Source organism: Williamsia sp. z71, assembly GCF_059553375.1.
In genome coordinates this window covers 227769-343111 of the sequence record NZ_JCANWX010000005.1, presented here as the reverse complement: position 1 = coordinate 343111, position 115343 = coordinate 227769, and the positions used below count along the sequence as shown (strand labels likewise).

The 115343-nt window shown below is 65.9% G+C and carries 108 protein-coding genes (1 of these 108 only partly in view); 82 read left to right on the top strand and 26 right to left on the bottom strand.

Going from position 1 to position 115343, the window contains the following annotated elements:
- The 5 genes in view from mutM to smc are tightly spaced (at most 45 nt apart) and all read left to right on the top strand, a layout consistent with a single transcriptional unit that may run on beyond the window.
- Nucleotides 1-477: the 3' portion of a bifunctional DNA-formamidopyrimidine glycosylase/DNA-(apurinic or apyrimidinic site) lyase gene (gene mutM / locus AC51GR_RS14650; protein ID WP_496325364.1), read on the top strand. It extends 381 nt beyond the left edge of the window; 477 of the gene's 858 nt are visible here — the last part of the coding sequence; its start codon lies off the left edge, out of view; the stop codon is at nucleotides 475-477.
- 42 nt (nucleotides 478-519) lie between these two features.
- Nucleotides 520-1164 carry a nitroreductase family protein gene (locus tag AC51GR_RS14645; RefSeq protein WP_496325363.1) on the top strand — a complete coding sequence of 215 codons (645 nt, stop codon included), beginning with the start codon at nucleotides 520-522 and terminating at the stop codon, nucleotides 1162-1164.
- Between the two features lie 45 nt (nucleotides 1165-1209).
- Nucleotides 1210-1656, top strand: coding sequence for an OsmC family protein (locus AC51GR_RS14640; protein ID WP_496325362.1), 447 nt, complete (start codon nucleotides 1210-1212; stop codon nucleotides 1654-1656).
- A gap of 31 nt (nucleotides 1657-1687) precedes the next feature.
- Nucleotides 1688-1978 carry an acylphosphatase gene (locus AC51GR_RS14635; RefSeq protein WP_496325361.1) on the top strand — a complete coding sequence of 97 codons (291 nt, stop codon included), beginning with the start codon at nucleotides 1688-1690 and terminating at the stop codon, nucleotides 1976-1978.
- A gap of 17 nt (nucleotides 1979-1995) precedes the next feature.
- A complete protein-coding gene (smc, locus tag AC51GR_RS14630) occupies nucleotides 1996-5634 on the top strand; it encodes a chromosome segregation protein SMC (protein ID WP_496325360.1) in 3639 nt (1212 codons plus the stop codon).
- Here smc and egtD read toward each other — a convergent pair.
- Both egtD and egtB read right to left on the bottom strand, forming a co-directional pair.
- Complete coding sequence (gene egtD, locus AC51GR_RS14625; protein ID WP_496325359.1) at nucleotides 5619-6584, bottom strand: L-histidine N(alpha)-methyltransferase; 966 nt, start codon at nucleotides 6582-6584, stop codon at nucleotides 5619-5621. The two genes, smc and egtD, sit on opposite strands and share 16 nt — an antisense overlap.
- Entirely contained in the window at nucleotides 6581-7813 is a 1233-nt protein-coding gene (gene egtB / locus AC51GR_RS14620) for an ergothioneine biosynthesis protein EgtB (RefSeq protein WP_496325358.1), read from the bottom strand. The genes egtD and egtB overlap by 4 nt, the downstream gene beginning before the upstream one ends.
- Before the next feature lie 153 nt (nucleotides 7814-7966).
- Here egtB and ftsY point away from each other — a divergent pair, with 153 nt between their 5' ends.
- The 6 genes from ftsY to AC51GR_RS14590 all read left to right on the top strand — a co-directional run bounded on the left by ftsY (nucleotide 7967) and on the right by AC51GR_RS14590 (nucleotide 16640).
- On the top strand, nucleotides 7967-9466 hold the full coding sequence (gene ftsY, locus AC51GR_RS14615) for a signal recognition particle-docking protein FtsY (RefSeq protein WP_496325357.1): 1500 nt from the start codon (nucleotides 7967-7969) through the stop codon (nucleotides 9464-9466).
- A 232-nt stretch (nucleotides 9467-9698) separates the two neighbouring features.
- Nucleotides 9699-11045, top strand: a complete 1347-nt coding sequence (locus AC51GR_RS14610; protein ID WP_496325356.1) for an ammonium transporter — start codon at nucleotides 9699-9701, stop codon at nucleotides 11043-11045.
- A gap of 50 nt (nucleotides 11046-11095) precedes the next feature.
- Nucleotides 11096-11434, top strand: a complete 339-nt coding sequence (locus AC51GR_RS14605) for a P-II family nitrogen regulator (protein WP_495516783.1) — start codon at nucleotides 11096-11098, stop codon at nucleotides 11432-11434.
- A 4-nt stretch (nucleotides 11435-11438) separates the two neighbouring features.
- Nucleotides 11439-13958, top strand: coding sequence for a [protein-PII] uridylyltransferase (locus AC51GR_RS14600; protein ID WP_496325355.1), 2520 nt, complete (start codon nucleotides 11439-11441; stop codon nucleotides 13956-13958).
- A gap of 4 nt (nucleotides 13959-13962) precedes the next feature.
- Entirely contained in the window at nucleotides 13963-15549 is a 1587-nt protein-coding gene (ffh, locus tag AC51GR_RS14595) for a signal recognition particle protein (RefSeq protein WP_496325354.1), read from the top strand.
- 14 nt (nucleotides 15550-15563) lie between these two features.
- Nucleotides 15564-16640, top strand: coding sequence for an amidohydrolase family protein (locus AC51GR_RS14590; RefSeq protein ID WP_496325353.1), 1077 nt, complete (start codon nucleotides 15564-15566; stop codon nucleotides 16638-16640).
- Between the two features lie 8 nt (nucleotides 16641-16648).
- Here AC51GR_RS14590 and AC51GR_RS14585 read toward each other — a convergent pair whose 3' ends face one another.
- Nucleotides 16649-17221, bottom strand: a complete 573-nt coding sequence (locus AC51GR_RS14585; protein ID WP_496325352.1) for a helix-turn-helix domain-containing protein — start codon at nucleotides 17219-17221, stop codon at nucleotides 16649-16651.
- A gap of 79 nt (nucleotides 17222-17300) precedes the next feature.
- Here AC51GR_RS14585 and AC51GR_RS14580 point away from each other — a divergent pair, with 79 nt between their 5' ends.
- The 14 genes from AC51GR_RS14580 (at nucleotide 17301) to AC51GR_RS14515 (ending at nucleotide 26006) form a co-directional block, all read left to right on the top strand.
- Nucleotides 17301-18260 carry an NAD(P)/FAD-dependent oxidoreductase gene (locus AC51GR_RS14580; protein WP_496325351.1) on the top strand — a complete coding sequence of 320 codons (960 nt, stop codon included), beginning with the start codon at nucleotides 17301-17303 and terminating at the stop codon, nucleotides 18258-18260.
- Nucleotides 18261-18517: 257 nt separating this feature from the next.
- Nucleotides 18518-18973, top strand: coding sequence for a 30S ribosomal protein S16 (rpsP, locus tag AC51GR_RS14575; protein WP_496325350.1), 456 nt, complete (start codon nucleotides 18518-18520; stop codon nucleotides 18971-18973).
- Nucleotides 18970-19212, top strand: coding sequence for an RNA-binding protein (locus tag AC51GR_RS14570; protein WP_482139001.1), 243 nt, complete (start codon nucleotides 18970-18972; stop codon nucleotides 19210-19212). The genes rpsP and AC51GR_RS14570 overlap by 4 nt, the downstream gene beginning before the upstream one ends.
- A gap of 12 nt (nucleotides 19213-19224) precedes the next feature.
- Complete coding sequence (rimM, locus tag AC51GR_RS14565; protein ID WP_496325349.1) at nucleotides 19225-19749, top strand: ribosome maturation factor RimM; 525 nt, start codon at nucleotides 19225-19227, stop codon at nucleotides 19747-19749.
- Nucleotides 19746-20507, top strand: coding sequence for a tRNA (guanosine(37)-N1)-methyltransferase TrmD (trmD, locus tag AC51GR_RS14560; RefSeq protein ID WP_496325348.1), 762 nt, complete (start codon nucleotides 19746-19748; stop codon nucleotides 20505-20507). Before rimM ends, trmD begins: the two co-directional genes overlap by 4 nt.
- Nucleotides 20508-20537: 30 nt before the next feature.
- The gene (locus AC51GR_RS14555; RefSeq protein WP_496325347.1) at nucleotides 20538-20918 is read left to right on the top strand and encodes a YbaB/EbfC family nucleoid-associated protein; all 381 of its coding nucleotides are present in this window, start codon (nucleotides 20538-20540) and stop codon (nucleotides 20916-20918) included.
- A complete protein-coding gene (locus AC51GR_RS14550; protein WP_496325346.1) occupies nucleotides 20915-21244 on the top strand; it encodes a hypothetical protein in 330 nt (109 codons plus the stop codon). The genes AC51GR_RS14555 and AC51GR_RS14550 overlap by 4 nt, the downstream gene beginning before the upstream one ends.
- Nucleotides 21238-22239 (top strand): hypothetical protein, encoded by a 1002-nt coding sequence (locus tag AC51GR_RS14545; RefSeq protein WP_496325345.1) that lies wholly within the window; start codon nucleotides 21238-21240, stop codon nucleotides 22237-22239. The genes AC51GR_RS14550 and AC51GR_RS14545 overlap by 7 nt, the downstream gene beginning before the upstream one ends.
- Nucleotides 22236-22670, top strand: coding sequence for a hypothetical protein (locus AC51GR_RS14540; protein ID WP_496325344.1), 435 nt, complete (start codon nucleotides 22236-22238; stop codon nucleotides 22668-22670). Before AC51GR_RS14545 ends, AC51GR_RS14540 begins: the two co-directional genes overlap by 4 nt.
- A 9-nt stretch (nucleotides 22671-22679) precedes the next feature.
- On the top strand, nucleotides 22680-23600 hold the full coding sequence (locus AC51GR_RS14535) for a hypothetical protein (protein ID WP_496325343.1): 921 nt from the start codon (nucleotides 22680-22682) through the stop codon (nucleotides 23598-23600).
- 96 nt (nucleotides 23601-23696) lie between these two features.
- Entirely contained in the window at nucleotides 23697-24038 is a 342-nt protein-coding gene (gene rplS / locus AC51GR_RS14530; protein ID WP_496325342.1) for a 50S ribosomal protein L19, read from the top strand.
- A 17-nt stretch (nucleotides 24039-24055) separates the two neighbouring features.
- Complete coding sequence (lepB, locus tag AC51GR_RS14525; protein WP_496325341.1) at nucleotides 24056-24922, top strand: signal peptidase I; 867 nt, start codon at nucleotides 24056-24058, stop codon at nucleotides 24920-24922.
- Nucleotides 24923-24924: 2 nt separating this feature from the next.
- Nucleotides 24925-25590, top strand: a complete 666-nt coding sequence (locus tag AC51GR_RS14520) for a ribonuclease HII (RefSeq protein ID WP_496325340.1) — start codon at nucleotides 24925-24927, stop codon at nucleotides 25588-25590.
- Nucleotides 25591-25682: 92 nt separating this feature from the next.
- Nucleotides 25683-26006, top strand: coding sequence for a DUF2469 domain-containing protein (locus AC51GR_RS14515; protein ID WP_496325339.1), 324 nt, complete (start codon nucleotides 25683-25685; stop codon nucleotides 26004-26006).
- Here the strand turns inward: AC51GR_RS14515 and AC51GR_RS14510 are convergent.
- Both AC51GR_RS14510 and AC51GR_RS14505 read right to left on the bottom strand, forming a co-directional pair.
- Nucleotides 26003-27712 (bottom strand): DHA2 family efflux MFS transporter permease subunit, encoded by a 1710-nt coding sequence (locus AC51GR_RS14510; RefSeq protein WP_496325338.1) that lies wholly within the window; start codon nucleotides 27710-27712, stop codon nucleotides 26003-26005. The two genes, AC51GR_RS14515 and AC51GR_RS14510, sit on opposite strands and share 4 nt — an antisense overlap.
- The gene (locus AC51GR_RS14505) at nucleotides 27706-29142 is read right to left on the bottom strand and encodes a condensation domain-containing protein (protein WP_496325337.1); all 1437 of its coding nucleotides are present in this window, start codon (nucleotides 29140-29142) and stop codon (nucleotides 27706-27708) included. Before AC51GR_RS14505 ends, AC51GR_RS14510 begins: the two co-directional genes overlap by 7 nt.
- Nucleotides 29143-29612: 470 nt before the next feature.
- Between AC51GR_RS14505 and AC51GR_RS14500 the strand changes: the two genes are divergently transcribed.
- Nucleotides 29613-30554, top strand: coding sequence for an alpha/beta hydrolase (locus tag AC51GR_RS14500; RefSeq protein WP_496325336.1), 942 nt, complete (start codon nucleotides 29613-29615; stop codon nucleotides 30552-30554).
- Here the strand turns inward: AC51GR_RS14500 and AC51GR_RS14495 are convergent.
- A complete protein-coding gene (locus tag AC51GR_RS14495) occupies nucleotides 30532-32265 on the bottom strand; it encodes an MFS transporter (protein ID WP_496325335.1) in 1734 nt (577 codons plus the stop codon). The two genes, AC51GR_RS14500 and AC51GR_RS14495, sit on opposite strands and share 23 nt — an antisense overlap.
- 11 nt (nucleotides 32266-32276) lie before the next feature.
- Entirely contained in the window at nucleotides 32277-33476 is a 1200-nt protein-coding gene (locus AC51GR_RS14490; protein WP_496325469.1) for a condensation domain-containing protein, read from the bottom strand.
- A gap of 738 nt (nucleotides 33477-34214) precedes the next feature.
- On the opposite strand from AC51GR_RS14490, the gene AC51GR_RS14485 reads away from it, so the two are divergent.
- From AC51GR_RS14485 to dprA, 4 genes are all read left to right on the top strand, one after another.
- Nucleotides 34215-35168, top strand: a complete 954-nt coding sequence (locus tag AC51GR_RS14485) for an alpha/beta hydrolase (RefSeq protein WP_496325334.1) — start codon at nucleotides 34215-34217, stop codon at nucleotides 35166-35168.
- A gap of 152 nt (nucleotides 35169-35320) precedes the next feature.
- Nucleotides 35321-35716 (top strand): YraN family protein, encoded by a 396-nt coding sequence (locus tag AC51GR_RS14480; protein ID WP_496325333.1) that lies wholly within the window; start codon nucleotides 35321-35323, stop codon nucleotides 35714-35716.
- Between the two features lies 1 nt (nucleotide 35717).
- Nucleotides 35718-37274 (top strand): YifB family Mg chelatase-like AAA ATPase, encoded by a 1557-nt coding sequence (locus tag AC51GR_RS14475; RefSeq protein ID WP_496325332.1) that lies wholly within the window; start codon nucleotides 35718-35720, stop codon nucleotides 37272-37274.
- A gap of 10 nt (nucleotides 37275-37284) precedes the next feature.
- Entirely contained in the window at nucleotides 37285-38427 is a 1143-nt protein-coding gene (gene dprA / locus AC51GR_RS14470; RefSeq protein WP_496325331.1) for a DNA-processing protein DprA, read from the top strand.
- Nucleotides 38428-38452: 25 nt separating this feature from the next.
- Here dprA and AC51GR_RS14465 read toward each other — a convergent pair whose 3' ends face one another.
- Nucleotides 38453-39292: an SDR family oxidoreductase gene (locus tag AC51GR_RS14465; RefSeq protein ID WP_496325330.1), complete on the bottom strand. Its 840-nt coding sequence runs from the start codon at nucleotides 39290-39292 to the stop codon at nucleotides 38453-38455.
- Between the two features lie 133 nt (nucleotides 39293-39425).
- Between AC51GR_RS14465 and AC51GR_RS14460 the strand changes: the two genes are divergently transcribed.
- On the top strand, nucleotides 39426-40262 hold the full coding sequence (locus tag AC51GR_RS14460; RefSeq protein ID WP_496325329.1) for a siderophore-interacting protein: 837 nt from the start codon (nucleotides 39426-39428) through the stop codon (nucleotides 40260-40262).
- A gap of 131 nt (nucleotides 40263-40393) precedes the next feature.
- A complete protein-coding gene (locus AC51GR_RS14455; protein WP_496325328.1) occupies nucleotides 40394-41293 on the top strand; it encodes a tyrosine recombinase XerC in 900 nt (299 codons plus the stop codon).
- 5 nt (nucleotides 41294-41298) lie between these two features.
- Here AC51GR_RS14455 and AC51GR_RS14450 read toward each other — a convergent pair whose 3' ends face one another.
- Nucleotides 41299-41853 (bottom strand): M23 family metallopeptidase, encoded by a 555-nt coding sequence (locus AC51GR_RS14450; protein ID WP_496325327.1) that lies wholly within the window; start codon nucleotides 41851-41853, stop codon nucleotides 41299-41301.
- A gap of 332 nt (nucleotides 41854-42185) precedes the next feature.
- Here AC51GR_RS14450 and rpsB point away from each other — a divergent pair, with 332 nt between their 5' ends.
- From rpsB to AC51GR_RS14425, 5 genes are all read left to right on the top strand, one after another.
- On the top strand, nucleotides 42186-43028 hold the full coding sequence (gene rpsB, locus AC51GR_RS14445; RefSeq protein WP_496325326.1) for a 30S ribosomal protein S2: 843 nt from the start codon (nucleotides 42186-42188) through the stop codon (nucleotides 43026-43028).
- Nucleotides 43029-43085: 57 nt separating this feature from the next.
- Nucleotides 43086-43910, top strand: coding sequence for a translation elongation factor Ts (gene tsf / locus AC51GR_RS14440; RefSeq protein ID WP_496325325.1), 825 nt, complete (start codon nucleotides 43086-43088; stop codon nucleotides 43908-43910).
- A 166-nt stretch (nucleotides 43911-44076) separates the two neighbouring features.
- Nucleotides 44077-44808 (top strand): UMP kinase, encoded by a 732-nt coding sequence (gene pyrH, locus AC51GR_RS14435; RefSeq protein WP_496325324.1) that lies wholly within the window; start codon nucleotides 44077-44079, stop codon nucleotides 44806-44808.
- A 50-nt stretch (nucleotides 44809-44858) separates the two neighbouring features.
- On the top strand, nucleotides 44859-45416 hold the full coding sequence (frr, locus tag AC51GR_RS14430; protein ID WP_496325323.1) for a ribosome recycling factor: 558 nt from the start codon (nucleotides 44859-44861) through the stop codon (nucleotides 45414-45416).
- A gap of 52 nt (nucleotides 45417-45468) precedes the next feature.
- Nucleotides 45469-46341, top strand: coding sequence for a phosphatidate cytidylyltransferase (locus AC51GR_RS14425; protein WP_496325322.1), 873 nt, complete (start codon nucleotides 45469-45471; stop codon nucleotides 46339-46341).
- Nucleotides 46342-46381: 40 nt separating this feature from the next.
- Here the strand turns inward: AC51GR_RS14425 and AC51GR_RS14420 are convergent, their stop codons facing one another.
- Nucleotides 46382-46774 (bottom strand): LapA family protein, encoded by a 393-nt coding sequence (locus AC51GR_RS14420; RefSeq protein WP_496325321.1) that lies wholly within the window; start codon nucleotides 46772-46774, stop codon nucleotides 46382-46384.
- 85 nt (nucleotides 46775-46859) lie between these two features.
- Here AC51GR_RS14420 and rlmN point away from each other — a divergent pair, with 85 nt between their 5' ends.
- A complete protein-coding gene (gene rlmN / locus AC51GR_RS14415; protein ID WP_496325320.1) occupies nucleotides 46860-47969 on the top strand; it encodes a dual-specificity RNA methyltransferase RlmN in 1110 nt (369 codons plus the stop codon).
- 109 nt (nucleotides 47970-48078) lie between these two features.
- Nucleotides 48079-49164 carry a class I SAM-dependent methyltransferase gene (locus tag AC51GR_RS14410; RefSeq protein WP_496325319.1) on the top strand — a complete coding sequence of 362 codons (1086 nt, stop codon included), beginning with the start codon at nucleotides 48079-48081 and terminating at the stop codon, nucleotides 49162-49164.
- Here AC51GR_RS14410 and AC51GR_RS14405 read toward each other — a convergent pair.
- The gene (locus AC51GR_RS14405) at nucleotides 49093-52005 is read right to left on the bottom strand and encodes an ATP-binding protein (protein WP_496325318.1); all 2913 of its coding nucleotides are present in this window, start codon (nucleotides 52003-52005) and stop codon (nucleotides 49093-49095) included. The two genes, AC51GR_RS14410 and AC51GR_RS14405, sit on opposite strands and share 72 nt — an antisense overlap.
- A gap of 45 nt (nucleotides 52006-52050) precedes the next feature.
- Nucleotides 52051-52305: a DUF2631 domain-containing protein gene (locus AC51GR_RS14400; RefSeq protein ID WP_496325317.1), complete on the bottom strand. Its 255-nt coding sequence runs from the start codon at nucleotides 52303-52305 to the stop codon at nucleotides 52051-52053.
- A gap of 152 nt (nucleotides 52306-52457) precedes the next feature.
- On the opposite strand from AC51GR_RS14400, the gene puuE reads away from it, so the two are divergent.
- Complete coding sequence (gene puuE, locus AC51GR_RS14395) at nucleotides 52458-53399, top strand: allantoinase PuuE (protein WP_496325316.1); 942 nt, start codon at nucleotides 52458-52460, stop codon at nucleotides 53397-53399.
- A 21-nt stretch (nucleotides 53400-53420) separates the two neighbouring features.
- Here puuE and AC51GR_RS14390 read toward each other — a convergent pair whose 3' ends face one another.
- Nucleotides 53421-53780 (bottom strand): DoxX family protein, encoded by a 360-nt coding sequence (locus AC51GR_RS14390; RefSeq protein WP_496325315.1) that lies wholly within the window; start codon nucleotides 53778-53780, stop codon nucleotides 53421-53423.
- 132 nt (nucleotides 53781-53912) lie between these two features.
- On the opposite strand from AC51GR_RS14390, the gene AC51GR_RS14385 reads away from it, so the two are divergent.
- The 6 genes from AC51GR_RS14385 to AC51GR_RS14360 all read left to right on the top strand — a co-directional run bounded on the left by AC51GR_RS14385 (nucleotide 53913) and on the right by AC51GR_RS14360 (nucleotide 61223).
- Nucleotides 53913-54782 carry a sigma-70 family RNA polymerase sigma factor gene (locus AC51GR_RS14385; protein WP_496325314.1) on the top strand — a complete coding sequence of 290 codons (870 nt, stop codon included), beginning with the start codon at nucleotides 53913-53915 and terminating at the stop codon, nucleotides 54780-54782.
- A gap of 34 nt (nucleotides 54783-54816) precedes the next feature.
- Nucleotides 54817-55983 (top strand): 1-deoxy-D-xylulose-5-phosphate reductoisomerase, encoded by a 1167-nt coding sequence (gene dxr, locus AC51GR_RS14380; protein ID WP_496325313.1) that lies wholly within the window; start codon nucleotides 54817-54819, stop codon nucleotides 55981-55983.
- A gap of 26 nt (nucleotides 55984-56009) precedes the next feature.
- On the top strand, nucleotides 56010-57215 hold the full coding sequence (locus AC51GR_RS14375; RefSeq protein ID WP_496325312.1) for a M50 family metallopeptidase: 1206 nt from the start codon (nucleotides 56010-56012) through the stop codon (nucleotides 57213-57215).
- Between the two features lie 59 nt (nucleotides 57216-57274).
- Nucleotides 57275-58438 (top strand): flavodoxin-dependent (E)-4-hydroxy-3-methylbut-2-enyl-diphosphate synthase, encoded by a 1164-nt coding sequence (gene ispG, locus AC51GR_RS14370; RefSeq protein WP_496325311.1) that lies wholly within the window; start codon nucleotides 57275-57277, stop codon nucleotides 58436-58438.
- Between the two features lie 69 nt (nucleotides 58439-58507).
- Nucleotides 58508-59344, top strand: a complete 837-nt coding sequence (locus tag AC51GR_RS14365; protein ID WP_496325310.1) for a GNAT family N-acetyltransferase — start codon at nucleotides 58508-58510, stop codon at nucleotides 59342-59344.
- A gap of 61 nt (nucleotides 59345-59405) precedes the next feature.
- Entirely contained in the window at nucleotides 59406-61223 is a 1818-nt protein-coding gene (locus AC51GR_RS14360; protein ID WP_496325309.1) for a penicillin-binding transpeptidase domain-containing protein, read from the top strand.
- Between the two features lie 131 nt (nucleotides 61224-61354).
- On the opposite strand, the gene AC51GR_RS14355 is transcribed toward AC51GR_RS14360, so the two are convergent.
- From AC51GR_RS14355 to AC51GR_RS14345, 3 genes are all read right to left on the bottom strand, one after another.
- The gene (locus tag AC51GR_RS14355; RefSeq protein WP_496325308.1) at nucleotides 61355-62173 is read right to left on the bottom strand and encodes a heme ABC transporter ATP-binding protein; all 819 of its coding nucleotides are present in this window, start codon (nucleotides 62171-62173) and stop codon (nucleotides 61355-61357) included.
- Nucleotides 62170-63168: a FecCD family ABC transporter permease gene (locus AC51GR_RS14350; protein WP_496325468.1), complete on the bottom strand. Its 999-nt coding sequence runs from the start codon at nucleotides 63166-63168 to the stop codon at nucleotides 62170-62172. The genes AC51GR_RS14355 and AC51GR_RS14350 overlap by 4 nt, the downstream gene beginning before the upstream one ends.
- An 80-nt stretch (nucleotides 63169-63248) precedes the next feature.
- Nucleotides 63249-64301 carry a heme/hemin ABC transporter substrate-binding protein gene (locus tag AC51GR_RS14345; protein WP_496325307.1) on the bottom strand — a complete coding sequence of 351 codons (1053 nt, stop codon included), beginning with the start codon at nucleotides 64299-64301 and terminating at the stop codon, nucleotides 63249-63251.
- Between the two features lie 95 nt (nucleotides 64302-64396).
- On the opposite strand from AC51GR_RS14345, the gene map reads away from it, so the two are divergent.
- The 3 genes from map to AC51GR_RS14330 all read left to right on the top strand — a co-directional run bounded on the left by map (nucleotide 64397) and on the right by AC51GR_RS14330 (nucleotide 67699).
- Nucleotides 64397-65260, top strand: a complete 864-nt coding sequence (gene map, locus AC51GR_RS14340; RefSeq protein ID WP_496325306.1) for a type I methionyl aminopeptidase — start codon at nucleotides 64397-64399, stop codon at nucleotides 65258-65260.
- Between the two features lie 21 nt (nucleotides 65261-65281).
- Nucleotides 65282-66799: a cobyric acid synthase gene (locus AC51GR_RS14335; RefSeq protein ID WP_496325467.1), complete on the top strand. Its 1518-nt coding sequence runs from the start codon at nucleotides 65282-65284 to the stop codon at nucleotides 66797-66799.
- A 78-nt stretch (nucleotides 66800-66877) separates the two neighbouring features.
- Nucleotides 66878-67699, top strand: coding sequence for an alpha/beta fold hydrolase (locus tag AC51GR_RS14330; RefSeq protein ID WP_496325305.1), 822 nt, complete (start codon nucleotides 66878-66880; stop codon nucleotides 67697-67699).
- 4 nt (nucleotides 67700-67703) lie between these two features.
- On the opposite strand, the gene AC51GR_RS14325 is transcribed toward AC51GR_RS14330, so the two are convergent.
- From AC51GR_RS14325 to AC51GR_RS14310, 4 genes are all read right to left on the bottom strand, one after another.
- A complete protein-coding gene (locus AC51GR_RS14325; RefSeq protein WP_496325304.1) occupies nucleotides 67704-69509 on the bottom strand; it encodes an HNH endonuclease signature motif containing protein in 1806 nt (601 codons plus the stop codon).
- Between the two features lie 241 nt (nucleotides 69510-69750).
- Complete coding sequence (locus AC51GR_RS14320) at nucleotides 69751-69894, bottom strand: hypothetical protein (protein ID WP_496325303.1); 144 nt, start codon at nucleotides 69892-69894, stop codon at nucleotides 69751-69753.
- A 73-nt stretch (nucleotides 69895-69967) separates the two neighbouring features.
- A complete protein-coding gene (locus AC51GR_RS14315; RefSeq protein ID WP_496325302.1) occupies nucleotides 69968-71362 on the bottom strand; it encodes a mycothione reductase in 1395 nt (464 codons plus the stop codon).
- Nucleotides 71355-72371, bottom strand: coding sequence for an alpha/beta hydrolase (locus AC51GR_RS14310; RefSeq protein ID WP_496325301.1), 1017 nt, complete (start codon nucleotides 72369-72371; stop codon nucleotides 71355-71357). The genes AC51GR_RS14315 and AC51GR_RS14310 overlap by 8 nt, the downstream gene beginning before the upstream one ends.
- Nucleotides 72372-72578: 207 nt before the next feature.
- On the opposite strand from AC51GR_RS14310, the gene mqo reads away from it, so the two are divergent.
- From mqo to AC51GR_RS14280, 6 genes are all read left to right on the top strand, one after another.
- Entirely contained in the window at nucleotides 72579-74063 is a 1485-nt protein-coding gene (gene mqo / locus AC51GR_RS14305) for a malate dehydrogenase (quinone) (protein WP_496325300.1), read from the top strand.
- A 12-nt stretch (nucleotides 74064-74075) separates the two neighbouring features.
- Entirely contained in the window at nucleotides 74076-74531 is a 456-nt protein-coding gene (locus tag AC51GR_RS14300; protein WP_496325299.1) for a GNAT family N-acetyltransferase, read from the top strand.
- Nucleotides 74532-74535: 4 nt separating this feature from the next.
- Nucleotides 74536-76434, top strand: a complete 1899-nt coding sequence (locus tag AC51GR_RS14295; RefSeq protein WP_496325298.1) for a VWA domain-containing protein — start codon at nucleotides 74536-74538, stop codon at nucleotides 76432-76434.
- A 50-nt stretch (nucleotides 76435-76484) separates the two neighbouring features.
- Nucleotides 76485-77099, top strand: coding sequence for a cob(I)yrinic acid a,c-diamide adenosyltransferase (gene cobO / locus AC51GR_RS14290; RefSeq protein WP_496325297.1), 615 nt, complete (start codon nucleotides 76485-76487; stop codon nucleotides 77097-77099).
- Nucleotides 77093-78517, top strand: coding sequence for a cobyrinic acid a,c-diamide synthase CobB (locus AC51GR_RS14285; RefSeq protein ID WP_496325296.1), 1425 nt, complete (start codon nucleotides 77093-77095; stop codon nucleotides 78515-78517). The genes cobO and AC51GR_RS14285 overlap by 7 nt, the downstream gene beginning before the upstream one ends.
- A gap of 71 nt (nucleotides 78518-78588) precedes the next feature.
- A complete protein-coding gene (locus AC51GR_RS14280; RefSeq protein ID WP_496325466.1) occupies nucleotides 78589-80151 on the top strand; it encodes a GAF domain-containing sensor histidine kinase in 1563 nt (520 codons plus the stop codon).
- Nucleotides 80152-80156: 5 nt separating this feature from the next.
- Here the strand turns inward: AC51GR_RS14280 and AC51GR_RS14275 are convergent, their stop codons facing one another.
- The gene (locus AC51GR_RS14275; protein ID WP_496325295.1) at nucleotides 80157-80819 is read right to left on the bottom strand and encodes a response regulator transcription factor; all 663 of its coding nucleotides are present in this window, start codon (nucleotides 80817-80819) and stop codon (nucleotides 80157-80159) included.
- A 99-nt stretch (nucleotides 80820-80918) separates the two neighbouring features.
- Between AC51GR_RS14275 and AC51GR_RS14270 the strand changes: the two genes are divergently transcribed.
- From AC51GR_RS14270 to AC51GR_RS14255, 4 genes are all read left to right on the top strand, one after another.
- Nucleotides 80919-81878, top strand: a complete 960-nt coding sequence (locus AC51GR_RS14270) for an acyl-ACP desaturase (protein WP_496325294.1) — start codon at nucleotides 80919-80921, stop codon at nucleotides 81876-81878.
- Nucleotides 81875-82123, top strand: a complete 249-nt coding sequence (locus AC51GR_RS14265) for a hypothetical protein (RefSeq protein WP_496325293.1) — start codon at nucleotides 81875-81877, stop codon at nucleotides 82121-82123. The genes AC51GR_RS14270 and AC51GR_RS14265 overlap by 4 nt, the downstream gene beginning before the upstream one ends.
- Before the next feature lie 57 nt (nucleotides 82124-82180).
- Nucleotides 82181-83419, top strand: a complete 1239-nt coding sequence (gene cobA, locus AC51GR_RS14260) for a uroporphyrinogen-III C-methyltransferase (protein ID WP_496325292.1) — start codon at nucleotides 82181-82183, stop codon at nucleotides 83417-83419.
- Between the two features lie 75 nt (nucleotides 83420-83494).
- On the top strand, nucleotides 83495-85000 hold the full coding sequence (locus AC51GR_RS14255; RefSeq protein ID WP_496325291.1) for an MFS transporter: 1506 nt from the start codon (nucleotides 83495-83497) through the stop codon (nucleotides 84998-85000).
- A 16-nt stretch (nucleotides 85001-85016) separates the two neighbouring features.
- Here AC51GR_RS14255 and yaaA read toward each other — a convergent pair whose 3' ends face one another.
- Nucleotides 85017-85760, bottom strand: a complete 744-nt coding sequence (gene yaaA, locus AC51GR_RS14250) for a peroxide stress protein YaaA (protein WP_496325290.1) — start codon at nucleotides 85758-85760, stop codon at nucleotides 85017-85019.
- Between the two features lie 96 nt (nucleotides 85761-85856).
- Here yaaA and AC51GR_RS14245 point away from each other — a divergent pair, with 96 nt between their 5' ends.
- Nucleotides 85857-87596, top strand: coding sequence for a proline--tRNA ligase (locus AC51GR_RS14245; protein WP_496325289.1), 1740 nt, complete (start codon nucleotides 85857-85859; stop codon nucleotides 87594-87596).
- Between the two features lie 46 nt (nucleotides 87597-87642).
- Here the strand turns inward: AC51GR_RS14245 and AC51GR_RS14240 are convergent, their stop codons facing one another.
- Nucleotides 87643-88080, bottom strand: a complete 438-nt coding sequence (locus AC51GR_RS14240; protein ID WP_496325288.1) for a ferritin-like domain-containing protein — start codon at nucleotides 88078-88080, stop codon at nucleotides 87643-87645.
- The gene (locus AC51GR_RS14235) at nucleotides 88077-88604 is read right to left on the bottom strand and encodes a hypothetical protein (protein ID WP_496325287.1); all 528 of its coding nucleotides are present in this window, start codon (nucleotides 88602-88604) and stop codon (nucleotides 88077-88079) included. The genes AC51GR_RS14240 and AC51GR_RS14235 overlap by 4 nt, the downstream gene beginning before the upstream one ends.
- Nucleotides 88605-88783: 179 nt before the next feature.
- On the opposite strand from AC51GR_RS14235, the gene rimP reads away from it, so the two are divergent.
- The 14 genes from rimP to AC51GR_RS14165 all read left to right on the top strand — a co-directional run bounded on the left by rimP (nucleotide 88784) and on the right by AC51GR_RS14165 (nucleotide 104201).
- On the top strand, nucleotides 88784-89368 hold the full coding sequence (gene rimP / locus AC51GR_RS14230; RefSeq protein ID WP_496325286.1) for a ribosome maturation factor RimP: 585 nt from the start codon (nucleotides 88784-88786) through the stop codon (nucleotides 89366-89368).
- Nucleotides 89365-90390 (top strand): transcription termination factor NusA, encoded by a 1026-nt coding sequence (gene nusA, locus AC51GR_RS14225; protein WP_496325285.1) that lies wholly within the window; start codon nucleotides 89365-89367, stop codon nucleotides 90388-90390. Before rimP ends, nusA begins: the two co-directional genes overlap by 4 nt.
- Nucleotides 90318-90815 (top strand): YlxR family protein, encoded by a 498-nt coding sequence (locus tag AC51GR_RS14220; RefSeq protein WP_496325284.1) that lies wholly within the window; start codon nucleotides 90318-90320, stop codon nucleotides 90813-90815. Before nusA ends, AC51GR_RS14220 begins: the two co-directional genes overlap by 73 nt.
- 80 nt (nucleotides 90816-90895) lie before the next feature.
- Nucleotides 90896-93874: a translation initiation factor IF-2 gene (infB, locus tag AC51GR_RS14215; protein WP_496325283.1), complete on the top strand. Its 2979-nt coding sequence runs from the start codon at nucleotides 90896-90898 to the stop codon at nucleotides 93872-93874.
- Between the two features lie 18 nt (nucleotides 93875-93892).
- A complete protein-coding gene (locus AC51GR_RS14210) occupies nucleotides 93893-94183 on the top strand; it encodes a DUF503 domain-containing protein (protein WP_496325282.1) in 291 nt (96 codons plus the stop codon).
- 143 nt (nucleotides 94184-94326) lie between these two features.
- Nucleotides 94327-94812: a 30S ribosome-binding factor RbfA gene (gene rbfA, locus AC51GR_RS14205; protein ID WP_496325281.1), complete on the top strand. Its 486-nt coding sequence runs from the start codon at nucleotides 94327-94329 to the stop codon at nucleotides 94810-94812.
- Nucleotides 94809-95783 carry a DHH family phosphoesterase gene (locus AC51GR_RS14200; protein WP_496325280.1) on the top strand — a complete coding sequence of 325 codons (975 nt, stop codon included), beginning with the start codon at nucleotides 94809-94811 and terminating at the stop codon, nucleotides 95781-95783. The genes rbfA and AC51GR_RS14200 overlap by 4 nt, the downstream gene beginning before the upstream one ends.
- Nucleotides 95784-95863: 80 nt before the next feature.
- Nucleotides 95864-97162: an MATE family efflux transporter gene (locus AC51GR_RS14195; RefSeq protein ID WP_496325465.1), complete on the top strand. Its 1299-nt coding sequence runs from the start codon at nucleotides 95864-95866 to the stop codon at nucleotides 97160-97162.
- Between the two features lie 36 nt (nucleotides 97163-97198).
- The gene (locus AC51GR_RS14190; RefSeq protein ID WP_496325279.1) at nucleotides 97199-99796 is read left to right on the top strand and encodes a LuxR C-terminal-related transcriptional regulator; all 2598 of its coding nucleotides are present in this window, start codon (nucleotides 97199-97201) and stop codon (nucleotides 99794-99796) included.
- Nucleotides 99797-99822: 26 nt separating this feature from the next.
- A complete protein-coding gene (locus AC51GR_RS14185) occupies nucleotides 99823-100992 on the top strand; it encodes a T6SS phospholipase effector Tle1-like catalytic domain-containing protein (protein ID WP_496325278.1) in 1170 nt (389 codons plus the stop codon).
- A gap of 59 nt (nucleotides 100993-101051) precedes the next feature.
- Nucleotides 101052-102044 (top strand): metallophosphoesterase family protein, encoded by a 993-nt coding sequence (locus AC51GR_RS14180; RefSeq protein ID WP_496325277.1) that lies wholly within the window; start codon nucleotides 101052-101054, stop codon nucleotides 102042-102044.
- Entirely contained in the window at nucleotides 102041-102697 is a 657-nt protein-coding gene (locus AC51GR_RS14175; protein WP_496325276.1) for a 4'-phosphopantetheinyl transferase family protein, read from the top strand. Before AC51GR_RS14180 ends, AC51GR_RS14175 begins: the two co-directional genes overlap by 4 nt.
- On the top strand, nucleotides 102694-103632 hold the full coding sequence (gene truB / locus AC51GR_RS14170; protein WP_496325275.1) for a tRNA pseudouridine(55) synthase TruB: 939 nt from the start codon (nucleotides 102694-102696) through the stop codon (nucleotides 103630-103632). Before AC51GR_RS14175 ends, truB begins: the two co-directional genes overlap by 4 nt.
- A complete protein-coding gene (locus AC51GR_RS14165; RefSeq protein ID WP_496325274.1) occupies nucleotides 103629-104201 on the top strand; it encodes a P-loop NTPase family protein in 573 nt (190 codons plus the stop codon). Before truB ends, AC51GR_RS14165 begins: the two co-directional genes overlap by 4 nt.
- Here AC51GR_RS14165 and AC51GR_RS14160 read toward each other — a convergent pair.
- Entirely contained in the window at nucleotides 104198-104896 is a 699-nt protein-coding gene (locus tag AC51GR_RS14160) for a metal-dependent transcriptional regulator (RefSeq protein WP_496325464.1), read from the bottom strand. The two genes, AC51GR_RS14165 and AC51GR_RS14160, sit on opposite strands and share 4 nt — an antisense overlap.
- 164 nt (nucleotides 104897-105060) lie before the next feature.
- On the opposite strand from AC51GR_RS14160, the gene AC51GR_RS14155 reads away from it, so the two are divergent.
- The 5 genes from AC51GR_RS14155 (at nucleotide 105061) to AC51GR_RS14135 (ending at nucleotide 112314) form a co-directional block, all read left to right on the top strand.
- Entirely contained in the window at nucleotides 105061-106017 is a 957-nt protein-coding gene (locus tag AC51GR_RS14155; protein ID WP_496325273.1) for a bifunctional riboflavin kinase/FAD synthetase, read from the top strand.
- 151 nt (nucleotides 106018-106168) lie between these two features.
- Entirely contained in the window at nucleotides 106169-106438 is a 270-nt protein-coding gene (gene rpsO, locus AC51GR_RS14150; RefSeq protein ID WP_496325272.1) for a 30S ribosomal protein S15, read from the top strand.
- 353 nt (nucleotides 106439-106791) lie between these two features.
- Entirely contained in the window at nucleotides 106792-109065 is a 2274-nt protein-coding gene (locus AC51GR_RS14145; protein WP_496325271.1) for a polyribonucleotide nucleotidyltransferase, read from the top strand.
- Nucleotides 109066-109100: 35 nt separating this feature from the next.
- Complete coding sequence (locus AC51GR_RS14140; RefSeq protein WP_496325270.1) at nucleotides 109101-110399, top strand: M16 family metallopeptidase; 1299 nt, start codon at nucleotides 109101-109103, stop codon at nucleotides 110397-110399.
- A gap of 43 nt (nucleotides 110400-110442) precedes the next feature.
- On the top strand, nucleotides 110443-112314 hold the full coding sequence (locus tag AC51GR_RS14135; RefSeq protein WP_496325269.1) for a putative nucleotidyltransferase substrate binding domain-containing protein: 1872 nt from the start codon (nucleotides 110443-110445) through the stop codon (nucleotides 112312-112314).
- On the opposite strand, the gene ald is transcribed toward AC51GR_RS14135, so the two are convergent.
- Nucleotides 112297-113409: an alanine dehydrogenase gene (ald, locus tag AC51GR_RS14130; protein ID WP_496325268.1), complete on the bottom strand. Its 1113-nt coding sequence runs from the start codon at nucleotides 113407-113409 to the stop codon at nucleotides 112297-112299. The genes AC51GR_RS14135 and ald overlap by 18 nt on opposite strands.
- A gap of 134 nt (nucleotides 113410-113543) precedes the next feature.
- Between ald and AC51GR_RS14125 the strand changes: the two genes are divergently transcribed.
- The 3 genes from AC51GR_RS14125 to AC51GR_RS14115 are packed head-to-tail and all read left to right on the top strand — an operon-like array spanning nucleotide 113544 to nucleotide 115331.
- A complete protein-coding gene (locus AC51GR_RS14125; protein WP_496325267.1) occupies nucleotides 113544-114032 on the top strand; it encodes an Lrp/AsnC family transcriptional regulator in 489 nt (162 codons plus the stop codon).
- Between the two features lie 58 nt (nucleotides 114033-114090).
- Complete coding sequence (gene dapB / locus AC51GR_RS14120; protein WP_496325266.1) at nucleotides 114091-114843, top strand: 4-hydroxy-tetrahydrodipicolinate reductase; 753 nt, start codon at nucleotides 114091-114093, stop codon at nucleotides 114841-114843.
- A 14-nt stretch (nucleotides 114844-114857) separates the two neighbouring features.
- The gene (locus AC51GR_RS14115; protein WP_496325265.1) at nucleotides 114858-115331 is read left to right on the top strand and encodes a hypothetical protein; all 474 of its coding nucleotides are present in this window, start codon (nucleotides 114858-114860) and stop codon (nucleotides 115329-115331) included.
- Nucleotides 115332-115343: the final 12 nt, after the last annotated feature.

The window sequence follows — 115343 nt, the reverse complement described above, 5'->3', positions numbered from 1 at the left end:
GACCTCATCGGGGGCGCTCCGGCATCGATAGCCCACATCGCGCCCGATCCCTTTGCCCCGGAATATGATCCGGACGCGGTCGTAAAAGTGCTCAAGGGTAAACACACCGAGATCAAGAGAGCGATTCTCGACCAGACCGTGGTATCAGGCGTCGGTAACATTTATGCCGACGAAGCCCTGTGGCGCAGCAAGATTCATGGCCGGCGACTCACCGACAAACTCACCGCAAAGGCGCTGCGATCAGTGTTGGACAACGTCGCCGATGTGATGTCGCAAGCACTCGAGCAGGGCGGTACGTCCTTCGATGCCCTCTACGTCAACGTCAACGGGCAGTCCGGCTACTTCGAGCGATCCCTGAATGCCTATGGCCGCGAAGGGGAACCCTGCCGACGGTGCGGTGCCACCATGCGACGCGAGCAATTCATGAACCGCAGTTCGTTCAGTTGTCCGCGCTGCCAGATCCGACCCCGCGGTTGACACTCGCACCACGCTCGGCGCAGTACGGGCATGATCGGTGTCATGACACTCGACCTCACACCGGATGAATTGCTCACCACCACCAGGACCGTACGTAAACGCCTCGACCTGACCCGGCCGGTACCGCTGGAACTGATCAAGGAATGCCTCGAGATCGCGTTGCAGGCCCCGTCCGGTTCGAACCGGCAGGGGTGGCAGTGGCTGGTCATCACCGATCCGGAGATCCGGGCCACCCTGGGCCGGATCTATGGCGAGCTCGTCGATGAGTACCTCGCCTCGAATCAGTCGGCCGCCAAACTGTTCGCCGACGACCCCGACCGCGCGCCTGTTCAGCAGCGGATCGGTGGCAGCGTGGCCTGGCTCGGCGAACACATGGGTCAGGTGCCGGTGCTGGTGATCCCGTGCATCAAAGCCGGAAAGACCCTCCCGGCGGGCAATCAGGCGGGCTTGTGGGGCTCGTTGTTGCCGGGAGTGTGGAGTTACGCGCTCGCGGCACGGGCCCGAGGGCTCGGAACCGCCTGGACGACATTGCATTTGCAACGTGAAGCCGAGATCGCCGAATTGCTGGGTATCCCGGCCGGATTCCACCAGGCCGCGTTGATCCCGACCGCCTACTTCACCGGCGAGACGTTCAGGCCGGCGCCGCGGGAACCGCTCGAAAACGTCCTGCACATCGATCGTTGGTGAAACCGCGGTGGAATTGTGGTCTGAGCGCGGGTGTTAAATATCGACATGACAGCAACCGAACCAGTCAACCCCGCCGCGCCGTCGACCACGGAGCTGTGGGTGCAGCGCACCGGAACCCGTCGGTACACCGGCCACAGCAGCCGCGGTGCCGAGGTCCTGATCGGCTCGGACGGGGTCGAAGGCGTCTTCACCCCGGGCGAGCTGCTGAAGATCGCGCTGGCGGCGTGTACCGGGATGAGTTCGGACAAGCCGCTGTCCCGTCGGCTCGGCGACGACTACGACGCCACCATCCGGGTCAGTGGTGCCGCCGACCGTGAGAACGAGGTCTACCCGCAGCTCGACGAGGTGCTCGAGGTGGACCTGTCCGAACTCGATCCCGAAGCGGCTCAGCGGTTGCTCGTGGTGGTGGAGCGGGCCGTCGATGCGGTCTGCACGGTCGGCCGCACCCTCAAGGCGGGCACCAAGGTCGGATTGACCATCGACACCGACTAGTAGAAGCCGATCAGGCGAAACGGAGTAGGTCATGGCGGACGCGGGGTCTGAAGTGGTGCGGATGCGGGCCTGGGTGCACGGATACGTGCAAGGTGTGGGCTTTCGCTGGTGGACGCGTTCGCGCGCGCTCGAACTGGGACTGGTGGGGTCTGCGTCGAATCAACGCGATGGCAGGGTCCTGATCACCGCCGAGGGCGAGCGCGCCGCATGCCAGGCCCTCCTGGACCAGATCGAGGCCGGGAAGAGCCCCGGAACGGTCGACACGGTGGTCACCGACTGGGAACCCCCACGGGGAGACCTCACCGGATTCGTCGAGCGCTGACGGTAGGCTGAGGCGCTGTGCACCTCAAGAGCCTGACCCTGAAGGGATTCAAGTCCTTCGCGTCGGCAACCACCCTGCGTTTCGAACCGGGTATCACCTGTGTCGTCGGTCCCAACGGGTCCGGCAAGTCGAACGTGGTCGACGCCCTGACCTGGGTGATGGGCGAGCAGGGCGCCAAAGCACTCCGTGGCGGCAAGATGGAAGACGTCATCTTCGCGGGCACATCGGGTCGCGCGGCTCTGGGCCGGGCCGAGGTGACGTTGACGATCGACAACTCCGACGGCGCGTTGCCCATCGACTATTCCGAGGTGTCGGTGACACGCCGGATGTTCCGCGACGGAGCCGGCGAATACGAGATCAACGGCAGTTCCTGCCGGTTGATGGATGTCCAGGAACTGCTCAGTGACTCCGGCATCGGCCGGGAGATGCACGTCATCGTCGGACAGGGGCGCCTCGCCTCGATCCTCGAATCCCGGCCGGAAGAACGCCGGGCCTTCATCGAAGAGGCCGCCGGTGTCCTCAAACACCGCAAGCGCCGGGAGAAGGCGGTCCGCAAACTCGACGCGATGCAGGCGAACCTGTCCCGGCTGGGCGACCTGACCTCGGAGCTGCGCCGTCAGCTCAAACCGCTCGGTCGACAGGCCGAGATCGCCCGGCGTGCGCAGACGGTACAGGCAGACCTGCGTGATGCCCGGCTCCGGCTCGCCGCAGACGACCTGGTGATCCGGCGCAACGAGCTGGCCGAGCAGCAAACCAGTGAGAGCGAACTCCGCAGGCAGACCGGCGAACTGGCGGCACAGCTCGATGAACTCCAGATCCAGGTCGACGACAACGAGAAGTCGCTGGCCCAGATCGTCCCGGCGGCCAATGAGGCCGGGCAGGCCTGGTTTGCCCTCTCGGCGCTGACCGAACGGGTCGGCGCGACCTGCCGCATCGCCGCCGAGCGCAGCCGCTACCTGGCCGAACCGGTGCGACCCGACTCGAGCCGCGATCCCGAACAACTCGAGCGGCAGGCAGAGGCCGCCGCCGCCGAGGAGGCCGCGCTCACCGAGTCCGTCGAAGAGGCCGGCATGCAGCTCGACGGGGCGAAAGAAGCGCTCGCCGAACTGGAGGAAGAAGCCGCCGCGGCCCAGCGTGCACACATGGCGGCCGTCCGGGCCGTTGCCGACCGGCGCGAAGGGCTGGCCCGGCTCGAAGGACAGGTCGACAACCTGCGCACGAAGGTCGAGACCATCGACGCGGAATCGGCCCGACTCGGTGCCGCCATCGAGAACGCGGCCGCCCGCGCCGAGTCGGCGGGCGAGGAGTTCGATGCCGCGGCGGCGACGGTGGCCGACCTCGATGCCTCCGAACTGGGTCTGGACGAACACCACGAGCGCAGTGTGGCCGCGCTCAACCAGGCCAACGAGCGGGTCGCCGAACTACAGGCCGCCGAACGAGCAGCCGAACAACGGGTCACCTCGCTCAAGGCCCGGATCGACGCCCTGGCCGTCGGACTGGAACGCAAAGACGGCGGCGCTTGGTTGATGGAGCACCGTTCGGCCGATCTACTCGGCCCGATGTCCTCGCTGCTGCGTGTCGAGGAAGGCTTCGAAGCCGCCATCGCCGCGGCGCTGGGCCCGGCCGCCGACGCAGTGGCCACCGCCGACCTGCCCAGGGCCCGTGCGACGTTGTCGGCGCTGCGGGAGAACGAGGGTGGACGGGCGTCGGTACTCATCGGCGGGGTCGAATCGGACGGCCGCGGCCACGCGGCCCTGCCTGCCGGTGCCCGGTGGGCGCTCGAAGTCGTCTCAGTGCCCGAATCGCTGACCGGCGCTGTTGAACTCCTGCTCGGCTACACCGTTGTCGCCGACACGGTCGAGGTCGCCGAACTGGTTGTCGCTGACGCGAAAAATATTGTGCCGCAAGTTGGTTCGTTGCGGATCGTGACTCTTGACGGCGACCTGATCGGCGCCGGATGGCGGAGCGGCGGAACCGGTGCACGGCCGTCGACCATCGAGGTGCAATCCGCGATCGACGCCGCCCGAAGCGATCTGGTGCAGGCCGATCGGCGCCGCGAAGAACTCATGGCCGCCCTGTCCGGCGCCCTGGCCCAACAGTCGGACTGCCGCGACACCGCTGAACAGGCACTCGCCGCGCTGCACGAATCGGACGCCCAGCTCGGTGCGATCTACGAACAACTCGCGCGGCTCGGTCAGACGGCCCGGGCAGCGCAGGAGGAATCGTCCCGTCTGGCGGCGCAGCGTGCTCGGATCGAGGACAGCCGAACCGAGGCGATGGCCACACTCGCGGCCGCCGAAGAGCGTTTGCACATGGCCCGGGACGAGAGTTCCGATCGCGGCGGCGACGGTGAACTGCCGGACACCGAGCGGGATGCGGCAGCGGCAGCGGTCGCCGAGGCCAGGGCCGTCGAGATGGAATCCCGGCTGGTCCTGCGCAGTGCCGAGGAGCGCCTGGCCTCGGTTCGCGGCAAGGCCGATTCATTGCGACGGGCCGCCCGCGCCGAGCGGGAGGCGCGCGAGCGCGCAGAACGTCAGAACAAGGCCCGGGCCCACGCTGCGGAAGTCGCTGCGGTTGCTCTGGAGCTCGGGAAGCAGATCGCTCTGCGACTGGAAAGCGCGGTGGCGCAGGCACAGTCGTATCGCGATGAGCTCGAGCGTGAACGCGCCACGCGGACCGAACACCTCGACGTGGCCAAGAAGGCCGCTGCCGAGGTCGGCGGCAAGCTCACCGCGCTGAAGGACGCGGTCCACCGGGACGAGGTGGCCAAAGCGCAGGTGTCGCTGCGGATCGAACAGCTCGAAGAGCAGATCATGAACGACTTCGCGATCAGTCCCGACGATCTCATCGCCGAATACGGGCCGGACAACGCGTTGCCCCCGACAGACCTGGAGATCGCCGAATACCACCAGGCCAAGGAGCGCGGCGAGACGGTGGTCGCACCGACTCCGATCCCGTTCGACCGGGCCACCCAGCTGGCCCGTGCCAAGAAGGCGCAAAAAGATCTGAACACCCTCGGTAAAGTGAATCCGCTTGCGCTGGAGGAGTTTGCCGCACTCGAGGAGCGCTACAACTTCCTGTCCACGCAACTCGAGGACGTGAAGAAGGCCCGGCAAGATCTTCTCGACGTCGTGCAGGACGTCGACAACCGGATCTTGCAGGTGTTCACCGAGGCCTACGCCGATGTCGAACGGGAGTTCGTCGAGGTCTTCAAGACCCTGTTCCCCGGCGGTGAGGGACGTCTGGTCCTGACCAACCCGTCGGACATGCTGACCACCGGCATCGAAGTGGAGGCCCGTCCGCCCGGCAAAAAGGTCAAACGACTGTCGCTGTTGTCCGGTGGTGAGAAGTCGCTCACCGCGGTCGCCATGCTGGTGGCGATCTTCCGGGCGCGTCCCTCACCCTTCTACGTGATGGATGAGGTCGAGGCGGCCCTCGACGACACCAACCTCCGCCGACTGATCACGCTGTTCGAGCAGCTCCGCGAGAAGTCACAGTTGATCGTCATCACTCACCAGAAGCCGACCATGGAGGTCGCCGACGCGCTCTATGGCGTCAGCATGCAGGGCGACGGCATCACCACGGTCATCTCGCAGCGGATGCGTGGCCAGGATCTCGGGGCGCCGACCGTCGACGCGGGTCAGCCGGCCACCTGACTGAGCAGTACCGCGAAGTCCCCGGCCTGATCGGTCCAGGTGTGGTGGCGCTCGAGGCCGGCGGTCGCGAGCTCGTCGTGCAGGGTGTCGAGGTCGAACTTGGTGCTGATCTCGGTGAGGATCTCGGCGCCCTTGCGCAGTTCCCAGCTGCGTTCGATCGTCCCGAACTCGGCCGAGATGTCGCGGCGGGCCCGGAGCCACATCTCGATCCGGTGTTCGGCGGGGTTCCACCGCGCGATGTGATCGAAGTCGTCGGCGTACAGGCCCCGGGCGGCCAGACCACTCCGCAAGACCTCGATCACGTTGCGGTTGAAATCGGCGGTCACGCCGGCGCGATCGTCGTATGCGGCGATGAGTCGGCCGGGGTCCTTGATCAGGTCGGCACCGAGCAGGAAGAAGTCGCCGGGACGCAATGCTCCGGAGATGCGCCGAAAGAAGTCGGCGCGCTCGCCGGTGTCGAGGTTGCCGATGGTGCCGCCCAAGAAGATCGCCATCCGCGGACCGGGATGGTGCATCAGGGACAGCGCCGGATCCCCGAAATCGGCGTGAAGTGGTTGCACCTCGACAGCCGGGAACTCGGCAGCCAACTGCTCGGAGGCCGAGAGCAACATCTCCACGCTGACGTCGAGGGGTACGTACGTGAAGGCGCCGCCGCGATCGGTGAACGCCTGCAATAACAGCCGGGTCTTCTCCGATGTGCCGGACCCGAGCTCGATCATCGTGCGGGCCGCCGACTCCGCGGCGATGTCGTCGCTGTGCGCCCGCAGGATCTCGGTTTCCCGGCGGGTCGGGTAGTACTCCGGGAGGCGGGTGATCTCGTCGAACAATTCGCTGCCGCGTTTGTCGTACAGCCACTTCGCCGGCAGGACCGGCGGATCCTGCCACAGGCCGACCACCGCATCGGCCACCAGATCTGGATTCACGGACGCGTTCGACCCCGTCATCGTCATCGGGCCAGCCGCAGGCCGCTGAGTACCCACCGCGACGGAGCCGGGAAGAAGTTGCGGTAGGTGATCCGTTCGTGGCCGCGTGGTGTCAGAGCGCTCGCACCACGCAACACGTGCTGATCGCTCATGAACTTGCCGTTGTATTCACCGACCGCACCATTGGCCGGCACGAACCCGGGGTAGGGGAGATAGGCACTCGCTGTCCATTCCCACACGTCGCCGACCATCGATTCGGTGGCGACCGAAGGATGACATCGCTGCGGATCGAGCAGTCCACCGCGCCGCCCACCCGTGACGGCGGCGGCGTGCTCCCACTCGAACTCGGTCGGGAGGCGGGCACCGGCCCACCGTGCGTAGGCGTCGGCCTCATAGAAGGAGACGTGCGCAACGGGCTCGTCGAGGACGACCGGACGCCGACCGGACAGCGTAAACGTGGTCCACGTTCCGTCATCGTTGCTCCAGTAGCCGGGCGCGGACCATCCGGTCTCCTGGATGCGGGCCCAGCCGTCGGACAACCAGAACTCGCTGCGCCGGTAACCGTCGTCGGCCATGAACTCCAGCCACTCACCATTGGTGACCTGCCGGTTGGCGATCTCGTAGTCCTGCAGATGGACCGGGTGGCGTGGACCCTCGTTGTCGTAGCTGAACCCGCGACCGTCGGCGCCGATCTCGACCAGCCCACCGGTCATCGACTTCCAGCGCAGGGGTGGGGCGGTCTCGGTCGACTCGGATGTCCATTCGACGTACACCGGACCGAACGGATGGGTGGAGAGCAAGTGCTTGATGTCCATCAGGATGAGTTCCTGATGCTGTTGCTCATGGTTACAGCCGAGCTCCACCAGCCTGATCGCGGCCTCGTCGAGCTGGTCCTCGGTGAGGGCGCGGACCAGCGCGCGGTCGATGTATTCGCGGTAACGGGTGACCTCTTCGAGGCCCGGCCGGGTGATCAGGCCACGCTCCGGGCGGGGATGCCGGGCACCGACGGCCTCGTAATAGCTGTTGAAGAGATAGCGGAACGACTCGTCGTACACGGTGTATCCGGGGAGCTCGCGGAGGATGAACTCCTCGAAGAACCAGCTGATGTGCGCGCGGTGCCATTTCGTGGGGCTCGCGTCCGGCATCGACTGAGGTGTCTGGTCTTCGGGGGAGAGTGCTGCGGTGAGACGGTCGGTGAGCCCGCGCACGTCGAGGAATTTCGTGGTCAGAGCGGACTGGTCAACCGAAATGCTCATGTTCGTCTCCTGGTCTTGGTCAGGGCGTAACGAGTATGGGTGCAGGGTCTGACAATCACCGTACGCCCAGATCAAGATCATCGGTGCGGTTGCGAACGTTCGCTCGACTGTGTCCGGACGTACGCCCGCGAGCTCCTCTGGCAGACTGGGCCGGTGAACTCAGGTGCAGTAATCGCGATCGTCGTTGTCGTTGCCGTGTTGCTCTTGGCCCTGGTGGTGGCGGGCCTGGTGGTCTCGCGCCGCCGTCGAATCTCCCTGCGCGACAGCGAAGATCAGATCACCGGCTCCGATGGCACCCGGCAGGTCGACAAATCGGGTGGCTATCAGGCCGGTTCGGGATTCTCCTTCACCCAGGGCGGGGCGGGGACGACGGTCGCCGAGCCGCCGACCCCGGACATCCCGACCGCACCCCACAAAGAGGTCGCACCGGAGCCCCGGGTCGTCGAACCGCCCGTCGTCGAACGCCCCGTGGTCGAACCGCCTGCTGCCCAGACCCCGGTGGCAGAGCCCGACGTGGCTCAGCCGGAGACCGCAGAACCGAAGACCGCAGAACCGGAACTCTCCGAGCCCCAGACCGTTGAACCGGAGACCGTCGTACCGGAGCCCGCCGAACCGGAAACCGTGACGCCGGAGGTCGTCGAACCCGAGGTGATCGCAGAACCTGCGGCACCGGCGCCGGAAACCGTTGTCGTGACCGAGCCCGAGGTCACCGAGCCCAAGCTCGACGAGATCGCGCCGACGGCGGGCCGGCTGGGCCAACTCCGTGGTCGTCTGTCCCGGTCCCAGAATGCGCTGGGCAAGAGCATGCTCGGACTGCTCGGCGCCGGCGACCTGGACGAGGACAGCTGGGAAGAGATCGAGGACACGCTCCTGATGGCCGACCTCGGCACGTCGGTGACGATGGCAGTCGTGGAACAGCTGCGTACCGAACTCGCGCAGGCGCCGGTCCGTTCGGCGGCCGAGGTCCGGGCCCTGCTCCGCAAGGTGTTGATCGCCCAGGTCGAGCCGGATCTGGACCGCTCGATCCGCGCGCTTCCGCATGCCGGCAAGCCGTCGGTCCTGCTGGTGGTCGGTGTCAACGGCACCGGCAAGACGACCACCACCGGCAAATTGGCCCGCGTTCTGGTTGCCGACGGGCGCCGGGTGCTGCTCGGTGCGGCCGACACCTTCCGCGCCGCCGCCGCCGACCAACTGCAGACGTGGGCCGAGCGGGTCGGTGCCGAGGTGGTCCGCGGTAAAGAAGGTGCCGACCCCGCCGCGGTCGCGTTCGATGCCGTCTCACGTGGCATCGACGAAGGCGTCGATGTGGTCATGATCGACACCGCAGGCCGCCTGCACACCAAAACCGGCCTCATGGACGAGCTGGGCAAGGTCAAACGGGTCGTCGAGAAGCGGGCCGCCGTCGACGAGGTGCTGTTGGTGCTGGACGCGACCACCGGTCAGAACGGCCTGACCCAGGCGAAGGTGTTCTCCGAGGTCGTCTCGATCACCGGGGTGGTCCTGACGAAGCTGGACGGCACCGCCAAGGGCGGGATCGTCTTCCATGTGCAGCGCGAGCTGGGTGTGCCGGTCAAGCTGGTGGGTCTGGGAGAGGGCGCCGACGATCTGGCACCGTTCGAACCGGAGGCCTTCGTCGACGCACTGCTGGGCTGAACAATCCTGGCCCAGATCGTCCCAGTCGCCGCGACCGGTGGCAGCCTCACACAACAAATCAACGTCGGTCCGGCGCTCTGATCAACGTGGTTCCTGCCGGTATACATAGATGAAACATGAATCGGGTGGCGGTTCACACGCCTGAAACACCAGAGGACCCTAAACGAAATCCTCGACCGCCAATCTCTTTGAAGGCGCCGAGCCGTCGGCGCACTCTAGGAGGTTTCTTACAGTGGTTTTGGCACTGCCAGACGATGCGTTTGCGCCCTACGACGTCGGGGCGACCGCCTGGGTCCTGACGAGCGCCGCACTCGTGCTCTTCATGACACCGGGACTGGCCTTCTTCTACGGTGGCCTATCGCGTCAGAAATCCGTCATCAACATGATGATGATGTCCTTCGGCTCCCTCGGCGTCGTGAGCGTGATCTACGTGCTCTGGGGTTACTCGATGTCGTTCTCGTCATCGACGACCGGCGACGACGACATCCTGGGCATCTTCGACAACCCGTTCTCCCTCTTCGGCCTCAATCAACTGATGGAGACCAAGGACATCGACGGTGAGACGCTGAATGTCATCGGCGGCTTCGGAGACGTCCCGGCCATCGTGTGGGCCGGCTTCCAGCTCACCTTCGCGGTGATCACTGTCGCACTGATCTCGGGTGCCCTGGCCGAGCGCGTCAAGTACTCGACGTGGCTGGTCTTCACCGGCATCTGGGCCACCCTGGTGTATTTCCCCCTGGCACACATGGTTTGGGGCGGTGGTCTGCTCTCGAACGCCGAGACCAGCTTCTCGTCGTGGATCTTCGGTACCGAGGACGTCGACGGTGACATCGTCGCCAAGGTCGCCCCGATCGACTTCGCCGGCGGCACGGTCGTTCATATCAACGCAGGTATGGCAGCGCTGGTCCTGGTGCTGATCATCGGTAAGCGCGCCGGGTGGGGACGCACCGCCTTCCGTCCGCACAATGTCCCGTTCGTCATGCTCGGTGCCGCGATCCTGTGGTTCGGCTGGTTCGGTTTCAACGTCGGATCCGAAGGCACCGCCGACGCTTTGGCAGGTCTGGTCTGGATCAACACCACCGCGGCCACCGCGGCAGGCCTGATCGGCTGGCTGGTGGTGGAGAAGATCCGCGACAAGTCGGCCACCGGTGTGGGCGCGGCGTCGGGCATCGTCGCCGGCCTGGTCGCCATCACCCCGGCCTGTGGCGCGCTCACCCCGATCGGTTCGCTGATCCTCGGTGTGATCGCCGGTGCCCTTGCTGCCCTTGCCGTCGGTCTCAAGACCAAGCTCGGTTTCGATGACTCGCTCGATGTCGTCGGCGTGCACCTCGTCGCCGGCCTGTGGGGCACCGTCGGCATCGGCCTGCTGGCCTCCGAGACTGGTCTCTTCTACGGCGGCGGCGGAAAGCAGTTGGTCATCCAGATCGTCATCGCCCTGGTTGCTGTCGCATTCACCGCGGTCATGACCGCCATCATCGCCTTCGCCCTCAAGCCACTCGGGTGGCGGGTCAGCACCGAGGATGAGGACACTGGTATCGATGAGACGGATCACCGCGAAAGCGCGTATGACTTCGCTTAAGTCCTGCAAACTCAATCTCGCTACGTGATCCTCATGGAGGGATACAACAAATGAAGCTAGTTACCGCGATCGTGAAGCCGTTCACGCTCGAAGATGTCAAGGCTGGTCTGGAGCAAGCAGGTGTTGTCGGTATGACCGTCAGCGAAGTCCAGGGTTACGGGCGCCAGAAGGGCCACACCGAGGTCTACCGCGGTGCGGAGTACTCGGTCGACTTCGTTCCGAAGGTCCGGGTCGAGGTCGTCGTCGACGACGCCGCAGTGGACAAGGTCGTCGACGTGATCGTCGAAGCCGCACGCACCGGCAAGATCGGTGACGGCAAGGTCTGGGTCTCCCCGGTGGAAGCCGTCATCAGGGTGCGTACCGGGGAACGCGGCAGCGAAGCCCTGTAAGACAGTGCCATTTCTCAATGGCGGTCGCGGTCCTGCTTCCGAGGAACCCTCGGAGGCAGGACCGCAGCCGTCTCACGCGACCCCTGCTGCGGCAACAGACCTCGTCACGGCACGCAAACAACTACTCACCCGCGCCGATGGCAACAAGCGCATCGACGCGCCCGCCCTGCGGCGGGTGCTGGTCGATCTACATGACTTCTGGCTCACCACCAAGGCGGCCGAGATCGGGATCAAACCCGGTAGCGGGTTTGCGATCGTCGCGGTCGGTGGACTCGGACGCCAGGAGTTGTTACCCCACTCAGACCTCGACCTGATCCTGCTCCACGACGAGATGGACCCGGCGGTCGTCGCCGAGGTCGCCGATCAGATCTGGTATCCGTTGTGGGACGCGCACATCAAACTCGACCACAGCGTGCGGACGGTGTCGCAGGCCCTGCAGGTTGCCGCCTCCGACATGTCTGCGGCGCTCGGACTCCTCGAGGCCCGGCACATCGCCGGTGACGAGGATCTCTCACGGCTCCTGATCGGTGGTGTGCGCCAGCAATGGCGCACCGACATCCGCTCGCGCTTCGGCGGATTGGTCGACCAGGCCCGGGATCGCTGGCGTCGCAGTGGCGACATCGCGCACCGGGCCGAACCGGATCTGAAATATGGCCGCGGCGGTCTACGGGACGTGCACATGCTCGACGCCCTCGCAATCGCCCAGCTGACCGACGGCATGGCCGCGCTGCGGCCCGATTCGCCCGGTGGTGGTCTGCGCCAGGCGTATACGCGATTGTTGGACGTTCGTACCGAACTGCACCGGATCACCGGCCGGCCCCGGGAACAGCTACGGGCGCAGGACGCCGACGAAATCGGTGCCGCACTCCGGATAGGTGATCGGTTCGAGTTGGCGCGCACGATCAGCGACAGTGCCCGCACCATCAGCTACGCCGTCGACGTGGGTCTGCGCACCTCGTCGAACTCCTTGCCCCGCAAGGGTTTGTCGAAGTTGCGACGATCTCCGATCCGGCGCCCGCTCGACGAAGGTGTGGTCGAGCATCAAGGCGAAGTGGCGCTGGCGCGCAATGCGTTCCCCAGCAAGGATCCCGGACTCATCCTCCGGGTCGCGGCGGCGTCGGCGCGGACCGGCCTGCCGATGGCGGCGGCGACGCTGGCGCGGCTCGCGGATTTCGCGCCGGAACTGCGCGAACCCTGGCCCGCGGACGCGCTGAGCGATCTGTTGGTTCTACTCGGGTCCGGCGAGCACATGATCCGGCCGATCGAGGCGTTGGACCGAACCGGTCTGTGGGGTCGGCTCATCCCGGAATGGGGTGCGGTGCGCGACCTTCCGCCCCGAGATCCCATCCACACCTGGACCGTCGACCGGCATCTCGTCGAGACCGCCGCCAACGCAAGCGCTTTGACTACGCGGGTGTCCAGGCCGGACCTACTGGTCCTCGGCGCCCTGATACACGACCTCGGCAAGGGGCGCGGCGCCGATCACAGCGTTGTCGGCGCCGAACTCGCCAACCAGGTCGGCAATCGTTTCGGGTTGTGGCCCGAGGACGTGGTGATCCTGTCGAAGATGGTCCGCTACCACCTGCTGTTGCCGGAGATGGCCACCCGCCGCGACCTCGACGACCCGGCGACGGTGCAGAGTGTCGTCGACACCCTCGGGGGGTCACGGGTTTTGCTCGAGTTGCTCGCCGCGCTGGCCGAGGCCGATTCGCTGGCCACCGGGCCGGGTGTCTGGGGTGATTGGAAGGCTTCGCTGATCGGCGAACTGGTCCGGCGGTGTCTGCGGCTGATGGAGGGTGGCGAACTGTCCATCCCCGATCCGCTGACGCCGGAGCTGATCGCCCTCGCCGAGGCCGGCGGCATCAGCGTCGAGATGGTGTCCACCGACAACCAGCACACTTTCGCCGTGACGATGATCGCGCCCGAGCAGCCGGGCCTGTTGTCCCGCATGGCCGGAGTGTTGTCGTTGCGGGGCCTGAGGTTGCTCAGTGCGGTCGTGCAGACGCACGCCGGGAGTGCGGTCAACACCTTCCTCGTGTCGCCGATCTTCGGTGATCCGGGTGAGGTGGGTCTGCTTCGTCAGCAATTGATCCAGGCAGTCGAAGGTGGGATCGATGTGATCGCCCGCCTGGACGCCAAGGAACGCGACAGCGCGCCGCCGGCGCCACCGGACGGCAGTGTGTCGCCCGCGGTGCCCGCTCTGTTCGCGCAGGCACCCCCGAAGGTGATCTGGTTCGACGGCTACGACGACAGCAGCGTCATCCTCGAACTCCGTGCCGGTGACCGGGTCGGGCTGCTGGCCCGGGTCAGTGACGTTCTCGAACGTCACGGCGCCAACATCACCTGGGCGAAGGTCGCCACCATGGGCGGATCGGTCGTCGACTCGTTCTGTATCCGGTTGCCCGGAGATGGCTCGCAGACCCGTGACCAGCTAGAACAAGCGATTCTTGCGGTGGTACCACCACCGGCGCCACCCCGAGAACACGACGACAAACCCGGTAAATCCGGTGTCCCGATAGGCTAGGGGCATGTTCGACTCCCTCTCAGGCCGGTTGGCCGGTGTCCTTACCGATCTGCGCGGCAAGGGCAAGCTGTCCGATGCCGATATCGATCGCACGTGTCGCGAGATCCGTCTCGCGCTTCTCGAGGCCGACGTGGCGCTGCCCGTCGTCCGCGGCTTCATCAGCCGGGTCAAGGAACGGGCCAAGGGCGCCGAGGTGTCCGGGGCGCTGAACCCGGCGCAGCAGGTCGTCAAGATCGTCAACGAGGAGCTCGTCGGCATCCTCGGTGGCGAGACCCGGCGGATCCAGTTCGCCAAGACCCCGCCGACGGTGATCATGCTCGCGGGTCTGCAGGGTGCCGGTAAGACGACGCTCGCCGGAAAGCTGGCGGCCTGGCTGAAGAAGCAGGGGCACACCCCCATGCTCGTGGCCTGTGACCTCCAGCGTCCCGGTGCCGTCAGCCAGCTGCAGATCGTCGGTGAACGTGCCGGCGTGCCGGTGTACGCGCCACACCCGGGACAGGGCGTCGGTGGTACCGGCGAACTCGGTGTCTCGGGCCACGACGGTGCGGAAAGCCTTGCCGAGCCGATCGAGGTCGCCAGAGGCGGTGTCGCCGAAGCCACGGCGAAGTTGCACGATGTGGTGATCATCGACACCGCGGGTCGCCTCGGTATCGACGAGGAACTGATGCGGCAGGCCCGGGGGATCCGCGACGCGGTCAACCCCGACGAAGTGCTGTTCGTCCTCGACGCCATGATCGGTCAAGACGCCGTGGCCACCGCCGAGGCGTTCGCCGACGGTGTCGACTTCACCGGTGTGGTGCTCACCAAGCTCGACGGCGACGCCCGTGGTGGTGCCGCGTTGTCGGTTCGCGAGATGACCGGCCGCCCCATCATGTTCGCGTCCACGGGAGAGAAGCTCGAAGACTTCGACGTCTTCCACCCCGACCGGATGTCGAGTCGCATCCTCGGCATGGGCGACGTGCTCAGCCTCATCGAGTCGGCGGAGCAGCACTGGGACGTGCAGCAGGCCGAGGACGCGGCGAACAAGATCAGTCAGGGCGAGCTGACGCTCGAGGACTTCCTCGAACAGATGCTGATGATCCGCAAGATGGGCCCGATCGGGAACCTGCTCGGCATGTTGCCGGGCGCGGGTCAGATGAAAGATGCGCTCTCCCAGGTCGACGACAAGCAGCTCGACAAGGTGCAGGCGATCATCCGCGGTATGACGCCCGCCGAACGCGACAACCCCAAGATCATCAACGGTTCCCGCCGGGCCCGGATCGCCAATGGTTCGGGTGTCACCGTCAGCGACGTCAACCAACTCGTCGATCGGTTCTTCGACGCGCGGAAGATGATGTCGCAGATGGCCGGCCGGATGGGCATGCCCGGTGGCAATCGCAAGGTGAATCGCAAAAAGGGCGGCAAGAAGGGCAAGAAGGGCGGTCGCGGACCCACGCCGCCGAAGGTGCGGGGCGGTTTCCCGGGCGGTATGCCCGGTGGAATGCCCGCCGGCTTCCCGGATCTGTCGAACATGCCTGCCGGCCTCGATCAGCTTCCGCCCGGGCTCGAGGGTATCGACGTCAGTCAGTTCCAGCGGCCCAAGAAGAAGTAACCGGAACCCGACGTATGGTGCAGTCGCAGTTGCACTTTCGGGGTCGTGCGGTCGGGACCGGTGAACCGGTCGAGTTCTGGGTATCCGACGGCGTGATCTCGTACGAGTCGGTGCCGGGCGCGGTCACCGTGACCGACGGCGGCTGGATCATGCCCGGTCTGGTGGATGCCCACAATCACGTGGGTATCGCACCGGGGCTCGGGGTGACCATCGAGCAGGCCCGCGCCTTCGCGTACGCCGATGTCCGGGCCGGTGCGACGCTGATCCGCGAGGTCGGCTCGCCGCTGGACACACATCCGCTCGACGCCGATCCTCGTTGCCCGCAGTTCATCCGGGCGGGCAAGCACATCGCCCGTCCCAAGCGCTACCTGCGTGACTACGGCGTCGACCTCGATGACGTCACGGATCTGCCGGCCGAGGTGGCCAGGCAGGTGGACGCAGGAGACGGCTGGGTCAAACTCGTGGGGGACTGGATCGACCGCGACCGCGGCGATCTGGCACCGCTGTGGCCCGAGGATGTTCTGCGCGAAGCGATCTCCGTCGCGCATGACCGCGGCGCGAAGGTGACCGCCCATGTCTTCGGCACCGAGGCCTTGTACGGGTTGATCGGCGCCGGCATCGATTGCATCGAACACGGCACCGGCCTCAACGACGAGCTCATCGCAGTGATGGCGGAGCGCCGGATCGGATTGGTGCCCACCATGATCCAGGTGGAGAACTTCCCGTCGATCGCCGACGGCGCCGACCGGTTCCCGGCATACCAGAAACACATGCGCAAGCTCTACGCCGATGCGCCGGCAACATTTGCGAGTGCGGTCGCCGCCGGGGTCGACATCTACGCCGGTACCGACGCGGGCGGATTCGTCGAACACGGTCGCATCGTCGACGAGGTGGTGGCACTGGCCGGGATAGGTCTGGGCGCGCGAGCGGCCCTCGACTCCGCCTGCGGTTCGGCGCGCCGCTGGCTCGGCGTCGGTGCCCTCGATGCGGGCGATCGCGCGGATGTCCTTGTGCTCTCGGGTGATCCGATCTCGGATCTGACCGTGCTGCGGACGCCGCAGGTCATCGTCTGCGGCGGCAACGTCATCTGAAGCCGCGGTCAGCCGCGCGCCCGGACATGGACGCGCTCGCCCTGTGCCCCGAAGAGGTTGAGGACTTCGGCCGGTTCCGGCCCGATCGCTCCGATCCAGTGGGGTACGTGGGTGTCGAACTCGACCACCTCGCCCGGCGCCAACTCGAGATCCTGTTCTCCGAGGATCAGGCGGACCCGTCCCGACAGGACGTACAACCACTCATAACCCTCATGGGTCTTGAGGTCGGGGTGCTGGACGTTCTGCGGCGGGATGATCTGTTTGAACGCCTGGACACCGCCGGCCCGTCGCGAGAGCGGGATGAATGTCCGGCCATGGCGGTTGATCGGCCGCAGATGTATCCGCGGGTCTCCGGTCGGGGGTGCGCCGACGAGCTCATCGAGGGGGATCGAGTATGCCTTGGCCAACGGCAGCAGTAATTCGAGTGTGGGTTTACGACCGCCGGATTCGAGCCGAGACAGCGTGCTCTCGGAGATGCCGGTCGTCGCGGAGAGGTCGGCGAGTGTGATGTCACGGTTGCGACGTAGTGCACGCAGTCGTGGACCGACCGCGGTCAGGGCCTGGTTCAAGTCGTCGTCCATGTCTGGAGAGTCTGCCAAATATTGCTGTGATGGCAAACAAACTTGCCGGAATCGGCGAGGTGGGCGCAGGGTGGCGGACATGACTGAACAGATGCAGAGTGAATACGACGTGGTGGTCGTCGGCGGTGGTGCCGCGGGCTTGAGCGGGGCTTTGATGCTGGGGAGGTCCAGGCGCTCGGTCCTGGTCATCGACTCCGGTGCCCCGCGCAACGCACCGGCCGCGGGGGTGCACGGCTTTCTCACCAGGGAAGGGGTCGCCCCGGCCGAGCTCATCGGGATCGGCCGCGAGGAAGTCCTCCGGTACGGCGTCCACCTGGCCGACGGTGACGTTGTCGAGGTCGACGGCACCGTCGATGCCGGATTTGCCGTCACCGTTGCCGGCGGTCGAACCGTCCGCGCGCGCCGACTGCTGTTGACCACCGGATTGATCGACGAACTGCCCGACATCCCCGGGTTGCGGGAGCGGTGGGGCAAAGATCTGCTGCACTGCCCGTACTGCCACGGCTGGGAGGTGCGCGGTCAGGCGATCGGCGTCCTCGCGACCAATGCCTGGGCGATACACCAGGCGCAGATGTTCCGTCAGTTGAGTCCGGACGTGACGCTCTTCCTCAACGATGCGCTGACACCGTCCGCTGAGGATGCGCCGGCACTGTCGGCCCGGGGGATCAAGGTGGTCGAGGGCGCGGTGGTCGCGGTGGAGTCGTCGGGGGACAGGCTCACCGGTGTCCGGCTCGCGGATGGGACGTTCGTCGAACGCGAGGCGCTCACCGTGACGCCGAGATTTGTCGCCCGCGCGGGATTCCTCGCCGACCTCGGTCTGGAATCGCAGGCGCACCCGATGGGTGTCGGTGAGCACATCCCGGCTGACGAGAACGGGGTGACATCCGTGCCGGGTGTCTGGGTCGCCGGCAACATCACCAATCTGATGGCGCAGGTGTCCGCCGCGGCCGCTGCCGGAGCGATGGCCGGCGCCCAGATCAACGCCGACCTCATCGCCCAGGAGGTCCGCGAAGCAGTCGCCTCGAACGCGACCACCTGACCCGACGCCGCAACAAGGGCACGGTCGACGGCAACGAAGGCCCGCTCGGCGGTGATATCGGCACGGTCGACGGGGGAGGTGCCGGGCAGAAACGGGTGTGATTTCAGTTCGGGCGCCCGACTCTGGCAGAATGGTCAGCTGGTTCGCCGGACCCGGCTAGACACCGACCGGCGGTCACACCACACGAACAGCAAAACCGGGCATCTCAATTCCGAGATGTCGCCGAATTGCACTGTGACCATAGAAGGAAGTAACTCGTGTCTGTCAAGATCAAGCTCACCCGCCTCGGCAAGATCCGCAATCCCCAGTACCGCATCGTCGTCGCCGACGCGCGTACCCGCCGCAATGGCCGGGCCATCGAGACCATCGGTCGGTACCACCCCAAAGAAGAGCCTTCGCTGATCGAGATCGACACCGAGCGTGCGCAGTACTGGCTGGGAGTCGGCGCACAGCCGACCGAGCCCGTCGCCGCACTCCTGAAGATCACCGGTGACTGGCAGAAGCACAAGGGCCTGCCGGGCGCCGAGGGCACCCTGCGGGTTGCCGAGCCGAAGCCGTCGAAGCTGGATCTGTTCAACGCCGCGCTCGCCGCTGCCGACAACGCACCCGCCGCCGAGGCCACCACCCCGAAGAAGAAGGCCGCCAAGAAGGCCGACAGCAGCGCCGACGAGGCAGCAGCGCAGGCTCCCGCTTCTGAGGCAACCGACAAGTGAGTGTCGTTGTCGCCGACGCAGTCGAACATCTCGTTCGCGGCATCGTCGCCTTCCCGGATGACGTGCGAGTTGAGCTCGTCACCGGCCGGCGCGGACGTTTTGTCGAGGTTCACGTGAACCCGGAAGATCTGGGTAAGGTCATCGGCCGTAACGGTCGTACGGCCACCGCGTTGCGCACTCTGGTCACCGGTATCGGTGGCCGGGGTGTGCGGGTCGACATCGTCGACACCGATCGCTGATCGGAAAGACACATGGATCTGGTTGTCGGCCGCGTTGCCAAAACGCACGGCGTGCGCGGTGAACTGGTGGTCGACGTCCGGACCGATGAACCCGGCGAACGCTTTGCCGTCGGCAATGTCCTTCGTGGGCGCAAGTCGACCGGCAAGAACACGTTTGTCGAGAACAACTACACGGTGACGGCCGCCCGGAATCATTCCGGGCGGCTGTTGCTGACCCTGGCGGAGGTCGCCGACCGCGACACGGCCTCCGACATGCGGGGCACCCTCTTCCTCATCGACTCGGATGCCGTCTCCTCCGGCGACGACCCGGACGAGTTCTATGACCATGAGCTCCAAGGAGCCCCGGTCCGGACCGTGTCCGGCGACGATGTCGGTGTTGTCACCGACGTCGTCCACATGCCCGGCGGTGATCTCCTGTCGGTGAAGACGGCCGATGGCCGCGACATCCTCATCCCGTTCGTGGCGGCGATCGTCCCCACGGTCAGTCCCGACCTCATCGAGATCGATCCGCCCGACGGCCTCCTGGATCCGGAGTGACCGAGGTGTCCTCGCAGGCGGAAACGCCTGAGCCCGCACTTCGGATCGGCGTCGTCTCGATTTTCCCCGAATACCTCGAGCCGATGCGAATGGCGTTGCTCGGCAAGGCAATCGACCGAGGCATACTCGCGCTCGACACATACAACCTCCGCGACTGGACCCACGACGTACACCGGGCCGTCGACGATTCGCCCTACGGTGGCGGTCCCGGGATGGTCATGAAACCCACCGTGTGGGGTCCCTGTCTGGACGAGGTCTGTCCGGATGACGCCCTGCTGGTGGTACCGACGCCGGCCGGCGTCCCGTTCACCCAGCAGACGGCCCAGGCCTGGAGCAAAGAACATCACATTGTCTTTGCCTGCGGCCGGTACGAGGGCATCGACCAGCGAGTGATCGATGATGCCGCCAAACGCGTTCGCGTCCAAGAGGTTTCGATCGGCGACTTTGTACTCATCGGTGGCGAGGTGGCCGTGATGGCCATGGTGGAGGCCACCGTCCGGCTGATCGACGGGGTTCTGGGCAATGCGAACTCGCATCAGCAGGACTCGTTCTCCGACGGTTTGCTCGAAGGTCCCAGCTACACCAGGCCGCCGTCGTGGCGTGGACTGGACGTACCCCCGGTGCTGCTCAGCGGCGACCACGCCAAACAGGAGCGGTGGCGTCGCGAGCAGTCCATCGAACGCACCCGCGCGCGTCGTCCCGATCTCCTGCCACCTGATCTGTTGCCACCCGGCCCGACGGAGTCCGGCGCGGGTTAGGATCGCCGCACACCAATGGGGGGGTGGGCGATGAGTACGGAATCCGCACGGGCGGTGCCGATGAACACGCGGGCCTGGGAGTCGGTGCTCGATGACGTCGACCGGCAACGTGCACAACTGCGCGAGGTCGAAGAACAACTGCGCACGATGACCGTGGAGGTGACCTCGACGGATCGACTGGTCACGGTCGTCACCAATGCCCGCGGCGCCCTGATCGACCTGCACCTGGAACCACTGGCCCTGCGCCGTTATCGCGCCGACCAGTTGTCATCGCTGATCTGTGAACTCACTGCGCGCGCCGACGGGGAACTCGCCGGGCAGCGGAACCAGCTGACTGAACAGATCGTCAGAAACCCGGGGCCGCACTATCGGGATCTCGATGAGATCACCCCTGTGGAGGGGGTGCGATGAGCCAGGGATCCGGTGGTGAACTGCTGCTCGACGATGCCGCGCTGGTCGCCGCGGCCCGTCGGCTCGCGCCGCTGGTCGGGGAACTCGATGCAGCTCTGGCAGAGGTCGATTCGATCATCGCCGACCTCCGGCACGACTGCTCCGGTCACCACACCGGTGCCGCGTTCGACGTCGCCCAGACCCGATCGGCACAGGTCACCGGGGTGCATCTGCGGGCCACCCGCGCCGCCGTTCTCGAGTTCAGCAGTGACCTCGCCCGGGCGGCCGCCGAGTTCGGTGATGCCGACGCCACCGCGGCGGCAGGGATCGGGACCGGTCAATGCTGAGCGAGCCGATTCCGGACCTGCTGGAAAAGCATTGGCCGGCAACGGATCCCGAACGGCTACACCGGGCAGGCGAGCGGTTCACGTTGCTGATGCAGCGACTGTCGCAGGTGCAGGTTGCTCTCGGTGACGCGGCTCGTGACATCGCCGCGACCGGTGGCGGACAGGCGGTGGTGGCCATGGCAGATCAGGCCCGCCGCATCGCCGATGTCGAAGTCGCGACCGCCATCGAACGAATCGATCATCACGCCACCGCGACCCACGCCTACGGTGACGCGGTTGCCCGGACGCAGGAACGGTTGACCGTCGTTGCGGCGATTGCCGATCGAGACGTGCTGGCCGGTCAGGTCGTCGCCACGGCGACCGGTGACACCACCGGGCTGGTGGGTGCACATGATGCGGCGGCCCGGGTGATCACCGCTGCCGCCGGACAACTCGATCGGCGAACCCGCGAGATCACCGACGACCTGCAATCGCACGATGAGCCCGACCGCGGCGAGGCCCGGTCCGGCGCCGGGGGAGCGCCGATGATGGCCCCGATGGGTGGCGCCATGGCGGGAGCCTTGCCAGGCGTGATGGCGCCCGCGCGTGGCTCAGATCATCGATCGGACCTCGACGTCGCCGACGTGGATCTGGCGATGCTGCGCGCGCGGGCGGCGCACCTGGCCGCTGTACAGCCACCGGAGGTGGCACCGTGGATCCGGATCGCGGTCGGCCTCGGCCTCGCCGGCGACGGCAGGCACGTCGTGGTGGTCGGGACCAGTGAACTCGGTGGATACCTACGTCCGGGTACATCGCCGGAACCACACGAGGTCGTCGTCGGCGATGGCCGTGCACCCGAACTCGCGATCATGGGTTACTTCGCCGGCCGCGACATCGAGCCGTTGGCCGTCTGTGCCGCCACCCCACCGCCGCCGGAGGTCGCCGCCGAGATCGCCGAGAGCGGAGCCCACAGCCTCGGCGTCGACGACGGCAGTGCCCAGGACGCCGGGCAGTGACCGCACACCGGATCGATGTCCTGGGATCAGGCGTTGCCGGCCTGGTCGATCGGGTCGAACCCGGTCAGGTGAGCCGAGCAGGTTTGATCCTGACCGTCACCGCGCTCGACGCCGCAGCGGTCCCGACCGACGGTGTGATCACCGCTGTACTGACCGATTGGCGCGCGAACCGGCCGATCGGCCCGGGGCATCGACTGTCGATCGGGTCGATGCGAGCCCGGCTGGACGGGGCGGCGCTGTCGGCGGGGCAGGCGGGCCGGATGACGGACCACCGCGCGGAGTTCGGCCGGGCCCGCGCCGTGGCCGCGCTGGAGTTCGGCATCGCCGGTCGGGGGCGCGACGGGCTGCGCGAACTCGTCTGCGAGGCGTGCGCGGCAACCGGTTCGACCGTATTGATCGCAAATGTCCTTCGTGATCACATCGGGGGATAACCTCATCGGATGGCGCACTGGTTCCAGGAGAACATCGTCGACAACGGGCGACTTCCGCTGTTCGTGGCGTATATCGGCTTCATCCTGGGCTTTCTCGGGATCCGGATCAGTGTCCGCCTGATCCGCGCCGAGGTCAGCTGGTGGTTCAACAACGTGACACCGGGCGGCATGCACATCCACCACGTGGTGTTCGGGACGGTGCTCACGATGGTCTCGGGGCTCGGCCTGATCGCGATGTCGATCAACGGTTCGCAGGTGGTGCTCTCGATCTTCGCCGGCCTGTTCGGGATCGGCGCGGCGCTGGTACTCGACGAGTTCGCGCTCATCTTCTATCTGCGCGATGTGTACTGGGCCGAAGAAGGCCGGGCCTCGATCGACGCGGTGTTCGTCGCCCTGGCGGTCATGGGCCTGTTGCTGATGGGCTTTCGTCCCTTCGACATCGATGACGCCGACACCGGTGATGTGGTCTCGTTGGTGGCGCTGGGAATTTCGCTGCTCGTCGTCGCGGTGCTCACCGGCATCGTTCTGGTCAAGGGCAAGATCTGGACGGGGCTGATCGGGCTGTTCATCTTCCCCTTGCTCATCATCGGGTCGATCCGGCTGGCGCGCCCGACATCCCCCTGGGCCCGGTGGCGTTACACCAAACGCGAGAAGAAGATGGCCGCCGCAGTACGCCGTGAACGCCGCATTCGGCGCCCACTGATCCGGGCCAAGATCTTCATGCAGGACCTGATGGCCGGTAAACCCGACGTCGCCCACGCCAAGGCCGAGGCCGAGGCCGAACTCGACGTCGTGGTTCATGCGGCACCGGCACCAGGGGAGTCCGGCGAGCTGGTGCTGGCCGAGACGATTTCTCACGGGCGGGGTCCTTCTGGCACAATTGACCAGTTGCCGATCGACGATCAGACGTCAGGATCTTCTGTCCGCTGATCCGTCGCGGAGACCAAACGAATCAGAGCACGAACCAGTCGAGCCGCAAGGCCGCTAGGTTCCTCTGCTCACGCCAACAGGATTGGAACCGACAGTATGAACACTCTGGATTTCTTGGACAACAAGTCCCTGCGCGACGACATCCCCGACTTCCGTCCGGGTGACACCCTCAACGTTCACGTGAAGGTCATCGAGGGCTCGAAAGAACGCGTTCAGGTGTTCAAGGGTGTCGTCATCCGTCGCCAGGGTGGTGGCGTCCGCGAAACCTTCACGGTTCGCAAGGTTTCCTTCGGTGTCGGCGTCGAGCGCACCTTCCCGGTCCACAGCCCGAACCTGGCCAAGGTCGAGATCCTGACCCGTGGTGACGTCCGTCGCGCGAAGCTGTACTACCTCCGCGACCTGCGTGGCAAGGCCGCGAAGATCAAAGAAAAGCGCTGACACACTAGGCTTGCGGCGTGGTCGACACCCCCCGCACTCCTGACGGTTCACGTCCCTACGGACACGAACCCGACAGCGACAATCCGTCCGGATCGGACGACTCTCCACGCCCCTGGCGCAGCCTGGACGATGATGATGGCCGAAAGCCCAAGAAAAAGGGTTCTCTGCTCCGCGAGACCGCCATCATCATCGTCTGTGTGCTCCTGCTCACCTGGGTGCTGCAGACGTTCATCGGACGGCAGTATGTGATTCCCTCGGAATCGATGCAGCCCACCCTCACCGGATGCAACGGATGCACCAACGATCGCATCGTGATCGACAAGCTGTCCTATCGCTTCGGTGATCCCGAGCCCGGAGATGTTGTCGTCTTCAAGGCCCCGACATCGTCGTGGGATCTTGGATGGCAGTCCCCGCGCTCATCGAACACCGTGGTCCGTGGCGCGCAGAACGCCCTGTCGTGGTTCGGCTTCGCGCCGCCCGACGAAAACAATCTGGTCAAGCGGGTGATCGCCGTGGGCGGTCAGCGCATCGAATGCCACAATGCCGACGGCACCGGCGCCAAGGTCGACGGCAAGCCGTTGGTCGAGCCGTACATCGACCTGGAACTGCAGCGGAAGAACGCCGAACTGCGGCCGGCCGAGCTCCTCGACACCAACGGCGAACTCAACTCGTGCTTCGGCCCCGATTTCGGACCGCTCGATGTGCCCGAAGGGCAGGTCTGGGTGATGGGTGACAATCGCGGCAATTCCGCCGACTCTCGTTTCCATATGGACGACCAGTTGCACGGCATGGTTCCGGTCGATGACATCCGCGGCAAGGTCCGAATGATCATCTACCCGTTCTCCCGCTTCGGCGGCGTAGAGTCCGTCAACCCACAGAAATAGCGATGTCCGTGGCAACGAAGTGGCCACCCCGGGTGGCGATTCGACGAGCGGCCGGTCTGCGCACCTTCGAGGCCGCGCTCAATCGCAGTGGACTCGGGCCGGTGGCCGGGGTCGATGAGGCCGGACGCGGAGCCTGTGCGGGTCCGCTGGTCGTGGCGGCCTGTGTCCTCAAGCCGACCGGGCTGGTTTCCCTGGCGGGACTTGATGATTCGAAGAAGCTCAGCGAATCCACCCGGGAGAAGTTGTACAAATCGGTGACCCGTCATGCACTCGCGTGGTCCGCCGTGATCGTCGACGCCGAAGAGATCGATCGGATCGGGATCCACGTGGCCAACATCGAGGGCATGCGACGCGCGGTGGCGGGTCTGCCGGTGAATCCCGGATACGTGTTGTCCGACGGGTTCGTGGTGCCCGGACTGACAGCTCCATCCCTTCCGGTGATCGGCGGCGACGGGGCCGCGGCCTGTATCGCCGCCGCCAGCATCGTCGCCAAGGTCACCAGGGACCGGATCATGGTCGCCATGGACCGCGAGCTCCCCGGGTACGGATTTGCCGTCCACAAGGGTTACAGCACGCAGATGCACATGAGCTGCCTCGACGATCTCGGACCGTCGCAGCAGCATCGGATGTCCTATCGCAACGTGCGAATGCGTGTCCGGGTGCCCTGATGGTGGTCGCGGTGCGGTGATCGCGGTCGGGCCGGCCCCGTTAGATGTCCTCGGTGCACAGGCAGGTGCTGCGGGCGCGTTACCCTTACAGGATGAGCGCCGAGGATCTCGAGAAGTACGAAACCGAGATGGAACTGTCCCTGTACCGCGAATACAAGGACATCGTCGGTCAATTCACCTACGTGGTTGAGACCGAGCGGCGGTTCTATCTCGCCAATGCGGTGGACATGGTGCCCCGCAATGCCGACGGAGAGGTCTACTTCGAAGTCCGGATGAGCGATGCCTGGGTGTGGGACATGTACCGTCCGGCCCGGTTTGTGAAGCAGGTACGGGTGATCACGTTCAAAGACGTCAACATCGAAGAACTCGAGAAGCAGGATCTGCGTCTTCCCGAGAACGGTGTGCTCGGCGACTAGCCGCGCTCGTTGTCCGATCGCCTGAGCAGCAGCGTCAAAGCCGCCAATCCGGCCGTGGTCGCAGCGATCACCCAGAGGACCACCGACAAGGCGCCCAGGAACGAGCGGGCTGCTGCGTCGCGAGCGGCCAGTTGTATCTGAGGCTGTGCCGCAGCGGCCACATTCGACCGGATGTCGTTCGAGCCGGTGGCACCCGGTGACGATTGGCCACCCTCGCATCCCGGGGGCGTCTGTTCCGGATGCGATGACGTCAACTGCACATGCGCACATCGCGCGAACTCGTCGACCACCATCGGCGCAACAGCCGGGTTGACGGTGGTGGATGCGAGTTCGCGCGACAACAGGTGGGCCGCCTCGTCGACCGCCGAGTTCGATTGTGCGGCAACTTGGTTGAAGAAGAAGATGCTGATCACCGCGAGGCCGATCGAACAACCGATCTGCTGGATCGTGGGAATCGAACCAGAGGCCGACCCGACGTTGGATTCAGTGGTACCCGACAGGATGGTCGCCTGCAGCGGAGCGACGAAGACACCGGTACCCAGCCCGCCGAGCACCAATGGGAGCAGCAGCGGTACCACGTCCAGCGAGGCACTCGCGGGATCGACGAGCGTTGCGGTCCATCCCAGACTCACGGTGAACGCGAGCATCCCCACGGCGAGGGTGCGTGGCCCGATCCGGGCGACGAGCAGGGGGGAGACAAGCGACCCCAGCGCGGCGCCGACGGCAAAAGGAAATGTCAGGGCACCGGTTCGCAGGGCGGAGTAGCCCAATCCGAACTGGGCGGCGATGGACACCGTGAAGAAGAAGGCCGCGAAAACGCTGAAGAACAACAACGACAGCACCGCGCCGACCGAGAAGTTCCTGTTGCGAAACAGGTCCAGTCGCAACAGTGGCCGCCCTCCACGCGATTGCAGGTTGCGTTCGTATACGACGAACGCGACCAGCAGGAGCAGGGCGACCACCAGCATCGCCAGAAGCCATCGGGGCCAATCCTTCTCCCGGCCCACGGCGAGCGGATAGATCAGCATGAACAGGCCCGTGGTGGACAGCGCCATGCCGATCAGGTCGAGTGGCGCTCGTTCCTCGGCGGCGATGTCCGGTAGCTCGCGAAATGCCAGCACGCAGGCCATCAACCCCAACGGCAGGTTCACCAAGAAGATCGTCCGCCACCCGAGCCCGGCGATGTCGGCCGTGATGAGGGCACCGCCGAGCATCGGGCCCAGCATTGCCGCCACACCCGCTGTGGCGCCGTAGATCCCGAATACCAGGCCGTGCCTGACGCGCGGAAACAGTACGGAGATGATGGCGATCGTCTGAGCCGAGGCGGCCGCGGCACTCACGCCCTGGACGCCTCTGAGCACGATGAGCTCTGTGGCACCGCCGGCCGTTCCGCACAGTACGGAGGCAAGCGTGAAGCCCGCCAGAGAGATGAGGAAGACCCGGCGCCTGCCGAACATCTCTCCCAGGCGTGAGCCGGTCATCAATGTGCAGGCAAATGCCAACGTATAGACCGTCGCGACGAGCAACTGGTCGGAATACGTCGCCCCGAGGTCCGTTGCCAGACTCGGCAGCGCGATGTTGACGATCGTGGTGTCGACCATCTGCATGAACACCGCGATGAGGCATGCGGCGAACGCCAGCCATGCCCGGCGGGACGGGATGGTCTGCGTGGGGGACTGGGCCGCAACAGATTCCGGGACTACCACCGTGAATGTGAACCTGCCGCTTCCAGCGATGGCACGTAGTCACCGTGGTCGGCGATCGTCGTGAAGATCTCGATGAGACGGTCGACGTACAGCTTGGTCGCCTGGCGGGCCTCGTCGGTGCCGGGGAACAACAGGCTGATCGTGGTCTCATCAGTGAAGCGGTTTATCCACAGGAACACCTCTTCAGAGCTGCCGCGGTTACCGAACAGCCCGGCATTGAGTGCGTCGAACACCTCGACACCCGGCAACTTCCGGACATCGATATACGAGACCATCGGCACCGACCATCCGGGCGGAACGTTGACGCCGCTGGAGGGCTCGACGAGCTGAAGGACGCGATGGAACGAGACGTCGGTGAGCTCTTTTCCGGCGTCGTAGGAGGTCTGAGCGGCACCGACGACGGATGTGAAGGTGGTGCTTGCGTCGATTCTGAGCGGCACCGGGATGAGGCTGGTGAACCAACCGACGGAGTTGAATTCGGCTGGGGTCGACCGGGTGCTCTTGGGTGTGAGGCCCAAGTACTTCTCCTGACCGGTGAACTCATGGCTGGCCAGTGCCGCGACCGTCAGGACGCCGGCCACAAAGGAGGCACCGTTGTCACGGCACACGGTGGCGAACCGCTCGGCGTGGTCCTCGCTGAACAGCGCCGTGGACAGATGCGCGGTACGGGCGTAGCCCTCGCTCGACACGCCCAGCTCGAGCGGGAACGTCGGTAGGCCACCACCGTTGGCCTGCACGAGCTCGATCCAGCGCTTCACATGGGGCGAGTCCAACGTGAGTTCGGCGGATCCGGATCGTTCGCGCTCGCAGTAGTCGATGTAGCTGCCGACCTCGGAGAGGGTGTCCTCGGCGCCGAACGCCGCCGTCGCGTACAGCTGTAGCAACTCGACCACCGTCAAGGCGGCGGAGATGCCGTCGGTGACCAGATGATCGAACGCCGCGTAGAAGGTGAAACCGTCACCGTGCTCGATCGCGCCGAACGAATAGCAATCCCAGTTGAACGGACCCGGTGTCTCGGCCTCGACGTGAATGCGGATCTCGTCGGGTGAGTCTTTGTCACCGTGCACTGTCGGTACGAAATCGAAGATGCTCGGGTCGACGACGTGGCGGATGACCGAGCCATCCGGTTCGGCGGAGAACCAGCTGTGGAAGGTGTCGTGTCGCCGGAGGAAACCATTGATCGCCTCGGTCATCGCCGAGGTGTTCAGCGGTGCGGCGAAGTCGAACGCAACGAGGCACAGTCGAGAGAATCGGAAGCCGGCGTCCTCGTTGCGGGCAGCGGTCCGTAGATACTCTTCTTGTTGGTGCGAAGGCGGCACGGGGTGTACCGGCGCGCGGTTCGCGTCGGTGATCGACGCCAGCGATGCAACCCAACTCGTCAGTCGTCCCGGGTTGGGTTCCCACTCGTTGATCAGTCCGAAATTAACCATTCATCAAGCTCCTCTGTCGTTGAATGGAGTCAGCCATTCCAATGGCGCTCAGTCGCCGGCATTCTCGGACCCTGGTCCAAAAGCGGCAAAGAGCGATATGGGTCCGCTGATCGCGCAGTTGCACGAATCCCTGTCGATGTTTTTATTAAAATTCAGTCACGACGGTGTCACAGTATTGTTGAGCACGGTGAAAACTACATCGAAAAGCGGGGACAGACAACAGTCCGCGTTCATATGAACTGATTGAGCAAAATCGATGACAGACCCCCATACCCTGTGGTATGGGGTAGGTACCCCAATGGAGGTTGAACCGAAAGCATCAGTCGCACTGAGGGTTCAACGTGCTCTACCCTGCTCGACATGCTCGGTAGTGGCCGGTCGGCCAGAGGGAGGGATTTGTGATACCGCATTGGTCTATTGCTGTCGGTAAACCAACGAGATCAATAAGAATTAATATCATCTTGGCAAACATGATGGCGATTGTGTTCACATTTTCGCTGGCCGCGGTGGGGCCCGCTCATGCCGAGCCGAGCCGTTCACATGACGTCATAAATGTTGTTGTCAGATCAACGTCGATGAATTCGGACATTACGGTCAAAGTGTTGCGCCCGTCCGATCAGACAAAACCGGCACCCACGCTATATCTGCTCAACGGCGCCGCCGGCGGCAAGGGCGGCAGCAGCTGGTTCGACCAGACGGATGTCTCGACCTTTTTTGCGGGCGAGCACGTGAACGTAGTGGTTCCGATGGGTGGCGCCGCCAGCTATTTCACGGATTGGCGCAGCGATGACCCGGTGCTGGGCCGACAGAAGTGGGCGACCTTCCTCACCGAGGAACTTCCGCCGCTGATCGATGCCCGGTTCAACGGCAACGGACGCAACGCCATTGCCGGTATCTCGATGGCGGGGACCTCTGTGTTCCAGTTGGTCCTGCGTGCTCCGGACCTCTACCGGGCGGTTGGTTCGTACAGTGGCTGCGCGATGACCAGTGACGCCGTCGGTCAGGCGTTCGTGCGCCTCACCGTCGAGGTTCGGGGTGGTGGCAACACGGTGAACATGTGGGGACCGCCCACCGATCCGGAATGGGTGCGCAACGATCCGTACGTGAACGCCGAAAAGTTCCGGGGCAAGGCAATCTATCTCTCGAACGGTACGGGGCTGCCGGGAAGCCACGACGTACTCGACGGTCCGGGTGTCAACGGCAGCCTGTCGAAACTCTCGGAGCAGATCGCGGTCGGAGCGATGATCGAGACGGCGACGAACCACTGTACGAACCAGATGCGAGATAGGTTGCAGCAGCTGGCAATACCGGCAACCATCGACCTACGTCCGAGCGGAACGCACAGCTGGGGTTATTGGCAGGACGATCTGCACGCGTCCTGGCCGGTGTTCAAGACAGCGCTGGCGGGCTGACCGGTGTCGGTGGGGTTCCCGCATTCCGTTTGAGTCCAAAAGTGAACGCCGCCAAGATGATGGTCATCGCGGCCAGCGACCACAACACCACATCGAATGCGCCCAGAAACGTCTGTGCGGCGGCCTGCCGCGCGGCGGGGCGCAGGGCGGGTTCGGCATCGACGGCGACCTTGGACTGCAGCGTGTCCGGTTCGGCGGATACATCTTTGCGGGCGTCAGGACAGCCAGGAGCCGGTGCGTCGGGTTGCGCCGACCCGAGTTGTGCTGTGGCGCACCGGACGAATTCGTTGATCACAAAGGGCTGCATCGACTTTGAGACCTCGGTGCCGGTCAGGTCGCGGCTCAGTGAAGACCGGGCGTTCGAGACCGCGGATTCCGACTGCGCGGCCACCTGATTGAAGAACAGCACGCTGATCGCGGCGAGTCCGATGGACGCACCGATCTGCTGGATGGTCGGAACAGTCCCGGAAGCGGATCCGATGTTCGACTCTGATGTGCCGGAGAGCATCGTGGCCTGTAGCGGTGCGACGAACAAGCCCATCGCGAAGCCGCCGGCAACCAGCGGTGGGACGATCGCGGGGATGGAGATCGCGGCCGATGCGGGATCGATTATCAATGCGGTGTAGCCCAGTGCCGCGGTGAAGGCGATCGCTCCCATGGTGAGCGTGCGCGACCCGATCCGTCGGACCGCCAGGGGTGAGAGAACCGATCCAACTGCGGCGCCGAACGCGAACGGCAAGGTCAGCAATCCGGTCTTCAGGGCGGAGTAGCCCAACCCGAACTGAGCGGTGACCGAGACCGTGAAGAAGAACGCCGAGAACACACTGAAGAACAGCAGGCACAGCGCGGAGCCCACCGCGAAAGACCTGGCGCGGAACAGACTCAGCGCCAGCAACGGATCACCACCGCGCGCCGTGAGTCGGCGCTGCTGCAACACGAATACGGCGAGCAGAAGGACGGCCGCGATGAGCATGGCGATCTGCCATGACGGCCAACCCTTTTCGCGTCCGGTCGCCAGCGGATGGATCAGCAGGAAGAGTGCCGTCGTGGACAGGACGATCCCGACCACATCGAACATCGGCCGGGTGGGCGAGGTGAGCGCAGGCAGGTACCGGAACCCGAGGCAACATGCGACGAGTCCCAACGGGAGATTGACCAGGAAGATCGTTCGCCAGCCGAGCCCGAACAGGTCCGCCGAGATGAGCAGCCCACCCAGCGTGGGTCCCAGCATGGCCGCCACCCCGGCGACTGCTCCGTAGATACCGAAAATGACCCCGTGCTTGGATTTCGGGAACGAGACGGAGATGATCGCCAGGGTCTGGGCGGAAGCCAGCGCTGCGAAAGCGCCTTGGAGGGCGCGCAGGATGATGAGTTGCGTTGGACCCTGCGCAGCGCCGCAGAGAACCGACACGACCGTGAAGCTCGCCAGTGCGACGATGAAGACCCGGCGACGGCCGAAACGCTCACCGAGACGGGACGCGGTCAGCAGGAAGCACGCGAATGCCAGGGTGTACGCGCTCAGTACGAGGAGTTGCTGCCCGTTGGTGGCGCCGAGGTCCGAGGCCAGGCTCGGAAGTGCGATGTTGACGATGGTCATGTCGACCATCTGCACCGACACCGCGATGAGACAGCACGCCAGGATCATCCACGACGATCGCGTGATCCGGCTCGGATCGGTTGTGGCCGAACGGCCGGCGACCCCGGTGGTCACTGGTGGCACCGTCACACGGCACCGGCCGGCACCGTGGTCGGCGTGTAGTCACCTTCCGCGACGATGGTCTTGAAGATCTGACGGATCCGGTCGATGTAGATGTTGACCGAGGCCCGGGCGTGGGACGAGTCCGGGTAGAGCAGGCTCATCGATGTGTGATCAGTGAACCGGTTGACCCAGACATAGACCTCTTCAGAGGTGCCGCGATTGCCGTAGAACTTCGCGTTGATCGCGGCGAACGTGTCGACGCCGGGCATGCGACGGGTGTCCATCACCGACACCATCGGGACCGACCATCCGGGCTGTGTCGTGATCGGCGATTCCGGCGTGTCGTCGAGGAGTTCGAGGACGCGATGGAAGGAGACGTCGGAGAGTTTGCGACCCGCCACGTACGCCGATTGCGTCTGGCGGACCAGGGAACAGAATGTCGAATCCTCGGTGAACTCGATCGGCACGGGGATCAGACTGGTGAACCATCCGACCGCACTGAACTCTTCGGGTGTGGTGCGAGTGCTTTTCGGCGTGATGGCCAGGTACCTGTCGCAGCCGGTGAACTCGTGGGCGGCCAGACCCGCAACGGTGAGGACTGCGGCAATGAATCCGGCCCGGTTGTCGCGGCAGATGCGGCCGAGGACTTTTGCATCGTCGTCGTCGAACAGTTCGGCGGTCAGGTGTGCGCTCCGAGCCTCCGTCTTGGGGTTCGGACCCAGACTCAGTGGAAAGGTGGGGAGGTCGCCGCCGTTGTCGCGGACCAGTTCGATCCACCGCTGAACGGATTCCGATTCGAGCGAGAGCTGCGCCGACGTCTCGCGTTCGCGCCGGCAGTACTCGATGTAGCTGCCGGGTTGCCTCGGCTCGGTCGCGGACTCGGGGTTGGCCGCGTTCGAGTAGAGCGTCATCGCGTCCACCAAGGCGATCGCCTGCGACAGGGGATCTGAATGCAGATGATCGATGGCACCGTACATCGTGAACCCGTCGGCATGCTCAATTGTTCCGAATGTGAAGCAATTCCATTCGAGTGGACCCGGAGTTTTGCTTTGCGCAAGATTTCGAAGGTCCTCGGCACTGTCGATCATTCCGAAGTCGTGCGGAATGAAATCCACGTCGTCGGGGTGGATTACGTGACGGGCTATGGAGCCGTCGGCTTCGGCGGAGAACCAGCTCAGATGGGTGTCATGGCGGCGCAGGAAGGTATTGATGGTGGTGGTCATCGCCAAGCGGTTGAGCCGTTCGCCGGAATCGAAGGTGCCCACATAAAGGCGTGACCCCCTGACCTCACCTTTTTGTTTTCGCAGCGCCGTGCGTAGGTATTCTTCCTGCTGGTGAGATGGCGGTGTCTGATGAATCGGCGCGCGCCTGGCGGCGTCCAATGAGGCCTCGGACGCTGACCAGATGGTCAACTTTCCCGTCCTCGGCTGCCAATCGTCAATGAGTCCAAAGCTGACCATGAAACCCTTTCCGGCCTGCACCACGAAAATCGATGTCGACCGTACACAGTTGTAGGACAGGTGTACCGAGTCGAATAGTCGTTCGTTGTGTTCGGGCAATTCGCTCACAGATATTCGCGTGAACTTTGCATTCAGCATGCTTTAGTGACGACCCGAGCGCAACCGCACAGAGGTGCGGGAGGGTGGGATTCCAACTTATTCGCAATAAAGTCAATCAATTGATGGAAACCGATTGTGGGAAATGTCGAGACTTTGGTGGTGGCCACGTGCTAATGACGCTGTGGGCAAATGGAAACAAATAGTTCGCAAGGAGTTATCCCAGTGTTTACATAAGTTCGGTCGGCGCGCTCTGTTTGCAATTTCGACGTGCGACAGTGGGTCCATCAAACGCTGATCTGTTCTATTCTGCTGATCAACCATGGACGCGGGACGGGTGGCAGAGGGGTAGTCGTGATTCATCGGTCGATTCACTGGGCAGGGCGCGGGCGAACAGGTATTTCGATGGCCGGACCTGCCGTTATGGCGGTGATGCTGCTCGGTGGATCCGTTCTCGCGGTGGGGCCGGCACATGCGGAGCCGGAAGACCGGGTGGTCGATGTCGTGGTCCATTCCGCTGCGATGCGATCGGACGTGACGGTCAAAGTCCTTCCGGCTGCCGACCGATCGCATCCGGTCCCGACGATCTACCTGCTCAACGGTGCCGCCGGGGGTGAGGGCGGGAGTAGTTGGTTCGACAAGACCGATATCCGGACCTTTTTTGCGGGGCAGGACGTGAATGTGGTGGTCCCGATGGGTGGGGCCGCGAGCTATTTCACCGATTGGCGGCACGACGACCCGGTGCTGGGCAGGCAGAAGTGGGCGACTTTTCTCACAAAGGAGCTACCCCCACTCATGGATGCGGAATTCAGTGGCAACGGGCGCAACGCAATTGCCGGGATATCGATGGCGGGCACATCGGTCTTCCAGTTGGTTCTGCGGGCTCCGCAGTTGTACCGGGCTGTCGGTGCCTATAGCGGGTGCGCGATGACCAGTGACCCGGAGGGGCAGGCATTCGTTCGGCTCACTGTCGAGGGTCGAGGTGGCGGTAACACCGTGAACATGTGGGGTCCGCCATCCGACCCGGAGTGGGTACGCAACGACCCGTACGTCAATGCGGCGAAGCTTCGGGGCAAGGCGATCTACCTGTCGAACGGTACCGGCCTTCCCGGGGAGTACGACGTGCTCGACGGACCGGGTATCGACGGGAATGTCCCCAAGCTCGCCGACCAGATCGCGGTCGGAGCGGTGATCGAGTCGGCGACGAACCGTTGCTCGGAACAGATGCGGGATCGCCTGCAGCAGTTGGGGATTCCGGCCACGATCGATCTCGGTGATCCCGGTACACATAGTTGGGCCTATTGGCAGGACGATCTCCACCGGTCATGGCCGCTGTTCCGGTCGGCACTGGCCGCTTGACCATGCGCAGGCCGTAGAAACCCGCGGGATCCGGTAACAGCGGACCTCGAAAGCAGCACCGGCTTTCCACAGTCGGGTTTTGTGTCCACAGGCAGGCGGTGGGCGGGTGAGATGACCGGTGATGTGCCGACCTCGATGGTCATGGTTGGTTCATGAATCAGTCGGGGAATCAACCGGATCAGGGTGGGGCGGGGCGGTCGCGCCGTGAGGTCGGGCAGTTGGGTGAGGATCTGGCTGTCCGGTTCTTGGAAGATGCGGGCTGGACGGTGGTGGCTCGTAACTGGCGTTGTCGCTACGGCGAGCTGGATGTGATCGCTGTCGACGGGGTCGCCTTGGTGGTCGTGGAGGTCAAGGCGCGGACGGGCGCCCTGTTCGCTGATGTCGCCGAGGCGGTCTCGTTCGAGAAGTACAAGCGGATGCGGCGGCTGGCCGCTCTGTGGTTGCAGGAGCAGGACCGGCGATGGCCGGTGGTGCGTTTCGACGTGATCGCGGTGCACTTGAACTCGGCGGGGGAGCCGACGTTTTCACATCTTCGTGGAGTGTTCTGAGATGAAGCTGGGTCGCGTGAGGTCGGTGGCGCTCAGCGGCGTCGAGGGTGTCGTCGTCGAGATCGAGGCGTCGATCGGGCAGGGATTGCCGGGCGTGCATCTGGTGGGCCTGGGGGACGCGGCGCTCAAGGAGGCGAAAGACCGCGTCCGGGCGGCGATCACCAATACCGCCGCGGCGAACAAAGGGTCCACGGATGAATCCGGTGGCGGGGTGCAGAAGTGGCCGGAAGGGCGGATCACCCTGGCGTTGTCGCCGGCGACGTTGCCAAAAGCGGGTTCGATCTTCGATCTCGGTCTGGCACTGGCCGTGTTGGCTGCGAACTCCGACAAGCCGTCCGAGTTGCTGGAGAAGTCGGTGTTCATCGGAGAACTGGCGCTTGACGGGCGGTTGCGGCCGGTGCGGGGCGTGTTGCCGGCGGTGGTTGCGGCGCGTAAGGCCGGGTTCGCGTATGTGGTTGTGCCACTGGCGAACGTGGCGGAGGCGACGCTGGTCTCGGGGATCGAGGTCGGCGGGGCGTCGCATCTGAGGGAGGTGCTGGGGTGGTTGCGAGGGGCGAACGTACTGGACACGGTGTGTGAAGCGGTGGCGCGGGCCCCGGCTCCGATGTCTCCGGACCTTGCGGACGTGGTCGGTCAGGACGAGGCGCGGTATGCCATGGAGATCGCCGCCGCCGGTGCGCACCATCTGCTGTTGACGGGGCCGCCGGGGATCGGGAAGACGATGCTGGCGCGCCGGCTGCCGGGAATCCTGCCGCCACTGGGGGAGTCGGAGGCGTTGGAGGTCACCGCGATCCATTCGATTGCCGGTGGTCTGCCGGAACATCATCCGTTGGTGACCGAGGCGCCGTTCATCGCCCCACACCATTCGACGACCGTGACGGCGATGATCGGTGGGGGGACGGGAATGGCCAAACCGGGTGCGGTGTCCCGGGCTCATCGAGGGGTGCTCTTTCTGGACGAATGTGCCGAACTCGGGGTGAAGGTTCTCGAAACGCTGCGGACGCCGCTGGAGGACGGTGAGGTCAGGGTCGCCCGAAGGGACGGGGTGGCGCGGTTCCCGGCCCGGTTCCAGCTGGTGCTCGCAGCCAATCCCTGTCCCTGTGCGCCTGCCAACGATGTGGACTGCGTGTGCTCGCCGACCGCGCGACGCCGCTATCTCGGGAAGTTGTCCGGTCCGCTGATGGATCGGGTGGACATCCGGGTCCGGATGGATCCGCCCGGCAACGCGGCGCTGACCGCGGGCGCCGCGGAGACCAGCGCCGACGTCCGTGAGCGGGTGATCGCCGCCCGTGATGCCGCCCGGGAACGGTGGCGTGGACAGGGGTGGCAGACGAACTCCGAGGTACCCGGTTCAGTGCTGCGGCGGGGCGAGTTCAGGTTGCCACCCGGCGTGACCCGTCCGATCGAATTGTTCTTGCGGGACGGTCGCGTCACGGCGCGCGGCGCCGACAGGGCGCTGAGACTTGCGTGGACACTTGCAGACCTGACCGGCACCGGGGAGCCGTCGGAAGACCATGTGGCACAGGCACTGATGTTCCGCGACCGCGGATACAACTGAGGGGGAAGTGGTGCTCGACGAACACGAACGGCGCGCCTGGGCATACCTGTCCGCCGTCGCCGAACCGCCCAGCGCGGCTCTGCGGACCCTGATCGCCGATGTCGGGGTGAGGGAGGCGGCCAAGGCCGTCGCGACCCGGGTGGTCCCGTCCTTGCATGCGGGGGTGCTGGCGTTGACCGAGGCGCGTTATGGCGTGAACACCGCGGACGAAGACCTCGGTACGGTGGCGCGGCTCGGTGGCAGGTTGGTGACACCCGACGACGTCGAGTGGCCGGGATGGCAACTGCTCGCGCTCAGCAAGGCCGACACGGCTGCCAAAGGCGGAGAGCCGTTGGCGCTCTGGGTGCGCGGGCCGGCGCAACTCGACGAGGTCGTCGACCGTTCGGTCGCGATCGTGGGGTCGCGAGCGGCGTCGGGGTACGGCGAGCATGTCACCGCGCTGATCTCGAATGGGTTGGCCGCCGAGAGCTGGACGGTTGTGTCGGGTGGGGCGTACGGGATCGACGGCGTGGCCCACCGGAATGTGCTTGCCTGCGAGGGGATCACGGTCGCCGTGTTGGCGTGCGGCATCGACCGTGACTATCCCGCCGGACACGCGCGACTGTTGTCCGAGATCGCGCGGACGGGGATGGTGGTCAGTGAGTACGCGCCCGGTACCACCGCGGCCAAACATCGATTCCTGACCCGGAACCGGTTGGTGGCGGCGCTGTCCTCGGCAGTGGTTGTGGTGGAGGCCGGTCAGCGCAGCGGTGCGGCGAACACCGCGGCCTGGGCCCGCAAGCTCGGAACACCGCTGGGCGCGGTACCCGGTCCGGTCACTTCGGCGACGTCGGTCGGTTGCCATCGGATGATCGCAGACGGCGTCGCGCAACTGGTCACCGATTCGCGGGACGTCTTGCGCCTGGCGCAGCCGGAGGGTGCGAGTTCCACGGTGCCCGAGGCCGGTCCGCTCGGACGTCGCACCGACGATCTGGATGCCGACCAATTGCGCGTCTACGACGCCGTCCCCGCCACCGGGACCCTGACCATCGGCGAGATCTCGTTTGCGTGCGGACTCGACGTCCGGAAGGTCCGATCGGCGTTGGCGGTCCTCGAGGCCCGAGGAATGCTCAACACCAACGGTTCCGGGTGGCGGCTGACGCGCGGTCGGTGACACCGGCGTCAGTGATCGGGTGATCTCACGGTCGGCGTGGAACGCCGGTCACCTTTCCGATGATCACGTCGGACAGCGCGGTCGGCAACAATCCGACCAGTGGTGCCGAGATCTTGTTCGCAACGCCCACCACATGGCGGGCGCGGGGACGTTTGGTCGTCAGGGCCGACTCGATCGACGCCGCTACCAGGTCGGCCGGGACCGCTGCCTTCTGCGCAGCCGAGATCGTCTTCCGGTACCCGTCGATGTGCTTGGTGTACAAACGGCGGTTCGCATCCGAGAGGTCGGTGAGGCTGTTGTCGAGGGTGGACTCGGCATCACGCCAGATATCGGTATCGGTCTGGCCGGGTTCGATCAAAACGACGCGGATATGCCAGGGCCGCAACTCGATTCGCAAAGCATCCGCCAGTCCTTCCAGGGCGAACTTGGATGCGTTGTATGCCCCGGTCATCGGTGTTGCGATCCGGCCGCTGACCGACGAAACGAAGATCACCCGCCCTTCGGCGGCTCGTAGGCGGGGCAGGACGGCCTGTGTCACCGCATGCTGGCCGACGACGTTCACCTCCAGTTGATGGCGCAGTTGGTCCGGGGAAAGGGTCTCGACCGGACCGCCGACAACGATGCCGGCGTTGTTCACCACGGCGTCGAGGCGATCGGGCAACACGTCCGCGAGCGCGCGGATCTGATCGGCATCGGTGACGTCGAGTGGGATCGGCGTGATCCGATCTGGCGATGCGTTTTTCAGGTCGAGGCCGGCCGCCTCGTCGCGCACTCCCGCGTATACATCCCATCCCGCGGACGCGAGTCGTAGAGAGGTTGCGCGTCCGATTCCCCTGGACGCTCCGGTGATCAAGATCGTTGGCATGGGACGACCGTAGCGGCGCGCAGGTGTGATCCGCACTACTTAGGGTCACCTATATTCGGGTACGGTAGATCGGGTGGTCGGAGCCGCCTGACGAAGACCGTCGGCCCACCGCCGTTGATGAGAGGACGTATGCGTGGCGAAGCGCGAGAACACGATGACGGTTCAGCGAACCGAACAGCTCACACCCCACCTGGTGCGGGTGTACCTCGGTGGCGCCGGATTCGACGACTTCCAGGCGAACGACGACACCGACATGTACATCAAGTTCATGTTTCCGGCAGAGGAAGCGGAGATCACCAAACCTCGCGGACTGCAACGGATCCGAGCAAAGCTTCGTGCCGATGAACCGACGATCCTGCGTACCTACACGGTCCGGCGGGTCGACCGAGTTGCTCGCGAGATCGCGGTCGACTTCGTCGTCCACGGTGAGCAGGGCATCGCCGGGCCCTGGGCGGCCGCCGCCCAGCCCGGTGAGGAGATCCGGTTCCTCGGGCCCGGAAGCGGATACCGCCCGAAGACGGATGTCGACTGGCATCTGCTGGCTGCCGACGAGGCCGGGCTCCCGGCGCTGGCGGCAGCCCTCGAGTCCATGCCCGACGGCACCGTCGTGAAGGCCTTCATCGAGGTCGCCGGACCCGAAGACGAGGTCGACCTGATCGCGCCCGACACCGCAGAGATCGTCTGGCTGCACCGCGGCGTCGGTTCCGATGCCATCACCGACGAACTCGGCGGCGCCAACGCCCCGATCGTCGCCGCGGTTCGGAACGCCGAGTGGCTGCCCGGTTCGGTACAGGTGTTCATCCACGGTGAAGCCGAGGTCGTGATGCAGAACCTGCGCGGGTACATCCGCAAGGAACGCGGTGTGCCGGCGGTCAACGCATCGATCAGTGGATATTGGCGTCGTGGGCACACCGAAGAGGGATTCCGTCAATGGAAGGCTGGTCAGCGCGCCCTCGAGAGCGCCGGCTGACGACCTCCCACCCCCGATGATGTGCGGTTTTGGCGACCATTTGCCCAGGTCGACATAACCAAAAGGGCACAGTATCGGGGGTTGGGGTGTGGCGGCTTGCGGCCGTCGGCCCAGATCGGTTGGCTGAGCGGGTGAGTGCATCGATCATCGACGACTACGAGAGCTACCTGCGGCTCGAATGTGGGCACAGCGAGCACACCGTGCGCGCCTACCTCGGTGATGTCCGCTCGTTGGTCAGTTTCGCCGGTGTCCGGGGTCTGGCCCCGTCGGCGATCGACCTGGCCACCCTGCGGGCCTGGCTGGCCGCCCACAGCAAAGACGGCGCCGCGCGGACGACCATCGCGCGGCAGGCGTCATCGGCCAAACGATTCACTGCCTGGGCCACCCGGGAGGGCGTCCTGGCCGCCGATCCGGGGACCCGTCTGCAGGCGCCGAAGGCGCATCGGACACTGCCCGGCGTCCTGAGCGCCGACCAGGCGAGCGCCGCCCTGACCCCGGCAGCGCCCGACCACGATCCCGACGATCCGATCGCGCAACGCGATCAGCTCATCATCGAGTTGTTGTATGCCACCGGCATTCGGGTCGGCGAGCTCTGCGGACTCGACCTCGGGGACGTCGACCGCTCGCGCAATGTCCTGCGCGTCATCGGCAAGGGCAACAAGGAGCGGACCGTGCCGTTCGGTACCCCGGCCGCAACCGCCATCGATCGGTGGCTGCGCGGGGGGCGTCCGGCGCTGGCCCAACCCAAGGCCGGTGACGCCCTTCTGGTCGGATCCAAAGGCGGACGCCTCGATCAGCGGATGGCCCGGACCGTGGTGCACAAGGTGCTGGGGGCCCTGCCCGGTGCGCCGGATCTCGGGCCGCACGGTCTTCGGCACAGTGCTGCCACACATCTGCTCGAAGGTGGTGCCGACCTGCGAGTGGTGCAAGAACTGCTCGGTCACGCCAGCCTCGCGACCACCCAGCTCTACACGCACGTCAGCGTCGAGCGCCTGCGGAAAGTTCACGACCAGGCGCATCCGAGGGCCTGAGGCGCTCATCCATCGCCCGGCTGCAGCGGTTTGAGGCGCACCCGCACCAGGCCGAGCAGGGCCAGGGGATCGAGATACACCGCTGACGACCCGGCGCCCCGGCGGGCACCCCAGTGCAGGCACCCGGTGCGACATCCGGCATGTCCGGATTCGAGGATCCCGATCGGTGATCCCCGCCCGACCACGGCGCCGGCCCGCACCGAGCCGGCAACCGGTTCGTAGGTGGTCAGCAATCCGTCCGCATGCCGGATCGACACCACCGGTTTGCCGGCGACCGGACCCGAGAAGTGCACGACCCCGGCACCCGCGGATCTGACCACTGCGCCGGGGACGGCTGCGAGGTCCACACCCCGGTGTCCGGGAAGCCAGCGCTCGGCGGGCGGTTCGAATCTGCGCAGTACCGATGGCACGGGGGACAACGGCCAGCCGTAGGCCAGATCGCGGCCGACGGTCGGAGCGCCGGCCGCGGCGGGTGTGAACGGCGCGTTCAGCAGTGAGACGAGGGCCAAGGCAGCGCCCGTCGACACTGCCGCCCGACGCAGTCGCCCCCAGAAGCCCATGGTGACGAGCCTGACCGGCGGCAGGGGATAGCGCCAGGTCAGAGACCCGTTTGGGGAGAACGGGATTGATCATCCCCAGTTGCGCGAAGGGTCTTGACAACCGGCGGTACGGGAAGCGTGGAGGCGATTTCTCCTACCGGCCCGGCGCGCGTAGACTCAGATGGCGCTCTCGCCTCGGCGGGAGTGACTTCGCGCGCCTGCGGTCGGCTGACGTCAGTCCGTCCGACACGGGGTGTGGGCAGTCCTTCTTCGCAGAGGGTTCCACACCTGACAGGTGCCAGGGTCGGCAACCAACCGGATGCCGACGTCAAACTGCACATGAAAGTGAACACATGGCTGTCGTAACCATGAAGCAGCTGCTGGACAGCGGCGCTCATTTCGGGCATCAGACCCGTCGTTGGAATCCGAAGATGAAGCGATTCATCTTCACCGATCGCAACGGCATCTACATCATCGACTTGCAGCAGACGCTGACCTACATCGATAAGGCGTACGAATTCGTCAAGGAGACGGTTGCCCACGGTGGCACCATCCTCTTCGTCGGTACCAAGAAGCAGGCTCAGGAATCCATCGCCGCAGAGGCCACCCGCGTCGGCATGCCGTACGTGAACCAGCGCTGGCTCGGCGGAATGCTCACCAACTTCTCGACCGTCCACAAGCGCCTGCTGCGCCTGAAGGACCTCGAGGCAATGGAGCAGACCGGTGGCTTCGAAGGTCGTACCAAGAAGGAAATCCTCATGCTCACGCGTGAGATGACCAAGTTGGACCGCACCCTCGGTGGTATCCGGGACATGGCCAAGGTTCCGTCGGCCATCTGGGTCGTCGACACCAACAAGGAGCACCTCGCGGTCTCCGAGGCTCGCAAGCTGAACATCCCGGTCATCGCGATCCTGGACACCAACTGCGATCCCGACCTGGTCGACTACCCGATCCCGGGTAACGACGACGCGATCCGTTCCGCCGCACTGCTGACCCACGTGATCGCCGCTGCGGTTGCCGAGGGTGTGCAGGCACGCGCCGGCCAGGGTTCGTCTGACACCAAGCCCGAGAACGCAGCCGGCGAGCCCCTCGCCGAGTGGGAGCAGGAACTGCTGACGGAGGCCACCGCCCCCGCCGCAGAGGCTCCGGCAGCAGAGGCTCCCGCCGCTGACGCGGAAACCCCTGCCCAGGCCTGATCCACTTCTGGTCCAACAACTTCCAGGAACATTCGACAACAGGAGGCTCGCCCACCCATGGCGAACTACACCGCCGCTGACGTCAAGCGGCTCCGCGAACTGACCGGTTCGGGAATGCTCGATTGCAAAAATGCTCTGGCCGCCAATGATGGCGATCTCGACAAGGCCGTCGAAGAGCTGCGTATCAAGGGCGCCAAGGACGTCGGCAAGCGTGCCGAGCGGTCCACCGCCGAAGGTCTGATCGCCGCAAAAGATGGCGCGATGATCGAGATCAACTCCGAGACCGACTTCGTTGCGAAGAACGACGAGTTCCAGGCCCTCGCGGCCCAGGTCCTCGACGCTGCCGTTGCCGCGAAGACGTCCGACGTGGAGGTCCTCAAGGCCGCCAAGGTCGGCGACAAAACGGTCGACGAGCTCGTTCAGGCGCTTGCGGCCAAGATCGGCGAGAAGCTGGTCCTGCGTCGCGTCGCCTTCCACGGCGGCAAGGTTGCCTCGTACCTGCACAAGCGCGCGTCGGATCTGCCGCCGTCCGTTGGTGTCCTGGTCGAGTACACCGGTGACTCCGAAGCTGCTGCAGAGGCCGCTCGCGGCGCTGCGATGCAGGTCGCCGCGCTCAAGGCGAAGTACGCAACCCGTAACGAGGTCCCCGAGGATGTGATCGCTTCCGAGCGTCGCATCGCCGAGCAGACCGCTCGTGAGGAGGGCAAGCCCGAGGCTGCGCTCCCCAAGATCGTCGAAGGTCGCGTCAACGGCTTCTACAAGGACGTCGTTCTCGTCGACCAGGCTTCGGTCACCGAGTCGAAGAAGACCGTCAAGGCTGTTCTCGACGAGGCGGGCGCACAGGTAGTGTCGTTCACCCGTTTCGAGGTCGGACAGGCCTGATTTTTGTGCAAGGAACCCCGTGCGAATCATCTGATTCGCCGGGGTTCTTTTGCGCGAGGGTCCCGTTACGATCGAGCCCGACGCAGATCACCCAGATGCAGATCACAATGTGTGGGGCGCAAGAATCAATGTTGACGCACACCGGCACGACGAAGGGACACCCCACATGACCGAGGACATCACGCCCGAGCGCACCGGATTCAAGCGCGTGCTTCTCAAGCTCGGTGGCGAGATGTTCGGCGGCGGCAAGGTCGGACTCGATCCCGATGTTGTCTCGACCGTTGCCGACCAGATCGCCGAAGTGGTCAACTCGGGTGTCCAGGTGGCAGTGGTCATCGGGGGCGGCAACTTCTTCCGCGGAGCAGAACTTCAGCAGCGGGGCCTCGAGCGCTCACGTTCGGACTACATGGGCATGCTCGGCACCGTCATGAACTGCCTTGCGCTCCAAGACTTCCTGGAGAAGCGCGGCATCGTCACACGCGTGCAGACCGCCATCACGATGGGTCAGGTCGCCGAACCGTACATCCCGCTGCGGGCCGAAAGGCACCTCGAGAAGGGGCGCGTGGTCATCTTCGGCGCCGGTATGGGCATGCCCTACTTCTCCACCGACACCACCGCCGCGCAGCGCGCCCTCGAGATCAAGGCCGAGGTCGTACTGATGGCCAAGGGCGTCGACGGTGTCTACTCCGCCGACCCGCGGGTCGACCCCGACGCCACGCTCTACCGCGAGATCACCCACCGTGAGGTCATCGAAAAGGGCCTCAAGGTGGCCGACGCGACAGCCTTCAGTCTGTGTATGGACAACCAGATGCCGATGCTGGTGTTCAATCTGCTGGAGCAGGGCAACATCGCCCGAGCGGTCGCAGGTGAGAAGATCGGAACACTGGTCAGCAGCTGACCGGTCGCCATACCCCACACCAGCACCAGCACACGACAACGGAGGACACCATGATCGACGACGCGCTCCTGGACGCCGAGGAAAAAATGGAAAAAGCTGTCGGTGTCGCGCGTGACGACATGGGCTCGGTCCGGACCGGACGGGCCAATCCGGCGATGTTCAACCGGGTCACCATCGACTACTACGGCTCGCCGACCCCCATCACGCAGGTTGCTTCCATCAACACCACCGAAGCCCGCATGGTGGTCATCAAGCCGTATGAGGCCAGCAGCCTGGGGGCCATCGAGACCTCCATCCGCAACTCGGATCTCGGCGTCAACCCGACCAACGATGGCAACATCATCCGGATCTCGATCCCGCAGCTGACCGAAGAGCGTCGACGCGAGCTCGTCAAGCAGGTCAAGTCGAAGGGCGAGGACGCCAAGGTCTCGATCCGCAACGTGCGCCGCAAGGCGGTCGACGAGCTCAAGCGCATTCAAAAAGACGGTGAAGCCGGCGAAGACGAAGTGACCCGCGCGGAAAAGGATCTCGACAAGACCACCGCGTCCTACGTCAACCAGATCGACGAGCTGGTCAAGCACAAAGAAGCGGAACTGCTTGAGGTCTGAGTCACCCACCGGTGACGTACCTCTGGCGGTGACTGAAGGAGCAGGGCATCAGGTGACCGATACGAATCGGCCGCAGGGCATACCGGACCCGCAGCCCAAGGGCTCCACGTCCCGGGCGGGACGTGATCTGCCCGCAGCCATCGGCGTGGGCGGCACGCTCGGTGTGTCGCTGATCCTGATCTTGATCTTCGTGCCCGAGGTGTGGTTCCCGGTTGTCGCCGTGGCCATCGGAATCGCCAGCTGGGAGGTCACCAAGCGGCTGCGCGAGAGCGGCATCGACGTCGCGCTGATCCCGATCCTCGTCGGCGGTCAGGCCATGATGTGGGTGAGCTGGCCCTGGGGCGTCACCGCGTCGATCGTCGCGTTGGCCGCGACCGTTCTGATCTCGATGATCTGGAAGCTGCTCGAACAGGGCTTGCAGGCTGCGCCGACGAACTATCTGCAAGATCTTGCCGGCACCACACTGGTGCTGTGCTGGCTTCCGCTGATGGGGTCGTTCGGTGCGTCGATGGTCCTCGAAGACAACGGCGCCGCCCGCGTGTTCACCCTGATGATCGTGGTGGTCTGCTCGGACGTCGGCGGTTATGTGTTCGGTGTCCTGCTGGGCAAGCACGCGATGGCGCCGGCCATCAGTCCCAAGAAGTCGTGGGAAGGGATGGCCGGCTCCCTGGTCTTCGGTGTTGTCGGGGCCGTACTGACCATCGTGTTCGTCGTGGACGCCCAGTGGTGGATCGGACTGATCCTCGGGCCGGTCCTGGTCATCTGCGCCACCCTCGGCGACCTTGTCGAATCCCAGGTCAAGCGCGACCTCGGGATCAAGGACATGGGCACCCTGCTGCCAGGCCACGGCGGCATCATGGACCGCCTCGACTCGCTGCTGCCCTCCGCATTTGTGGTGTGGGCGATCCTGGGCGCCCTGCTGTAGTCGAAGCCAGGGATGCCCGGGACTCAGAACTGTCCGGAACTCAGGGTTGCGACCTCTTGACGGCCCGGCGGACCTGCAACATCCGCAGGCTGCCGACGATCGCGGTGATCACCGCACCCAGAATGGCTGCGATCAGCAGGCTGACCCCGAGAGGCAGATTGACCGTCCAGAAGAACAGGTCGATGTTCTGGCTGTCGAGATTCTGCACGATGAACACCAGCAACATCAGAGTGATCACCGCGCCGACGATCAGGCCGACCCAGGCGGCGCGGGTACGGGTGTGCTTCACGTCGTCCAGGGCCTGACGGCGCAGTTCCTCCCGGTGGTCGGCGACGGGGACGTCCCCGCCCACCGGCCCCGTGTCCGGGGGAGTGTGGTCCGGGCTCACGTAACCCGCGGGTTCCTGCTGGTATCCATCTGTCGGCTGCGTCATATGTCTATGGTCCTCTGTCTTTTGTCCGACGACAATCACAGTGTCGAAATTGGCATCTGCGACCGATCTACGTCACGCTTTAACCATGACAGTTCCACTTCCGCTGGTGTTTGACGCGCCCAAACGCGGCATGCCTCCACAACACCTTGCAGACCTGGACGCCGAAGGACGGATCGCCGCGGTCGCAAAACTCGGTTTGCCGAAGTTTCGTGCCGACCAGCTGGCCCGTCAGTACTACGTACGGCTCAACGCCGATCCGGCCGAGATGACCGATCTACCTGCGGCGATGCGCGAACCGGTGGGTCAGGCGCTGTTTCCCCGGCTGATGACCGTGGTCCGGCATGTGGCCTGCGACGACAACACGACCCGCAAGACCCTGTGGCGGCTGCACGACGGCACCATGCTCGAATCGGTGCTGATGCGCTACGCCGAACGCACCACGCTCTGTATCTCGAGTCAGGCCGGCTGCGGCATGGCCTGTCCATTCTGTGCCACCGGGCAGGGTGGTCTGGACCGCAACCTCTCCACCGCCGAGATCGTCGATCAGGTCCGGTCGGCGGCCCGGGCGATGCGTGATGGAGAGCTGGGCGAGCCCGGCCGCCTGTCGAACGTGGTGTTCATGGGCATGGGTGAGCCGCTGGCCAACTACAAGCGCGTGATCGATGCGGTCCGGAAGATCACCTCGCCTGCTCCCGACGGTCTGGGTATCTCCCAGCGGTCGGTGACGGTGTCCACGGTGGGCCTGGCTCCCGCGATCCGCCGGATGGCCGACGAAGGCCTCACCGTCACGCTCGCGGTGTCCCTGCACACGCCGGACGACGAATTGCGCGACACGCTGGTGCCGGTGAACAACCGGTGGTCGGTGAAAGAGGTGCTCGACGCCGCCCGCTACTACGCGGACAGCACCGGTCGCCGGGTGTCGATCGAATACGCCCTCATCCGGGACATCAACGATCAGCCGTGGCGCGCCGACATGCTCGGCGACAAGCTGCGCAAGGCGCTGGGCCCGCTGGTCCACGTGAACCTGATCCCGCTCAATCCGACACCGGGTTCGAAGTGGGATGCCAGCCCGAAACCCGCCGAGCGAGAGTTCGTCAGGCGAGTTCTCGCCCAGGGTGTGTCGTGCACGGTCCGCGACACCCGGGGCCAGGAGATCGCCGCGGCCTGCGGACAGTTGGCGGCCGAAGAGAAGTAGGCAGCGGCATCCGGGTCCGCCGGGTGCAACCGAGCTGCATCCGGGCTGCAACCTCCCGGCGCGATCGTTGAACTCGAATCATTTCCGATCCGAGACCAGGAGTCGCGCCATGACCAGCACCGCCTCAGCCGACACGTCCGATTCAACGGTCGACCGGTTCGCCGACGCCGTGTTCGCAGATCTGCTGGGCGCACAGAACATCTCTGCGCTCTATCTCGGTGATCGACTCGGCTGGTACCGGACACTTGCGGCCGAGGGGCCGCTGACCGCCGACGAGCTCGCCCACCGCACCGGCACCGTCGCCCGGTACGCCCGCGAATGGCTCGAACATCAAAGCGTCGCCGGATACATCACCGCGTCGACCGAATACGAACCCGTCCGGTTCGCGCTGCCCACCGCGCACGCAGAGGTCCTGGTGAACCAGGACAGCTTGAGTTACATGGCGTCGATGTCACGTTTCTTCGCCGCCACCGGCGCGGCCCTGCCGGCTCTGATCGAGGCGTACCGCCACGGTGGTGGCGTGTCGTGGCAGCAACTCGGCACCGATGCCCGGGAGGCGCAGGCCTACGCCAATCGGCCATTGTTCCTCGGCCGGCTGGCGCAGGAGTTCATTCCGAAGGTGCCCGACCTGCACGATCGGTTGCAGTCGACCGGCCGGGTGGCCGACATCGGTTGCGGTGAAGGCTGGTCGGCGATCGCCTTGGCGTTGGGTTACCCGGAGATCACGGTCGACGGCTTCGACGTCGACGCCGCGTCGATCGCCGCGGCCACCCGTAATGCCGCGGCCCACGGCGTGGGGGACCGGGTGCAGTTCCGGATCGCCGACCTCCGGGAATCCGACCTGTCCGGTCGATACGATGCGGTCTTCGCGTTCGAATGCGTCCACGACCTGTCCGACCCGGTGGCCTTTCTCGCGACGGCGCGACGGATCGCAGCGCAGGCCGCGCCGGTGGTGATCATGGACGAGCGCACCGCGGAAACCTTCTCCGCCGATGCCGGCCCCGTCGAACAGCTTCTCTACGGATTCTCGATCCTGTGCTGCCTGCCCGACGGCATGTCCGACCCGGACAGCGCCGCGACCGGGACGGTGATGCGGCATTCGACGCTCGAAAGTTACGCTCGCTCAGCCGGATTCGATGGGGCGTCGGTCATCGACATCGAACACGACCTGTTCCGGTTCTACCGGCTCCAGTGACGGCGTCCGGTGATCGAGCAGGCGCCGGATCTCGGTGACCGCGATCCGGCCCGCAGTCGCCAGATCGCGGGCCGCGCCTGCCGCGTATTCGGTGTCGAAGGCCTCCGCGCCGAGCGCACTGCGCAGGGCCGTGGCCGCGTCCCCGAGTCGGGTGGCCTCGGTCCCGTAAGACGGGGTCAGGTCGGGGCCGGACAACGCGCCGATGAGCTGGGCGGCGGCACGGTCGGCGCCCATGGCGCCCATCGTGGACGCCAGGTTGCGCATGGTTGTCAGCAGATGTGACCACGACCCCGTGCCGAGCCAGTGTTCGATGACCTCGGCATACCGCCTCAACGCCGATGCCGGATCGCCGGTACGGGCCTGCAGACTGACCGCAGATACTCTCGCGACTCCGGCCACGTAGCGGCTCTCGACGGAGTCCGCGAGCTCGATCGCCCGGTCGAATGCCATCCCGGCCGTTCTCGGATCATCGTCGAGGACGGCTTCACCGTGGATGTAGTGCAGCCAGCTGGACTGCGTGGGACTGAGTTCGCGGTGGGCCAGGGCCTCGTCGAGGGCGTGCACTCCGGCGACGGCGTCGGCCCGTCGGCCGCCGTACGCGAGGGTCATGATCTGTCCGGCACGTCCGATCAGTTCGTAGTACACGTCGCCGGCTGCGGCACCGATGTCCACCAATTCGCCATAGTGGTCATTCGCCGGGTGAAGGTCACCCTCGAACAGGTCGCAGTCGCCCAGGGCTTCGAGCGCGTGCATGCGGGTGTGGGCGTCGGTGCCCGTGCGCAAGGCGCATTCGGCTCGTACCCGCGCCGAATCGAGTTGCTCGGCGATCACCAGCCGGTAGGCCGAGGTGGCGTCGACGGCGGCGGCGAGTTCGGGCCGGTCCTGGACCAGCGGAGTGAGCTTTCCGGCCCAGCCGAGCAGCTCGGTGTGCAGACGTGAGACCCCGAACCAATGCAGATCCACCGACAGGGCCACGGCGGCTTCGATGTCGAGAACCCGGGCCCGGCCGTGGGCAACACGCAGTTCGTCGATCAACCCGGTCAGGCGCACATGTGCGCGGCGCTCATCGGCGGTGTGCAGGGTCCGTGCACACTCTGCCGCGACGCCGCCGTAGTGGCGCAGGTGCGCTCGCAGTGTCTCCTCGTTCGGCTGCCCGATCACCGACCGCACCGTCCGCAGCATGCGGTAGTAGGTTCGGCCGGTACGGATCTCGGTGGACAGCAACGATTGCCGGGCCAGCAGATCGATCGTCGCCGGGTCGACCCGGAGGATGGCAGCGGCGTCATCGGCGCGGACCGATCCCGCGAACACAGTCCACTGATCGAGGGCCTCGCGGGCGTCGGTGGGCAGCAGGGCACGAGACCAATCGATGGCAGCCTTGAGGGTGCGGTGCCTGGGTTCGCCGCCGCGACGTGTCAAAGGCGCCGCGTCTGTGGACCCCGTTGTGCCGGAACAGATCTGATCGGCCAGGTCGGCGACCCCCAGCGTTGCCAGTCTGGCGGCGGCCAATTCGATGGCCAGGGGCAGACCGTCGAGACCTCGGACGATCCGGTCGACGATCGCGGGGTCGGCCTCGTCGAGCGCCCCCGGGCGGGCCGCGGCCGCGCGCATGGAAAAGTACTGTTGCGCGGCGGGATCGACGCCGTCGGTGCCCAATGGCCGCAGCGGCCATCCGTATTCGCCGGGCATCCCCAGTAGCTCACGGCTGGTGGCGATGATGCGCAGCGAACCGCCGCCACCACCGAGTAATGCTGCGGTCACCGCGCAGACCGCGTCCAGTACATGTTCGCAGTTGTCGAGGAACACGAGCAGATCGAGTTCGCGGGCCTGACGCAAGGTCTCCAGGGGATCGCCGGCGTCGCTGGTCAATCCGATACCGGTGATCACGGCTTCCGCGACCGCCCCCGAATCTGCGATCGCGGCGAGTTCGACCACGCGCACGCCGGCGCTGCCCAGGCCGCGGTGACGATCGACCACGGCCCGGGCGACCGCCGTCTTTCCCACTCCACCGGGCCCTACGACGGTGACGAGATTCGACCGATCCAGCAGGGCCGCGATCGCATCGAGGTCGCGGGTTCGGCCGACCAGGCCGGCATCGGAACGCGGGTCACGGGGCAGGGGGGCGGCCGTCGGGGTGTCGTATGCGGCCCGCTGCGCGCGGTGCAGCTCCTCCGACGGTTCCAGGCCGGCGTCGGTCAGTGCGCGATGGGCGCGGCGAAAAGTGTTGAGCGCCTCGGCTTGTCGTCGTGCCGCGGAATAGGAACGCACCAGTAACACCCAGGCGGGGTCGTGAAGGGGATGCTCGGTGACGAGTGCGTCGGCCTCGACGATCGCGCTGTCGTGATCGCCCGCTCGCAGCAGTGCATCGGCGAAGTGTTCACGCGCACTGATCCGCATCAATTCGAGTCCGTGCGCGGTCGCGGCGATCTGGGGTGAACCGGCGAGTTCTCCGAATGCCCTGCCGCGCCACAGTGCGAGTGCGCCGCGTAGTTGCTCGGCAGCGGTTGCGGCCGGTAGGTCTGTGGCCACTTCCGTCGCCGTGCGGAACTCGGCGGCATCGAGACGGATCCGGGTCCGGTCCAGCGCGTAACCGGCGGCGGTGGATGTGATCACCGGACCGAGCGATGCGCGCAACCGGGACAGGTAGCTGCGAAGGGTTCGGTGCGCCGACTCCGGGGGAGCCGAACCCCACAGGGATTCGATCAGTGAATCGGCGTCGACACATAGGCCGAAGTCGGCCGCCAGGACGGCAATGACCGTGCGCTGGCTCGGACTGGTGGGGGTCACATCCACACCGGTGGAGCTCAATACCTGAATCGGCCCCAGGACGCGTATGTCCATGCCGACGAGGATAGGCGCGCCACCCCCGTCGGGTAGATCAAAGTGCTACTTGCGCTTCTTCCACTTTCCGCGGGAGACGATCTCGTCGCGAACGAGGATGAAGATGATCAGCGCGGCGAATCCGATCAGGTAGAAATCCTCGACATGGCCCTCGTGGTTACCGATGATCATGGCGAGCAATGCGACGACCGAAACCCAGGCGGCGATCTTGAACGTCTTGATGCCCTCGCCGTGCCAGCCGAACCGAGCTGAAGGCGCTTCCGCGGGTTCGGGCTTGTACTCGACCTCAGTGCTGGCCACGATTACTCCTGCTGGTTTCGATCCGACTTTTGCTGCGCTGAGCATATCGTGACCGGATGGGGGCCGGCCGCTGTGGTCCCATCAATGCCGGATGTTCGGCGCGGCGCCTCGCTCGACCGGCGGCGTTGCCGGGCCGGTGCCAGAATGATCCGGTGCCGATCGAGAATCACACCCGCGCCGACTATCCGAGAGATCTGATCGGATACGGCCCCACACCCCCGAACCCGCGCTGGCCCGGCGGAGCGAACGTCGCGGTCCAGTTCGTCCTGAACTACGAAGAGGGGTCGGAGAACAACGTCCTCGACGGTGATCAGGGGAGCGAGACGTTCCTCTCGGAGATGGCCGGAGTCACCGCATTTCCGAACCGGCACATGAGCATGGAGTCGCTGTACGAATACGGGTCGCGGGCCGGTTTGTGGCGGGTGCTGCGGGTGTTCGAACGCCGAGGGCTTCCGTTGACCATCTTCGCGGTCGCACAGGCGATGGTCCGCAACCCCGAGGCCGTGGCGGCCTTCCTCGAACGCGGCGACGAGATCGCCTCACATGGCTTGCGATGGCTGAACTACCAGCTCACCGGGCCCGACGTCGAACGTGAACACATCGCCGAGGCCATGGAGATCCTGACCGAACTCACCGGTGCCGCGCCGCTGGGCTGGTACACCGGCCGCGACTCCCCGAACACCCGGAGACTGGTGGTCGAACACGGTGGCCTGCTCTACGACTCCGACAGCTACGCCGACGACCTGCCCTACTGGGTGAAGGTTCCGGTGGGCGAATCGCAGGTCGACCATCTCGTGGTGCCCTACACGCTCGACACCAACGACATGAAGTACGCATCGCCGGCCGGGTTCCCGTCGGGCGACCAGTTCTACGCGCATCTGAGGGACGCATTCGACGTCCTCTATGCCGAAGGCGAGGCCGGGGCACCCAAGATGCTCTCGATCGGCCTGCACTGCCGGCTGGCCGGACGTCCCGCGCGCACCGCGGCTCTCGAACGCTTCCTCGATCACGTGCAGTCGCACGACAAGGTCTGGATCACGCGTCGCATCGACATCGCGCGGCACTGGATCGCGACCCACCCGCCGACCGGGTAGACCAGAGTGCTGACGATCACATCACCCGATCTCTGTCATCGCCAAGCACAGTGTTGCGCCGGCGGCGAGCAGGTAGCAGCCGGGAAACGCGATGTTGTGGAACACGTGTGCCCGGGCATGGAAGATCATGGCGCCGACGAAGAAGAGGACCAGTCCGGTAGAGGCGGCCAGGACGAACTGTGGTGTGTTCGTGACCAGCCCGATCAGGACACCGAGGGCTCCGGCCGCCTTGCAGACCGCCAGCCACGGTAGCCAGGCGGCCGGGACGGACACCTCCGAAGAGTTGGCCAGGACAAAGGGGGCTCGGAACCAGTCGGCGACGGCTATGGCCGCATTCATGGCGACTGTGACGCCGGCAATGGCGAGATAGATTGTGTGCATGGATCTTTCACGTCCTCTGCGATGCTGCGGATCGACTTGCCATAAGGTCGGGTCGGGTACTCCGTCCGATGTCGCCGCCGGGTATCCGGCGGCACCACTTCGACGCCGGTGACGCCCGAAAGGTGACCTTCTGTGGATCCGGACCTGCTGATCACCCAGTTCGAGGTGCACCGCGTCCACCTGCGCGCGGTTGCTCAACGGATCACCGGGAATCTGTACGACGCCGACGACGCGCTGCAGGCGGCGTGGATCAAGGCCCGGTCCACCACACCCGAGACGATCGATCGTCCGGCAGCCTGGTTGACGACCGTCACCTCACGCGAGGCACTCGACATCCTCCGACGCCGGCAACGGCGGGCCGAGGTCGACATCGACCGACTCGAGAACCGGCCGGCCGGCGGGCCGGAGCCGGAGGCGGAGGCGCTCTGGGTCGAGTCCGTCGGACGCGCGCTGCTCGTTGTCCTGGACCGGCTCTCGCCCGCGCAACGGGTGGCTTTCGTGCTGCACGACCTGTTCGCCGTGCCGTTCGAGGACATCGCCCTGGTGTTGCAGCGATCACCGGACGCAGCGAAAAAGCTCGCCAGCCGGGCGCGTTCTCGCGTCCGGCCACCGCCCGAGAACATCGCTCCGGTGGCCGACACGGCCCTGGTGCAGGCCTATCTCGATGCCTCCCGCAGCGGCGACATCGCCGCACTCTTGACCCTGCTGGCCCCCGATGTGGTGAGAATCGCCGACAGCGCGTTGCTGCCGGCGCATGTGGCAGCGGTGGTCCGGGGCAGTGCTGCCGTCGCTGATCAGACCCGGTACTTCCGCGACCGGGCAGCGGTCGCGGACGTCGCGCTGGTCGACGGGCATCCGGCCGTGATCATCGCGCCCCGGGGGCGACTCGCGGCGGCGATGCTGTTCGCCATCGAGGGCGGTGTGATCCACGAAATCCGAGTTGTCCTGGCCGGCACCCTGGCCACGGCACGGATTTCGCCGGCCCCTTCGCCGGGTACGTGAGGTGACAGTTGCATCGATCGAGGACACTGGAGGGGTGACCACACGCGTTCTCATCCTCGGCAGCACCGGATCGATCGGCACCCAGGCGCTGGAGGTGATAGCCGCCAACCCGGACCGCTTCACGGTGGTCGGCCTCGGCGCCGGTGGGGGAAACGTGGATCTGCTCGCCGAACAGATCGTCGAACTCGGCCTGCCCGGTACTTCCGTGGCCGTGGCCGACCCGAACAAGGCCGACAAGGTCGCCGCGCTGGCGGGTGTGGATGGTATCCGCAGCGGGCCGGACGCCATGTGTGAGGTGATCGAGAACGTCGAGGCCGATGTCGTTCTCAACGCGGTGGTCGGTTCGCTCGGTCTGCGCCCGACACTGGCCGCGCTGGCCTCCGGTGCGCGGCTGGCTCTGGCCAACAAGGAATCACTGGTCGCCGGCGGCGCGCTGGTGCTGGCCGCGGCGGCGCCGGGTCAGATCGTCGCAGTCGATTCCGAGCACTCGGCGATCGCGCAATGTCTGCGCGGCGGCACCGCCGACGAGGTCGACCGGCTGGTGCTCACCGCCTCCGGCGGACCGTTCTACGGCTGGGACGCAACACAACTGGCCGATGTCACGCCGGAGCAGGCGGGCAAGCACCCGACCTGGTCCATGGGCCCGATGATCACACTCAATTCGGCGACGCTGGTGAACAAGGCACTCGAGGTGATCGAGGCGCACCTGTTGTTCGGTGTACCGTACGACCGCATCGATGTCACGGTCCATCGGCAGTCGATCGTGCATTCGATGGTCACCTTCATCGACGGGGCGACCATCGCCAAGGCGTCGCCGCCCTCGATGAAACTGCCGATCGCGCTGGCGCTGGGTTGGCCCGACCGGATCGCCGGTGCGTCCGCGCCCTGTGACTTCAGCCAGGCGAGCACCTGGACTTTTGCGCCCGTCGACAACGCCGTGTTCCCGGCGATCGACCTGGCCCGGGAGGCCGGGACCCGGGGTGGGTGCCTGACCGCGGTGTTCAACGCCGCCAACGAGGCCGCTGCCGATGGCTTCTTCGCCGGTGAGATCACGTTCCCGCGAATCGTCGGGATCGTGGGTGAGGTGCTCGGCGAGGCGGATCAGTGGTCCGCCGACCCAGGTACGGTGGATGACGTTCTTGCGGCCGATGCCTGGGCACGGAAACGCGCTACCGCGCTCGTTGCCGGCGCGCGCCGCTAAATGATCCAGAAGGGTAAGTACGACCGATGATGTTCGTCTTGGGCGTGGTGCTCTTTGCGTTCGGCCTACTGGCCTCGATCGCCTGGCACGAATGTGGCCACATGTGGGCCGCGCAGCGCACGGGGATGAAGGTGCGCCGCTACTTCGTGGGCTTCGGACCGACGATGTGGTCGACCCGCAAGGGCGAGACCGAGTACGGCGTCAAGGCGGTGCCGCTGGGCGGATTCTGCGATATCGCCGGTATGACCACACACGACGAGGTCGCCCCGGAAGACGAGTCCCGGGCGATGTACAAGCAGAAGCCGTGGAAGCGGCTCGTCGTACTCGTCGCCGGTCCGGCGATGAACCTGATCCTCGGCTTCGTGCTCATCGTCATCATGGCGATCGCCTGGGGTCTGCCGAGCCTGAACGAGACGTTGCCGGCGAAGGTCGGCTCGCTGTCGTGTGTCGGGACGACCATCGAGAACAACGAACTGGCTCCCTGCACGGGCGCGGGTCCGGCGGAGCAGGCCGGTCTTCAGGTCGGTGACACCGTGGTGGCCGCGAACGGCGAGAAGATCAGCAGCACCACCGAGCTGAGCGAGGTCCTGCGCGCCGGTACGGATCCGGTGACCCTGACCGTCGAGCGCGATGGCTCCGAGCGTGAGGTCGTCGTCACGCCACAACCGGTGACCGCGACCGTGACCGATGAACAAGGCGTGCAGACGACCAAGGAAATCGGGATGGTCGGGATCGGCTACGACAGTGGCTGGAAATATCCGTCGGCGCTCGGCGCCGTACCGGCTGCGGCCGGCTTCACCGGCGACCTGATGGTGCGGACCTGGGAATCGTTGATCTCGTTGCCCTCGAAGATCAGCGACCTCTGGACGTCGGTCACCGGCGGCGAACGCGCTGCCGACACCCCGGTCAGCGTTGTCGGTGCCTCCGTCATCGGCGGCGACGCGGCCGATCACGGCGTGTGGTGGTTCTTCATCTTCCTGTTGGCCAGCATCAACTTCTTCCTGGCACTGTTCAATTTGGTCCCGCTACTACCCTTGGATGGTGGGCACATGGCGATCGTGGGCTACGAGAAGGTGCGCAACGCGTTGCGCAGCGCCCGTGGACTGGCCGCCGGACCGCCCGTCGATTACATGAAACTGATGCCGATCACGTATGTCGTGCTGGTGATCATGGGTGGATACATGGCCCTGACACTGACCGCCGACATCGTGAACCCCATCAAGGCGTTCTAGTCGCAGGCCGGCCCCGCTTCACAGTTCAGCCCCCATACAGATCAGGAAGTGACAACACGATGAGTGCAGACGGAATCGCTATCGGTTTGGGCATGCCGTCCGCGCCGCCGCCGGTACTCGCGCCCCGCCGCAAGACCCGCCAACTCCAGGTCGGCTCGGTCCCGGTGGGCAGCGACCACCCGGTGTCGGTCCAGTCGATGACCACCACCAAGACCCACGACATCAATGCGACGCTGCAACAGATCGCGGAGCTGACCGCCTCGGGCTGTGACATCGTCCGAGTAGCCTGTCCCCGTCCCGAGGACGCCGAAGCGTTGCCGGCGATCGCCAAGAAGTCGCAGATCCCGGTCATCGCCGACATCCACTTCCAGCCGAAGTACATCTTCGCGGCCATCGACGCCGGTTGCGCGGCGGTCCGGGTCAACCCCGGCAACATCAAGGAGTTCGACGGCCGGGTCAAAGAGGTCGCCAAGGCGGCCGGGGCGGCCGGGATCCCCATCCGGATCGGCGTCAACGCCGGGTCACTTGATCCGCGACTGCTCAAGAAGTACGGGAAGGCGACACCGGAGGCTCTGGTCGAGTCGGCGCTCTGGGAGGCGAGCCTGTTCGAGGAACACGGTTTCGGCGACATCAAGATCTCGGTCAAGCACAACGACCCGGTGATCATGGTCGAGGCGTATCGGCAGCTCGCGGCCGCGTGTGACTACCCGCTGCATCTGGGTGTCACCGAGGCCGGACCGGCGTTCCAGGGCACGATCAAATCGGCCGTGGCGTTCGGTGCGCTGCTGGCCGAGGGCATCGGCGACACCATCCGCGTCTCCCTGTCGGCGCCGCCGATCGAGGAGATCAAGGTCGGCAACCAGATCCTGCAGTCCCTGAACCTGCGTCCGCGCAAACTCGAGATCGTCTCGTGCCCGTCGTGTGGTCGTGCGCAGGTCGACGTCTACAAACTGGCCGAAGAGGTCAGTGCCGGACTCGAGGGCATGGAGATCCCGTTGCGCGTGGCCGTGATGGGTTGCGTGGTCAACGGACCGGGGGAGGCCCGCGAGGCCGATCTCGGTGTCGCCTCCGGAAACGGCCGCGGTCAGATCTTCGTCAAGGGTGAGGTCATCAAGACCGTCCCCGAGGCGCAGATCGTGGAGACCCTCATCGAAGAGGCGATGCGGATCGCCGAAGCCGCCGGCGAAGCCGAATCAGGTGCACCGATTGTCACGGTGAGCTGACCGGCACGCACCGGGCTGGCAGAATGACGTGAGTACGCGTAATCGTCTGTTGCGACCCTGGGAGCCGCGGTGCTGAAGCTGTTGGGTGACCGTCCGCTCGGTGAGCGGGATTTTTACGCGGTGACCCATGCCCTGGCCCAGGACCCGGTGGCTTCCTGCATGGTGGCGGCCCGGGTCGAAGACCACGGTATCCACCCGCGATCCCTCGGCGGCGAATTGTGGAGCAACGATCAGCCGATGTCGTCGCTGTGTTTCTCCGGTGCCAACCTGGTGCCGTTGTTCGGGACCGCCGACGATGTCCAGGTCTTCGCCGAACGGGCGGTCCGCAACCCGCGGGCGTGTTCCTCGATCGTCGGTCCGGCCGATCTGGTGATGCCACTGTGGGAGTACACCAGCGAATACTGGGGTCCGGCCCGGGAAATCCGTTCCAGTCAGCCACTTTTGGCGATGGCGAGTGAACCGGCGATCGCCGGTGACCCGCAGGTGCGTCGCGTCCGTCTCGACGAGATCGATGCCTATCTGCCCGCCGCGGTGGAGATGTTCATCGGGGAGGTCGGTGTCGACCCCTGCGCCGGCGACGGCGGGCGTTCGTACCGGCGGCGGATCGCCGGATTGATCAATGCCGGCCGGGCGTATGCACGGTTCGAGAACGGCGAAGTGGTGTTCAAGGCCGAGGTCGGCGCGCTATCTCGCAGTGTCGGCCAGATCCAGGGCGTCTGGGTGTCTCCGGACAAGCGGGGACTGGGCCTCGGCACGGCAGGCACGGCCGCGGTGGTCGAGGCGATCGTCTGTGGGGGAAGAACCGCCAGCCTGTATGTCAATTCGTTCAATATCGCCGCGCGCGAGGCCTATCGGCGGGTCGGGATGCACGAGGTCGGCACTTTCGCGACGGTTTTGGTCGACTGACCACGGATTTTCCTGCGTGGCAACCGGGTTCGGGTGCGCCACGCAAATAGCATGACCGGTGATGATAGGTTTCGCGCGCCGTCGGCCGGTCCAGATGTTTGTGGTTGTTGTCACCACTGTCGCCTTGTCGGGTACTGCCCTGGCCTGTGCCGCCGACGACAACGGGCCAGGTGCGGCCGCACAGCGCTTCCTGAACGCCTTTGCCGACAACGATCCCGAGCGGGCGGGGCAGTCGACCGACCGTCCCGATCCGGCGGCAAACGCGGTGAGCGCCACCTGGGACGGGCTGCGTGCGAGTGACATGTCGGCCGACGCCGGGCAGGTCAAGATCACCGGCGACACCGCAACTGTCCATGCCGATTACACCTGGGAACTTCCCGGCGAACAGAGCTGGGAGTACTCGGCGACCCTGCAGATGTCCCGGACGGACGCCGGCTGGGTCGTGCGCTGGGTTCCCACGGCCATCCACCCACAGCTCGGCGGCACCCAGACGATGTCGCTGCGGACCCTCACACCTGACCGGGCCCCGGTGCGCGAGAGCGACGGGACCAATGTGCTGGTCCCCGGAACGGTGCACAACATCCAGTTCGACGCAGCCGTGGCCGCCGAGTCGAATGCGGTGGCATCCACGGCAAGCGTGCTCGCCGACGCGTTGGGCAGATTCGAACCGGGCATGTCCGCGCAGGTCATCGCCGAGCAGGCGACCGGACGTGATGGCCCGTATTCGGTGATCACGCTGACCGAGCGCGACTTCGACCTGGTGCGCGACCGGCTGGCCGGGTTGCCCGGGGTCGAGGCGATCGAACAGGCCGATCTGGTGGCACCCAACCCCGACTTCGCGCCGGCGTTGCTGGCACAGGTGAAGAAAGAGGTCTCGAAGGATCTTGACGGAGACGCCGGCTGGCAGGTCGTCTCCGTGAATCCCAACGGGGCAGACGCCGGTGTCCTGGCCCGGACACCTCCGGACCCGGCGCCGTCGGTCGAGATCAGCCTGTCGCGCCAGGTGCAGGAGGCGGCGCAACGAGCGGTCAACACCCGCAACGACTTCCAGGTGGCCATGGTCGTCATCCAGCCGTCCACCGGACGCATCCTGGCGGTCGCCCAGAACGAGCTCGCCGACAAGGACGGGCAGATCGCGACGATCGGCCTCTACCCGCCGGGGTCGACATTCAAGGTGGTCACGTCGGTCGCGGCGATGGAGACCGGTCTGGCGACACCGTCGACCATGGTCGGTTGCCCGGGCGAGATCACCATCGGCGAACGAAGCGTGCCCAACTACAACGGCTTCGCACTCGGGGTGGTGCCGATGCAGACTGCTTTCGCCCGGTCCTGCAACACCACATTTGCCGAACTCGCCAGTCAGATGGGTCCGTCCGACCTGACCCGGGCCGCCGCATCGATGGGCATCGGACCGGAGTATTCGGTGGTCGGACTACCGCTCGATTCGGGGTCGGTGCCCATCGCGCCGGACCTCGTGCAGCGGACCGAGGACGGTTTCGGTCAGGGCAAGGTGCTCACCAGTCCGTTCGGTCTGGCGATGATGGCAGCGACCGTGGCCCATGGTTCGACACCGGTTCCGCAGCTCATCCTGGGCCGGGACACCACCATCGCCGGTCCCCATCCGACGGCCGATGCCGACGCGATCAATGGGATCCGTCCGATGATGCGCGAGGTGATCGCGTCCGGGACAGCGCTGCGGATGGCGGATCTCGGGGTGGTCTACGGCAAGACCGGTGAGGCGGAGGTCGCCGGCGGATCGCATGCCTGGTTCGCCGGATATCGCGGTGACCTGGCGTTTGCGACGCTGGTCGTGCTCGGTGGCAGTTCCGACAACGCCGTGGCCGTAACCCACGAAATGCTCGCGGTTCTACCTGAGTGACCGCCACGTACTGGCTTTCTAAAAGACGCCCTGCCTATAATCTCCGAGATCGCCGCCATTTGCGGATTCCGCTGTCAGTGGAACCGTGGACGGATCACCGGCGTCAGATCATGACTCGGGTCGGCGGGGCACTAGAGGGGAGTGTCTCGCCGGCCCGGGTGACGTGTAGAGGTGTGTGACCTGTCCGGCAGAACCACCAGCTGACCGGTTTCGGGATGTTTCCACGTCAGTACCGGGTGGTCGTAGATCGTCGACAGGAGTTCGGCGGTCATCACCGACGCGGTGGGACCGGCCGCCACCAGCTTTCCGGCCTTCATCAGCAGCACCCGATCGGCATAGGCCGCGGCGAGCGACAGATCATGGACGACCATGAGAATCGCTGCACCGGCGGACCGGCGTTTCGAGAGCAGACCCAGCACACGTTCCTGGTGGTGGATGTCCAACGCGGCGGTCGGTTCGTCCAGCATCAGGATGTTCGAGTGCTGGGCCAGTGCGCGGGCGAGGGAGACCCGGGCCTGTTGCCCGCCGGACAGCTGACTGAACGGCCGGTCCCGGATCTCGAGCAGGTCGCACTCGGTCATCGATTCGTTGATGATCGCCGCGGACTCGGCGGCCTCCGGCGTCCGACTCCATGGGAATCGGCCCATCTCGACCACCTCATGGACGAGGAAAGGGATATCGGTGCGTCCCGACTGGGTGACCAGCGCCCGCAGGCGGGCCAGTTCAAGCGCGCCGATCTTGCTCAGGTCGGTGCCGTCGAGGGTCACGGTTCCCGCCGACAACGGTCGCAGACCGGTGAGCCCGGACAGCAGCGTCGATTTGCCGCACCCGTTGGGTCCGACCAGCGCGATGATCTCGCCGTGGTGCAACTCGAGGTCGACGCCTTCGACGATGCGTCGGCCATTGATCGTCACCTCGACACCGGATGCGCTGAGCGCCGGCACACTCACCAGCCGACCCCCGCATGTCGGCTGCGCCGGAGCAACAGGAAGAACACCGGTCCGCCCACCAGCGAGGTGAGGACACCGAGGGGTAGGTCGGCGCCCTGGATCAGGGTCCGGGATCCCAGGTCGGCCGCACAGACCACGATTGCGCCGCCGATGACACTGGTGGGCAGCAGGATGAGGTGGCGTGGACCGACGAGCAGGCGCATCACGTGCGGCACCACCAGTCCCACGAACAGCACGATGCCGGTGAACGCGACCGCCGCCGCGGTCAACAGCGCCACCAGGAAGATCGCCAGGCGCCGCACCGGTTCGACCCGGACACCCAGCGCCGCGGCCTGAATTTCGCCGAGTGAGAGCAGGTCGAGCCGTCGGACCAGCAGCATGCTCAGGGAGATGCCGATGATCGCGATCGGCAGGACGACCCAGACCGGCTTCCAGCCGACGCCCTGCAACGAACCCAATTGCCAGAAGACGATCTGCTCGCGGTCGTTGGTGTCGGCGACAAAGGTCAGGAAGGCGATGATGCCCGCGGCGAAGGCGTTGACCGCGATGCCGATGAGGATCAGCATCACCGGCGAGGTGGCGCCATCACGCAGCGACAGGGTGTAGACCAGCGCCACGGTGATCAGCGCCGCGACGAATGCGGCCCCGGCCAGTCCCCAGACGCTTGCCCAGACGCCTCCGGACACGATGACGATGCAGGCCCCGACGGCCGCGCCCGCGGACACCCCGATGACACCGGGTTCGGCCAGTGGGTTCGCCAGGACGCCCTGCAGCAGGCAGCCGCCGCACGCCAGTGTCGCGCCGACGAGCAGACCCATCACGATCCGCGGGAAGCGCACCGCCCACAGGGTTTCTTCACCGTTGGGTGAGCTGGGCATCGGGCCGATGTCGAGCCCGAGGTGGTGCATGACCGAGCCGAAGACCTCCGCGGGTGGGATCCGGACCTGGCCGACGGATGCCGACCAGCCGATCAGGACGACCAGCAGCACCAGCATCGCGACGATGATTGCCGTGTTGCGGGCAGTGGGAATCGCCCGCCCGCCGGAGGGCGCGGCGACGCGGTCCTTGATGGATGTCACAGGTAGATCGCCTCGGCAAGCGCGGCGATGACCCGGCCGGTGTTGGGGCCGAAAGTGAGGACTTCGGCTTCATCCATCTGGACCACGCGGTTGTTGCGGCCGGCGTCGGTCTGGGACAGTCCCGGCAACGTGACGACCTCGTCGATGCCACCGACCGAATCAGCTCCCTGGGTCATCACGAGGATGACGTCCGGGTCCGCGTTGATCATCGCTTCGGTGGTGACGGTGGTGAATGCCGACTTCAGGCCCGCGGCGGTGCCGGCATCGACACCACCGAGCGCGGAGATCAGGTCATCGGCACCGGAGCCGGGGCCGGCGAGTAGTTGCAGCCGCGGTCCGCGGAGATACACGAAGGCCATCGTCGCGCCGCGGGCGTCGTCCGGGACCTGTTCCTGTGCGGCCTTGATCTGATCCGCGGTGCGGGTGGCGAGTTGTTCACCCTCTTCGGGCACCCCGAGCGCAGCGGCGACATCCCGGATCATCGGTCCGGTGGTGGCGATGGTCCGCTCGCTGGTCAGGACCACGACGGTCTGGCCCGCCGCGATCAACTGGTCGATCGTTCCCGGCGGTGTTGTCGACTCGTCGATGAGTACCACGGTCGGATTCTGCTGGAGAACGGCTTCGATGTTGACCGAATGGCCGGTGTCGGTGATCACCGGCAGGTTCTCGGCTTCGGGGATTCCGGCGGCGCGGGACTTGGCAACGACATTGGGGCCCAGGCCCAGTGAGTAGACGATGTTGGCGATCGTTCCACCGCGATCGATCGGGATGATCCGGCTGACGTCGGTGACGGTGACGTCGCCGTGGCCGAGGGAGGGGACTGTCACGGGGAGGACCGGTGTCGGGTCGACGGCGACCGGTTCGACGACGGGTCCATCGATGACCGCTGTCTGTGGGCCCGAACGCAGGTACTCGTCGGGTGCCGCCGAAGTCACGGCCGAGTCGGTGATCGGGGCCGTCGAACAGCCCGCCAATCCACAAGTCAGGGCGACCAGCAGTGCGGTGACGGCTGTGCGACCGCGCAGTCCCGGCCTCTGGTTGTGTGTCATTCGCCACTCCATCTCGCAGGTATGTAAGCATAACCTTACTTATGGTTTGGTGGCCTCGGGCAGCGCGGTCGCCTTCGCGGGCTAGGCTGGAGCGCATGCCAGTTCGTGCCGCCCTCGCCCCCGGGAAGATCTCACCCACACTGCCGGTTCCCAGCAACATCGCTCGGCCGGAGTATGTATGGAAATCCACCGCCAAAGAAGGCGATGAGCCCTGGGTGCAGACCCCGGAGACCATCGAGAAGATGCGCCTGGCGTCCAAGATCGCGGCCAATGCGCTCGCCGAGGCGGGCAAGGCCGTCGCGCCGGGTGTGACCACCGATGCACTCGACCGCATCGCGCACGAGTACATGATCGACCACGGGGCGTACCCGTCCACGCTGGGCTACAAAGGCTTTCCGAAATCGTGCTGCACCTCGCTGAACGAGGTGATCTGCCACGGGATCCCGGATTCGACGGTGATCGAGGACGGGGACATCGTCAACATCGACGTGACCGCCTACATCGACGGGGTACACGGAGACACCAACGCGACGTTCCTGGCCGGGGATGTGGCGCAGGAAGTGGTCGACCTGGTCGACCGCACGCGCGAGGCCACCGCCCGAGCGATCAAGGCGGTGCGTCCGGGCCGTGAACTGAACGTGATCGGCCGGGTCATCGAATCCTATGCAAATCGGTTCGGCTACAACGTGGTCCGCGACTTCACCGGTCATGGCATCGGTGAGACATTCCACAATGGCCTGGTGATCCTGCACTATGACCAGCCGAACATCGACACCGTGATCGAACCGGGCATGGTGTTCACCATTGAGCCGATGATCAATCTGGGCGGGCTCGAATACACCATCTGGGACGACGGCTGGACCGTGGTGACCGCTGACAAGAAGTGGACCGCTCAGTTCGAGCACACCCTGGTTGTCACGGACTCCGGCGCCGAGATCTTGACCCTGCCGGACGCCTGATCGGTGCCGGCCCCGCAGCCGATCCGGGGCGCATTGCTGGTCGCCGGAACGAGTTCCGACGCCGGTAAGAGTCTGCTCGTCGCCGGTCTGTGCCGGGCGCTGCATCGACGTGGCGTCTCGGTCGCGCCGTTCAAGGCGCAGAACATGTCGAACAACTCGGCGGTCACCCTCGACGGCGGTGAGATCGGCCGGGCACAGGCGATGCAGGCCGCCGCCTGCGGTTTGGCGCCATCGGTGCGGTTCAATCCGATCCTCCTCAAACCCGGCAGCGACCATCAGTCGCAGGTGGTGGTCCGCGGGCGCGTGGACGGAACCGTCGGCGCGACTGACTATCACACCCGCCGGGTGGCGTTGGCGCAGATCGTCGCGGACGAATTGGCGTCTCTGCGTAATGATTTCGACGTGGTGATCTGCGAGGGCGCGGGTTCTCCCGCCGAGATCAACCTGCGGCGCTCCGACCTCGCGAACATGGGGCTGGCCCAGGCGGCGGACCTGCCGGTGCTGGTGGTCGGAGACATCGACCGCGGGGGAGTGCTGGCCCACCTCTTCGGCACACTCGCGTGCCTGAGTCCGTCCGATCAATCCAGGATCGTCGGCTTCGTGATCAACAAGTTCCGCGGATCTGTATCCCTGCTCGAGCCGGGACTGGTGCAGCTCGAACAACTCACCGGTCGGCCGACATTGGGTGTGGTGCCTTTTGCCGAGGGCCTGTGGCTCGACGCAGAGGATTCCCTGGCGTCGTTGGTCGGTCATCCGGTTGGCCGGGCCGCCCCTGCGCTGGGCACCGATCGGCTGTCGGTGGCCGCGATCAGATTGCCGCGGATCTCGAACTCGACCGACGTCGAGGCGCTGGCGTGCGAGCCGGGTGTCGATGTCCGGTGGGTCGACGATGCGGCAGCGGTGGCGGCGGCAGATCTTGTAGTACTCCCGGGCAGCAAGGCCACGGTTTCCGACCTCGCCTGGTTGCGGTCCCGCGGACTCGACACGGCGCTGATCGAACGGGTCGGCGGGGGAAAGCCCGTGCTCGGTATCTGCGGCGGATATCAGATGCTCGGACAGGAAATCGTCGACGACATCGAGGGCGGCGTGGGATCGGTGCCGGGCCTGGGCCTTTTGAATCTGCGGGTGCGGTTCGAGACCGACAAGATCCTTCGCCAGGTCAGCGGTTCCGCGTTCGGAAAGCCGGTGCAGGGTTATGAGATCCATCACGGTCGGGTCGTGAGCTGCGGCGATTCCGTGCTGCTCACCGATGACGATTTCGGTCCTGAGGGCAGCATCGCGGGAGTCGTCGTCGGCACGCACTGGCACGGATTGCTCGCGTGCGACGAGTTCCGCCGGGAGTACCTGCGGCGGGTGGCCAAGCAGGCCGGGCTGAACGGTTTTGTGACCGGCCGGACCTCGTTCGACGGCGCTCGTATGGCGCAACTGGATCTGATCGCCGATCTGGTCGAGACACACCTCGACGTCGATCGCGTGATCGACATCATCGCCAACGGGGCGCCCGCCGGGTTGCCGGTGATCAAGACCGCGTTGACCTGAGCGGCATTGGCCCGACGCATCGAGGATCCGCCGCCGAGTTCACCCGCGGTGAGGGCCACGGCACGTAGGCTGACGCAGGTGAGCATCGAACACCGCAGCATCACTGTGGGCGACCTGGAATTCAACGTCCGGATCGGTGGCCCGGACAACGGGCCGTCCGTACTCCTCTTGCACGGATTCCCGACCACCGGAGCCTGTTTCGACCTCGTTGTCGGTCGGCTGCACGACTCCGGCCTCCGGACGATCGTTCCCGACCAGCGTGGTTACAGCGCCGGCGCCAGGCCTGAGGGCGCCGAGAACTACCAGTTGGCGCATCTGGTTGCCGACGCGGTCGGCATCCTCGACGCACTCGGCGTCGGCTACACGATGGTGGTCGGCCACGATCTCGGCTCGCTGGTCGCGTGGCATCTGGCGTCGAAACATCCGGAGCGGGTGACCGGACTGGTTGCGATCAGCGTCGGCCATCCGTCGGCCATCGCGGCCTCATTGGCCTCGACGGACCAACGGGAACGGTCGGCGTACATCCTCGACTTCGTGAAGACCGGAGCCGAGGACGGGATGCTTGCCGACAACGCCAAGATCCTCCGGGATCTCGTGCCGGACGACAGCGTTCTGCCGCTGACCGAGCGACCGGCACTGACCGCGGCGTTGAACTGGTACCGCGCCAACTTCACCGGCGACATCGGCGGCAACCTCGCGTGTGGCCCGATCGAGGCGCCGACCACAGTGCTGTGGGGCGACGGCGACGCTGCCCTGGGACGTGAGCAGGCCGAGGCCAGTGGCCGGTTCGTGTACTCCGACTTCCGCTTCTCCGCGCTCGAGGGCATGGACCACTGGATCCCGCAGAACGCCCCTGCCGCCGTGGCCAGCGAGGTCGCACTGCGTTCATCGCTCTGGTGAGCATTCAGTAGCTCGGCGGCGGTTCGTTCCTTCCTCGTTCTTCGCGGCGTTCCCGGTTGAGTTGGTCTGCCAGTTCGCGCTGGCGGCGGTTGGCGAGTCGTTCTTGTTGCCGGCGTGCATGTTTGGCAGCAGTGCGCGGCTGAGATCTTGGCGGTGATGTTGGCGGCGATGTTCTCGGTGAGCCGCGTTGGTCGTCGAAGATGATCAACCTCAACGTCGGGAACAGGTCATCGCCGGTCCATCCCGGGCCGTGATAGTTGCGGCGTTCGGGTGTGGTGAAGATCAGCCGCGTCCGTCCGGTCTGAGGGTCGGGGTACTGATCATCAAGCCAGTCCGAGTAGGTCTTGAGCAGATGATGAAAACGGCAGAGGGTCTTCATCTCTGACGGATGGGTGCAGCCACCGGCGTCGGGGTCGTTGTGGTTGTACTCGCAGGTGTGGTCCAGATCGGCGCCCCAGGCCTTGTGTTCGCAGCCGGGCCACATGCAGTACACATCCCGGATCCGGAGATAACTGTCGAGGACGACCGACGGCCGGTACTGATCGCCGGGTTGGGTGGCCGGCAGCGGAATCACCTGCGGGAACGGGGCTGTGACTATGCCGCCCGCGGCTGGTGGGTTCTGCGGTCGGCGCATGTTCACGTTCGGCCGCTTCGGTTTTGGCGTCTCCTGCTCGGGCCCTGATTCCGGCTGCTCGGCTGCTGGTTGCGCCGGGTCGGTCTCCGGCCGCGGCTGTCCGGGTTCTGGCTGAGGCTCGGGCGGTGCGGATTCCTGTTGTGCAGATGCAGGAGCAGGTTCTGGCTGCTCCGGCTGGGTGGGGGCAGTCTTGTTGCCCATCGGCCGCTGCACCGTTTCCGGGCGAGCCGCGATGTCTCGAACATGATCGCCGGAAATCACGCCGTGTCCGTCGATGAAGCCTGGATTGTCGGCGCGACCATCGACGGTGGCCTGATCAGCGATCACATGCAGCACGATCTTCACATCCACACCCGAAACCACCTGTCCGGCAGGAACGGTGATGATCTCAGCGGTGCACGGATGCTTCGGATCATTCGGGCATTCACACATGAACTCCCGGCCCATCACCGTGGCGAACAACGCATCAGCCATCCGATCAGCCTTTTTCCGCGGATCAGCCTTACACGTGGCCATCGCCAGTTTTTCCAACCTGGCCATGATCAACGTCAATTCCTCAGCGGTGGAATGCGCATCCAAAACCGCCATGCCGTGGTCGGTGTTGTTGGCCCACACCCCACGATTGTTCTTCGCATCCTCCCGGTTCTTACGAACCAGATCCGGATCCCGGCGGAAGATGATCGCATCGACCATGTCTCGCATCCGACCCTTCGACCACGCCCCCGGACGGTTCAACCGTTCAGCGATCGCCGCATCGATATCGGCCATATGGGCTGAGCCTTCGATCAACTCGGTGCGGGCGATGATGTCCGGAATATGGTGCGCGGCGACGCGGCCGGCTTTCAGCAACGCATTGACCGCCGGCAGGCGGTCCCGCAACGCCACCCCACGGTTGATCTGCAACTCCGCGGTCCGCTGTGTCAGGCCCTGTGCGGCAGATAATCTCGCCGCACACTGCGCGAACGGATCAAGGGCGCGCATCTCCGCCTCAGACCCGGCAGTGGGCTCAACGAGATGCCGGTGCAGCATCGCCGCAGCGGCATACCGCTCCCACTCCATCCGCGACTGCTGGACCATCGCGAGTTCGGTGTTACGCAACAACTCATTGACACCCAGCGACTCGACAGGACCGATTTCATCGTCCCCACCTGCATCTTCGATCTCCCCCTCGAACATACATTTGATTCTAGACGGGGGGTGCGACAGACAATTTGAAGTCTCAGGACATCGGTGACAGTTCTGTCTCAGGCCATCGGGGGACACTTCTGCTGGTGTTGGGGGTGACACCGGCCCGCTGGCATTTGCTCGCCTCGAGCCAGGAAGAAGCGCACGGCTGCGTGGCTGCGGTATGTCTATCCACCGCCGAATGCATGCCGGCAACTCGGCGCCACCGAATACGAAACCGGCGGAACCCACCTCAAAACACTGGGCAGCAAAGCACATTCACGCCGCCGGAGTCGCCAGCAAAGCCGCTGGCCGATGCGCCTTCGGGCATGTCATCGTTACCGCCGACGACACCATCATCGTTGCCGACCTCGTCGGCGAAATCCTCATCGAGCACACCCGACCCGCCCCTGGTGTGAAATACGTGGGGCATGTGTCAGGGCGCGTTTCACCGGCTCATGCCGGCCTGACTAGATCTCCAGGCCGAGCAATGCGTTCTCGAGGACTTCGGGCATGGCCGGGTGGATCCAGTACTGGCCGCGGGCCAAGGTGTGGGCGTCGGTACCGAAAGACATCGCCTGGATCAGCGGCTGGATGACGGTCGGTGCCTGCGGTCCGATGATGTGGCCACCCAGGATCCGGCCGGTGCCTTTTTCCGCGATCACCTTGCACAGGCCGGTGGTGTCTTCCATCGCCCAGCCGTAGGCGACGTCGCCGTAGGCCTGGACCTTGACGGTGATGGCAAGACCGGCAGCGACGGCTTCGTTCTCGGTCATCCCCACCGACGCGATCTGAGGGTGCGTGAAGACCGCACCGGGCACGAATCGATTGTCGAAGGAATCGAGATCGGTTCCGTCCCAGTCGCGCAACAGATTGGCCTGCACGACCCGGCCTTCGTGGTTCGCGACGTGCTTGAGCTGATATGGCGAGCTCACGTCGCCGAGGGTCCACACGTTCCGAGCGGCAGTGCGGCCGTAGGCATCTCGTCTGATGCGGCCGTCGGCGCCGACTTTGATGCCGACGGTGTCGAGTCCGAGTTTGTCTGAGTTCGGTGTCCGGCCGACGGCGACAAGCAATGCATCGGCGTCCAGGACGGACCCGTCACCGAGTTCCATCCGGAGGCCCCGCTCCGTGGGCACCAGGGTGGTCAGCTTGGCGTTGAGGTGCACATCCCAGGCCTCGGTGGCGATCTCGGTGAATCGCGCCGAGATGTCGTGGTCCTGGGCCCGTAGCAGCGCACCGCTACGCGCGATGATCGACACCCTCGAACCCAATGCCCCGAAGACGTGGGCGAACTCGGCCGCGATGTAGCCACTGCCCACGATGATGAGATGTTCGGGCACCTGCGGCAGCCGCATGATGTCGTCGTTGGTGTGTACTTTCACGCCGCTGTCCGCGATGACATCAGGTATCACCGGCCGCGAACCCGACGCGATGACAACCTTGGTCGCCAGGACGAGATCGCCTGCGGCAGTGCGCAACCGATACCGGCCATCGTCGTCGACCCCGTCGAACTCGACATGACTGGAGTAGACCGTGATGTTGTCGCAGTCCTCGACGCGGTAACGCTTGCCGCCCGCGGAGATCGGGTCGATGCGCCCGAAGACACGGTTCACGATGCCCGGCCAGTCGACCTTGTCGACCGAGCCGGTGACGCCCACCCGGGCACCTTCCCGGATGGTCTCGGCGACCTCGGCGGCGTAGACGAACATCTTGGTGGGGATGCACCCCACGTTCAGGCAGGTGCCGCCGTAGATGCTTTCTTCGAAGATCGCGATCTGCTGGTCGTCGAACCGTTGGTCGGGGATGGAATTACCGGTACCCGATCCGATGATCGCCAGATCAACCACAGTCGGTTCAGGCATTCTGTCCACCTCGTATTCGTTGTTGATTGCTGTGCAACCAACTATCCATTTCGACGTACGCGAGTTCGCGCACACCCGTTTTCGACAAGAAGACGTCGTGCCGCGCGCCGGGCACCGGGACCACACAGATGCGGTCACCGAGGCAACCCGCCCAACGGGTGATCTGCCGGGTGTCGAGGACCCCGTCGGCCGAATCGATGTCCGGGACCACACCGTCTGGTCCTCGGCCTGCCAGTGTGGTCGCGTCGGAGCGCAGCACCAGTGATGGGACGGCGACGTCGAGGCCCTGATGAAGGCGCGCCTGGCCGTGGCGGACCGCGCTGAGGAATCCGAAGGTCACCGGATAGCCGTCCAGCGGTTTGTAATTGAGGTCGTAATCCCATTCGCCGTGCACCGAGTTGTGCAGGCTTCGGCCGTAGGCGCCCTCGAGCTTGCGCGGGATGGCTGTCGTCGGCCGGACGCGGGCGACCGAGTTGATCACCGTGGTTCCGACGCTGCGAAGGATCGGCGCACCCTGTAGATCGAACCAGGGGGAGTTCAGGATCAGTCCGGCCGCTCTGCCCACCGCGGTGCCTGCTCGCGCGCGACGCCGGTCGAGCCAGAGCGGGGTGATGAGACCTCCGGTCGAGTGGGCGACGACGACGACCGGCGCGGCGGCGGTGTCCGCGTCGATCTGGGCCATCGCCAGGTCGAGCTCGGTGTCGTAGGCCGCCAGGTCGGTGATCTGGTGTGGAGTTTGGCCCGGCCGTTGCGAACGGCCACATTTGCGCAGGTCCAGCGCATAGAATGCGTACCCGCGCGTGGTGAAGAACTCGGCCAGTTCGCGTTGGAAGAAATAGTCGGTGAAGCCGTGGACATAGAGGACCGCGGCTGTGGCCGCCTCGGGCTGCCCGTGCCGGATCAGGGTTGCGACGATCTCGCCTTCGCCGTCGGGATCGGATCCGAGGTCGAAGGTGAGTGTCGAGAAGTCCGGGCCGAGGGCGTCGGGCTGCCAGGGAGAAGGTGCCACGGTTGTTCACTGTAGTCAGCGCGACCGGCGTCGGCTTCGTGGTGCGACAAGGGCGGACCAGTTGCAGTTCACGGCGACCGATGAGGGACAATGGTTGCCACACGTAGATAGGCTGGAACAGGAAGTTGAGCTGGAGTGTCTGAGTCTGCAACCCCGCGCGACGGTGAAGTGATCACAACCGACATTGCGCTGGTAGGCGCCGGAATCATGAGCGCCACATTGGCGACGCTGTTGCATCGTCTGCAGCCGGATTGGTCGATCAGCATTTTCGAGCGCCTCGATGCGGCCGCTGCCGAGAGCAGCGATCCGTGGAACAACGCGGGTACGGGACACTCCGCGTTGTGTGAGTTGAACTACACCCCGCAGACCGCCGACGGGGACGTCGACATCACCAAGGCGCTGACGATCAACGAACAGTTCCAGGTGTCGCGGCAGTTCTGGGCCAATTCCGTCGAGACCGGCGTGCTCTCCTCTCCCGAGGAGTTCATCAACCCGATCCCACACGTGAGCTTCGTTCACGGCCAGTCGAATGTCGATTACCTCCGCAAGCGCTACGACAACCTCGCCGGCCAGACCCTCTTCAAGGGGATGGAGTACATCACCGACCCCGCCGAGTTCACCAAGCGCCTGCCGCTGATGTCGGCCGGCCGCGACTTCTCGGATCCGGTGGCACTCAACTGGTTCACCGGCGGTACGGACGTCGACTTCGGTGCGCTGACCCAGCAACTGCTCGGCTTCGTCGGTCGGTCCGGTGCCACCGTCAACTTCGGCCACTCCGTCACGAACCTGAACAAGGAATCGGACGGTAGTTGGCGCCTGAAGGTCAAGAACCTTCGCACCAAGGAGAAGTCCACGGTCAAGGCGAACTTTGTGTTCGTCGGTGCCGGCGGAGGCGCCCTGCAGCTCCTGCAGAAGTCGGGCATCAAGGAGGCCAAGGGTTTCGGCGGTTTCCCCGTCAGCGGTGCCTTCTTCCGTTGCACCAACAAGGAGCTGATCGCCGAGCACAGCGCGAAGGTGTACGGCAAGGCCGCCGTCGGTGCACCGCCGATGTCGGTCCCGCACCTCGATACCCGCGTCATCAACGGCACTCCGGGCCTGCTGTTCGGGCCGTATGCCGGCTGGTCGCCGAAGTTCCTCAAAGAAGGTAAGAACACCGACCTGCTGGCGTCGATCAAGCCGGGCAACGCGATCCCGATGCTGTCGATCGCTCCCAAGGAGTTCGGTCTGCTCAAGTACCTGATCAGCGAGCTCGCCGCGGGTACTGCCGACCGGGTGGAAACACTGTCCGAGTTCGTGCCCCGCGCGGCTGCCGAGGACTGGGAGATGATCATCGCCGGTCAGCGCGTCCAGGTCATCCGGAAGAAGGGCCGTGGCGGCGCGCTCGAGTTCGGCACCGCAGTGATCGCTGCCGAGGACGGCAGCATCGCCGGTCTGCTGGGTGCCTCACCGGGTGCCTCGACGGCGGTCCCGGCCATGCTGGACGTCCTGCAGCGCTGTTTCCCGAAGCATTTCCAGTCCTGGGAGCCGCAGCTCATCGAGATGATCCCGTCGTACGGCACCAAGCTCAACGACAACCCGGATCTGTTCACCCAGGTGTGGGATTGGTCTTCGAAAGTGCTGAACCTGGTCGACACCAACGGGCAGGGCACCGGTGAGATTTCTGCTCACCTGGCAGCGCCTGCTGCCGTGTGATAGGTATCGCATATGACAGCTACCGCCAGCCTGCACCGCAGTTGGGCCCAGGACATCGACATGCCGACGCTGTACAAGATTTTTCAGCTGCGGTTGGAGGTGTTCGTCGTCGAACAAGCGTGTCCGTACGCCGAACTCGATGGGCGTGACCTCGATCCCGACACCCGGCACCTGTGGCTGGAAGAAGACGGCGAGATCATCAGCACCCTGCGTCTGATCGAAGAGCACGACGGTGGCAAGTCCTTTCGGATCGGTCGCCTGTGCACCGAGCGGTCGCGTCGTGGGCAAGGCCATACCAGCCGTCTGCTGCAGACCGCGTTGGCCGATGTGGGGTCGGATCTGTGCAAGATCCACGCACAGACCTACCTTCTCGACATGTACGCCAAGCACGGGTTTGTCGTCGATGGCGAGGAGTACCTGCTCGACGGTGTCCCGCATACCCCGATGAAGCGTGGCGGTTATCGCTGACGGTGTGACGATTCCGGCGGAACCGGATCTCCGGTTCCCGTTCAGCGCGGTGGTCGGATCAGAGCAGCTCAAGCTTGCTCTGATCCTTTCCGCGATAGCCCCGGCGATCGGTGGGGTGCTGATCCGCGGCGAGAAGGGGACCGCCAAGACGACGGTGGTTCGTGCGCTGGGACCGTTGCTGCCACGGCAGGCCGGCTCGGCGGCTGCCGTCGTCGAACTGCCGATCGGTGCCACCGAGGACCGCGTGGTCGGGTCGCTGGATCTGCAGAAGATCCTCGCCGAGGGGGCAAAGGCCTTCACTCCCGGGCTGCTGGCGCGCGCAGACGGCGGCGTCCTCTACATCGACGAGGTCAATCTCCTCGCCGATCATCTGGTCGACGTGCTGCTCGACGCGGCCGCGACCGGGCGGGTGGTCATCGAGCGAGATGGTGTGTCCCACACCCAGTCCGCGCGGTTTGTCCTGGTCGGCACGATGAACCCGGAAGAGGGTGAGCTGCGACCGCAACTGCTGGACCGATTCGGCCTGGCGGTGGATGTGACTGCGCCCCGCGAGGTGTCGCAGCGGGTCGCGGTGATCGAACGCCGCATGGCATTCGAGTCCGATCCCGCGGGATTTGCCGCAGAGTATGCCGATGCCGATGCCGAGATCGCCACCGCGATCGAAAAGGCAAGGGCCATCCTGGAATCGGTTGTCCTACCGACGACGCAGCTGCGCCGGATCGCGGCGATCTGCATGGAACTTGAAGTCGATGGTCTGCGCGGCGACCTCGTGGTCACCCGGACGGCCCGGGCGCACGCGGCCTGGCGCGGAGCTGCGGAAGTCGAAGACATCGATGTTCGGCGCGCCGTCGAATTGGCGTTGCCACACCGGCGTCGGCGTGACCCGTTCGACGAGCCCGGCCTGACCGAGCAGCAGATCGACGACGCCGTCGAGAAAGCTGATCAGCAGACGTCTGAGGCCCCCGATACCGAGAATGACAGTGCGCCAGACGGTTCGGCCACACCTGATGGTGGGGTTCCCGGCTCCGTCGCGCCCGAATCCGGTGAACCCGATCCTGATCCGGATAACCCCGGCGGGGGTGGTGCAGCACCCCCGGGTCCAGGGTTTTCATCGGACCGCCGGGGGAGCGCGGTGAAGGCGTTGCGCGCCACCGGGGTCGGCAATGGCGAACCGGGGCGACGGTCGCCGTCATCGAGCAGCCGGGGACAGGCTGTCCGCGGGGTTCGTGACGGTGGGCACGGGGTGCACCTGATGAGCACGATCCTGGCCGCCGCCGACGAGCACATCGAACGCGGGCACACCCGCCTGCGCGTGCTGCCGCACGACATCCGTTACGCCGAGCGACGGGGCAAAGAGGGCAACCTCGTGGTGTTCGTCCTCGACCTGTCGGGTTCGATGACGGCCCGCAAACGGCTCGACGCGGTGTCCGGCGCGGTCGTGTCGATGCTGACCGATTCGTATCAGCGCCGCGATCGTGTCGCGGTGGTCACCCTTCGTGGCGCCGGGGCCGAGGTCACCGTGCCGCCCACACGTTCGGTGGATGCCGCGGTCCGCAGGCTCACGGGTGTGTCGACCGGTGGCCGGACGCCGTTGGCCGAAGGGCTGCTGATGGCGCGAGACGTGGTGCGCCGCAATGCCTACAAAGAACCGAACCGACGACCGTTGATCGTGGTGCTGACCGATGGCAGGGCCACGTCGGGCAGTGGAGCGCTGACCCGTGCGGCCGCAGCCGCCGACCGGCTGCGCCGGGACGGCACGTCGGCGATCGTGGTGGACTGCGAACAGGGCATGGTTCGACTGGGTCTGGCCCGGGTGCTTGCCGGTCAGCTGGCCGGTGATTGTGTGCAGCTCGCCGATCTGACCGCCGGTGGCGTCGCCGCGGTCGTCCGATCGGCGGCGTGAGCGTCTCGGACATGAGTCCTCACTCAGTGGTGGTGTAGAAGGGAAATGTTGTGCCCCATGGTGTTCCATCCGTTATTCCGGACGACGGACTGACCACACGTGCACGGCGCAATCAGCCGGTGCTCGCTGTGCACACCGGGGACGGCAAAGGTAAATCCACCGCGGCCTTCGGGATGGCCATGCGTGCCTGGAACGCCGGACTGGACATCGGCGTCTTCCAGTTCGTGAAGAGTGCGAAGTGGAAGGTCGGCGAGGAGACCGGGCTCACCGCCCTCGGTGAACTGCACAGCGCCACCGGGCAAGGTGGTCCGGTGCAGTGGCACAAGATGGGTGAGGGCTGGTCATGGATCCGGCATGCCGGGGGCGAGGCCGACCATGCCGAGCAGGCCGCCCAGGGCTGGGCCGAGATCCGCCGTCGCATCATCGCCGAGCGGCATCAGTTCTATGTTCTCGACGAGTTCACGTATCCGATCAACTGGGGATGGATCGATCTGGACGATGTTCTCGAGGTGCTGGGCAACCGCGAGGGTAAGCAACACGTGGTGATCACCGGTCGCCGGGCGCCGGCGGCACTGATCGAGGCCGCCGATCTGGTCACGGAGATGGTGAAGGTGCGCCACCCCATGGATGCCGGCCGCAAAGGGCAAAAGGGCATCGAATGGTGACCACGTCGCCGCCGGCCATCGTGATCGCCGCCCCGGCGTCGGGGAGCGGAAAGACCACGATCACAACAGGTCTGATCGGTGCGCTGGCACGTGCGGGCCATCAGGTGGCGCCGTTCAAGGTCGGTCCGGACTACATCGATCCCGGCTACCACGGCATCGCAGCCGGCCGGCCGGGGCGCAATCTCGATCCCGTGCTGGTCGGCGAGGAACGGATCGGACCGCTGTACCGGGCGGGTTCGGCCGGATGTGACATCGCGGTGATCGAGGGGGTGATGGGCCTGTTCGACGGTCGGATCACCGAAGACCACATGCCCGCGATCGCTCCGGGTTCGACCGCGCAGGTGGCCAACATCCTCGGTGCGCCGGTGGTGCTGGTGGTCGACGCATCAGGGCACAGCCAGTCCCTGGCGGCGATCCTGCACGGATTCGTCAGCTTCGACCCGGGTATCGACATCCGTGGTGTCATCCTCAACCGGGTGGGCTCACCGCGACACGAATATGTCCTGCGCCAGGCGTGTGATCGTGCCGGACTTCAGGTCTTCGGTGCGGTGCCGCGCAATTCGGAGATGGCGGTGCCCTCCCGTCACCTCGGTCTCATCCCGGCTGCCGAACGCGGTCCCGAAGCGCTCGGCGCCATCGATGCGATGACCGAATTGATCAGCGGCGCAGTGGATGTGCCGGCTCTGGTCGCCGCCGCCGACATCGGTCCGGCAGGACGATCGGGCGCGGTCTGGTCTGCCGTTGACGAGGTGGGTACCCCGGAGGCGGCGACGGGCGGAACCGGCAGGCCCGTGATCGCGGTTGCCTCCGGCGCGGCCTTCACCTTCGGCTACGCCGAGCACAGCGAGATGCTACGGGCGGCCGGTGCCGACGTCGTCACCTTTGACCCGGTGGTCGACCTCTTGCCGGACGGTGTTGCCGCCGTGGTGATCGGTGGCGGATTCCCCGAAGAACACGCCGCCGCCTTGGCGTCGAACAGGCCGCTGCTCACCGCACTGCGCGCCGCGGCCGCTTCGGGGATCCCGATCCATGCCGAATGCGCCGGCCTGTTGTATCTGTCGCAGAGCCTGGACAACCACGCGATGGCCGGAGTGCTGCCGCTACGTGGAACCTTCGGCAAGAGACTGACATTGGGCTATCGCGATGCGGTGGCCATCACCGATTCGATGCTGTTCGACGCCGGCACGCGGGTTCGGGGACACGAGTTCCACCGCACAACCGTTACCGCAGTCGATGATTCGGTGCCATCGGCCTGGGGTTGGCGGCGCGACGGGGTCGCCGAGAAGGAAGGCTGGACGTCGGCGCGGCCCGGCGCCCAGGTTCACGCTTCCTACCTGCACACGCATCCGGCCGGCAATCCGGAGGCGATGTCGCGGCTGGTGAATGCCGCGCGCCGGGTCCCTGTGGGGCAACGGTGAACCCGGGCCCGGCGATGGACGATGGTGCAGGGGAGGTCGATCTGACGGCGGGGCTGCTCGCCGGGGTCGACATGAGCGAGCTCCGTGACAGTCCGGTCGTCATGCGTGAGCTCCTCGAGGCCGTCCTGGCCGTGGGCAGCGGTCTCGATCTCGACGCCACCCTGCAGCGGATCATCAATGTGGCCGTGGATGCGCTGGACGCCCGGTATGGCGCGCTCGGTGTGCGCGGTGACGACGGACGGCTCTCGGCGTTTGTCCATACCGGCATCGAACCGCAGGTGCGGGCGACGATGGGGCACCTGCCGGTGGGTCGTGGTGTGCTGGGCCTGCTGATCAACCATCCGCAGGTGTTACGCATCGACGAGTTGGGTGCCCATCCGAGCGCGGTCGGATTCCCCGCCAACCATCCACCCATGGCGACCTTCCTCGGGGCGCCCATCATTGTGCGCGGGTCGGTGTTCGGCAGTATCTATCTCACCGAGAAGGTCACCGGCGGCGGATTCAACGAAGCCGACGAGGTGGCCGTCCGGGTGCTCTCGGCCGCGGCCGGTGTGGCGATCGACAACGCCCGGTTGTTCGAGAGCGCACGCACCCGGGAACGGTGGATGCGGATGCTGGCTCGACGGGGCGCCGGACCGCTCGTCGGAGCCGCGCTCGAGGACACACTGACCTCGCTGGCCGACGATCTCGCGGATCTGGCCGGGGCCACAGACGTTTTCATGGTGGGTACCGACGACAACCGTGCGACTGTTCTGGCGCACACCGGCGAACCCCCGCGCCTGGGTGCTTTCGAGCTGGGGCAGTTCGCCGGCCTCGAGGTCGCCCCGGCAAGCGAAATCCCGGCACCGCTGGTGCGCGGCGGCGCGGCGTGGGTGAGCATGGTGCCGCTGCTGCGCTCCGGAGGGCGTCTCGGCGTGATGATGCTGACCCACGCCGAGCGCCCGATCTGGGCCGAGGAGGAGGAGTCCGGTCTGATCGCCACGGCCGACATCGCCTCGATGGCACTGGCTTACGATCAGCAGCAGGCGGTGACCCGGCAGATGCACATGCTCACCGATCGTCACCGGATCGCCCGGGACCTGCATGATCATGTGATCCAGCGGCTGTTCGCGATCGGGATGTCGTTGCAGTCGTTCTCGGCCCGGAGCGGGGGAGATGGACAGCTCAGTCAGGCCATCGTCGACCTGGATCGGACCGTCGAGCAGATCCGGACGGCGATCTTCGATCTCAACACCTCGGGGGAGGGTGCCCAGGATTCGGCCACGCTGCGGCGTCGGGCATTGGACATCGTCACCGAGTTGTCTGCTCACGCGCCGATCTCACCGTCGGTGCGTTTCGCCGGACCCGTCGACACGCTGGTGCCCTCGCGGCTCGACGGACATATCGAAGCTGTTCTGCGCGAAGGTATTTCGAACGCACTGCGGCATTCGAAGGCGGACCGGATCGACGTCCTGGTTTCCGCGGACGAAGTGTTGAGCATCTCCATCACCGACAACGGGGTGGGGATCGGTACGACCGTGACCCACAGCGGATTGAACAATCTCGCGCGACGGGCCGAACAGAACGACGGCACATTCGCCATCTCCGACACGCCCGGAGGCGGGACCACCATCACCTGGACGGTACCGCTGTAACTCCGCTAGGACTGACGGCTGCGCTCGGTCTTCTCCTTCAACTTGGTGGCCATCACGGCCACCTGGGTCCGCCGCTCGAGATCGAGTTTGGCGAGGATCCGGGAAACGTAGTTCTTGATCGTCTTCTCGGCGAGGAACATCTGCTCGGCGATCTGGCGGTTGGTCATCCCTTCGCCGACAAGTGCGAACACCTCCCGCTCCTGGCCGGTCAACTCGGCGAGCGGATCGGTGCCGTTGCCATCGGCCCGCAGCTTGGCCATCAACGCCGCGGTGCTCCCGGCGTCGAGCAGCGAGCCACCGGTGCCGACCGTGCGCACCGCGGCCACCAGGTTGTGCCCGAGGATCTGCTTGAGCACGAACCCCGCGGCGCCGGCCATCACCGCCGCGAGCAACGCCTCGTCGTCGGCGTACGAGGTGAGCATCAGGCACTGCACCGACGGTGTGGCACTGCGTATTTCGCGACACAATTCGACGCCGTTGCCGTCGGGGAGGCGGACGTCGAGGATGGCCACGTCGGGTACTGCGGCAGCGATCGCGACCAATGCCTCACTGACAGTTGAGGCCTCACCGACCACCTCGATGTCCTCGGCCGTCCCGAGGAGGTCGCGGAGTCCGCGGCGTACCAGTTCGTGATCATCGACCAGGAACGCCCTGATTTTCGCCGTCATGGATTCCAAAGTACCGCACCACAAACGAGGCGATGGCCCCGGTGAACAGGGACTTTCGACCCACGCGCAGTGTGGGTGTGCGGGAGCACACTCGATTGTATGAAAACGATGTCCGGGTCGGATCTGATGTGCGAGTTGTTGCCCGTCTGCGAAGAAGAGGTCGACCGGCATCTGGCGATGTCCAAGGATTGGCACCCCCACGACTTCGTGCCCTGGGATCAGGGACAGAACTTCGCCGCACTCGGTGGAACCGATTGGGACCAGAGCCAGTCCTCGTTGGACGAGACGGCCAAGGCGGCGATGTTCACCAACCTGCTGACCGAGGACAACCTGCCGTCCTATCACCGGGTGATCGCCCAGAACTTCACCCTCGACGACGCCTGGGGTTACTGGGTGGGGCGGTGGACCGCAGAAGAGAACAAACACAGCGTGGTGATGCGCGACTACCTGGTCGTCACCCGCGGTATCGATCCGGTGGCACTGGAAGAAGCCCGCATGATCCACATGACCCAGGGCTTCAACCCGATGCCCACCGATGACGGGAATCGAGATCGGTCCTCCGACATGCTGTTCGCGGTGGCCTACGTCACTTTCCAGGAACTGGCGACCCGGGTCTCGCACCGCAACACCGGCAAGGCGTGCGGTGACCCGATCGCAGATCGGATGCTGGCGCGGGTGGCCGCGGACGAGAACCTGCACATGCTGTTCTACCGGAACATCGTCGCCGGGGCCCTCGACCTGACGCCCGATCAGACCATCAAGGCAATCCACCTGGTGTTGTCGATGTTCCAGATGCCCGGTGCCTCGATGCCCGGCTTCCGCCGCAACGCGATGCTGATCGCCAAAGCCGGTATCTACGACCTTCCACAGCACCTACACGAGGTCGTCGAACCGGTCCTGCGTAAATGGAACATCTTCGAGCGCACCGATTTCGGTCCGGAAGGCGAACGCACCCGCGACGAGCTGGCCGCGTACCTCGACGACCTGCACAGCAAAGTCGACCGATTCGAACGATCGCGGGCACGCATCCTCGCCCGCGAGGAACGGGCAGCCTCGTGACCGTCGAGAACGTCGGTCAGCGCCAGGTGCCGTTCGATGCGGTGATCTCGATGGCCGAGGCCGCACATTGCGGGAACATCAGCTGGTGGAACCAGATCCGTGCCGATTCCGCGGACAGTACCGAGACCGAATACCTCGCCTCGCGCATGCTGGCCCGGCTGATCGCCGCGGCCGCGCATCGGCAGGGGATACCCACCGCCGACGTGTGGGCGCGGATCCGCCAGACCGGGGAGCTACCCCTGTAGTCCGGCTCGGGTATGTCCAGATCGGCCGGTCATCCGGGCCCACAGTACGGTCTACGCATGACCGAATCGACAGCCGAGATGGGCCACGACCATTATCTGGTCGGGCTGAATCTTGTTGGCAGGCGGGTGGTGATCATCGGCGGGGGTTCGGTGGTCCAGCGCCGACTCGGCACATTGGCCGACAGCGGCGCCGACATCCACGTGATCACGCCGGAGGCCACCCCCACGGTGGAGTCCTTCCCCGGGATCACCCTGCACCCTCGTCCCTATGAACCCGGTGACCTCGAGGACGCCTGGTACGTCCTGGCCTGTACCGACGACGCGGACGTCAATGCCGCCGTGGTCGCCGAGGCGGAGCAGCGCCGGATCTTCTGTGTCCGCGCCGACGACGCCCGCCACGGCACCGCTGTCACCCCCGCCTCGTTGCGCCACGACAACCTCACGATCGGTGTCCTGGCGGCCGGCGATCATCGCCGATCCGCAGCCGTGCGCACCGCGATCGCTTCGGCACTCGGCGGTCGAGAGCTCGGTGCGGCCGGACTCGAAGCGGCGGCCCAGGAACGGCAACCCGCCGGTGTGGCGCTGGTCGGTGGCGGTCCCGGCGACCCGGATCTGATCACCGTGCGCGGACGACGGCTGCTCGCCGCCGCCGATGTCGTCGTCGCCGACCGGCTCGCGCCGCCGGCACTGCTCGCCGAACTCGGGCCCCACGTCGAGATCATCGATGCCGCGAAGGTGCCCTACGGCCGCGCGATGAAGCAGGAGGCCATCAACGACGTCCTCATCGACCGCGCCAAGGCCGGAAAGTTCGTGGTCCGGTTCAAAGGCGGCGATCCGTATGTCTACGGTCGCGGGTTCGAGGAACTCGAGGCCTGTGTTGCCGCCGGCGTCCCGGTCACCGTGGTCCCCGGGATCACCAGCGCCATCGCCGGACCGTCGGCGGCCGGCATCCCGGTGACCCACCGCGGCGTGACCCACGAGGTCGTGGTCGTCTCCGGACACATCCCGCCCGACCATCCCGACTCACTGGTGAACTGGCCTGCCCTGGCCCAGATGCGGGGGACCATCGTCCTGATGATGGCCGTCGAACGGCTGGACATCTTCGCCGACGCACTGATCGCCGGCGGTCGCGACGCATCCATCCCGGTCGCCATCATCGAAAACGCCACGCTGAGCAGTCAGCGGGTGGTTCGCACCAGGCTCGGAGATGCTGCGATGGACGCAAGGAACGCACGGGTCCGGCCACCCGCGATCGTCGTGATCGGACCGGTCGCCGGTTTCGAAGCGGCGCTGTGAGTGAGGCGATCCATCGTGCGATCGTTACAACCATGATTGTGAAGCGGGAGTCGGTCACCGGTAGCCTCGATCCCCATGACCTCATCACCAGCCGTGGGCGCTGACATCGGCCAGACCCGGGTATGGGGCCCGCAGATCGCCGTGCTGGGCGGGATGCAGTTGCTGGTCGTGCTCGACGGCACGGTTGCCGCGCTGGCGCTCCCGAGAATCCAGAACGCGTTGGGCCTGTCGGACAGCGGTGGCGCCTGGATCATCACCGCCTATGTACTGGCCTTCGGTGGCCTGATGCTGCTCGGTGGGCGGCTCGGTGACACCTTCGGCCGCAAGCGCATGTTCGTCGCCGGTGTGGCCGCATTCACCGTCACCTCGCTGCTCTGTGGCCTGGCCTGGGATCCGATCAGCCTGATCATCGGGCGTGCCTTGCAGGGTGCGTCGGCCGCGGTGGCCGCCCCGACCGCGATGGCGCTGGTCGCGACCACCTTCGCGCCCGGCAAGCCGCGAAATCAGGCGTTTGCGGTGTATGCGGCGATGACCGGCATCGGATCGGTCGCCGGCTTGATCGCCGGCGGTGTGCTCACCGAACTCTCCTGGCGGCTGGTGTTCCTGATCAACGTGCCCATCGGCCTGCTGGTCGTGCTCGGGGCCGTCATGTGCCTGCGTGAATCGCAGGGCGAGCGGATGTCCCTCGATGTCAAGGGCGCGGTCCTGGCCACCCTCGGCTGCACCCTGGTCGTCCTGGCGGTGAACGAGGGACCGGGCGGCTGGCTGCGCCCGGTGGTGGTGATCCCGCTCGTCGTCGGCCTGGCCTCGTTGATCGCGTTCGTATTCGTCGAACGCCGCGCCGAGAACCCGATCCTGCCGTTCTCACTGTTCGCCAACAGCAGCCGGGTGGCGGCGCTCGTCGCGATCCTCCTGGCCGGGGCCATCATCATGTGTATGGCGGTGTTCATCTCGCTGTACCTGCAGGGAATCCTGCAGTACTCGCCGATCCAGAGCGGTATGGCAGTGGTGCCGTTCGCCTTCGGACTCGGCACCGCGGCGGCCATCGCCTCCAAACTCGCACTCCGATACCAGCCGCGTTGGCTGGTCCTGTTCGGCGGTGTGGTCGTGGTGGCCGGCTGCGCGTATGCGGCGAGTATCGCCCGCGATGCCCCCGCTTACTTCCCACACATCTTTGTCCCGGTCGTGGTGATCGGCGCCGGTGTCGGTATGGCCGTCATCCCGCTCACCCTGTCCGTGGTGGCCGGTGTCGGCCCCAACGAGATCGGACCACTGACCGCACTTGCCCAGGTGGCCCAGAACCTCGGCGGAGCGATCGCGCTGGTCGCCGTCGGCGCGATGGTGACCAGCCGCACGTTGTCCGAGGGCGGCACCACGGGGCCGGTGGACCAGATGAACGCGAGCGAGCTCGATGCGTTGGCCAGCGGCTACGGACTGGCCTTCGTCTGTTGCGCGCTGATCGCCGTGGCGGCCGGCATCGTCGTGCTGTTCATGCGTTTCACCCCGGAAGATGTGGCCGAGGGGCAGGCGGCGCAAGAAGTCGCGCACACCTCGGGCGAGCCCGACGAGTGGACGGCGTAGTCCGAGGTGCTGCCGGTCAGTCCGTGAGGATGATCAGCTCGCGGTCCGAGCTGATCTCTGCGCGCTGACCGCCCGCGACGGCCACCGCGGCCAGCGAGTTGACGTCCCGCATCTGCTTGCGTGAGCCGAGCAGTGAACGCGTCAGAACACCCTTGTGATGTTTGTTGAAGTGGCTGACCACCGTGCGGGTGCCGTTCGCGTTCTCGGTCAGCACGGTCACGGTGATGGCATCGGGTATCGGACCCAGTTGCTGATAGCCGCCCGACCGCAGATCGACGATCAGATCTTCGGCCAGGCCGACGAGTGCGTCGGTCAGGGCCGGTTTCCAGGTGGCGGCCAGAGTTCCGAATCCCGGGAGCTTCGAGCCGGCCGACAGCCGGTACGCAGGGATCGGGTCGGTGGCCCGCACCACACCGAACAAGGCAGATCCGATCGCGAGCCGATCGGCGGCCTTGCCCTTCGCGGCCCGGGTCAGCGACTTGTAGTCGAGGGCGTCGAACAGCACACCGGTGTACCGCTCGATCGCCGGGCGGGTGGGACTGGTCCACAACTGGGCGTTGCGCTCGATCTCGTCGAACTGGGAAACCCCCAGCCCCAACGCCTTCTGACTCGCTGCCGGGTCGCCGGCCAGGGTTACCAGCGCGTCGGCGATCTTGCGGCGCAGCGGCGTCAGTGAGGGCAGCGACAGCAGGTCGAGGTCGAGGGGAGCGCCACGACCGCCCGCGGCCTTGGTCTCGGAGGGGGGCAGCACGATCAACACAGTGATAGACCGTATCGCTCCACCCCGGCCACCGACCAAACCCGGTCTGGTCACAGGGATGCGGCGCGTAGTCGGCACAAGGATAAGGTGTCTGACGTGATCACACGCATGTCGACCCTTTTCCTGCGCACTCTGCGCGACGATCCCGCCGACGCCGAGGTGCCCAGCCACCGGTTGCTGGTCCGCGCCGGCTATGTCCGTCGCGTCGCCCCCGGTGTCTACAGCTGGCTGCCACTGGGACTGAAGGTGCTGCGGCGGGTCGAGGCCGTCGTCCGCGAGGAGATGGACAACATCGGCGGCCAGGAGATCTCCTTGCCGGCCCTGCTGCCGCGCGAACCCTACGAGACCACCGGACGGTGGACCGAATACGGCGACGCGCTGTTCCGCCTCAAGGACCGCAAGGGCGCCGACATGCTGCTCGGCCCCACCCACGAGGAGCTGTTCGCCCAGTTGGTCAAGGGGGAGTACTCGTCCTACAAAGACCTGCCGCTGACGATCTATCAGATCCAGACCAAGTACCGCGACGAGGAGCGTCCCCGCGCCGGCATCCTCCGCGGACGCGAGTTCATCATGAAGGACTCGTACTCGTTCGATCTGGATCTCGACGGTGCCAAGGCGTCCTACGACGCCCACCGCGAGGCCTACCAGGAGATCTTCCGCCGGCTGCAGGTCAAGTACGTGATCGTCGCCGCCACGTCCGGTGCGATGGGCGGATCGGCGTCGGAGGAGTTCCTGGCCGAGAGCGAGGTGGGCGAGGACACCTACGTACGCAGCCCCGAGTCGGGCTACGCGGCCAACGTGGAGGCCGTCGTCACCCCGGCGCCCCCGGCGCTGCCGATCGAGGGTCTGCCCGCGGCCACCGTGTACGACACCGGCAACACGCCGACCATCGACACCCTGGTCGCCTGGGCACAGGAGACCTTCCCGGACCGGGGCTTCACCGCCGCCGACACGCTCAAGAACGTCGTGGTGAAGTTGCATCACCCCGACGGCGAGACCGAACTGCTCGCGATCGGGATCCCCGGCGACCGTGAGGTCGACATGAAGCGGCTCGAAGCCGCGGTGGAGCCGGCCGGCGTCGAGATGATCGGCGATGCCGACTTCGCGGCCAACAACTTCCTGGTCCGTGGCTACATCGGTCCGAAGGGGCTGCAGGCAGGCGGTGTCCGCTACCTCGTCGATCCGCGGGTCGTCGACGGCACCGCATGGATCACCGGTGCCGATGAACAGGGCAAGCACGTGATCGACCTGGTAGCCGGGCGCGACTTCGTCCCCGACGGCACCATCGAGGCCGCCGAGGTGCGCGACGGCGACCCGTCACCCGACGGCGTCGGTACCCTCGTGGCCGCCCGCGGCATCGAGATCGGTCACATCTTCCAGCTCGGCACCAAGTACACAGACGCCTTCGAGGTCGACGTCCTCGGCGAGAACGGCAAGCCGGTCCGCCTGATCCAGGGTTCGTACGGCGTGGGTGTCTCGCGGATGGTTGCCGTCATCGCCGAGCAGCAGCACGATGAGAAAGGCCTGCGCTGGCCGAAGTCGGTGGCGCCGTACGACATCCACCTCGTGATCGCGAACAAGGACGAGCAGGCGTGGGCCGGTGCACAGAGTCTTGCCGCCGAACTCGATGCCGCCGGGATGTCCGTGCTGCTCGACGATCGCAAGGCCAGCCCCGGCGTGAAGTTCAAGGACGCCGAACTGCTCGGCATGCCGGTTGTCGTGGTGGTCGGCCGGGGATGGGCCAACGGCACCGTCGAGATCCGTGACCGGTTCACCGGCGAGGCGGTCGAGGTCGCCTCGGACTCCGCGGTCGAGGTACTGCTCGCCAACCGCTGATAGATCTTCCACAACTCGGCCCGGTCTGTGACCGGGCCGAGTTGCGTTACGTTGGGTCTCCGCCTGGCAGGGCGACGGTTGCCGGTGAGATCCGGAGGACCACACGCCAATTCGCCGCCCGCAGGGCGCTGTCGGTCAGTCCGCGAAGGCCGAGCCCGCGGTTGTCCGCAGCGTCGGCCCGCTCGAGCAGGCCGCGATAGGACACGGCGCAGTCCTCTTCGGCCGCCAGTGCGACCGTCAGCGCCGACACCGGATCGGTGACCGCGACGGGCAGGTTGTACCCGGCCGCCGCCGGCGGCACCGGCGCGTTCGCCGTGGTCAGGGCCGCCTCCAATTCGGTCCGCAGTGCGCGGTGCTGCGCGGTGTACTCGCTGATCGCCTGCTCGCGGGAGGGCGCCGCATAGGCCGCGACAACGCCGTAGGTGAAGATCGCAGCGTTCTCCGCGGCCAGGGCGACCGTGAGCGCATCGGTGGTTGTGGTCATGAAAGCTGCACCGCCGCAAGAGTTGTGGTTCCGGCACTGATCGACCCGAGGAGGCCGGCGACGTAACCGTCGAGTTCGACGGCCAGGCTACCGGCGGAGTTCGCAGAGGCCGTGAGCTGTGTCCGGAGTTCTTCGATGGTCGGTGGTGTCACCAAAGGGGCCGGGGCGGCAGAACTCGACGCGGTCTGTGCCCGGCCGGAATCGAGTCGGGTGATCTCGTCGGTCAGAGCGATCGAATGCGCTGTCCGCTGCTCGGCGATGACCGTCAGTGCCGCGGCCCGGTCCGGGTTCAGCGCGATCGCGGCCGACGCGGCAGCGGCGTCGGTGTTGGCCGCGGTGACCTGTGGCAGTAGTTGGTCGGCGAGTCGTTGCTTCGCGGTCGTACCGGAGTCCGAACCGCAGGCCGCGAGCGCGGAGATCGCCGTCGCACCCGCAGCGAGCGCCACTGCCGATTGCAGGAATGTGCGGCGGGAGGGCGTGATTCCCCGAATGCCGTCTGATGCCGAAACTTCACTGACCGTCACAACGGTCATAGTGCCAGCCCGGGTGGGCGGGGGCCGACCGGCGCGCACCGCTCGGCGGTTCGTGACCGACTGTGGCCCATTCGTCACCTGATGGCGCAGTCGATGGTCAAGGACAGGCATCCGGTGGCGTTAAGCTGTTGGGAGTAAAGACCTGACAACTGCACATGGAGGAGACACCGATGCCCGGGGCAATCGACCACGAACGGATCAGTGGACTGATCGAACCGGTGGTCACCGACAAGGGATACGACGTCGAGGAACTTTCGGTGGTGGCAACCGGCCCCGAGAACCTGGTGAAGTTGGTCGTCGATCGCGATGGCGGAGCCTCACTCGATGAACTGGCCGAGCTGAGCCGCTCGATCTCGACGATCCTCGACGGCACGGACGACGAGTCCGGTGCGGAGTCCGAAGACGCATTGGCGGCATGGCCGACCTACACACTCGAAGTCACCTCGCCGGGTGTTGACCGCCCGTTGACCGAACCGCGTCACTGGCGCCGCGCCGCTGGCCGCAAGGTGGTGGTCGATCTCATGGCCGATCCGCCTGAGCGCGTCGCCGGCCGGATCGGGGCACTCGACGACGAGCAGTCGACCGTGCAGTTGGTCACGAAGACAAGTAAGGGTTTCGCCACCACGACGGTGGCATTGGCATCAGTACGCAAAGCGTTTGTACAGGTCGATTTCGGTGAGCCCAGCGCTGCCGAACTCGAGGTGTGCGGTCTTGATCCCGAGCAGATCGAGGCCAGAAGGAAAGGGAACAAATGAATATCGACATTGCCGCGCTTCGTATGATCGAGGCCGAAAAGGGCATCACGATCGATGCCGTCATCGAAACCATCCAGTCGGCATTGCTGACGGCCTACCGGCACACCGACGGGTTTGCGCCCCACGCGTACATCGACGTCGATCGCAAGTCCGGCAAGGTCCGCGTGATGGCCCAAGAGCGTGACGCCGACGGCAACGTCATCTCCGAATGGGACGACACCCCCGAGGGTTTCGGGCGCATCGCCGCCACCACGGCCCGCCAGGTGATCCTTCAGCGGCTACGGGATGCCGAGCACGACAAGAACTTTGGTGAATTCTCCACGCACGAGGGCGAGATCGTCGGCGGTGTGGTCCAGCAGGACGCGCGGGCCAACGCCCGCGGCATGGTGGTCGTGCGCATCGGCAGTGAGGCCACCGGACAAGAGGGTGTACTGCCGCCGGCCGAACAGGTGCCCGGTGAAACCTACGTGCACGGCGAGCGGATCAAGTGCTACGTCGTCGGCGTCGCCCGCGGATCCCGCGGTCTGCAGATCACGCTTTCGCGTACGCATCCCAACCTCGTCCGCAAACTCTTCGCCCTCGAGGTCCCCGAGATCGAGGACGGGTCTGTCGAGATCGTGGCGGTGGCCCGCGAAGCCGGTCACCGCTCGAAGATCGCCGTCCACACCGGGGTCCCCGGTCTGAACGCCAAGGGTGCCTGCATCGGGCCGATGGGGCAGCGGGTGCGCAACGTGATGAGCGAACTCGCGGGCGAGAAGATCGACATCATCGACTACGACAACGACCCGGCGGTGTTCGTCGGCAACGCGTTGTCGCCGTCGAAGGTGGTTTCGGTCACAGTCGTCGATCCGGTGGCCAAGGCCGCCCGCGTCGTGGTGCCCGACTACCAGTTGTCGCTGGCCATCGGCAAGGAAGGGCAGAACGCACGCCTGGCTGCCCGCCTGACCGGATGGCGCATCGACATCCGCAGCGACGCCCAGACCGACGAGGATGCGGAGCCTTCTGCGGCAGGTGCGAGCTGAGCGGACACGCGCTGAGACGGGTGTCATTAGCATCTGACTCGCTGCGGACGGTAGACTCACCGGTGGTCCACAGTGATCCTTCGCGCCACCGCGAAAATCTGCCGATGCGTACGTGCATCGGATGTCGACAGTGTCACCCGGCCGCCGAACTCGTTCGGTTGGTCGTGCGGCGCGACAACAGTGACAAGGTGGTCGTGATCGACCATCGGAAGACCATGCCAGGGCGCGGCGCCTGGCTGCATCCGGATCCCGATTGCTTGGGAACCGCGATTCAGCGCAAGGCCTTCGCCAGGGCATTTCGGATCGGCGGGTTGACCGTCGACTCCGATCTACTGGGTCGAGAAATCGAATCGGTAGCCAAACAGAGAGGTCGACACCAGTCGGCCACTAAGGAACAGGTAGCAGAAGACATGAGCACACCGTGAAGTTCTTGCGATGAGCACGTTTCGGACGTAAACCGAGGTCGTAGCGGGCAATGCCGCTCGACCTCCAAGTGAGGAGAGCAGTGGCAGGCAAGGCCCGCGTGCATGAATTGGCCAAAGAACTGGGAGTGACGAGCAAGGAAGTGCTTGCACGTCTCAGTGAGCAAGGCGAGTTCGTAAAATCTGCGTCGTCGACCGTTGAGGCCCCCGTGGCCCGGCGACTTCGCCAGTCCTTCCCAGGACAGGACGGCCCCACCGGTAACACCGGAGGGCAGCCAGCAACCGCCGGAGGCAACGCCCCGGCCGGTAAACCATCACAGGCAAAACCGGGCGGAGCCCGTCCCGGACCGGTATCCACCAGCAATGCAGGTGCAGGTGCTCCTGCAGCACCGTCCACCGGCGCCAAGCCCGGTGCACGGCCGACTCCCGCGCCGAAGGCAGCTCCGACCCCGGCCCCGCGCCCCGCTGCGCAGGCTCCGGCCCCGTCGAAGCCCGTCTCGAGCGCACCGGCGCCGAGTGCACCCGCACCGGCTGCTCCGAAGAGCACACCGGCTCCAGCTGCGCCCGAGGCCCCGGCCGCCGCAGCAGCAGCCCCGGCCGCGACACCTCCGGCACGTCCGGCTCAGGCGCCGCGTCCCGGTGGCCCCAAGCCCGGCCCGCGTGCCCCGCGCGTCGGCAACAACCCTTATTCGAGTGCAGCACCGGTCGAACGCCCCGCTTCGCGTCCGGCACCGGGTGCCGGCGGACCCCGCCCAGGCGGGGGCCAGCGTCCCGGCCCAGGTGCAGGTGCAGGTGCCGGCGGTGGCCGACCGGCTCCGGGTCAGGGCGGTCCCCGTCCCGCACCCGGTCAGGGCGGACCCCGTCCCAGCCCCGGTAGCATGCCTCCTCGCCCCAACCCGGGTGCGATGCCGGCCCGTTCGGCTCGCCCCAGCGGTCCCGGAGGACCCGGCGGCGCACGTGGTGGACCCGGCGGAGGCCGCGGTGGACCCGGTGGCGGCGGCGGTCGTCCCGGTGGTGCCGGTGGTGGCGGTGGCTACCGCGGTGGCGCAGGCGGCGGCGGCGGAGCTCCGACCGGTGCTCCGACCGGTGGCCCTCCCGGTGGATTCCGAGGTCGTCCCGGTGGCGGTGGCCGTGGTCGTGGCGGCGCAGCCGGCGCGTTCGGTCGTCCCGGTGGTGCAGTTCGTCGTGGACGCAAGTCGAAGCGGGCAAAACGCGCCGAGTACGAGAGCATGCAGGCTCCCGCAGTCGGCGGCGTCCGGTTGCCACGTGGCAACGGCGAAACGATTCGCCTTGCCCGTGGAGCCTCGCTCTCCGATTTCGCGGACAAGATCAACGCGAACCCGGCAGCACTTGTGCAGGCCTTGTTCAACCTCGGCGAGATGGTCACGGCGACCGAGTCGGTCAACGACGAGACGCTGGAGCTGCTCGGCGGCGAGATGAACTATGTCGTCCAGGTCGTCAGCCCGGAAGACGAGGATCGCGAACTGCTCGACTCCTTCGACCTCACCTATGGCGAGGACGCGGGCGGCGAGGAAGATCTCGAGCAGCGTCCGCCGGTGGTGACCGTCATGGGTCACGTCGATCACGGTAAGACCCGACTGCTCGACACGATCCGTAAGGCCAACGTCCGTGAGGGCGAGGCCGGTGGCATCACCCAGCACATCGGCGCCTACCAGGTCCTCACCGAACTGGACGGCAACGAGCGACTGGTCACCTTCATCGACACCCCCGGTCACGAGGCGTTCACCGCCATGCGTGCCCGTGGTGCGAAGGCCACCGACATCGCGATCCTCGTGGTCGCAGCCGACGATGGCGTCATGCCGCAGACGGTCGAGGCGATCAACCACGCACAAGCGGCCGACGTGCCGATCGTCGTGGCGGTCAACAAGATCGACAAGGAAGGCGCCGATCCGCAGAAGATTCGTGCCCAGCTCACCGAATACGGGCTGGTTGCCGAAGACTTCGGTGGCGAGACGATGTTCGTCGACATCTCGGCCAAGCAGGGCACCAACATCGACGCACTGCTCGAAGCAGTGCTGCTGACCGCGGATGCCTCGCTCGACCTGCGGGCCAACCCGGACATGGACGCCCAGGGTGTTGCCATCGAGGCGCACCTCGACCGCGGCCGTGGACCGGTGGCCACCGTGCTCATCCAGCGCGGAACGCTGCACGTCGGCGACTCGATCGTGGCCGGCGACGCCTACGGACGCGTCCGTCGGATGGTCGACGAGCACGGCGAAGACGTCACCGCGGCCACCCCGTCGCGCCCCGTCCAGGTCATCGGCTTCACGTCGGTCCCCGGCGCAGGTGACAACCTGCTCGTGGTCGACGAGGACAGGATCGCCCGGCAGATCGCGGATCGCCGCAATGCGCGTAAGCGCAACGCGCTGGCCGCACGCAGCCGCAAGCGGATCAGCCTGGAAGATCTGGATTCGGCACTGAAGGAGACTTCACAGCTGAACCTGATCCTCAAGGGTGACAACTCGGGAACCGTGGAAGCCCTCGAAGAGGCCCTCATGGGCATCGAGATCGACGACGAGGTGCAGTTGCGCGTCATCGACCGCGGTGTCGGTGGCGTCACCGAGACCAACGTCAACCTGGCGTCGGCGTCGAACGCGATCATCATCGGGTTCAACGTCCGGGCCGAGGGCAAGGCGACGGAGCTGGCGAACCGTGAAGGCGTGGACATCCGGTACTACTCGGTGATCTACCAGGCCATCGACGAGATCCAGAGCGCCCTCAAGGGTCTGCTCAAGCCGGTCTACGAAGAGGTCGAGCTGGGTCGGGCCGACATCCGGGCGATCTTCCGGTCGTCCAAGGTCGGTAACATCGCCGGTTGTCTGGTCACCTCGGGAATCATGCGGCGCAACGCCAAGGCGCGTCTGCTGCGTGACAACAAGGTCATCGCCGAGAACCTCACCATCACCTCGCTCAAGCGCGAGAAGGATGATGTCACCGAGGTTCGCGACGGTTACGAATGTGGTCTGACGATCTCGTACAACGACATCAAGGTCGACGACGTGATCGAGAGCTACGAGTTGCGGGAGAAGGCACGGGACTGATCGTCCCGGCAGGCTGAGATGTTCGTCGGTTCACTGGAAATCGACCTACTTCTCGGCGACATCCACTCACTCAAGCAGAAGCGCTCAGTGGTGCGACCAATCGTCGCATCACTGGCGCGTCTGCGGGTGTCGGTGGCCGAGGTGGACGATCACGACCTTCACCGCCGTGCCCGGATCGGGGTCGCCGCAGTTGCCGGCGACTCCCGGCACGTCGGTGAGGTGCTCGATGCCTGCGAGGCCTTGATCTCGGGTCGCCCCGAGATCGAAGTACTGTCGGTTCGACGCACCATTCGCGGCAGCGACGATTGAAACCGTTCGCGGCAGCGCCGATTGAAAGTGCTCGCGGCAGCGACGCCCGGCGATGTCGTTGCGGTACGACCGACTGCGGATGAGAGACAATGGGTGGTCCGGCCGGCGGCCGGATACACCGGAAATCAGGAGAGTGAGCTGCCATGGCAGACCCAGCACGGGCACAGCGGCTGGCCAAGCGGATCTCGACGATCGTCGCTTCGGCGATCGCGAGTGAGATCAAGGATCCCCGGCTCGCCTATGTGACGGTGACCGATGCCAAGGTCACCGGTGACCTCCATGAGGCGACGATTTTTTACACGGTGATGGGTCCATCGCTTGATACACCGCCCGACTATGCGTCCGCCGCGGCCGGATTGGCCAAGGCCACCGGAGTCCTGCGGTCGAAAGTTGGTGCGGGGACCGGTGTTCGGTTCACCCCGACGCTGAGCTTCGTTCTCGACCGGATCCCCGACACCGCGCGGGAGATGGAAGAGTTGCTCGAGCGTGCCCGTCTTCAGGACGAAGAGGTGGCCCGCCTCGCGCGTGACGCCGCTCCGGCCGGTGACGCCGACCCCTACCGTGAACCGCGGGCCGACGACGAGGACGAGGATTCCGGGGACGAAGCCCCGGGCTCAGGCCTGCGGTGAGTACCACTCGGGTTCCGTCCGACGAGATCTTGCGCTCTGTCGCCGAGATCTTGTCGGCGGCTCCGGAGGTCACTGTTCTGTGCCATACCCGGCCCGATGCCGACACGATCGGCAGCGGTCTGGCCATGGCGGAGGCGTTGCGGCAGCTCGGTGCCGTCGTCGAGGTCAGTTTCGCCGGACCGACGGAGCTGCCGACCGCGCTTGCCCAACTACCCGGCGCAGATCTGATCATCGACTCCACCGATGTCGTCGGATACCCCGTCGTGGTGGCCGTCGACTGCGCGAGTATCTACCGTCTCGAGGCCTTGTCGTCGGTGGTCGAGTCGGCGACGCATTCGATCGTCATCGATCATCACGTGTCCAACGACGGTTTTGGCACGGTCAATTATGTTGATCCACAAGCTGATTGCACCGCCGAGCTCGTCCTGTCGATCATCGACGCGCTCGGTGTCGATGTCGGGCTCGACATGGCGACCTGCATCTACGCCGGCGTGGTCACCGACACCGGCTCCTTCAAATGGGGTCGGCCGAGCTCTCACCTGATCGCGGCGCGCATGCTCGAGGTCGGTGTCGACGGTCGCAGATGGACCAGAACTCTGCTCGATACCCACCGCTTTGCCTGGCTGTCCATGGTCGCCTCGGCGCTGGGGTCCGCGGTACTGGTGGAGACCGCCTTTGACGGTCTCGGGCTGGTGTACGCGGTGGTGGACCATGCTTCGACAGCCCAATTGGGCTGGGAAGAAAGTGAAAGCGTGGTCGACATCGTGCGGACCACCGCCGAAGCCGAGGTCGCCGTGGTGTTCAAAGAATCTTCCCCCGGCCAGTGGACTGTGTCGATGCGGGCGAAGTCGAAGGTTGATCTCGTGCCCATAGCCCTGGTGCATGGTGGCGGAGGTCATCGGCTCGCGGCCGGCTTCGGCGCATCCGGGACCGCCGCCGAGGTGGTCGGGCAGTTCCTCGCCTCGGTGTGAGCACCGAATCCGGGATCTCCGGCGACGCAGAATCGGCGCCGGAAACCGATCCGACCAATAGACGGATCCTGCGGCTGTCCATGTCGGCCCTGGTGGTCCTGATCGCCGAACCGCTGTATCTGATGCTCGATCTGGCGGTGGTGGGGCGCCTCGGTGGGACCGATCTCGCCGCCCTGGGCGTCGGTGTCCTGGTGTTGGGGGTCGTCAGCACCCAGCTGACATTCCTGTCCTATGGCACCACTGCCCGCGCCGCACAGAAGTTCGGCGCCGGTGATCGCGCCGGTGCGGTGTTCGAAGGTATGCAGGCGACCTGGATCGCGCTCGGGGTGGGCGCCGCCATCGTCGCGGTGGTTCAACTCGGTGCGCCGTGGATTCTGGACGTGTTGACCGGTGGGGGATCGGTGGCGCAGGAGGCGACCGGCTGGCTTCGGATCGCGGTCTGCGGGGTGCCTCTGATTCTGCTGTCGATGGCCGGGAACGGATGGATGCGGGGTGTGCAGGACACCCGACGGCCCATCGTTTATGTGGTTGTCGGACTCGGTATCTCGGCCGTTCTGTGTCCACTGTTGGTCCATGGCCTGCTGGGGGCACCCGAGATGGGGCTCGAGGGCAGCGCGGTGGCGAACGTGGTCGGGCAGAGTGTCGCCGGAATGTTGTTCGCGGTGCGGGTGGTCGCCGAATGCGCGCGAGAACATGTGTCTGGTCGTGGCCCCCGGTGGTCGGTCATCGTCTCGCAGCTGTCTCTGGGACGTGACCTGATCCTGCGGAGTCTGTCCTTCCAGATCTGTTTCCTTTCCGCAGCCGCGGTGGCAAGCCGCTTCGGGGTGGCGGCGGTGGCCTCGCACCAACTGGTACTGCAACTGTGGAACTTCGTTGCGCTGTTGCTCGATTCCTTCGCCATTGCCGCGCAGGCGTTGGTCGGCGCGGCGCTCGGGGCCGGCAAGGTTCCGGCCGCCTGGCGGGTCACCCGCCGCGTGACCCAGTGGTCGGTGGGGGTCTCGATCGTCCTGGCTGTGGCGTTTGCGCTGGGGAGTTCGCTGGTCCCGAGAATCTTCACCGCTGATGCCGACGTCCTCGACGCCGTCGGCACACCATGGTGGTTCTTCGTCGCGATGCTGCCGGTGGCCGGTGTGGTATTCGCACTCGACGGCGTTCTCCTGGGCAGCGCCGACGCGGCATTTCTGAGAAATGCGACCCTGGCGTGTGCACTGTTCGGATTCTTTCCGCTGATCTGGCTGTCGTTGATCTTCGATTGGGGCCTGGCCGGGATCTGGTCGGGATTGGTCGTTTTCATGGCACTTCGACTGATCACAGGTGTGTGGCGGGTGCGTGGTGGTCGTTGGACCGAGGTTGCGAACGTGCATTCGCCCCAAAGTTAACCTCCAACCTGGATGTTTGCGGCCTAGTATTTATCCGTGGCTCGCACATGGCCGTTGATAGAACGCGAGCGGGAGTTCAAGACGATCCAGTCGGCTCTCGCGTCCGAGGCACCCGACCTCGGTGTTGTCCTCACGGGTGAACCCGGCGTGGGCAAGACCACCCTGGCTCGTTATGCCACCGGGACGATGTCCGGGCAGGTGCGCTGGGTGGCCGGAACCGAATCGGCGCGGAGCATCCCGCTCGGCGCCTTTGCACATCTGGTCGGACCGGCGACGTCCACCGATCCGGTGACGTTCATGTCCGCTGCCCGCGCGGCCCTGCTGGCCGGGGGCGACACGGTGATCGGCGTCGACGACGCGCATCTACTCGACGAGCTGTCGGCGACGTTGCTGCACCAGCTCGCCATCGATCGGGCCGTCCGGATCATCGCCACGGTCCGCAGCGGTGAGGTGGTACCCGATGCGGTGACCTCGCTCTGGAAAGACCGGCACCTCGTGCGGCTGGTGCTCTCACCGTTCTCCAAAGAGCAGAGTGTCGAGTTGATCGAATCGGTCCTCGGTGGCCATCTCGAAGGGCTCAGTGCCGACGTCATCTGGGACGCCTCCGGCGGCAACGCCCTGTTTCTGCATCACCTCGTCGAAGGTGCACTCGAGTCCGGCGCGTTGCGGCAGGTCCGCGGGGTGTGGCAGCTCCGGGGACGGGCCGCGGTCACCTCGGAGCTGGCGTCCTTGCTCGAGAGCCGGATCGATCAGCTCGACGACGCCTCCCTGCAGGTGCTCAAACTCCTGACGTTCTGCGAACCGTTGGACATGGATGTCCTGAGTGAACTCGCCGGCGACGCGGCGGTCGACGACGCCGAAGCCCGGGGACTGATCCGGGTGGCTCGTGAGGGTTCGCGGTTCAACGTCCACTACACGCATCCACTGTTCGGTGACGTGATCCGGCGTCGGCTCGGTATCGCCTCGTCCCGCCGGCTACGTGGTCAGCTGGTGAAAGCACTGGCCGGCCGCGAGGTCGGTGGCCCGGCCGAGCGGATCCGGCTGGCCGAGCTCTCCCTCGACAGTGACGAAAAGGTGGACGCCGGGTTGCTCTGCGAGGCGGCCAACGACGCGATCTCGTTGGCGAATGTGCCACAGGGCGAACGTTTTGCGCAGGCCGCGCTCGACGGTGGTGGAGGTCTCATCGCGGCGAACCTGCTCGCCCGGGCGCTGCTGTGGCAGGGGCGCACCGAGGCCGCCGAGGAGACTCTGACCGCCTTCGACCCGGACGACATGGATCCGGTGCAGCTGGTGCACTGGGGTTTGACCCGCATCAGCAACCTGCTGTGGTCGATGGGCGAGAGCCGCCGCGCCGATGAGGTGCTCGCGTCGGTGTCCGAGCGGGTCGATCATCCGGTGCTGGTGCAGGCGGTCGACGGCATTGCATCGGCCTGCGCCCTGTTCGAGGGGCGCCTCGACGAGGCCCTGGAGCGCTCGCAGCGGGTACTCGAGGCGCCGCAGACCTCTCCCTGGGCACTGGAATGGGCATGTTTCGGCGGTGGCTGGGCGCGGGCACTGAGTGGACGCGGTTCCGAGGTTGCCGAGATCTCCGCCCGCGGCCGGGAAGTGGAACTGAAAACCGACGGTTTGCTGAAGTTCATGGCGGGATACGGCGGCGTTCTGGGCCTGGTCTACACCGGGCAGTTCGACAAGGCCGAGGAGGAGGCGGGCCGCAATCTGCAGTTCAACGCCGCGGGTCAGTTCCTGGGCTGGGCGATAGCCACCACCGTCATGGGTCTGGTGGACCTGTCCCGAGGTCGACTCGAATCGGCCGCCGGCCGTTTCGAGCAGTCGCTGGCCGCGCTGGAGACCACCTCCGCGGCGGCCTGGACGTTCCCGGCGAGAATCATGCTGTCCCAATGCAATTCAGCGCTCGGACGCGATGCCGACGCGCTCCGCGTCCTGACCGATGCCCAGAAGCGCAGTGGTCGCTACGTGACGGTGTTCGGCCCACAGGTCCAGCTCACCGCCGCGTGGCTCGCGGCGGCGCAAGGGGTGACCGGCGAAGCGATCTCGGTTGCGCGTGCGGCGGCCGAGCAGGCGGCCGACGCCGGCCAATACAGCGTCGAGGCCGAGGCGTTGCACGCCGCGGCCCGCTTCGGTGATGAGACCGCCGCGCCGCGCCTGACCGAACTGGCCGGCGAAATCGACGGTGTGCTGGTCGATGCGTACGCCCGGCACGCCGCTGCCGTGGCAGCCGGGGACGGCGCCGCACTGGACCGGAGTGCCGGTGAGTTCGCGCAGATCGGGTCGCTCGTCTCGGCCGCCGACGCCGCCGCGCAGGCTGCCACCGTTCACGACGCCGCCGGCAATCGGTCGGCGATGGCGACCTCGGCGTCCACTGCGTCCCGGCTCTCCGCGGAATGCGGCGGTCTGAGGACGCCGGCCATGATCGCGGCCGCTCATCCGTTGCCGCTGACCGCGCGGGAACGCGAGATCGCCACGCTTGTTGCGGCAGGTTTGTCGAACAAGGCGATCGCCGAACGGCTGACGGTCTCGGTGCGCACCGTCGAGGGCCACATCTACCGGGCCTGCACCAAACTCGATCTCTCCGACCGTGCGGACCTGGCGACGTTGCTGAAAAACGAGAACTGACAACTGCTCGCCGGGAGGGAACGGGATTGAAGAACCTGGTGGTGTGCTGCGACGGCACGTGGAAGAACGCCGATGACAAGGACGTCTCGAACATCGAGAGAATCGCCCGCTCCATCGAGACCACGCCGACAGGACGTCCTGTTCAGATCGTCTACTACGCCGCCGGAGTCGGTACCGGTGCCACGAAGTTCGAGAAGCTGGTCGGTGGAGCCTTCGGGCTGGGACTCGACGCGGCGATCGTCGGGGCCTACCGGTTTCTGGCCCTCAATTACGAAAAAGAAGACCAGGTCTACGTCTTCGGATTCAGTCGCGGTGCCTACACCGCGCGGAGCCTGGTGGGCATGATCGATGCGATCGGTCTGCTCACCCCTGACGGATTGGCGAAGGGCAAACTGCCGGATGTGATGCCGCTCTACCGGGGGCGCCCGGCCGAGGGGAAGAAGCCCACCGCCGGCTGGGCCAGGGATCTGGCCGACTTCCGGACGGACTGTTACGACGAGAATGACGTCATCGTCCGGTTCCTCGGCGTGTTCGACACCGTCGGCACGCTGGGTGTGCCGGGCGTGACCCGAAGGAAGTACCAGTTCCACAATGTTTCGTTGACGCCCCAGGTCGCGACGGCCAGGCACGCCTTGGCGATTCACGAGCGTCGACGGTCGTTTGCGCCCGCACTGTGGACGGAAAACGACAAGAACAACGCGACACCCGACGTCAAACAGCTCTGGTTCGACGGTGTTCACAGCGACGTCGGCGGAGGGTACAAAGAGTACGAGCTGGCGAACAGATCGTTGAAGTGGATGGTCGGCGAGGCGCGCGCGGCCGGACTGGTGTTCGCGGACAGCCGCCTCGTCACCGAACCGCAGGACGTGATGCTGCACAAGACCCTCAAAGGTCCCTACCGGTTGCTGAACATGCTGAGCGCGGTGGCCGGCCGCTTCAGGCCGGCGGTCGGTTCGCGATTCCAGCAGGGATGGCGGGTGCTCGAACGGTCGGCAGGGAAGGGCTGGGGTGCGGACGTGGCCGTCGATCTGACCGATGACGTCTACCGGCGATGGGTTGTCGACAGCGGGGGCCGGTTACCGGCCGCCGGTGTCCGGTGGTGGATCGAGGGGGTCGGTGGCGACCGCTACCACAGCGTCGCAGCACAGCTGGTGACGCCGTCCACCGACGAGGCCGGACACAGCACCGCCCGGTAGTCGACTACCCTCGCGTGTTGGGGCAAACCCGCCCCGAAGGCGCGCGCGAAGGGATATCCATGGCGACATTGTGGGCGATCAGTGACCTACATGTCGCACATCGCGGCAACGAATCGGTGATCGACAGGATCCAGCCGCAGAGCGAAGGCGACTGGCTGATCGTCGCCGGCGACGTCAGTGAGCGCACCGACGACCTGTCCGACACGCTGCGCCGCCTCAAGGCCCGGTTCCAGACCGTGATCTGGGTCCCGGGCAACCACGAGCTGTACACCACCGCCAAGGATCCGATGCAGATCTTCGGGGTGGCGCGATACGACTACCTCATCCAGATGTGCCGCGACCTCGGCGTCCTCACCCCCGAGGACATTTATCCGCTCTTCGACGCCGGGGATGGTTCGACCCCGGTCCGTGTGGTGCCGATGTTCCTGTTGTACGACTACACTTTCCGGCCCGCGGGAACCACGAACAAGCTGCAGGCGCTGGCCGTGGCCCGGGAGAACAACGTGGTGGCCACCGACGAGTTCCTGCTCTCGCCCGAGCCCTATCCGACGCGTGACGCATGGGGACGCGCCCGGATCGAACTGACCCGCAAGCGGTTGGATCAACTCGACCGGACCGAGCCGAAAGTACTCATCAACCACTGGCCGTTGCGGCGCGAACCGACCGACGCGCTCATGTATCCGGAGTTCGCGCTGTGGTGTGGCAGTGAACTGACCGCGGACTGGCACACCCGGTACAACGCGTCGTGCTGCGTGTACGGACACCTGCACATCCCGCGGACCACCTGGTACGACGACGTCCGCTTCGAAGAGGTCTCGGTCGGCTATCCCCGCGAATGGAATCGGCGGGGTCTGCCCGAACCCCTGCTCCGCAAGATCGCGCCGGACGAGGGGTTGCGGCCCGAGCACCTGCCCGAACACGGGGCCCGGTTCGAATTGCCCCCCGACTATCGGGAGCGAGCCGCCGAGTTCGCCGAACAATTGACGCGCAAGCGGGAAGACATCAAGGCGCGCAGAGCGCAGCGTGAACAGGAACGAGGCGGGACACCATGATCGAAAAGCTGTTGCCCTCCGGGGTTGCGGTGGCCGAATCGTTTGGTGAGATGCCCGATGTTGCACCCCTGGCCGCCGAGGCCGGACTGATCGCACGGGCCGTGGAGAAGCGCCGCAAAGAGTTCGTGACCACGAGAAACTGCGCGCGAGAAGCTCTGGGCCAGTTGGGCATCGAACCGGTGCCGATCCTGCGTGGCGAGAAGGGCGAGCCGTTGTGGCCGCGCCAGGTGGTCGGCAGCCTCACCCACTGCGACGGGTACCGGGCCGCCATCGCCGGGTACTCGATGCAGGTGCGGTCACTCGGTGTGGATGCCGAGCCACACGCGCCCCTGCCCGAGGGGGTGCTCGATGCGGTGAGTCTGGAACCCGAGCGTGAGGTCCTCGCCACCCGCGACGACTCCGTGCACTGGGATCGACTCCTGTTCTGCGCCAAGGAGGCAACGTACAAGGCCTGGTTCCCGCTGACGAAGCGCTGGCTGGGTTTCGAGGACGCACACATTACGTTCGAACAGACGGAGACGAAGAGCATGGGTACGTTTCGCAGCGAGTTGCTGGTCGATGGGGCCACCATCGACGGTGGCGAACCGCTGCTGCGTTTCGACGGCCGCTGGCTTGTCGAGGGCGGACTGATCATCGCGGTGATCTCGCTATGACCCAACCGAGTTCGGGCCTGGACGGTGCCGGCCTGCTGATCGTCGACAAAGCCCAGGGACTGACCAGTCACGACGTGGTGTCCCGGTGCCGAAAGCTGCTCAAGACCAGGAAAGTCGGGCACGCAGGCACACTTGATCCGATGGCCACCGGCGTGCTGGTGATCGGGGTCGAGCGGGCCACCAAGATGCTCGGCCTGCTGTCGTTGACCACCAAGGCGTACACGGCCACCATCCGTCTCGGGGCCGCGACGGACACCGATGACGCCGAGGGCCAGATCATCTCGTCGGCCGACGCCCGGCACATCGACGTCGAACAGATCACCGAGCAGATTGCCGTGTTGACCGGCGACATCAGTCAGATCCCGGCCCGGGTCAGTGCCATCAAGGTCGACGGCCGCCGCGCGCATGCGCTGGTGCGTGACGGCACGGAGTTCGAATTGAAGGCCAGGCCGGTCACCGTCTCCCGCTTCGAGGTGGGGGAGGTTCGGGTGGTGCCGCCCGGCGACGACGATCCCGACGCGCTCACGTACACCGATGTGGACGTCGAGGTCGAATGCTCGGCCGGCACGTACATCCGGTCACTGGCCCGCGATCTCGGAAGCGCGCTGGGGGTCGGGGGACACCTGACGTCGTTGCGGCGCACCCGGGTTGGACCGTTCGGACTCGACGTCGCCCGCACCCTCGAAGAGGTCGCCGATGAGCCGGGTGTCTCCCTCGACATCGATGCGGCCGCGCAGTTCGCCTTCCCGCACCGGTACATCAGCGCCGAAGAGGCAGAATCGATCAGTCAGGGCCGGTGGCTCGAGCCGATCGGGATGGACGGGACCTACGCCGCCATCGACCCGGACGGTCACACCATTGCGCTACTACAGGAGAAGGGCCGTCGCGCGAGTTCGGTCATGGTGGTGCGACCGGCGACCCTACGCGGCCGGTGAACCCGGGAGAACGCCCGAGACGCGTTCTGGTGGCCGGCGTGTCGGGCTCGGGCAAGACCACTCTGGCCGGACGGATCTCGACGGTGATCGGCGTGCCCCACACCGAGATCGATGCCCTCTTCCATGGGCCGAACTGGACGCCGCGGACCGAGTTCGGCGACGACGTACGCGCGCTCGTCGGCACCGGGTCGTGGGTCACCGAGTGGCAGTATGCGAGTGCGCGACGGATCCTCGCGCAGCACGCCGAACTCCTGGTCTGGCTCGATCCCCCGTTCTGGCGCACCACATTCCCGCGGCTGCTGCGGCGGACCGTGCGCCGCCGATTGCGCCGCGAAGTGCTCTGGAACGGCAATGTCGAACCGCCGCTCCGAGTGATTCTGACCGACCGCATGCACGTCCTTCGGTGGGCGGTCACCACCCGGCATAAGTACACCGACCTCGTGCCGCGGATCGCCTCGGAGTATCCGCACCTCGTTGTCGTCCGGTTGCGCTCACAACGCGCGGTCGACACTTGGCTTGCTGAACTGCCGCGCGACCCCGGTTCGCCGGGCACGGGCGGGGGCGGCTAAGCGGTGACGAGCCAGATCGCCCGGGCGGCAATGTCTCCCAGGTCGATGGGCGCGCCTTCGTCGATGCTGATCTCGATGGTCCCGGCGAAGGGCCGGAGTTCGCGGATGACCACTCTGCGGTCCAGCGCGATACCGACGGAATCGAAGTACCGCAGCATCTCCGGATCGGTATCGGCGATCCGCGCGATGCGTCCGCCGGCACCGACCTCCAGATCTGCCAGCAGCGAGGCGTCGGGAGTGGGCACCGAACCGTCGATCGACGGGATCGGATCGCCGTGCGGGTCGCGGGTCGGATGATCGAGTTTGGAGTCCAGTCGGGCCATGAACCGTTCGGAGACCGCGTGTTCGAGAACCTCGGCCTCGTCGTGGACCTCGTCCCAGCTGTATCCGAGTTCCCGGACCAGGAAGGTCTCGAGCAGGCGGTGCCGCCGGACCATCAGGATCGCGGCGGTGCGACCGGTCTCGGTCAATGTGATCGATCCGTAGCGTTCGTGCACCACCAGGCCCTGGTCGGCCAGTTTGCGGATCGCCTCCGAAGCCGTGGACGGCGACACACCGAGTTTCTCGGCGAGCATCTTCGTGGTGATCTTCTCGGGCTTCCATTCCTGCCCGGTCCAGATGACCTTCAGATAGTCCTGGGTGACCGTCGAGAGCTCGGAGACCGCCTTGAGCCCGGCCAGGGTGGCAGCGTCCACCGTGGATTCGGGAGGGGTCTTCGAAGGGGGCACCGACCGAGTTTATGACGACCGCCCGGGATCTGTGTCACCGCCGCACCGAACTGAACGCCGTTTCCCGGCCCCGGCGGGTCGACGGCGTGTGCGCTGTCGCACCGGGCGGGGCGGGGTCGTAGGCTTGTGCGGTGTTGCGTTGGCGAGGGCTTGACGATATCCCCGCGGACTGGGGCAGGTGTGTGGTCACGATCGGCGTGTTCGACGGCGTCCACCGGGGGCATGCTCAACTGATCACCAGGGCCATCCGGGCTGCCAAAGAACGAGGCGTGCCCGCGGTCCTGATGACGTTTGATCCCCATCCCGCCGAAGTCGTGCGCCCGGGGACCCATCCGCCACAGCTCTCGACCCTGACCCGACGCGCCGAATTGGCCGAGGAACTCGGTATCGACGTCTTCTGCGTCATGCCGTTCACGCCGGTGCTGGCCGCGCAGAGTCCCAAGGATTTCGCCCACGAGGTGCTCGTCGAGCGGTTGCACGCCCAAGTCGTGGTGGTCGGTGACAACTTCACATTCGGCAAGAAGGCGGCGGGCAACGTCGACACACTGCGCAAGTTCGGCGAGCGGTTCGGCTTCGAGGTCGAGGCCGTCTCGCTCCTGGGAGAACACGCGGTGACGCTGTCGTCCACGTACATCCGGTCGTGTGTCGACGCCGGTGATGTCGCGACCGCCACCGAAGCGCTCGGACGACCGCATCGCGTCGAGGGCGTTGTGGTCCGCGGTGACGGCCGTGGCCGCGATGTCGGTTACCCGACGGCCAGCATCGCCCCGCCGATGTATTCGGCGATCCCGGCCGACGGTGTGTACGCCGCCTGGTTCACAGTCCTCGGTGCCGGGCCGGTCGTCGGCCACGTCGAACCGGGGGAGAGTTACCGCGCAGCGGTGTCGGTGGGCACCAACCCGTCGTTCTCCGGCCGCACCCGGACCATCGAGGCGTACGTCCTGGACACCTCGGCGGATCTGTACGGCCAGCACGTCGCAGTCGACTTCGTCGCCCGGATCCGTGGTCAGGCGAAGTACGACGACGTCTCGAACCTCACCGACCAGATCGCCGCCGACGTGGACCAGACCCGCCTGCTGCTGCCGTGATCTGACGATTTGGTCGGGCGGTCGGCCCGCCGGTAGAGTTGTCGGTTGGTGTGTGCTGCGGTTCGCGGTGGCCACATCACGTTCATGCGGTGGTTGCAAGACCGCCGGGTGTACTCACACTCACGCGCGATCGTCATAACCAGGAGTTCTAGTGGCACTGACCGTTGAAGAAAAGAAGACCATTCTCGCCGAGTACGGCTTGCATGAGACCGACACCGGATCTCCTGAGGCTCAGGTCGCAATGCTGACCAAGCGGATCGTTGATCTGACCGCACATCTCAAAGAGCACAAGCATGACCACCACAGCCGTCGTGGCCTGCTGCTCCTCGTCGGCAAGCGTCGCCGGTTGCTCAAGTACGTCGCCAAGGTCGACGTGCAGCGCTACCGCACGCTGATCGAGCGCCTGGGTCTGCGCCGCTAGTTGCCACCACGGTGACACGCCTCGGCGAGTCGCCCGGCAAAGCGCATCTGACCGGCTTGGCCGTCCAGATGTAAACCCAAGATAGTCAAAGCCGGGGATGTCGAGTGATATCCTCGGCTTGGCTTTTGTGCCAGGAAAATGTTCGTCTGTGCGTCCGCACTGGTGAGCGGTCTTCGGTAGTGGCTCCCGGAACGTAGTTATTTTGTCCGGCGGCTTCGATCGACGGCCGTCACACGGCGACAGCCGCACATTCTCCTGGCGCAGGGCCTACTCGCGTGTGTTTGCCCGCGAGCCGGCCGACTGTTAGCAGGTCGGTCGCGAACCTGAAAGCCAACAGTAGGAGATTCCCACACATGACCGACGTCACCAGCACAGACGCTGTGGAGTACGACGACGAGATCACCGAAGCGACCGCCATCATCGACAACGGCACCTTCGGCACCCGCACCATCCGTTTCGAGACCGGACGTCTCGCGCAGCAGGCAGCCGGCGCAGTCGTCGCCTACCTGGACGAAGAGACAATGCTGCTCTCGGCCACCAGCGCCGGCAAGCACCCCAAAGACCATTTCGACTTCTTCCCGCTGACCGTGGACGTCGAAGAGCGGATGTACGCCGCCGGCCGCATCCCCGGATCGTTCTTCCGCCGCGAAGGCCGTCCGTCCACCGACGCGATCCTGACCTGCCGTCTGATCGACCGGCCGCTGCGCCCGTCGTTCGTCGACGGTCTTCGTAACGAGATCCAGGTCGTCGTCACCATCCTGAGCCTCGATCCCAAGGACCTGTACGACGTCGTCGCGATCAACGCGGCCTCGGCGTCCACCCAGATCGCCGGACTGCCGTTCTCCGGACCGGTCGGTGGCGTGCGCGTGGCCCTGATCCCGACTGATGAGAACAAGGCCGGCCAGTGGGTTGCATTCCCCACCGTCGAGCAGCTCGAAGGCGCAGTCTTCGACATGGTCGTCGCCGGCCGCGTCGTTTCCGGTGAAGGCGACAGCGCCGACGTCGCGATCATGATGGTCGAGGCCGAGGCCACCGACAACGTGATCGAGCTGATCGAGGGCGGCGCCCAGGCGCCGACCGAGGCGATTGTCGCCGAGGGCCTCGAGGCAGCCAAGCCGTTCATCGCCCGCCTGTGTGAAGCACAGCAGAAGCTGGCCGCCGAGGCGTCCAAGCCGACCGGTGACTTCCAGCTGTTCCCGCCGTACGGCGACGACGTCTTCGCAGCCGTCGAGGCAGCCGGCGCCGCACGTCTCGGAGAGATCCTGAGCATTGCCGGCAAGCAGGAGCGTGACGACAAGACCGATGAGCTCAAGTCGGACATCCTGACCGAGCTCGCCGGCCAGTTCGAAGGCCGCGAGAAGGAGATCGGTGCCGCATTCCGGTCGCTGACCAAGAAGCTTGTGCGCAAGCGCATCCTGACCGACCACTTCCGCATCGACGGCCGCGGTGTCACCGACATCCGCTCGCTGTCCGCAGAGGTCGCGATCATCCCGCGCGCACACGGCAGCGCCCTGTTCGAGCGCGGCGAGACCCAGATCCTGGGTATCACCACCCTCGACATGGTCAAGATGGCCCAGCAGGTCGACTCGCTCGGACCCGAGACCAGCAAGCGTTACATGCATCACTACAACTTCCCGCCGTACTCGACCGGTGAGACCGGCCGTGTCGGTTCGCCGAAGCGTCGCGAGATCGGGCACGGCGCACTCGCCGAGCGCGCTCTGATGCCGGTGCTGCCGTCGGTCGCGGAGTTCCCGTACGCGATCCGCCAGGTGTCCGAGGCGCTGAGCTCCAACGGCTCGACGTCCATGGGTTCGGTCTGCGCCTCGACGATGTCGCTGCTGAACGCCGGTGTGCCGCTCAAGGCGCCGGTCGCCGGTATCGCCATGGGTCTGGTCACCGACGAGGTCGACGGCCAGACGCGCTATGTCGCCCTGACCGACATCCTCGGCGCCGAAGATGCCTTCGGTGACATGGACTTCAAGGTCGCGGGCACGAAGGACTTCGTGACGGCCCTGCAGCTCGACACCAAGCTCGACGGCATCCCCTCGAGCGTGTTGGCCTCGGCTCTGGCCCAGGCAAAGGACGCGCGGAACACCATCCTCGAGGTCATGGCAGAAGCCATCGACGAGCCCGACGAGATGAGCAAGTACGCGCCGCGCGTGACCACGGTCAAGGTTCCGATCGACAAGATCGGCGAGGTCATCGGGCCCAAGGGCAAGATGATCAACTCGATCACCGAGCAGACCGGTGCGAACATCTCCATCGAGGACGACGGCACCGTGTTCGTCGGCGCCACCGATGGTCCGTCTGCCCAGGCCGCGATCGACATGATCAACGCCATCGCCAACCCGCAGCTGCCCAAGGTCGGCGAGCGGTTCCTCGGAACCGTCGTCAAGACGACCACCTTCGGTGCGTTCGTCTCGCTGCTTCCGGGCCGCGACGGCCTCGTCCACATCTCCAAGCTGGGCAAGGGCAAGCGGATCAGCAAGGTCGAAGACGTGGTCAACGTGGGCGAGAAGATCCGCGTCGAGATCGCCGACATCGATGATCGCGGCAAGATCAGCCTGGTCCCCGTCGAAGACGAGGCCGCTGCACCTGCCGACGCCGGCGCAGAGGCGAAAGCCTGAGCCGCACAGCAGATTTGACCGGGACGCATAAGTCTGTGTCCTCAGTTACCCACCGGGCAGTACGGAGATCCGTACTGCCCGGTGGGCTGCGGGTGGTCACCGAGTATCTCCCCGGCGTGCGGTCGGCGTCGGTGGGACTCTGGGTCGCGGTTGGATCAAGAGACGAAAAGCCCTCGGTTGCCGGGGCCGCGCACTTCCTCGAACACCTGTTGTTCAAGTCGACACCGACGCGCTCGGCGGCGAGTACCGCAGAGCAGATCGACGCCATCGGTGGAGAGCTCAACGCCTTCACCGGTAAAGAGCAGACCTGTTACTACGCCCACGTCCTCGACGAGCACATGGCAACGGCCATCGACATCGTCGCCGATGTCGTCCTGCGCGGCGAGTGCCGCACCGAAGACGTCGGAATCGAACGTGCGGTGGTCCTCGAAGAGATCGCGATGCGCGACGACGATCCCGAGGACCTGCTCGCCGATCTGTTCATGACGTCGATGTACGGCAACCATCCGCTCGGCAGGCCGGTCATCGGTTCGGCCGAATCGATCACCTCGATGACGCGGGCACAGGTGCGTTCGTTCCATCAGCGCCGCTACACCCCCGACAAGATGGTGTTGTCGGTCGCGGGCAACGTCGACCATGCCGAAGTCCTTGCCGCCGCGCGCGCCACGTTCGCCGGACATCTCGACAAGGAAGCCAAACCGGCGCCGATTCGTACGGGCGCCAAGGCGATCGGCGGTAAGCCCACGCTCGAGCTGTCGTATCGCGATACCGAGCAGGCGCACCTGCTGCTCGGGGTGCGGGCGCCGGGCCGTGGCAGTGGCGACCGATGGGCACTGTCGGTCCTCAACACCGCACTGGGCGGGGGACTGAGTTCCCGGTTGTTCCAGGAGATCCGGGAGTCTCGCGGACTGGCCTACTCGGTCTATTCGTCGATCGACTCGTTCGCCGATATAGGTGCTTTCTCGGTGTACGCGGGCTGCTCGCCCGATCATCTCGCCGAGGTCACGTCGGTCATGACGAAGATCCTGACCGAGGTCGCCGAACACGGCATCACCGCCGAAGAGCTCGCCCGCGCCAAGGGTTCGCTCCGTGGGGCGATGGTCCTGGGCCTGGAGGATTCGCAGTCCCGGATGCACCGCAACGGCCGCGGCGAGATCAACTACGGCAAGCGGATGACAGTCGACGAGGCGTTGCGAAAGATCGACCGGGTCAGCGCGACCGACACCAGCAGAGTGGCCAGGGAGCTGCTCGGACAACCATTCGGTGCCGCCGTGATCGGTCCCTACCGCAGCCATCGCCAGCTCCCGAAGTCACTGACCGCGTTGGTGAACTGACGGGCGCTGCGCGCTGTGGTCGGCAACCTGGCACGATTGTCCCATGACGTCGTCGATCGCCGAGTTCCTCTCCGGGCACCCGCCCTTCGACGCGCTCGGCGATCAAGAATTATCGAAGATCGCAGCCGCCACGCGGGTGGAGGACCACGAATCCGGTGCCGCGATCATGAACGGATTCGTCGAGCCGATCGATGAGCTCGCGGTGGTGGTGTCCGGGCAGGTCGAGTTGTGGAACTCGCCCGAGCGCAACCCGCAGGGCCCCGACGAGATCCTCGGTCCCGGCGGGGTTTTCGGCTTCTCGGCGATGCTGACCGGATCGACCATCGGTCCACTGGCCCTGGCCGCCGGTCCGGTCCGGGTCTACCGGATTCCCGGACATACGGTGCGCCCGGTGTTCTCGTCGCTGGCCGGTGCGGAGTTCCTGGCCCGCAAGCTGACGGTCGCCCAACGCGCGGATTCGCCGGCGGTCAGCAATTTCGGCACGGTGGACGAACTATTGCGGACCGCGCCCGTGGTGGGTACTGCGGACATGACCGTGCAGCAGGCCGCTCAGCAGATCTCCGAACACCACAGCGGCTACATCGTCATCCCGTGCCCGGACGGGCGGTTCGGGGTGCTGACCGACCGGGACATCCGCGCCCGGGTGGTGGCCACCGGCTCGGACCTGCAACAGCCGGTGCACCAGGTGATGTCCTACCCGGCGGTCACGGCCCTGACGACCACCCCGGCATCCGATGTCCTCGTCGAGATCCTGGACCGGGGCGTCACCTGTGTTCCGGTGACCGATCCCCACGGCGTGCTGCGCGGTGTGGTGGTGCCCGGTGACTTCGTCAACGCCCCGGCCGGTGCGGGTGTGTCGTTGCGTGAGCAGATCGCCCGGGCGAACTCTTTCGAGACATTGGCCGAACGGGGTCGGCGGATGCGTTATGTGGCAGCCGATCTCCTGCGCCGCGGGCGGCCTTCTCATGAGGTGACCGCGGTTCTGTCGGTGCTGACCGATGCGGTGGTCCGGCGGGCATTGGAGATGGTGCTGGCCACCCGACCCGATCTCGATCCCGCATCGTTGACGTGGCTTTCACTGGGCAGCAACGCCCGTCGGGAATCGGTGTTGAGTTCTGATGTGGATTCGGCGGTCTCGTTCGACGACTCGGTGACCGATCCGCAGGAGATCGCGGCCTATCGTGCGGCTTTCGCCGAGGTGGGTTCCGTGCTGCGGCAGTGCGGTTTCGGTGTCGACGAGAACGGGGCCACCGCCGACATGCCGCTGTTCTCCAGAACCCACAGTCAGTGGCGGGCCGTTGCCGGCCAGTGGCTCGAGTCGCCGCTCGACAACAAGGGCATGATCCTGGCGTCGCTGTTGCTCGATGGCCGTCCGATCTGGGGTGATCCGGGGGCCACCGCGGTCTCCGAGGTGTTCCGCGAGTTGCGCCGGCACCCGGGGACGATGCGGCTGCTGCTCGCCGAATCACTGTCGTACAAGGCGAAATTGCGGTCCATGCGTGATGTGTTGTCGCGGCGGGGTGGGACGTTCGACATCAAAGGTCATGCGCTCATCCCGGTGATCAACATCGCCCGGTGGGCAGCGCTGAGCGTGCAGAGCCCCGAGCTCGGCACCCGCGGCCGACTCGCGGCCGCAGCCGGCAGTGCCATGCTCAGTGAGGACAACGCGAACACGCTCATCGAGGTGTTCGAGGTGTTGCAGAAGATCCGGCTGACCTACCAGGTCGCACAACTCGATCGTGGCGAGGCGGCTTCGGATGTGCTGACCATGCAACGCCTTTCGCCGCTGGACCGCAGCCTCGTCGGACAAGCGGTCCGCGAGGTGTCGGCAGTCCAGCGGCGGATGGACAATATGTCCCACTACATGTCGGTCCGGGAATGGGCCGGCCCGGACGGGTCAGATCCGCAGGGGTGAGACGCCCAGCGGGATGTCCAGAGCTTCGGAGACGTGCGGGCACAGGAGTTCGCCCTCGTGCGTGGACAAGCCCTTGGCCAGCGCCGGATCGGCGCGCAAGGCCTCGATCCACCCGAGATCGGCAAGGCGCAGGACGTAGGGCAGGGTCGCTCCGGTCAGCGCCATCGTCGACGTGCGGGCCACCGACCCGGGCATGTTGGCCACGCAGTAGAACACCGAACCGTGGACCATGAACGTCGGATCGTCGTGGGTGGTCGGTCGGGAGTCCTCGAAGCAGCCACCCTGGTCGATGGCGATGTCGACCAATACCGAGCCGGGTTTCATCTGTGCCACCAGTGAATTGGGGACCAGGACCGGTGCCTTCGCGCCGGGGACCAACACGGCCCCGATGACGAGGTCGGCCTGCTTGATCGCCTCGTCGAGGTCGAACTTGGTGCTGTAGCAGGTGTGAACCCGACCGCCCCAGCGTGCGTCGATCGCCCGTAGCTTGTTGATGTCGAGGTCGAAGACTGTCACCTCGGCGCCCATCCCGACCGCGATCGCGGCCGCGTTGACGCCGCTGACGCCGCCGCCGATGACAACCACCTCCGCCGGTGCAGTCCCGGGGACCCCGCCCATCAGCACGCCGCGACCGCCCGCCGAACGCATCAGGTGGTACGCGCCGACCTGTGGGGCGAGCCGCCCGGCGACCTCACTCATCGGGGCGAGCAACGGCAGCGATCCGTCGGATTCCTGCACGGTCTCGTACGCGATCGACGTGGTCCCGGACTTCAGGAGTGCCTCGGTGCACGCGCGACTGGCCGCGAGGTGCAGGTAGGTGAACAGGATCTGTCCCTGACGCATCAGCTCATACTCGGAGGCGATCGGCTCTTTGACCTTGAGCAGCAGGTCGGCCTGTTCCCACACTTCGCGGGCGGTGCCGAGGATCTGCGCACCCGCTTCCTTGTAGTCGGTGTCGGCGATGGCGGATCCGGTGCCCGCTTCGTGTTCGATGATCACGTCGTGGCCGCGCCGGGTGAGTTCGGCCACCCCGGCCGGGGTGATGGCGACTCGGAACTCGTTGTTCTTGATCTCACGTGGGACGCCGACACGCATGGACAACTCCTCCGGTAGTGGTGGGCTCGGCCTGATACCCAGGGTGAAGAAACAGCGAGTACTACGCAAGATCCATGATGAAGATTCTCAACTTGATATCTTTGGATGAACAATCTTCGGATATGGAGGCCGCGATGGAGCCTGAGTCGAACAATATTCGGGCCCGGGCACCTGGCCTCGACGACATCGATCGGCGACTGTTGGCACTGCTGCAGGTCGATGCGCGGATGTCGAACAGTGCGCTGGCCGCGGAGGTGGGTATCGCGGCGTCGACGTGTCATGGGCGAATCCGGCGACTCATCGACATGGGGGTGGTCCGGGGGTTCTTTGCCGACATCGACCCGGCGGCGGTGGGTCGTCCACTGCGCGCCATGGTCGCGGTGAGTCTGCAATCGGATGCGCGTGGTCAGATCAGGCGATTTGTCGCCGAGATCGGCCGCAAAGACGAGGTGATCGACGTCTTCTTCCTGTCCGGAGCCGACGACTATCTACTGCACGTGGCCACCGCCGACACCGAGGCGCTACGGAAGTTCATCGAGATGCTCAACGCCCGGTCCGAGGTCGCCGGCACCAACACGTCGCTGGTGTTCGAGCATCTGCGCGGCTCGGCGCCGATCTTCTGATCGGGCGTCAGGTCTCCCTGGTGGGAGCGGCGGAGCCCGGCTGGCTAGACTCGGCCGGGTGACTGACCAGATCAAAGTAGGTGTACTCGGCTCCGGCGGCAAAGTCGGCCAGGCAATTGTGTCGGGCGTCGAAGCCGCGGGTGACCTCGACTTCAGCGCCGGCGTCGACAAGGGTGACCCGTTGTCGCGGTTTGTCGAGACCTCGACCGATGTGGTGGTTGACTTCACCCACCCCGACGTGGTGATGGACAACCTGAAGTTCCTGATAGAGAATGGGATTCACGCGGTCGTCGGGACAACCGGCTTTGACGAGGCCCGACTGGACACAGTTCGTGGATGGCTTGCCGACAAGCCCGGTGTCGGGGTCCTGATCGCTCCGAACTTTGCCATCGGCGCAGTGCTGAGCATGCGGTTCGCCCAGCAGGCAGCGCGCTTCTTCGATTCGGTCGAGGTCATCGAACTTCATCATCCGCACAAGGCCGATGCGCCGTCGGGCACTGCGTACCGGACTGCGGGTTTGATCGCCCAGGCGCGGGCCGAGGCGGGCGTGCCGATCAGCCCTGATGCCACCAGTGCCGAACTCGAGGGCGCCCGCGGTGCCGATGTCGACGGGGTGCGGGTGCATTCGGTCCGGCTCGCCGGACTGGTCGCCCATCAGGAGGTGCTCTTCGGGACGCAGGGTGAGACCTTGACGATCCGGCACGACTCCATCGACCGCACCTCGTTTGTCCCCGGGGTGTTGCTCGGTGTCCGTGAGATCAGCAGTCGTCCGGGTCTGACCGTCGGTCTCGACGACTTGATGGACCTGTGAGCGGGCCTGAGGTAGTGAGCGAAAAGCAGAAAGACGCACGGCCGATCGTCGTCGGGATCGCCGTTCTCGTCCTGGTCCTCTTTTTCTACTTCTTCTTGTTGGGTTCTCGTGCCATCGATCTGATGGCCACCGGTGAAGTGGTCGGGATCGGTCTGGGTATCGGTGTGATCATCCTGCCCTTGCTCGGTGTCTGGATGGTCGTCGGTGCGCTGCGGTCCGGGATCGCTCATCAGCGTCTGGCCCGCCGGATGCGCGAGGAGGGCGGGGAACTCGACGTGTCGACGTTGCCGAGGCGTCCTTCGGGCCGCATCGAACGTGAGGCCGCCGATGAGCTTTTCGAGCAGGTCAAGGCGGAATGGGAAGCCGACCCGAGCAATTGGCGCTCCACGTATCGCATCGCGCGGGCCTACGACTACGCCGGCGACCGCAGCCGCGCTCGCGAGATGATGAAACGTGCTGTGGCGCAGGAGAAAGAGTCCGAGTCGTAGTAGTACAGGGGG

Bases quoted from the DNA above. Each gene is read 5' to 3' on its own strand.
- AC51GR_RS14405 (WP_496325318.1), bottom strand. From the start codon at position 52,005: ATGGACATACGCGTCCTGGGGCCGATTCAGGTATTGAGCTCCACCGGT.
- AC51GR_RS14345 (WP_496325307.1), bottom strand. From the start codon at position 64,301: ATGACACACAACCAGAGGCCGGGACTGCGCGGTCGCACAGCCGTCACC.
- AC51GR_RS14240 (WP_496325288.1), bottom strand. From the start codon at position 88,080: ATGACCACAACCACCGATGCGCTCACGGTCGCCCTGGCCGCGGAGAAC.
- AC51GR_RS14490 (WP_496325469.1), bottom strand. From the start codon at position 33,476: ATGACCACCACCATCAATACCTTCCTGCGCCGCCATGACACCCATCTG.
- AC51GR_RS14410 (WP_496325319.1), top strand. From the start codon at position 48,079: ATGACCAGCACCGCCTCAGCCGACACGTCCGATTCAACGGTCGACCGG.
- AC51GR_RS14505 (WP_496325337.1), bottom strand. From the start codon at position 29,142: ATGGTTAATTTCGGACTGATCAACGAGTGGGAACCCAACCCGGGACGA.
- AC51GR_RS14390 (WP_496325315.1), bottom strand. From the start codon at position 53,780: ATGCACACAATCTATCTCGCCATTGCCGGCGTCACAGTCGCCATGAAT.
- AC51GR_RS14635 (WP_496325361.1), top strand. From the start codon at position 1,688: ATGGCGGACGCGGGGTCTGAAGTGGTGCGGATGCGGGCCTGGGTGCAC.
- AC51GR_RS14580 (WP_496325351.1), top strand. From the start codon at position 17,301: ATGACTGAACAGATGCAGAGTGAATACGACGTGGTGGTCGTCGGCGGT.
- AC51GR_RS14475 (WP_496325332.1), top strand. From the start codon at position 35,718: ATGAAGCTGGGTCGCGTGAGGTCGGTGGCGCTCAGCGGCGTCGAGGGT.
- AC51GR_RS14275 (WP_496325295.1), bottom strand. From the start codon at position 80,819: ATGACGGCGAAAATCAGGGCGTTCCTGGTCGATGATCACGAACTGGTA.
- AC51GR_RS14135 (WP_496325269.1), top strand. From the start codon at position 110,443: ATGACGTCGTCGATCGCCGAGTTCCTCTCCGGGCACCCGCCCTTCGAC.
- AC51GR_RS14255 (WP_496325291.1), top strand. From the start codon at position 83,495: ATGACCTCATCACCAGCCGTGGGCGCTGACATCGGCCAGACCCGGGTA.
- rpsB (WP_496325326.1), top strand. From the start codon at position 42,186: ATGGCTGTCGTAACCATGAAGCAGCTGCTGGACAGCGGCGCTCATTTC.
- AC51GR_RS14145 (WP_496325271.1), top strand. From the start codon at position 106,792: ATGACCGACGTCACCAGCACAGACGCTGTGGAGTACGACGACGAGATC.
- map (WP_496325306.1), top strand. From the start codon at position 64,397: ATGCCAGTTCGTGCCGCCCTCGCCCCCGGGAAGATCTCACCCACACTG.
- AC51GR_RS14375 (WP_496325312.1), top strand. From the start codon at position 56,010: ATGATGTTCGTCTTGGGCGTGGTGCTCTTTGCGTTCGGCCTACTGGCC.
- AC51GR_RS14550 (WP_496325346.1), top strand. From the start codon at position 20,915: ATGAGCCAGGGATCCGGTGGTGAACTGCTGCTCGACGATGCCGCGCTG.
- AC51GR_RS14515 (WP_496325339.1), top strand. From the start codon at position 25,683: ATGAGCGCCGAGGATCTCGAGAAGTACGAAACCGAGATGGAACTGTCC.
- egtB (WP_496325358.1), bottom strand. From the start codon at position 7,813: ATGAGCATTTCGGTTGACCAGTCCGCTCTGACCACGAAATTCCTCGAC.
- cobA (WP_496325292.1), top strand. From the start codon at position 82,181: ATGACCGAATCGACAGCCGAGATGGGCCACGACCATTATCTGGTCGGG.
- rplS (WP_496325342.1), top strand. From the start codon at position 23,697: ATGAACACTCTGGATTTCTTGGACAACAAGTCCCTGCGCGACGACATC.
- AC51GR_RS14590 (WP_496325353.1), top strand. From the start codon at position 15,564: ATGGTGCAGTCGCAGTTGCACTTTCGGGGTCGTGCGGTCGGGACCGGT.
- AC51GR_RS14315 (WP_496325302.1), bottom strand. From the start codon at position 71,362: ATGCCTGAACCGACTGTGGTTGATCTGGCGATCATCGGATCGGGTACC.
- truB (WP_496325275.1), top strand. From the start codon at position 102,694: ATGACCCAACCGAGTTCGGGCCTGGACGGTGCCGGCCTGCTGATCGTC.
- AC51GR_RS14420 (WP_496325321.1), bottom strand. From the start codon at position 46,774: ATGACGCAGCCGACAGATGGATACCAGCAGGAACCCGCGGGTTACGTG.
- rimP (WP_496325286.1), top strand. From the start codon at position 88,784: ATGCCCGGGGCAATCGACCACGAACGGATCAGTGGACTGATCGAACCG.
- AC51GR_RS14280 (WP_496325466.1), top strand. From the start codon at position 78,589: ATGAGCGAGCTCCGTGACAGTCCGGTCGTCATGCGTGAGCTCCTCGAG.
- AC51GR_RS14195 (WP_496325465.1), top strand. From the start codon at position 95,864: ATGTCGGCCCTGGTGGTCCTGATCGCCGAACCGCTGTATCTGATGCTC.
- AC51GR_RS14210 (WP_496325282.1), top strand. From the start codon at position 93,893: ATGTTCGTCGGTTCACTGGAAATCGACCTACTTCTCGGCGACATCCAC.
- tsf (WP_496325325.1), top strand. From the start codon at position 43,086: ATGGCGAACTACACCGCCGCTGACGTCAAGCGGCTCCGCGAACTGACC.
- frr (WP_496325323.1), top strand. From the start codon at position 44,859: ATGATCGACGACGCGCTCCTGGACGCCGAGGAAAAAATGGAAAAAGCT.
- mqo (WP_496325300.1), top strand. From the start codon at position 72,579: ATGAGCGCCACATTGGCGACGCTGTTGCATCGTCTGCAGCCGGATTGG.
- AC51GR_RS14480 (WP_496325333.1), top strand. From the start codon at position 35,321: ATGAATCAGTCGGGGAATCAACCGGATCAGGGTGGGGCGGGGCGGTCG.
- AC51GR_RS14535 (WP_496325343.1), top strand. From the start codon at position 22,680: ATGGCGCACTGGTTCCAGGAGAACATCGTCGACAACGGGCGACTTCCG.
- AC51GR_RS14180 (WP_496325277.1), top strand. From the start codon at position 101,052: ATGGCGACATTGTGGGCGATCAGTGACCTACATGTCGCACATCGCGGC.
- AC51GR_RS14500 (WP_496325336.1), top strand. From the start codon at position 29,613: ATGATGGCGATTGTGTTCACATTTTCGCTGGCCGCGGTGGGGCCCGCT.
- AC51GR_RS14605 (WP_495516783.1), top strand. From the start codon at position 11,096: ATGAAGCTAGTTACCGCGATCGTGAAGCCGTTCACGCTCGAAGATGTC.
- ald (WP_496325268.1), bottom strand. From the start codon at position 113,409: ATGCGTGTCGGCGTCCCACGTGAGATCAAGAACAACGAGTTCCGAGTC.
- AC51GR_RS14585 (WP_496325352.1), bottom strand. From the start codon at position 17,221: ATGGACGACGACTTGAACCAGGCCCTGACCGCGGTCGGTCCACGACTG.
- rlmN (WP_496325320.1), top strand. From the start codon at position 46,860: ATGACAGTTCCACTTCCGCTGGTGTTTGACGCGCCCAAACGCGGCATG.
- AC51GR_RS14300 (WP_496325299.1), top strand. From the start codon at position 74,076: ATGACAGCTACCGCCAGCCTGCACCGCAGTTGGGCCCAGGACATCGAC.
- AC51GR_RS14520 (WP_496325340.1), top strand. From the start codon at position 24,925: ATGTCCGTGGCAACGAAGTGGCCACCCCGGGTGGCGATTCGACGAGCG.
- AC51GR_RS14220 (WP_496325284.1), top strand. From the start codon at position 90,318: ATGGCGCATCGACATCCGCAGCGACGCCCAGACCGACGAGGATGCGGA.
- AC51GR_RS14465 (WP_496325330.1), bottom strand. From the start codon at position 39,292: ATGCCAACGATCTTGATCACCGGAGCGTCCAGGGGAATCGGACGCGCA.
- nusA (WP_496325285.1), top strand. From the start codon at position 89,365: ATGAATATCGACATTGCCGCGCTTCGTATGATCGAGGCCGAAAAGGGC.
- AC51GR_RS14360 (WP_496325309.1), top strand. From the start codon at position 59,406: ATGATAGGTTTCGCGCGCCGTCGGCCGGTCCAGATGTTTGTGGTTGTT.
- AC51GR_RS14325 (WP_496325304.1), bottom strand. From the start codon at position 69,509: ATGTTCGAGGGGGAGATCGAAGATGCAGGTGGGGACGATGAAATCGGT.
- pyrH (WP_496325324.1), top strand. From the start codon at position 44,077: ATGACCGAGGACATCACGCCCGAGCGCACCGGATTCAAGCGCGTGCTT.
- ispG (WP_496325311.1), top strand. From the start codon at position 57,275: ATGAGTGCAGACGGAATCGCTATCGGTTTGGGCATGCCGTCCGCGCCG.
- AC51GR_RS14125 (WP_496325267.1), top strand. From the start codon at position 113,544: ATGGAGCCTGAGTCGAACAATATTCGGGCCCGGGCACCTGGCCTCGAC.
- ffh (WP_496325354.1), top strand. From the start codon at position 13,963: ATGTTCGACTCCCTCTCAGGCCGGTTGGCCGGTGTCCTTACCGATCTG.
- AC51GR_RS14485 (WP_496325334.1), top strand. From the start codon at position 34,215: ATGGCCGGACCTGCCGTTATGGCGGTGATGCTGCTCGGTGGATCCGTT.
- AC51GR_RS14270 (WP_496325294.1), top strand. From the start codon at position 80,919: ATGAAAACGATGTCCGGGTCGGATCTGATGTGCGAGTTGTTGCCCGTC.
- AC51GR_RS14175 (WP_496325276.1), top strand. From the start codon at position 102,041: ATGATCGAAAAGCTGTTGCCCTCCGGGGTTGCGGTGGCCGAATCGTTT.
- rbfA (WP_496325281.1), top strand. From the start codon at position 94,327: ATGGCAGACCCAGCACGGGCACAGCGGCTGGCCAAGCGGATCTCGACG.
- AC51GR_RS14450 (WP_496325327.1), bottom strand. From the start codon at position 41,853: ATGGGCTTCTGGGGGCGACTGCGTCGGGCGGCAGTGTCGACGGGCGCT.
- AC51GR_RS14285 (WP_496325296.1), top strand. From the start codon at position 77,093: ATGGTGACCACGTCGCCGCCGGCCATCGTGATCGCCGCCCCGGCGTCG.
- AC51GR_RS14645 (WP_496325363.1), top strand. From the start codon at position 520: ATGACACTCGACCTCACACCGGATGAATTGCTCACCACCACCAGGACC.
- AC51GR_RS14545 (WP_496325345.1), top strand. From the start codon at position 21,238: ATGCTGAGCGAGCCGATTCCGGACCTGCTGGAAAAGCATTGGCCGGCA.
- AC51GR_RS14640 (WP_496325362.1), top strand. From the start codon at position 1,210: ATGACAGCAACCGAACCAGTCAACCCCGCCGCGCCGTCGACCACGGAG.
- AC51GR_RS14555 (WP_496325347.1), top strand. From the start codon at position 20,538: ATGAGTACGGAATCCGCACGGGCGGTGCCGATGAACACGCGGGCCTGG.
- egtD (WP_496325359.1), bottom strand. From the start codon at position 6,584: ATGACGATGACGGGGTCGAACGCGTCCGTGAATCCAGATCTGGTGGCC.
- rimM (WP_496325349.1), top strand. From the start codon at position 19,225: ATGGATCTGGTTGTCGGCCGCGTTGCCAAAACGCACGGCGTGCGCGGT.
- AC51GR_RS14350 (WP_496325468.1), bottom strand. From the start codon at position 63,168: ATGCTGGTGCTGCTGGTCGTCCTGATCGGCTGGTCGGCATCCGTCGGC.